We start from the raw sequence: 110,089 nt of genomic DNA on the forward strand, positions 1-110,089 counted from the left end.
ACCCAACACACCCCCCCTCCCCCCCCCCCCTCCGCTGCCGTCGCGGCGCCCCCCCCCCCCCCCCCCCCCCCCCCCCCCCACCCCCCCCCCCCCCCCCCCCCCCCCCCCCCCCCCCCCCCCCCCCCCCCACGCCCGGCTGCACGCCCACTTGCGGGAAACCGTCACGCGGCCCCACTGTCCACAAAGGCCTCTCCTCCCGAGAAGAGTGCCCGATTGGCCCGGTTTCAGTGTTTCGCGAAGGGGTCGTGAGTGGCAATGAGGGTTAGAACCCGAAACGCCACTCACGACCTCACCTACAGGACACCGGCTAGCCGACCGGCGGCTCGATGGGCTGCCGGTCCTCTTCACTGTGCGTGGCCCGCATGACGAGCCAGTTGATCGCCCACAGGACGACGCCGACCCCGAGCAGGATCGCGGCGACCTTGTAGTCGCGCGCGGGCCGCCCGGACAACGGCGTCACCAGGTAGACGCAGAAGATCGCGGCCAGCACCGGGACGATCGTCGGCGCGCGGAAATGCTTGTGCGCCGCCTTCTCCTTGCGCAGCACCAGCACCGCGACGTTGACGATGGCGAACACCGCCAGCAGCAGCAACGCCGTGGTGCCACCGAGCACGCCGATGTCCACAAAGGACACCAGGGCGATCGCGATCAGGCTGGTGAACACGATCGCCACCCACGGGCTGCGGCGGAACGGGTGCACGGTGCCCAGCTGCTTCGGGATGATCCGCTGGTTCGCCATGCCGTAGAGGAGACGGCTGGCCATCAGCATGTTGATCAGGGCCGAGTTGATGACCGCGAAGAGACCGATCGCGGAGAAGACCTCGCGCGGGAACCCGGGCGCGCCGACGTCGAGCACCTTGAGCAGCGCGCTGCTCTTGGCCGCCGCCAGATCGTCCGCGGGCACCAGCAGCGACGAGGTCACCGAGACCATGATGTAGATGGTCGCGGCGATGACCATGCCCCACAGCATCGCCTTCGGGAAGATCCGGATCGGGTCCTTGCACTCCTCGGCCATGTTCACCGAGTCCTCGAAACCGACCATCGCGAAGAACGCCAGCGACGTCGCCGACGTGATCGCCACGAGCATCGTCTGGTTCTCGGTGTCGAACTCCACCAGCCGCGAGGCGTCCCCGTTGCCGTTCAGCACCGCCCACACGCCGACCCCGATGATGATCAGCAGGCCGCCGACCTCGATACAGGTCAGCACCACGTTGGTCTTCACCGATTCGGAGACCCCGCGGAAGTTGATCAGCCCCAGCCCGATCACGAACAGGATCGCCACCAGCGGCATCGGCGCGGTGATGAACTCCTTGAGATACGTGTCCCCGAAGGCCTTCGCGGCCGACGAGGCCGACGTGATCCCGGAGCACATCACCGCGAACGCCACCATGAAGGTGAGGAACCGGATCTTGAACGCCTTGTGCGTGTAGAGCGCGGCCCCCGCCGCCTGCGGGTACTTCCCGACCAGTTCCAGGTAGCTGAACGCGGTCATGAACGCGACCACGAACGCGATCAGGAACGGCAGCCAGAGCGCGCCGCCCACCCGGCCCGCCACCTGCCCGGTGAGCGCGTAGACGCCCGTCCCGATGATGTCCCCCACCACGAAGAACAGCAGGAGCTTGGAACCCATGACCCGTTTAAGGCTCGGCTGACCGGCCGGACCGGTCGGTTCTGTTGTCGTCGTGTCCGCCATGCGGCAAGAGTGTGCCGCATCACGTCTGTGGCCGACAGTCCGATTTGGTCAGTTCTTCGTCACGGGTTGACGAAGCGGCCCGATGGGTAATCCGCTCAGTCGGCGTCGACCGCGGTCTTCACCAGCGGCACCATCATCTCCTGCGTCATCTTCGCCGGCCCGGTGTAGTTGACCAGCACCGGGACGTTGCCCACGAGTTCGGCGGACGCCAGCGTCGCGGTCTTGTTCTCGTCGGTGTAGTAGATGGCGCCGTCGCCGACACCGGCGACGTCCTTCGCGTTCGGCTTCGCCTTCTTCAGCGCCGTGACCATCTCGGCGGGCTTGATCTTGTTGCCTTCGAAGCGGGTCACGGCGAGCGCGCCGATCTGCTTGCCGGCGGCCGAGTAGACACAGCTCTTGGCCTTGCCCCCGTTGGCGGCGTTGTCCTGCACCGGGCCCGGCGCCGACGTCACGCCCTGGATGGAGACGGCCTTGCCGACAGCCTCGGCGGGCAGCAGCGCGCACGGCTCCTTCGCACCGGCGCCACCGGTGGGCGCGGCCGACGAACTCGGCGCGGCGGACGGCGAGGGGGCCTGGCTCGACGGCTTGGCCGCCGCGTTGTCCGTCTTTTCGTCCCCGGACGAACAGGCGGAAAGGGTCGCGATGACAGCGGCGAACAGGATGATCGCCCGTGAAATACGCATGGGCCCGACGATAGACGGGACGGCTCAGCCGACCGGGGCCCGGTACCGCCAGAAGGACGGGATCAGCAGCGCCGCGCCGATGACCAGCACGATGACCAGCACCCCGCCGCCGGAGGCCGCGGCGGCCGTGCCGACTCCCGCGGCCGCCCAGCCGTGGGTGAGGTCGGCGATCCGCGGGCCGCCCGCGACGACGACGGTGAACACGCCCTGCAGCCGTCCGCGCATCTCGTCGGTGGTGGCGACCTGCAGGATCGACATCCGGTAGATCGCGCTGACCATGTCGGCCGCTCCGGCGAGCGCCATGAAGAAGACCGCGAGCCACAGCGAGTTCGCGAGCCCGAAACCGGCGACGGCGGCGCCCCAGACGCAGATCGAGACGATCACGCCGACACCCTGCTTGCGGATCCTGGTCAGCCAGCCGGAGAAGAGGCCGATCAGCATGGCGCCCGCGGGGAGGGCGGCGTACAGCCAGCCCAGCGCCGGACCGCCGCCGGGCGGATCGCCGAAGGTGCGCTCCGCCATCTCCGGGATCAGCGCGCGCGGCATGCCCGCGACCATCGCGATGATGTCGACGAGGAACGAGGCGAGCAGGATCTTCTGCGTCGCCAAGTATTTGAAGCCGTCGATGATGTCGCGGAGCCCGGCCCGGCGCGCGATCTCGCCGAGCGGCGGGATCGGGGGGAGCTTGTAGACGGCGACGAGGGTCAGCGTCAGGGCGATGACGTCGATCAGGTAGAGCGTCGAGAGGCCGAGGATCGGGATCAGCGAACCGGCGAGCAGCGGGCCGAAGACCGCGCCGAACGTGGCCATCGTGCTGCTCAGCGCGGTCGCAGGCGCGATCAGCTTGTCCGGCACCAGCCGGGCGACGACGGCGCTGCGGGTCGGCATGTTGACCGCGAAGAACGCCTGGTTGACCGCGAGCAGTCCCAGCACGAGCCAGACGGAGCCGACGTTCAGGAACGCCTGGAGCCACAGGACCACCGAAGTGAGCGTGACCCCGACGTTGGTGACAAGCAGCAGCTTGCGGCGGTCGACGGCGTCCGCGATGGCGCCACCCCAGAGACCGAAGACGAGCAGCGGGACCAGGGCGACCAGGCCGGTCAGGCCGACGTACGCGGACGAGCCGGTGAGGTCGAAGACCTGTTTGGGGACCGCGACGGCGGTGAGCTGGCTGCCGATCGCGGTGACCGCCGTGGAGAGCCAGAGGCGGCGGAACGCGGGGATCTTGAGCGGCCGGGTGTCGACGACGATCGAGCCGAACAGCTTGCGGACACCTTTGCGCTGCTCAACCCCCACGTCGTCACTCACAACCAGACAGCTTAGCCGCGCTAACTAACCACCCGCGCGCGATTTACCTCACCCGGTCGCCGAAGGGGCCTTTCCCCTCGTCAGACGCGGCGAAGGACGCTTTCACCCCATGCGATGAGGCGAAGGGCCCCTTCAGCCCACCACGCAACCGCACCAAGGCCAGGTGACCCAACACCGGTGACCCTCGAGACCCTCGGTGACCCCACGCGTCTCCCGGGAGCGCGCCAGCGCGACGGGGAGACTTCACCGTCGCGCGCCCTCTCTTGGGCCGAAGGCCCCCGCAAACGCGACGAAGGGGCGCCCTCCGCTCCCAACGCGAGTTGAAAACGACACGGGCGCCCCTGCGGCGCGTTTGCGGAAGCGCGCGACAAAAATTACGGCGCGACGCGCTCGATCTGCCAGCCGTCGTCGGTACGGACGTAGCGGAGCCGGTCGTGCATGCGGTCCTCGCGGCCCTGCCAGAACTCGACGACGTCGGGCCGGATGCGCCACCCGCCCCAGTGCGGCGGGAACGGGATGTTCTCGACGTCGGCGAAGCGGCGCTCGATGCCGTGAAGCGCGGTCTCGAGGGCGCGGCGGCCGTCGACGACGCGGGACTGCGGCGAGGCCCAGGCCCCGAGCTGCGAACCTCGCGGGCGGGACGCCCAGTACTCGGCGGTCTCGGCGACGTTGACCTTCTCCACCTCGCCGCGCACGTGGACCTGACGCTGCAGGGCGTACCACGGGAAGGTGACCGACGCGTAGCGCGTCGCGGTGAGGTCGTGGCTCTTGGTGGAGGTGTAGTTCGTGTAGAACACGACACCGCGCTCGTCGAGGCCCTTGCACAGGACGGTCCGCGACGACGGCCTGCCCTCCGGGTCGGCCGTGGCGAGCACCATCGCGTTCGGTTCGGCGATCCCGGCGGAGACGGCCTGGTTCAGCCAGTCCTGCAGCTGGGCGGTCCAGGTCTCCGCCAGCGCGGCTTCGTCGAAGGCGGCCCCTTCGTAGGCCACCCGCATGCCCGGCAGGCGCACGACGGCGTCAGCGCTGTCGGCAGCGCCATCTTTGATCTCCGGCATCATCCGCCAAACCTCCGTACCCGGTCGGGGCATCTGTGACTTCGGCTTTGCCGCCGACGGTATTGCCTCCGACGCGGCGGCGAAACCCACTGAACGGTGACACCCGCCACCCCTGCCCGATCATCTGTGTGTAGCCGCTGGACCGCAAGCCGTCACCTCCCGGCCACCTGGCCGGACCTGATCGATCAAGGTCGATCGTCGGCCGCCGGAGGCCTTTGTCCCGATTCGTCCCACCCGCCCGCGAAAGCGCGCCCGGCTCCACAAACGACGGAAATGCCCTGGACAGACCGGGTCCGCGCGACCCGGCCGGTAATTCTTTCCACTTTTGTTTCGCGGAAGTTTCGGTATTCCGCGAACAATTCTTCCGGTATTCACGGCGGCGCCCGCGCCCGCCCGAGCTAATTCTGTCAGCTGACAGAAATTACCCCGCGGAACACCTCCGTGAGATGTGTCAGTGAAGGCCGGCTCCGGGGCGTCAATTCGCGCCCCGAAACCGGCCTTCGCTTCTACTGCCGTGTTGTCAGTTCGTGACAGCGAACTCCGCGCGGACGATCCAGCCCCAGCAGTCGTACGTCGCCGTGTACCGCCCCGGCACCGTCCCGACCGGACCGTCGCCGCGCAACGCGACACCGATGCCGCCGGTGCCGCCGTCGCCCACCACCCGCAAGGGAATCGGGGCGGCGAGACCGTCCGCGACGAGGGTCGTCGCGAGCTCGCCCGCCCCCGACGGGCGCAGGCAATAGATATCCGCGGTGACCGTCCCACCTGCGACGACGGCGCTCGGACTCAAGACCAGACTGGACGGTCTGGTCGCGTTCGCCTGCCCCGCGCCGGCCAAGGTGGACAAGATCGCCGCCCCCGCGACGCACAACGCGGCCGAACGAATTTTCATCCTCTGCTCCCTCCCGAAGGGCGGGCGAAGATTTCACCCACCACCCGATGGACGTACGACGTCCGGGACCGGGTTGTCCATCGGGCGAGAGTCCGCCCATTGGGGCGAACGACCGGATTTAGCAGAATGTGACAGCGAATCGTGCAAGAGCCGACGATCACACTAGGTAGACCTTGCGCCACTCGATAGGATCGCCGCCGAGAGCAACGGGGTGATCACCTCTATCCAATATGTTCAGAGGTTTGGACGGGACGGCCGGGTGTGCGGCCGCACCATCCGCCATTGCCGGCCGGGCTTCCGCGAGGGAGTTCGACACCGGTCGATCAGTCCTGCGCTCGAACAGCCGGAACTTTCCACGCCCGAGTTACTCCCCTTCCCCAGGAGTGCGTTGTGATTTCCCGTTCCCGCCGTCTGATGACGGCGTTGTTGTGCGCCCTTTCGCTGGCGGGCGTGACCGCCCTTTCGGCTTGTTCCGACAGTACGGCCGCTTCCGGCACCAAGGTCACCATCGGTTACAGCGCCTGGCCGGGCTGGTTCCCGTGGGCGGTGGCCCAGGAGAAGGGCCTGTTCGAGAAGAACGGCGTGAACGTCGACCTGAAGTGGTTCGACAGCTACACCGAGAGCATCAACGCCCTCTCCTCGGGCGCGATCGACGCGAACAGCCAGACCCTGAACGACACCCTCGCCTCGGTCAGCGGCGGCGCGAAGCTGTCGGTGGTGCTGGTCAACGACAACTCGACCGGTAACGACAAGATCATCGCCCGCCAGGGGATCACCGGCGTCGCCGACCTCAAGGGCAAGAAGATCGCCGTCGAGCAGGGCACCGTCGACCATTACCTCCTGCTGCTCGCGCTGCAGGAGGCGAAACTGACCGAGAAGGACGTCGAAATCGTCCCGCTGCTGACCGACGCCGCCGCGGCCGCGTTCGTCGGCGAGCAGGTCGACGCCGTCGCCGCCTTCGCGCCCTTCACCTCGAAGGCGCTCGAGCGCCCCGGCAGCCGCGCGATCGCGACGTCCGCCGAGTTCCCCGGCGCCATCCCGGACCACCTCGTCGTCTCCGAGCAGATGTCGAAGGAGCGCAAGAAGGAGGTCCAGGCGCTGGTGAACACCTGGTTCGAGACGATCGACTGGATCAAGCAGAACCGCGAAGAGGCCGTGAAGATCATGGCCAAACGCGGCGCAGTGTCGATCGAGGAGTACAAGTCGTACGACGCGGGCACCACGATCTTCACGAAGCAGCAGAACCTCGACGCGTTCACCCCCGGCGTCACCCCGGCCCACCTGAACTTCCAGGCGGGCAAGATCGCCGACTTCATCGTCTCCAACGGGCTCGCCCAGAGCCGGCCGAACTTCGACGGGCTGTTCGACGACCAGTACGTCAAGGCGGTGAAGTGAGCGCCACGGACGCGGCGGGGCGCGCCGGTCAGCGGACGGACGCCGCTGACGAGGCCGAAGCGCGCCGCCTCGATGACGAACAGCGGCTCGCCGAGGCGCAGGAAGATCGGCGCGGCGCGCGTCCGGACTGGTCGCCGCTGCCCCGCCGGGCGGGCCTCAAGCCGAACGCCTCCCCGCTGCTTTCACTGCGGACGCCGATCTCCGCCCGCTGGCGGTGGACGCTGGCTGCGGCCTCGTTCGTGATCCCGCTGCTGATCTGGGTGACGCTGAACGCGCTGGGCACCATCAAGCCGATGTTCCTCCCGACGCCGGTCGCGGTGTTCGACGCGCTGGTGAAGATGATCGAGTCGGGTGAACTGTTCGGCGACCTCTGGGCCACCACCCAGCGGGTGCTGCTCGGCTTCGGGCTCGCGGTGCTCGTCTCGGTCCCGCTCGGCATCGTGATGGGGACGTTCGACGCGGGGCTGGCCCTGTTCGAGCCGGTCATCGCGATGCTGCGCTATCTGCCGGCGAGCGCGTTCATCCCGCTGCTGATGATCTGGCTCGGCCTCGGCGAGCCGTCGAAGGTCGCGGTCCTGTTCCTCGGCACGGTCTTCTTCAACACGCTGATGACCGCCGACGCCGTCCGCGGGGTGCCGCGTTCGCTGATCGACGTGTCGTACACGCTCGGCGCGCGGCGCGGCGAGGTCCTGCGCAAGGTGATCGTCCCGCACGCGCTGCCCGGCATGATCGACGCGACCCGCGTCAACGCCGCGGCCGCGTGGAACTTCGTGGTGGTCGCCGAACTGATCAACGCCACCGCCGGGCTCGGCCTGCGGATCATGCGGGCGCAACGGTTCACCCAGACCGACCGGATCTTCGCGCTGCTGATCGTGATCGGCCTGCTCGGACTGGTCATCGACATCGCGCTGCGGCTCCTGCGGGCCAGGGTCGGGAAGTGGGCGGCATGACGCTTCAGCTGAAGGCCGTCGCCAAGGACTACACGGTCCGCGGCAAGACCATCCGCGCGCTCGACGGGATCGACCTCGACGTCGCGCGCGGCGACTTCGTCTGCGTGGTCGGCGCGAGCGGATCCGGCAAGTCGACCCTGCTGTCGCTGATCGCCGGGCTGACCGAGCCGACCGAAGGCCTGATCACCCTCGACGGCGACACCGTGACCGGGCCGGGCCCGGATCGCGGGCTGGTGTTCCAGCACGGCGCGCTGTTCCCGTGGCGCACGGTCGAGAGCAATGTCGCGTTCGGACTCGAGCTGCTCAGCATCGACAAGGCCGAGCGGGCGCGCCGGATCGACTGGTATCTCGAAGAGACCGGGCTCGGCCGGCTGCGGAAGTCGTTGCCCAAACAGCTTTCCGGCGGGCAGAAACAGCGGGTCGCGATCGCGCGGGCGCTGGTGTGCGAGCCCGACGTGCTGCTGCTGGACGAACCTTTCGGCGCACTGGACGTCCAGACCAAAGAGGACATGCAGGTCCTGATCCGCCGGATCTGGACCGACACGCACACCACCGTGCTGATGGTGACCCACGACGTCGAAGAGGCCGTGTTCCTCGGCGGGCGCGTCGTGGTGCTGGCCTCGGACCCGGGCCGGGTGGCCGCGGACATCGTGGTCGACCTGCCCGGTGAACGCGACCTCGCGGTCAAACGCGCGCCCGGGTTCGTCTCGCTGCGCGCGTCCATCGAAGACCTCGTCCGGGAGCAGCACCGCGGACACCTCGGGCGGAGCCGGGGAGAAAGGTGACCATGAGGCACGGGAAGTCCCGGCCCGAACGCAGCCTGCGTTCCGGGTTGCTCGGCAGACTCGGCATCCGGGGCAAACTCAACCTGCTCCTGATGTTGCCGCTGACCGCCGTGGTCCTGGTGTCGGTGCCCTACGTGGCCGGCGAGATCGACGACGCCCGGTCCGCCCGCACCACCGCCGACGTCGCGTCGCAGGCCCGCGCCCTCGGCACGCTCGCCTGGGAACTCCAGCGCGAGCGGCTGCTGACGGCGCACTACATCGCGTCTTCGTCGGCGAGCAGTTCCGCGATGCTGAAACAGCAGGGCGTGGTCGCCGAAACGGTGAACCAGGTGCGCTCGCAGCTGAGCGCCGACGCGCCGGAAGAACTCGCGGCGGCGCTGGTGCGCATCGGATCGCTGAACGAGATCCGGGAGAACGCGCTGCGGCGCGGCGCCTCGCTGGACAGCGTGGCGCGGACGTATCACGCGGTGATCGACGCGGTCATCAACTCGCTCCGCCTGGTCCCCCAGCAGACCAGTGACGCGGCAGGCACCCAGCAGCTGACGGCGCTCGACGCGCTGCTGCGCGCGAACGAGGAGAACTCGTTGCGCGGTATGGCGTTGATCATCGTGCTGGTCACCCCCGAATCGGGCGCGCCGGTGCTGGCCGACGCGAAGCAGCAGTCGTCGCTGTTCCTCGAACGGTTCGTGCAGCAGGCCGACGTCACCCAGGCGACGCAGGTCGTGGCGGTCGAGCAGGGCGAGACGGGCCGCCGGGTCGACGCGCTGGAAGCCAGGCTCCCGGAGGCGCGTGGCCCGCAAGCCGTGCAGAACCTGCTGCCGGACATCCTCGGCGCCGTCGACGCCCAGTCGAACCAGCGGCGGCTCACCCAGGACGCGGTCACCACCGGCATCACCGACGCCGCGACCGCGCGCGCCGACGCCGCCCAGAACCTGGCGTGGACGATCGGTATCGGCGCCGGCGTGCTGTTCCTCCTGGTCGGTGGTCTCGCGATCGCGGTCAGCCGGTCGATCGCGGATCCGCTGCGGAAACTGACCACGGCGGCGACGTCGGTCGCGGACCTCGCGAGTACCGAACTGGTCCGCGTCACCGACACCGAGCAGGCCGAAGAACTCGCGCCGCGCCTCGCCACCATCGACGTTTCCTCGCAGGACGAGCTCGGCAAGCTGGCCGAGGCGTTCAACCGGGTGCAGGCCACCGCGGCCGAACTGGTGGAGCGGCAGGCCGTCACGCGGCGCAACGTCGGCCTCATGTTCGCCAACGTCGCGAAGCGCACGCAGAACCTGGTGGGCAGGCAGCTGGCGCTGGTCGACGAGCTGGAGCGCAACGAGCAGGACGTCGCCCTGCTGGCGAGCCTCTACCGGCTCGACCACCTCTCCACCCGGTTGCGCCGGAACGCGGACAACCTCCTCGTCGTCTCGGGAAACCGTGACGAGGCAAGGATTTCCGGCCCGATCGAACTCTCGACGGCGCTGCGTTCGGCGCTCGCGGAGATCGAGGACTACCAGCGGGTGCGGCTCGGTTCGATGGGCGACGTGCTGCTGTCGTCGCCGTTCGGCTCCGATCTGGTGCTGATCTTCGCCGAGCTGCTGGAGAACGCGACGTCGTTCTCCCCGCCGGAGTCCTTTGTGGACGTCGGCACGAGGATCCTGCCCGACGGCTCCTGCCTGATCGTGATCGTGGACCAGGGCATCGGCATGACCGCCGAACGGCTCGCCGAGGAGAACCGGCGGCTGGTCGAACGCGAGCGGCTCGAACTGGCGCCGACCAGTGTGCTCGGGCTGTTCGTGGTCGGACGGCTCGCGCGGCGGCACGGGCTCAAGGTCGAACTGACCGAGACCGAGCCGTCGGCCGGCATCACCGCGCGGCTCACCATCCCGCCGAATCTGCTGACGTACCGGCCACCGGTACCGAAGTCCGTCCCGGCGCCGCCGGTGTGGCCGACGGCGGAACCGGGCGACGAGCCCGACCCGCCGTCCTTCCCCGAGCCGCGGCAGAAGGCGGCCGCGCACGAACCGCCGACGCTGGCGATCGCCGGGATGATCCCGCGCGACGGCCAGCGTCCCAAGGATTTCCGGTGGTTCCGCAAGACCGACGGGGCCATCCCCGAACCGGCGCCACCGCCCATGCCCGTGCCCGTGCCGGAGCCCGCGTTCCAGGCTCCCGCGCCGACGCTGACCGCCGCCGACCCCGGCGAGACCCGGGGCGGGTTGCGGCGGCGGGTCAAGGGCGCGCAGCTTCCCGGTGCCCCCGAAGCGCCGGCGCGGCAGAAGTCCAGGCATGATCCAGAAGCGGCCAAAGCGGCCTTCGACGGCTTCGAGGCGGGACTCGCGAAGGCCACCGCACCGCCACCACTGTCACCACCACCATCACCGGCCGCCGTCCCGGCGCCGATGCCGACCCCGACACCGGTGCCCGCCGCTTCCCGCGGCGGTCTCACCAGACGAGTCCCCGGCGCGCAGCTGGCGCCGGGGCTGGCGAAAGGTCCGGCCGCGCGGCACCAGACCGCGCGGGCGGCGCTGAACACCACCAAGCCCAAGGGCATGCGTGACCCCGAGGCCGAGCGTGCCGCGTTCGACGCCTTCAGTGACGGGTTGGAGAAAGCCGTCAACCCGGAGATGGAACAGAGAGAGAAGAGCAAGAGATGACGACCGGAGTCAGCGTCGAAGCCCGGAACTTCAACTGGTTGGTGACGCGCTTCGCACAGAACACGGCGAGCGCGATGGGCGCGATCGCCGTCTCGGCCGACGGCCTGCTGATCGCGATGTCGTCCGAGCTGGAACGGGCCAACGCCGATCGGCTGGCCGCGATCTGCTCGGCGATGCTCGGCCTCGCGCACGGTGTCTCCGAGAGCCACCCGCTCGGTTCGCCCGACAAGATCATCATCGAGCTGGAGCAGGGGTACCTGCTGGTCTGCACGATCAGCATCGGCTGCTCGCTCGGCGTGCTCGCCACCAAGCAGGCCAGCCTCGGCACGATCGCGTACGAGATGGCGATGTTCGCCAACCGGGCGACCGAGGTGCTCACCCCCGCGCTGATCGAGGAACTCAAGAAGAGCGTCGGCAGCTGAACTGACGAGGGGACAAGGGAATGAGCGACGACCAGGTACCTCAGCCGCGAGGCGCCGAACAGGGCATCTCGCCGCTACGCCCGTATCTGCTCACCGCCGGCCGCGCGCAGCCGGTGGACGGCACGCTCGAAATCGAGGCTCAGGTGCTCACGAGCAGGCTCGGCGCGGCGTCGCACGCGAGGCTGACCTTCGAACGGCGGGAGATCGTTTCCCTTTGCCGGGAAACGAAATCCGTCGCCGAAGTGGCGGCGATGCTCGGCCTGCACATCGGCGTGGCCAGGGTGCTCGTGGCGGATCTCGCCGCGCTCGGCTACGTCGTGCTCCGTCGCCCGGCGGGAGCCTTCACCCAGGACCTCGGCATGATCGAAAGGGTCATTCGTGGACTCGAAGCAATTCGCTGAACCGGCGTCGGTCAAACCGCCGACACCGGTCAAGATCGTCATCGCCGGCGGGTTCGGGGTCGGCAAGACGACCACCGTCGGCGCGATCTCCGAGATCAAACCGCTGACCACCGAGGCCGCCATGACCTCGACCGGCGCGGCCGTCGACGGTACCGGCGGGGAGGTGCCGTCGAAGACCACCACCACGGTGGCGCTGGACTTCGGCTGCATCACCATCGACGAAGAGGTGAAGCTGTACCTCTTCGGCACGCCGGGGCAGGACCGGTTCGGGTTCATGTGGCACGACCTCGTGCTGGGCGCGCTCGGCGCGCTCGTCATCGTCGACACCCGGCGGCTCGACGACTGCTATCCGGCCGTCGACTACTTCGAGAAGGCCGGGTTGCCGTTCGTGGTCGGGGTGAACGTCTTCGACGGCTCGCTCAAGCATGACCTCGAAGACGTGCGGTGGGCGCTCGCGGTGGGCGAGGACGTCCCGCTGATCACCTTCGACGCGCGGCAGCGGCTTTCCGTCCGTGACGCGCTGCTGGCCGTGCTGCACAACACCTTCCGGCGGGCCTCCGCCGCTTCCTGACGCATTTCGTCCTCTGGATGCGGTACTTGCGTGTGCAAGGACCGCATCCAGAGGACTGAACGCGGGGTCAGGCGGGCCGGGTGATCGCGGCCAGCATCAGGGCACGGAGTTCGGCGGCGACGTCGGCGACCGGCAGCGGCGGGGTGTGCGCCTGCCACTCGCGCAGCAGACCGGTCGCCGCGCCGACGAGCGCGATCGCCGTCAGGTGGTAGTCGCGATCGGGCGCCACCCCGTGCTCGGCGGCGTGCCGGGCCTCGGCTTCGATGAACGCGGCCCACCGGTCGACCCATTCCTGGTGCTGCGCCTCCAAAGCGGCACTGACCCCGACGGCCTCGACGTAGTTCAGCCGCGGCATCCGGGGATCCGAGGTGACCGTGCCGACGAAGACGTCCAGCAGCGTCCCGATCCGCGTGACCGCGTCGGTGTCCTCCAGACGGTCCAGGGTGCCGGTGACGTGCTCCAGCGCGAGCGCGTTGATGCGCTCGTGCAGGGTGAGCAGCACCTTCTCCTTGTTCTCGAACTCCTCGTAGAAGTTCCGTGTCGAGACGCCGGCGCGGGTGCACAACTCGGTGATCTTCGCCTGCTGGTAGCCCGTCGACGTGAACAGGTCCAGGGCCGCCACGAGCAGGCGTTCACGCCGTTCGGCGCGCCGTTGCTCGGGCGCGACCCCGCCGTAGGTGCGGGCCACTCGACCTCCCCCGATTCGGTAACAGGGATTGCCAGATGCTAGCAACACCGCCTACATTGCGAAAATCTCGATTACCAAACTGGAGACGGCAATGACGCTTCGGACAGTTCTGGTCTCAGCCCTGGCAGCCGCCCTGATCGGCGCGCCCGCCGCGCAAGCCGCGCCGAGCGCCCCCGGGGACCTGGTCGACTACAAACCGGTCGTCGCCACCGCCCCGGCGAAGGCGTGGAAACTCAACTACCGCTCCACCTCGGCGACGGGGCAGCCGAACACGGTGTCGGGCATCCTGCTGGTCCCGCACACGCCATGGACGAACGGGGCGCGCCCACTGGTCACCTACGCCGTCGGCACCCACGGCCTCGGCGACCAGTGCGCACCGTCGACCCGGCTGACGAACGGGTCCGAGAACGAAGTCCTCCTGATGAGCCAAGCGCTTTCGCGCGGCTGGGCGGTCGTCGTCACTGACTACGAAGGCCTGGGCACCCCGGGCACGCACACCTACGCCGTCGGCCAGTCCGAAGGCCGGGCCGTCCTCGACGCCGCCCGCGCCGCTTCCCGGGTTCCCGAGGCAGGCTTGTCCAAGACCGGGCCGGTCGGGGTTTTCGGTTACTCACAAGGAGGTCAGGCTGCCGCGTTCGCCGGCGAACTGCAGCCGTCCTACGCGCCCGACGTCAACCTGGTCGGCGTCGCGGAAGGCGGTGTCCCGGCGGATCTGAACGCGGTCCTGAAGTTCAACGACGGCGGTCCGGCGTTCGGGCTGGTGCTCGGCGCCGCCGTCGGTTACGCGGCCGCGTATCCGGAATTGCCCTTCGACGCCGTGCTCAACGCGAAAGGCGAGAAGGCCGTCGCGAAGGTCAAGGAAGCGTGCACCGTCGAACTCGGCGCGGCGGCGCCTTTCGCGCGGCTGAACGACTTCACGACCGTGCCGAACGTTTCGTCGGACCCGCGCTGGCAGGCCCGGCTCGGCGAGAACCTGGCGGGCAAGACCAAACCGGGCGCACCGGTCTACCTGTACCACGCGTCGCTGGACGAACTGATCCCGCTCGCGGTCGGCAAGGGCCTGCGCGACCGCTATCGCGCCCTCGGCGCCGACGTCACCTGGCAGGAGTTCCCGCTGCTGGAACACATCGGCGGTGTCGCGACGGGCGGTCCGGTCGCGATGACCTGGCTGGGCACCAAGTTCTGACGGGGAGTCAGTCCGTGAAGGCCTCCTTCACTACCTTCAGGGTAGTGAAGGAGGCCTTCACGGATTTTCGAGGACCCGAAGAGCGGTCACGGCGTCCGGAGCGAGCGAAGTCGTCAGGGTTCCACCGGCGGCCAGAGGCGTCCGCGACCACCACTCCCCGGACGCCGCGGGGACCGCAGGCCCACCCACGACCAGATCGGTCGCCAGCACCCGACGCCCGGCGAGATGCGCGAGACTGGAGTCCAAAGTGGAATCCCCGATCTCCAGCGTCTGCCGCAGCACCGGCACTTCACCTCGCGTCACATGCTGCGTCGTCACCAGAGAGCCAGGCCGCTCGCCCGCCCGGCCCAGGACCAACACCTCTCGTGTGCGCAAGAAGGCACCAGGCGCCAAAGCGGCCCGGAACACGGCGGTGTGCCGAGCACGAGCGGTCACCACGGTCGGCTCCGGCAAGTACTCCAAAGACCCGCCGTCATCCACGCCAATGTCCACAAGGGACGAACTCCCCTCACCGTGCAGCCCGGGAAGCGCGATCGTCGCCGCGACTCCGGAAAGACGCAGCGAAGCACCGGGCCCGACGCGGATGGTCAGCTTCAGCTCATCCCCGCCCAGAGGCGAGGTCGCCGAGTTGACCAGATGCACCACCGCCGTCGCACCGGTGCCCCGCTTGGGGATGAGCGTGAGCGGTGCCATCGAACGCAGCTCGCGCAGTACGGTCCGGCCACCCTCGAAGCAGGCGGTCAGCCGCGCGTGCGCCTTCACCCCGCGCGGACCGGGAGCAGCGAGCGGACCCAGTCCGCGACCGCCGGCGCGTCCGGAGTGTCCACAAGGGACTGGGTGATCACCGGCAGTTCGCCTCGCATCCGGTGCGCGTCCGAGGTCATCACGTCCATGTCCGCCCCGACCAGATGCGCGATGTCGATCTTGTTGATCACCAGCAGATCCGCCGTCGTGACACCCGGCCCGCCCTTACGCGGCACCTTGTCTCCGCCGGCGACGTCGACCACGAACACCTGGCTGTCGGCGAGCCCCCGGCTGAACACCGCGGTGAGGTTGTCGCCGCCGCTTTCGATGATCACCAGATCCAGCCCCGGAAACCGCTCCTCGAGCCGCTCGACCGCGTCGAGGTTCGCGGTGATGTCGTCGCGGATCGCGGTATGCGGGCACGCGCCGGTCTGCACGGCCTCGATCCGCTCCGGGTCGAGCACCCCGGCCTTGCGCAGGAAGTCGGCGTCCTCGGTGGTGTAGATGTCGTTGGTGACGACGGCGAGGTTCACCTCGTCGCCGAGCGCCCGGCACAGCGCCGCGGTGAGCGCGGTCTTCCCGCTCCCCACCGGCCCGCCGATCCCGATCCGGTACGCGCGTCCGGCGGTCGGCGCCTGCTCGTAGTGGTCGGGTTCCGCGGCGGTCGGGTCGAAGTTGACCGGGTGCACATGTCCGTGACCGTGACCATGCTCAGCTGGCAAAGAGACGCACCTCTTCCTTGTGGTGCCGGGCGTGTGCCTCGGCGAACAGATCGAGCGCCGGAGAACCCGGCGCCGGGAGATCGGCCGGATCGTCACCCGCGACCTCGGCGGCGCGAAGGGAGACCTCACGGACCTCTTCCGCGAGCCGGGCCACGACGGCGTTGACGGCGAACGGATCGAGACCGAGCAGCCGCACGGCCGCGCTCGCGGGACCGCTGATCGCGAGGTAGGCCACCGCCATCGCGGCGTCGAAGGGCACCCCGACCAGCGCGCCGACGATCACCGGATGATGCGGTCGCGGAGTTTCCTTCAGCAGCTGGGAAAGCACCGGCGAGGGCCAGGCCGCCTTTCCGGCTCTGGCCGTGCCGCGACCCTGCGCGCGGGACGCCTCCCGCTGCGCGAGGGAAGGCGTTCTGGCGTCCAGTTCGAGATCGAGCCGCCGCCAGTGTCCACTTCGGACGTTCCGCACGGCCGCGTGCGCCGACGCGGCGGCGAACACCGCGGCCAGCGCACCCGCCGTACGGAGGCGCCCGGAAAGGAATACCGGCAGGTCGCGTTCGTGCGTGATCAGCTTCCGGGTGACGGCCTCTTCGAGCCCGCCGGAATGAACGTGGCCGCCCCCGGGGAACCGGGAGTCGGCGAGGATGAGCGCGGAGAGATCCATCAGAAGAGGAAATACCTTTGCGCCATGGGGAGTTCCGTCACCGGCCGCGGCTCGATCAGCTCGCCGTCGACGTGCACGGCGAAACTGTCCGGCTCCACCCGGATGTCCGGCGTCGCGTCGTTGAGCACCATGTCGGCCTTGCCCCGCGAGCGGGTGTTCTCGACCGGCACGAGCTTCCGCGCGATGCCGAACCGTTCCGCCACCCCGCTTTCCAGCGCTTCCGGAGCCACGAAATGGAAGCTGCTCGCGGCGGCGACCGCCGGCGCCGCGCCGAACATCGGCCGCGCGAGCACCGGCTGCGGCGTCGGGATGGACGCGTTCGCGTCGCCCATCGCCGCCCACGCCGGGAATCCGCCCTTCAGCACCACGTGCGGCCGCACCCCGAAGAACTTCGGTTCCCACAGCACGAGATCCGCGAGTTTCCCGACCTCAACCGAGCCGATCTCGCGGTCCATGCCGTGCGCGATCGCGGGGTTGATCGTGTACTTGGCGACATAGCGACGAGCCCGCAAGTTGTCTGCCGCGCCGTCGCCGGGCAACGCGCCGCGACGGCGTTTCATCACGTGCGCGGTCTGCCAGGTCCGGATGATCACCTCGCCGATCCGGCCCATCGCCTGCGAATCCGAGCTCATCATGGAGATCGCGCCGAGATCGTGCAGGACGTCCTCGGCCGCGATGGTCGTCGGCCGGATCCGGCTTTCGGCGAACGCCAGGTCCTCGGGCACGGACGGGTTCAGGTGATGGCAGACGACGAGCATGTCGAGATGCTCGTCGAGGGTGTTCGCGGTGTGCGGGCGCGTCGGATTCGTCGACGACGGCAGGATGTTGGGCAGCCCGGCGACCTGGATGATGTCCGGCGCGTGCCCGCCGCCCGCGCCTTCGGTGTGGTACGCGTTGATCGAGCGGCCACCGATGGCGTCCACAGTGGACTCCAGGAAGCCCGCTTCGTTGAGCGTGTCGGTGTGGATCGCCACCTGGACACCGGATTCGCCCGCCACGGTCAGGCAGGCGTCGATCGCGGCCGGGGTGCTGCCCCAGTCCTCGTGCAGTTTGAACCCGCCGGCGCCGGCCGCGAGCTGTTCGCGCAGCGCCTCGTGCCGGACCGTGTTCCCCTTGCCCAGCAACAGGACGTTGACCGGCTGGCCGTCCATCGCCTGCAGCATCCGGCCGAGGTTCCACGCGCCGGGCGTGACGGTGGTGGCCTTGCTGCCCTCGACCGGCCCGGTGCCGCCGCCGACGAGAGTGGTGAGGCCGGACGCCAGCGCGGTGTCGGTCAGCTGCGGGCAGATGAAGTGGACGTGGCAGTCGATCCCGCCCGCGGTGAGGATCTTCCCGTTGCCGGACAGCACCTCGGTGGACGGGCCGACGACCAGCGCCGGGTCGACGCCGTCCATCGTGTCCGGGTTGCCCGCCTTGCCGATGCCGACGATCCGGCCGTCGCGCACACCGACGTCGGCCTTGACGATCCCCCAGTGGTCCAGGATCACCGCGCCGGTGATGATCAGGTCCGGCGCGCCTTCGGCCCGGGTCGCCATCCCCTGGCCCATGGATTCGCGGATCACCTTGCCGCCGCCGAACAGCACCTCGTCACCGCTGCCCGCCTGCCCCATGCTGCGGTCTTCGGTGACTTCGATCAGCAGGTCGGTGTCCGCGAGGCGGATCCGGTCGCCGGTGGTCGGGCCGAACAGTTCGGCGTACCGCTCGCGATCGATCGACGGCATCAGGGCTCCCTCCGCAGTCCGGGCACCGCGCGGTTCCCGGCCAGCGGGACGAGGTCGACTTCGCGTTCGACTCCCGGCTCGAACCGCACCGACGTTCCCGCGGGCACGTCGAGCCGATGCCCTCGGGCGGCTTCGCGATCGAATTCGAGGCCCGGATTGACCGCCGCGAAATGGTAGTGCGAGCCGACCTGGACGGGCCGGTCTCCGAGGTTCCGCACGAGCAGCCGGACCCGCGGCCTTCCCGGGTTCAGCTCGACCGGCGCGTCACCGGTGATGATCTCTCCTGGTCGCACTGGCGGCCCTTTCTAGACGATCGGGTCGTGCACGGTGACGAGCTTCGTGCCGTCCGGGAAAGTGGCTTCGACCTGCACGGAATCGACCATCTCCGGTACTCCGTCCAGCACCTGCGCCCGGCCGAGCACCGAACGCCCGCTCGCGACGAGTTCGCTCACCGTCCGGCCATCGCGGGCGCCTTCGAGGACGTGGTCGGTGATCAGCGCGACCGCCTCTGGGTAGTTCAGCAGGACCCCGCGCTCCAGGCGTTTGCGAGCTACGTCCGCCGCGACGTGGATGAGCAGTTTGTCCCGCTCCTGGGGGCTCAGGTGCATGGGAAAGGTCTATCACCGGAATCCGGTCGGCGCCGGTTCTTGAAACACAGGATTTACCTCGGCCGCCGGTACACGGAAAGTGAACGCCGCCGTAACTCTTCGCGTACGAAGCTTCTTTTCACTGAATCGTTCTCGTAATCGTGACCGAAAGCACCACATCTTTCGATTGCCCCGGGCCGCGACGTGGAGCAAAGTTTGTCCATCCGTGCGATGAGGCGCGCCTTCGCTGCGTGTATCCCGTCCACGCATGAACACAAAGCCGGGGAATGCGCATCGAAAGGTTTCACCACAGTGAGTACCTCCACGATCAGCACCAATCAGCCGTCCGAGCAGGTCGACGACGGTTTCCGACCGGGTCTCGAAGGCGTGGTCGCCTTCCGGACCGAAATCGCCGAGCCCGACCGTGACGGCGGCGCGCTGCGTTATCGCGGTGTCGACATCGAGGATCTCGCCGGCAAGGTGAGCTTCGGTGACGTCTGGGGTCTTCTCGTCGACAGCCGCTTCGGCCACGGGCTACCGCCCGCCGAGCCGTTCCCGCTGCCGGTGCACACCGGCGATGTCCGGGTCGACGTCCAGGCCGCGCTGGCCATGCTCGCCCCCATCTGGGGCTACCGGCCGCTGCTCGACATCACCGACGACGAGGCACGCGATCAGCTGGCCCGTGCCTCGGTGATGGCGCTTTCGTACGTCGCCCAGTCCGCCCGCGGCATCGGGCAGCCCGCCGTCCCGCAGACCCGGGTCGACGAGGCGAAGTCGATCACCGAGCGCTTCATGGTCCGCTGGCGAGGCGAGCCGGACCCCGCCCACGTCAAGGCCATCGACGCCTACTGGGTCTCGGCCGCCGAGCACGGTCTCAACGCCTCGACCTTCACCGCCCGGGTCATCGCCTCGACCGGCGCCGATGTCGCCGCCGCGCTGTCCGGCGCGATCGGCGCGATGTCCGGCCCGCTGCACGGCGGCGCGCCGGCGCGGGTGCTGCCGATGATCGAAGAGGTCGAGAAGACCGGTGACGCGGTCGGCCTGGTCAAGGGCATCCTGGACCGCAAGGAACGGATGATGGGCTTCGGGCACCGCGTGTACCGCGCGGAGGACCCGCGGGCGCGCGTGCTGCGCCGCACCTGCCAGGAGCTCGGCGCGTCGCGCTACGAGGCGGCCGCGGAGCTGGAGCAGGTGGCGCTGAAGGAGCTGCGCGAGCGGCGTCCGGACCACCCGATCGAGACCAACGTCGAGTTCTGGGCCGCCGTGATCCTGGACTTCGCCCAGGTCCCGCCGCATATGATGCCCGCGATGTTCAGCTCGGCGCGCACCGCCGGCTGGGCCGCGCACATCCTGGAGCAGAAGAAGACCGGCCGCCTCGTGCGCCCCTCGGCCAAGTATGTCGGGCCGGAGCCGCGGAAGCCGGAAGACGTCGAAGGCTGGGACCTGGTCGCCAAGCAGTCCTGACGCGCGCTGTGAACGGTCCGTTCCTTGCGAGATTGGCCAGGAACGGACCGTTCACAGCATCTGCGGGACCGAAGAATCGTGGGCCGCGGTCGCCGACAGCATGGCCGTCAGCTGATCGACCAGCCAGCCGTCGAGCACCTCGCGCGGCACGGCGCGTTCCTGCAGCCAGCTCAGCAGCGAGCCCTCCACCACCGCGGTCCAGCAGCGCAACGTCAGCAGGAGCATAGGCGAGGGCTCCGACACTCCGAGCGCGTCGAGGATGAGCTCGACGGCGCGGTTGCGGACCTCGTCGATCGCCGCGTCCGTCTCGGACGTCGCGATCACCGAGCCGCTGCGCAACAGCGCGACATAACCCGCCCGGTAGTGGTCGGCGACGTCGATGAGCCCGCGGACGGCGGCCCGCAGCCGGGTTTCGGGTGGGCCTTCCTCGAGCCCGGCCAAGCCGTCGATGAGCCCTTCGGTGACCGTTTTCAGCGCCTCGACCTGCAGTTCTCGCAGGTTCGAGAAGTACCGGTAGAACAGCGGCCGGGAGACCTCGGCGCGGGCGATGATGTCGTCGACCGTGACGAGTTCGGGCGCGCGCGAGCCGAACAGGTCCAGCGCGGCCCGGATCAGATCCTCGCGGCGCGCTTCCGGCGACATCCTGCGTGGACGTCCGGTCACGGGGTGACGTCCAGTTTCGCCGCGGCCCGCAGCAGCCCGGGAGTGAGCCGGGAGAGGACGAGCGCGGCCTTCGCCTCCGGCGTCGACGGCTGGATGGCCTTGTCCTTCTCGACGGCGCGCAGGATGTCGCGCGCGACCTTCTCCGGGCCGAAGCCGCGCTTCGCGTACAGCTTGCTGCTCGACTTCTGGCGCCGCTTCTGCTCGATGTCGTCGACACCGACGAAGCGGGTCGTGCTGGTGATGTTGGTGTTCACGATGCCGGGGCAGATCGCGGTGACGCCGATGTTCTCGGCGGCCAGCTCGGCCCGCAGGCAGACGCTCAACGTCAGCACGGCGGATTTCGTGGTGGCATAGGCGGAAAGGATCTTCGACGGCAGGTACGCGGCGGCCGAGGCGACGTTGACGATCTGGCCGCCTTCGGCCCGTTCGCGCATCTGCTCAGCGAAGACGCGGCAGCCGTGGATGACGCCCCAAAGGTTCACGTCGATGAGGCGTTCCCAGTCCTTGACCGTCGTGTCGAGGAACGGGCCGGACAGGCCGATCCCCGCGTTGTTGACGACGATGTCCGGGACGCCGAACTCCTCCTTGACCCGCTGGGCGAACTTCTCGACCGCTTCGGCGTCGGAAGAGTCCACTGTGTACTCGCCGACGGTCACGCCCTTGTCCCGCAGCAGTTTCGCGGTGTCGGCGGCGGCGGAGCCGTTGATGTCGGTGATGACGACGTCCGCGCCCTTGTCCGCGAACGCGAGCGCCGTCGCGCGGCCGATCCCGCTGCCGGCGCCGGTGACCACGACGAGCTTGTGCGCGAACCCTTTGGTCCTCGCCTGTTTGAGCGCACGGCTCTCCTCGCCGCCTTCGACGTGGTCGATCAGCTCGGCGGTGGCGTCGGCGATCACCCGCGGCTTCTCGCGGACCACCCAGTGCGTGCCGACGATCCGGCGGATCCGGAGGTCCGGCGCCCAGCGCTCGATCTCGGTCTGCAGCGGTGTGGTGACGAATTTGTCGCCGGTGGGCGCGAGCACCTGCACCGGGATCTCGGCCGGCCGCGGCTTCGGCCGGGAGAGGCGAGTGAACATGTTGGCGCGGTAGAGGTTGAGGCCGTACAGACCATCCGAAGTGGACGGTGCTCCGGCCGCCGGGTCCATCCGCCCGATGAGCGCGCCCATCGCGCCGGTGCGCCAGAGCACCTGCGGGATCAGGGGGATCTGGAAGCCGAGGATGTAGGTCGAATGCGCCCACTGGACGAGCGCGTTCTTGAGCCGTTTCAGGTTCGGGCGCACCTGCGCGCGGAACCACGCGCCCGCGTGGTCGAGGCTCGGCCCGGAGATCGACGTGAACGACGCGAGCCGTCCGCGCAGCCTGTCCCCGGTGACCGAATGCCAGGTCTGGATGGAGCCCCAGTCGTGCGCGAGGAGGTGGACCTTGCCCTCGGGCTGTACTTCCTCGACGATCGCGGCGAGGTCGTCGGACAGTTGATCCAGTTTGTAGGACGCTCGTCCCGAAGGCTTGTCCGAGCGGCCCGCGCCGCGCACGTCGTAGACGACCACCCGGTAGCGGCGTTCCAGCAGGGCGGCGATGCCGTCCCACATGGAGCCGTTGTCCGGGTAACCGTGGACGAGCACCACCGTGGGCGCGTCGTCGACGCCGGTCACCCGGACCGAAAGGCGGACACCGTCGCTGGCCGTCACCCACGTATGAGACATAGTGTCATGTTAGACAACTTGTCAATAAGGACGCGAGGGCTCGGATCCGGCCGGAGGTTCGAGCGCCTGTTCGCCTCCTCCGTCACCGATTCGGCCGCTTGCGGACTCTCCCCGGCCGTGCGGTCGACCGGCTTTTCCTTTCATGACACCGTTTTTCGTGGTTCCACGGGAAACTTCCCCACCCCGGACTCCCGCATTTAGTCCTCTGGATGCGGTCCTTGCACGCGCAACTACCGCATCCAGAGGACTAAACGCGGGAGTCGACAGCCGCGCGCACCCTGCGCACCATCGCGCGCGGGTCGGCATAGAGCTCTTCCTTGGTGATGACGATGAACTCCCAGCCCTCAGCCTCGATCATCGCTCGCCGACGCGCGTCGAGACGCGGTTGTTCGCCTTCGAGATGCCAAGCCCCGTCATACTCGACGGCGACTTTGGCTTCGCGGATCGCGAGGTCGAGCCTGCCGAGGAACCGGGTTCCCCGGTAAACCTCGACCTGAGGCTCCGCGTCGATCTCATGAAGTCTCAACCACACCCTGACCTCCGACTCCGGAATCGACTCGGCTCGGCCATCCGAGAACGCCAAGGCTTGACGAGCTCGGACGATCCCGTTGTCGCGCCGGTGTGCCAGGTATTCCTTGAGCGTCTCGCCGTCGACGAATCCAGCGCGAAGCAGCGTGTCCAGCAACCCGACGACACGAGGGAAGGAACGGCGGAGCCGGGTGTCGGTCAAAATGTCCATCGTCATGCGCAACGGAGTCGCGATGAGGCCGTCCCGCCATGGCTCGAAGTCGTGACCGAGGAGCCTGGTCCGGCGGAGGTGCGTTCCGCGCAGGCTGTGGAAACCTCTCACCTCGGGCACCACGAACTCGACCGGGTCGTTTTCGAGCGAGAACGGGAATCCACGGACCGTCGCGGCCGAGCACCCGGTCAGCACCGCGCCGTCAGGTATGACCAGGATCGCGGCCTTGCACCGCAGCTCGTGATCTTGAGGGATGCCTATCGGGACATAGACATCCTGGAAGAGCCGGTTGTACGGCCCCGAGCGCAGCTGGGCACGGGTCAGGTCTCCTTCGCTGACGGCACGGCTGCCCACGAAGGGGCCGGAGAACTCGCAGATCGTCGCGTAGCGGTTACTGGACACGATCGAACGATGACATCCGCTCCGGGCCCAATCCGGCGTTCAAGATCATCTTCCCCTTACTTGTCCACAACGCCCCACACCCTGTGCATAGCCGCGTTTAGTCCTCTGGATGCGGTCCTTGCACACGCAACTACCGCATCCAGAGGACTAAACGCGGGAGGGGCGGTGACACCGGTGTCCATCGATCGGTTGACAGCCGGGTTCAGTCCAGCGGACGTCCCGCGCACCCCGTCCCGCACAGCACGATCGACGTATGACCACAGCGGTGAAAGTGCGCGGCCTGCGCAAGGAGTACCCGGGCCATACGGCCGTCGGGGGGATCGACCTCGACATCGAGCAGGGCGAGGTGTTCGCGCTGCTCGGCCCCAACGGCGCGGGCAAGACGACGACGGTCGAGATCCTGGAGGGGCACCGCAAGCGGACGTCGGGCGAGGTCGAGGTCCTCGGCGAGGATCCCGGCACCGCGAGCCGGGCTTGGCGGGCGAAGCTGGGGATCGTGCTGCAGACGGCCAACGACGCCGCCGAGCTCACGGTCGCCGAGACCGTCCGGCATTTCGCCCGCTACTACCCGAATCCTCGTGACACCGAAGAGGTGATCGAGAAGGTCGGCCTGACGGAGAAGGCGGGAGCCCGCGTCAAAAGCCTTTCCGGCGGGCAACGGCGTCGCGTGGACGTCGCGCTCGGGATCATCGGGCGGCCCGAGCTGGTGTTCCTCGACGAGCCCACGACCGGGTTCGATCCGGCGGCCCGGCGCCAGTTCTGGGAGCTGATCAGGAGTCTCGCCCGCGAAGGCACCACGATCCTGCTCACCACCCACTATCTGGACGAGGCCGAGGCGCTCGCCGGCCGGGTCGCGGTCATCACGCGCGGCGCGATCGTCGCCGAGGGGACGCCGCAGACGCTCGGCGGCCGCGCCACCGCGGAGGCCACCGTCCGCTGGGCCGACGGGAACGGCGTCCACCAGGAGCGCACCCACTTCCCGGCCAAGCTGATCCGCGAGCTCTCCGCCGACGGCCGCGAGCCGTCGGAGCTGACCGTCCACCGCCCCACCCTCGAAGAGACCTATCTCGACCTGATCGGAGAAGCCCGATGAGCACGCTGACCCTCCCGGGCACCTTCTCGCTCGGCCTCGTCCGGGGCGCCGCGGAGATCAAGCAGTTCTTCCGCATCCGGGAGCAGGTGATCTTCACCTTCGCCTTCCCGTCCCTGCTGATGATCCTGCTCGGCTCGATGCTGAGCTCCTCGATGCCCGGCATGACGATCACCACCGGACAGGTGCTGGCCGCGGGCATGATCGGCTCCGGCATCGTCTCGACGTCGTTCAACAGCGTCGGTATCGGCCTCGCGTCCGACCGGGAAGCCGGTGCGCTGAAACGGCTTCGCGGTACGCCGATGCCCGCCGCGTCCTACTTCATCGGCAAGATCATCCTGGTCGCCGCGACGAGTGTCGCCCAGGTCGTGCTGATGTCGATCGTCGGCAGCCTGCTGTTCGACCTGAGCTTCCCCACCGACCCGGCGAAACTGCTGACCGCGTTGTGGGTCTTCCTGCTCGGCGTCACCAGCTGCACCCTGCTGGGCATCGCGCTCGGCTCGGTGACCAAATCGGTCAGCGGCGCGGTCGCCGCGGCCAATCTGATCTACATCGCGTTGCAGTTCATCTCCGGGGTGTTCGTCACACCGATCACCAATCTGCCGAAGGTTATGGTCGACATCGCTTCGTTCTTCCCGGTGAAGTGGATCTGCCAGGGCTTCCGCTCGGTGTTCCTGCCGGCCGAGGCCGCGACCCAGGAAATGGCGGGGACATGGGAACTTCCGATGGTGGCACTGGTGCTGACGGCTTGGTGCGTCGCGGGGCTGCTGCTGGCGAAGCTGACGTTCCGATGGTCGAACGAAGGCAAGTGAACGCCTGGGAGCGGTTCTACTGGCTGTGGGAGGTCCTCTTCGGGATCACCTTCGCCGCGACGACCGCGCTGGTGCTCTTCGACGACGGGACGGCCACGGACGAAACGGTCGCGATCCTGTGCTTGACCGGTATCGCCGTGGCCTACCTGGTCCGGGGACGCCGGCTCATCAAAGGCCCGGACATCGAAGACACGCCGTGGCTGTTCACCACCGTGACGATGCTCTTCCTGACGGGCGCCAACTTCGCCAGCACCACGTCGAGTTTCATCCTGTTCTTCGTCTGCCCGGTGCTCTACATGACACTGTCGACGAAGACGGCGTCGATCTTCACCACGATCGGGGTGCTGCTGGGGCCGGCGACGTCGATCGTGCGCGGCGGTTTCGACCAGCCCTCCTTGCGCATCGTGCTGCCGATGACGGCGATCCTGGTCGTCTTCAGCATCCTCGCCGGTCGGTACACCAGCCAGATCATCGAGCAGAGCAAGAGCAGGGCCGCGCTGATCGACCAGCTGGAAGCCAGCCAGGCGGAGGTTTCCCGGCTCTCGCGGGAGGCGGGGACGGCCGCGGAGCGCGAACGCATGGCCCGCGAGATCCACGACACGCTCGCGCAGGGTTTCACCAGTATCGTCACGCTGACGCAGGCCATCGAGTCCGAAATGGACACCGACCCGAAGGCCGCCCGCCGCCACTTGGAGCTCGCGGCGCGGACGGCTCGGGAGAACCTTGCCGAGGCGCGGGCGATGGTCGCGGCGCAGGGGCCGTCGGCGCTCGCCACCGCTTCGCTGGAGGAAGCCTTGCGCCGTCAGGTGGAACGGCTGACCGAGGAGACCGGGATTGACGCGTCGATCGAGGTCGACGGGCCGCTGCCCGCGCTCCCGATGCCCACGGAGGTCGTCCTTCTGCGAGCGGCGCAGGAGGCGCTGAGCAACATTCGCAAGCACTCCCGCGCGACCGGCGTCTCGCTTCGGCTGTCCGTTGTGGACGGACGGGTCCGGCTCGGCGTCACGGACGACGGGACCGGATTCGACCCCGCCGCGCCGACCGGCGGCTTCGGTCTGGCCGGGATGCGGACACGGACCGATCAGGTCGGTGGCATCGTGACGCTGAAGAGCGAACCCGGTGCGGGGACGACAGTGGAACTGGAGGTGCCCGCGTGATCACGATCATGCTGGTCGACGATCACCCCGTGGTGCGGGAAGGCCTGCGCGGCATGCTGGAGGCCGAGCCGGACCTGAGCGTCATCGGGGAAGCGGGTTCCGGCGACGAGGCCGTCGCGCTGAGCCGGGTCAAGCAGCCGGACGTGATCCTGATGGATCTGCGGATGCCCGGTCTCGACGGCGTCGGCGCGACGCGGAAGATCCTCGCCGACCGGCCGGGCCAGCGGGTCGTCGTGCTCACCACGTACGAGACGGACGCGGACATCCTGCGCGCGGTGGAAGCGGGCGCCTCCGGCTATCTGTTGAAGGACGCTTCGCGCACGGAGCTGGCGGGGGCGATCCGTGCGGCGTCACGCGGCGAGACGGTGTTGGCACCTTCGGTCGCCGGGAAGCTCGTGAACCGGGTGCGCAACCCGACGGCGTCACCCTTGTCGGCGCGCGAGATCGAGGTACTCCGGCTGGTGGCGCAGGGAAGCACGAACGCCGACATCGGCCGGACGCTCCACATCAGCGAGGCGACGGTCAAGACCCATCTCCTGCGCGTGTTCGGAAAACTGGACGTTTCGGACCGCACGGCCGCGGTGACCACCGCTATGCGACTGGGCCTGCTCGGGTAGGCAGAATGCCTTCCATGCTTGCCACGACCGAACTGGCGCTGCTCCGCCGCCTCGCGCACGAGCAATCCTCGTGCCGCACCCCGTCCATCGTCGCCGCCGTCGTCCGCGACGGCGAAATCGCCTGGTCCGGAGGGCGCGGCCGCGTCGACGGCGAGACACCCGGCACCGACACGCAGTACCGGCTCGGGTCGATCACCAAGACACTCGTCGCGACGGCCGTCATGCGGCTGCGCGACGAAGGCAAGCTCGACCTCAACGACCCGCTCGAGCAGCATCTGCCGGGCACCGCGTTCGGTTCGGCCACCATCGCGCAGCTCCTGTCGCACACCTCGGGCCTGACCGCGGAATCGCCCGGTTCCTGGTGGGAGCGCACGGTGGGCGCCGACTGGGACGCGCTCGTCGAGAGCCTCAAGGACGGCGCCACGCGACTGCGGCCGGGCAGCCGGTTCCACTACAGCAACGTCGGCTACGGCGTGCTCGGCGAGCTGGTCGCCCGGCACCGCGGGCAGTCCTGGCTCGACGTCGTCCGCGCCGAGATCCTCGGCCCCCTCGGCATGACCAGGACCTCGCCGCATCCGGAAGGCGCCCACGCGAACGGGTTCGCCGTGCACCCCTTCGCCGACCTCCTCATGCCGGAGCCGTCGCCCGACGCGGGCGCGATGGCGCCCGCCGGCCAGCTGTGGTCGACGGTCACCGACCTCGCCCGCTGGACGGCGTTCCTCGGCGGCCACACCGGCGGCGTGCTCAGCGAGCAGACCGTCGCGGAGATGCGCGAAATGGTCACCGTGGACGACGGCGACACCTGGACCACCGGGTTCGGCCTCGGCGTCATGCTGGTCCGCACGGAGGGCAGGCGGCTGGCCGGGCACACCGGCTCGATGCCGGGCTTCCTCGCCTGCTCGCTGATCGACGCGAACGCCGGCATCGGCGCGCTGGTACTGACGAACTCGACGGCGGGCGTCGGCATCACGCAGCTGTGCCTCGACCTGATGAACCTGACCGAACAGCACGAGCCGTCCATGCCCGCGGAATGGCAACCGTCCACTGTGGACCCGAAGCTGCTGGAGCTGACCGGGCTGTGGCACTGGGGCCCGACGCCGTACCACCTGCGGCTGCTTCCCGGCGGCCTGTTCTCCCTCGCGCCGACCGACGGCCCCGGCCGCGCGTCGCGGTTCGCGCCGGTGGGCGACGACACCTGGGTCGGGCTCGACGCCTACTACGCGGGCGAAACGCTGCGGGTCGGGCGGGACTCGGCGGGGAAGCCGAACCACCTCGACCTCGCGACGTTCATCTTCTCGCGCACGCCGTTCGACCCGGCCGCGCCCATCCCGGGCGGCGTCGACCCCGAAGGCTGGCGTTAACGAAAGCGGAAGGCGGCGGTCGTGAACTCGCGGCCGCCGTCGGCGCACACCAGGACGTCGCCGTAGTGGGCGTCGCCGACGACCCACATCCGGCGCCGTTCGCGCAGCGACTCGGCGAGTTCGTCCGGGCAGTCCTCGATGACGAACTTCGCCGGGGCGCCGTCGAGGACGGCCCACCCACGCGCGGTGTCGGCGGCCGGATCCAGTGTGGCTGTGGCCGGCGTCCAGGGGCCGAAGACGACGTCGAGGACGCCTTTGCGACGCCGGATCGTGAACCGCAGCGCCGTCCACCACTGGCGGGTCTTCGGCGACGAGATCTCCCCCGGCTCGTCTCCGTGCACCCAGCGCGGCAAGCCGGGGACGAACACGAGCACCAGCGTCGCCACGAAGCCGACGATCGCGCCGATGGTGGCCGTGTCGTCCCAGTCGCGGAAGATCCAATGACCGGTGAGCGCGAGGAAGTACAGGAACAGGAAACCCCACCGGGGTCTCCACGGGTCGGGCATCAGACCGCCGGGGTGTGCCCGACCGCGGCGCCGACGGCCGCGATGAACTTGCGGGCGATGCGCTTGCCCTCGCCCCAGTCGACGAAGCCGAACTTGAGGCTCGTCTGGATCGCCAGCCCGGAGCCCTCCGGCGTGCGCTCGACCTTCACCGTGACGGTCTGCCCGTAGCTGAAGAGGCCCATGCCGGTGGAGAACGTGACGTAGCCCGCGGCCGCGTCGTAGAAGGGGTTCTTCCCCTTGGCCGCCGTGACCCCGTTCGGGAGGGCCTGCCACAACGCCTCGGGAGGCAGGGGGAATCGTTCGTGCACTGTCGCCATGAGGCGAGAAGCTACCCGGCGGTCGGTGCCGGCGGGAGCCGGTCCGCCGATCCCACATGCCGGACACGCGGCACCGACCTTCAGCAGGGTCATCCCGACCTGAGAGACTGGGCGCATGACCGACGCACCTGAGTTGACCCTCCCCGCGGACCTGAAGCCTGCCGATGGCCGCTTCGGCTGCGGACCGTCCAAGGTCCGTGACGAGCAGCTCGCCAACCTGGCGAAATCCGGTGCCACCTACCTCGGCACCTCGCACCGTCAGAAGCCGGTGAAGTCCCTCGTCGGCCGCGTGCGTGCGGGTCTGTCCGAATTGTTCTCCCTGCCCGAAGGCTACGAAGTGGTCCTCGGCAACGGCGGGACGACCGCATTCTGGGACGCCGCCGCGTTCGGCCTCGTGCGGGAACGTGCGCAGCATTTCACCTACGGCGAGTTCTCCTCGAAGTTCGCCACGGTGACCAAGGGCGCCCCGTTCCTCGCCGACCCGATCGTCGTCAAGGCCGACCCGGGCAGCGCGCCCGAGATCGCCTACGAGGCCGGCGCCGACCTGGTCGGCTGGGCGCACAACGAGACTTCGACCGGTGTCGCGGTGCCGGTCCGCCGCCCGGAAGGCAGTGAAGGCGCGTTGGTCGCCATCGACGCCACCTCCGGCGCGGGCGGCTTGCCGGTCAAGGCCGAGGACTTCGACGTCTACTACTTCGCGCCCCAGAAGTCCTTCGCCTCCGACGGTGGCCTCTGGATCGCGCTGGCCTCGCCCGCCGCGGTCGAGCGCATCGGCGAGATCGGCGCGAGCGACCGCTGGATCCCCGAGTTCCTGTCGCTGACCACCGCGCTCGACAACTCCCGCAAGGACCAGACGTACAACACCCCGGCGGTGTCGACGCTGTTCCTGCTGGCCGACCAGATCGAGTGGATGAACTCCAACGGTGGCCTGGAGTGGACCACCTCGCGGACCCGCGACTCGTCGACCCGGCTCTACGAATGGGCCGAGAAGACCAGCTACACGACGCCGTTCGTCAGCGACCCGTCGCTGCGTTCGCAGGTTGTCGGCACCATCGACTTCGCCGACGAGGTGGACGCCTCGGCGGTGGCGAAGGTGTTGCGCGCCAACGGGATCGTCGACACCGAGCCGTACCGGAAGCTAGGCCGCAACCAGCTGCGCGTCGGCCTGTTCCCGGCCATCGACCCGGACGACATCACGAAGCTGACCCAGAGCATCGAATACGTCGTCGAGCGCCTGGGCTAGGACCTAGCTTTCCGTGAAGGCCTCCTTGAGGGACCCAGAGTCCCTCAAGGAGGCCTTCACGGACTTGGGGAAGATCGCGGCCAGCACGAGCAGCAGAAGGCCGCAAAGCACGAACGATTCCGTCGCCAGCCACCAGCCGAAGCTTCCGGCGGGCCGCGGCGCGAGCCACATCGGCGCGATCACGAACAGCGCCGCCGTCACGGCCGCGAGCACGGACGAAACGACCGATCGCAGCCAGATCAGCAGCACGAGGATGGGCACGCACCAGATCCAGTGGTGCGTCCACGACACGGGCGACACCAGCAGCCCGCCGATCGCGCACGCGGTCAGCGCGAACACCGGTTCCGCGACGCGCACGATCACGAACGCGGTCAGCGCGACCAGCGCGATCGAGGCCAGCACCCACACGACGTCTTCCGCCGAGCCGAACCCGAACCGCGCGAGCATCCCGCGCAGCGACTGGTTGCCGACGTAACCGCGATCGCCGATGCGGCTGGTGTCGAAGAGGATGTCCGTCCAGAACCTCGCCGACGCGCCGGGCGCGGTCAGGAACATCAGCGCGCCCGCGCCGAGGAATCCGGCCGCCACCCGGGCCGCGGAGCGGAAGTCCTTGCGGAACAAGAAGAACAGGATGAAGAAGGCCGGGGTCAGCTTGATCGCCGCGGCGACGCCGATCAGCAGGCCCTTCGTGCGGGCGCGGCCCGGCAGCAAGGCGTCGAGCACGACCAGCAGCATCAGCAGGGTGTTGATCTGGCCGAAGCCGAGCGTCGAACGGACCGGCTCCATGATCCCGCCGGCGGCCTGCGCCCCGATCGCCGCCAGGACCGCGATGGCGCGACCCCGCACCGCGGATCGATCGGTCAGCGAGCCGTTGAGCGTCGCGACGAAGACGTAGACGACGATCCCGCCCGCGATGATCGACGCGAGCCCGACGAGTCGTGTGGCCAGCGCGGCCGTCAGCAGCGTGCCGGGCAGGAAGACCGCTGCCGCGAACGGTGTGTAGGTGAAGGGCAGCCAGCCGCCGTGCGTCTGCACCCACGCCCCGTACGGGTCGCCCGAATCCACGAGCAGCCGCGCGCCGCCGATGTAGACCTCGAGGTCCTGGCCGTCGAACACCTTGAGCGTGAACAGCACGCCGACCACGACGGCTTCGAGCGCGATCAACGCCCCCGCGAGTTTCCGCCCCGACAATCCCACCAGCACCCGGCGAGATTACCCACCGCTACTCCGCGTCCAGTCCTCTGGATGCGGTGAACCACCGCATCCAGAGGACGAAACGCGAGCTAGGCGAGGGCCTGGGTCGGCGGAAGCCGCGCAGCGCGCATCGCCGGATAGGCACCGGCGACGGCACCGACCAGTGCCGAGACCCCGACGCCGCCGAGCAGGGCGCCGACGGGCAGCACCGCCGGCCAGCCTTGGCTCAGCGCGTACCCGGACGTCACCAGCACCCCGACCAGGACCCCGGCGATCCCGCCGAGCCCGGACAACAGCACCGACTCGGCCAGGAACTGGCCTCTCACCTGCCGTTTCGTCGCGCCGAGCGCCCGGCGGAGGCCGATCTCCCGGCGCCGCTCCAGCACCGAGATCACCATCGTGTTGGCCACCCCGACGCCGCCGACGAGCAGCGCCACCCCGCCGAGCCCGAGGAACAGCGCGCTGTACGTGTTCTCCGTCAGCTTCTGCGCCTCCAGCGCTTCAGACGGACGACGGACCTCGACCTCGTTCGGCGCCTCCGGGTTCATCGTCTGCGCGAGCACCGATCGCACGTTCTCGACCTGCGCGTCCTTCGCCCGCACGTACACGGTCGTCGGGTGGCCCTTGAAGCCGAGGAGCCGTTTCGCGGCGTCCCAGCCGACCAGGACCGAGCGCTCGATCTCGGGCGCCAGCGGCGTCGGCCCGAGGATCCCGCCCACGGTGAACCACTTCCCGTCGATGTACACCTGCGGCGGTTTGGCCGGGTCGATGTGGTCGATCCCGAGCCTCGCGGCCGCGACCGAACCCAGCACGACGACCGGATAGTCGCGAGTGGCGTCCCGGAGGAACCACCCGTCGCGGACGGCGCCTCCGATGACGTCGAGAAGATCCGGCGTCGCCGCGTAGACACCGAGGCCGGACGTCTCGTCCTTGTCGATCTTGTCCGTACGCCGCACGGTCCCGCCGGTGGTCCCGGTCGCGGACGCCGCCGTCACCGGGGCGATCCGCTTCGCCATCGGCACCGCGCTGTCCGGCAGCGTCGCGTCGCCACCGAACATCGTCTTGCCAGGCCCCGCCGAAAGCAGGTTGGTGCCGAGCGCGGCCAGCTGGTCCTGCAACGCCTTCGCGCCCGACGCCGGGATCGCGAGCACCGCCACCATCGCGGCGATCCCGATCCCGATGCCGAGCGCGGACAGCACCGCCCGCATCGGCCGCGTCCGCATCCCGTGCGCGCCGAGGTTCAGCACGTCACGCGGGCCGAGCCTGGCCGGATCCGGCGTCGGCGTCTTGTCGAGGACGGGCGCGCTCACACCGGCACCCCCGTCCCGGTGTCGAGCCGGATCCGGCCGTCCCGCAGCTCGATCCGCCGCGGGACGCCCGCCGCGATCTCCCGGTCGTGCGTGATGATCACGACCGTCGTCCCCTGCGAACTCAGCGTGGCGAGCAGGTTGAGGATCGCCGCGCCGTTGCCCGTGTCGAGGTTCCCGGTCGGCTCGTCGGCCAGCAGGATCGACGGCGAGTTGACCACCGCCCGCGCGATCGCCACCCGCTGCCGTTCCCCGCCGGAGAGCTCGTTCGGGAAATGACCGGCCCGGTGCGCGAGGCCGACCCGGTCGAGCGCGGCCAGCGCCCGTTCGTGCCGTTTCCGCCGCGGCACCCCCGCGTACAGCAGCCCCGTCGCGACGTTGTCGACCGCGCTCACCCCCTCGCTGAGGAAGAACTGCTGGAACACGAAGCCGATCCACCGTGACCGCAACGCGGAAAGCTTGCGGTCGGGCAGTTTCGCCACGTCGTGCCCGCGCAGTTCGATGACGCCGTCGGTCGGCCGGTCGAGCGTGCCCATCAGCTGCAGCAGCGTCGACTTGCCGGAGCCGGACGGGCCGACGATGGCGACCATCTCTCTGTCCTCAATGGACAGTGTCACTTCGTGCAACGCCCGTACGCCGCCGGGATAGGTGCGCGAGGCGCCGCGCACGTCCAGCACCGGGGTCATGAGGTCGTCACCACCCGCATCCCGGCGGCGAGGCCGGTGCCGGTGATCTCGACGCGGCCGCCGGAGAACAAACCGGTCTTCACCGCGATGAGGCGTCGCTTGCCGCCCTCGTCGACCTCGACGGCGTACCCGCCCTCGGCGAGCGCGAGCAGCGCCCCGACCGGGACCGCCAACACTCCACTGTGGACTTCCTTGGTGAACCGCACGGACACTGGTGTCGAATCGAGCGACCCCGCCGCGGCCGGATCGTCCAGCTTGATCTTCACCTTGATCTTCGGCTTGCCGTCGTCCTGCCCGGCGCCGTCCTTGCCGTTCTCCGCGACCTTGCCGACCTCGGTGATCACCCCGGTCGTGGTCTTGCCGCCGGTGATGTCGACGCCGACCTTGTCCCCCGCCTTGGCGATGGCCTGCTTGGCGGCGTCGAGTTTGATCTCGACGAGACGCTCGGTGCCGGTGTACTTCAGCAGTTCGCCGCCGCCGGGGCCGCCGAGTTGCGCGGCGAGCTGCGAAACCCGGATCTCACCGGGCGCGAGGACGACGTCGCCCTGCCCGAACGCGCCAGTCTGCTCCAGGCCCAGCGACTTCTGCCATTTCTTGAGCGCGGCGGCGGTCGCGGAGGTGAACTTCTTGTCCGGCGTGCCGAAACCACCGAAACCGAGCGCCTTCAGGTTCTCTTCCAGCTGCTTGACGTCCGGGCCGTCCGTGGCCCCGTCCGCGAGGTCACGGAAGAACGGCAGCGTGCCGTAGAACAGCGGGACCGGTTTGGCGTCGACGCCGTACACGGCCTTGCCGCGAGTGAGCACCGCGCCCGCTTCCGGCAGGGACGTGATCGTGCCCTGTTTCCGGCCGGCGAGGGCGTTTTCCGCGCCGTAGCCCAGAGTTCCGTTCGCTTCTTCCTCCTCCCGCAGGTCGGTCTTCTCGACCTTCGCGGTCTCGACCGGTGGTGGCGCCTGCCCGATCTGCTGGGCCTCCGACGTGACCCTGGTCAGCACGACCACGGACATCGTCCCGGCCACGACGACGAGGACCGCCGCGATGACGAACCAGCGCGCCCGGCGCGAACGCCGTGCGCCGTCGGGTCCTTCGTGTTCGCTCATTTCGCCGGAGCCGCCCTCATGGTCATGCCGAGACCGCAGGCCTTCGCCGCTTCTTCGAACTTCTTGGGGTCGCCCGCGTCCATCGTCATGGCCGCACCCTTGCCGCTGGGATCGGGATCCGGGAAGTCGATGCCGTGCTCGCGCATGCACTTGGCTTCCTTGCGCATCTTGTCGAGCTCTTCCGGCGAGAGCGGCTTGATCTCGCCACCGTTCGGCAGCAGCTTCCGGCACGCGTCGCTCGCGGCCTTCATCTTGTTCTCGTCGGGCCTGCCTTCGCCCGCCTCGATGGAGATCGTCCCCTGCTCGCCACCGCTGGTCTTGGGATCCGGCATGTCGATCCCGTGCTCGCGCATGCACTTCGCGAAGTTACGCATCTTGTCCTCGTCGGACACGTTGTCCGCCTGCTTCCCGTCGCCGGCGCCGGCAGCGGGCGGCGAAGAGATCGAGGCGACCTTGTCGCCGCCGTCCCCGCCACCACCGCAACCGGCCACCAGCGCGAAGACCGCTCCGGCGATCAGTACCGCCATGGGTCGTTTCCGCATCGCTGCTCCTTCGGTCGTCTTGGCGCACCGATTTCTACGGAGCGGGCGATTCCGGGGCGGTAAGCGATGTTGCTTATGCCGCGCTTACCGTCCCGATCAGCGGAACAGAGATCCGACCTTTATGCCGTCTTTACGGGTGAACTAGCTCGCCGATGGACCTTTCGGGGGTTCACATCCGACCTCTGGCTTCTTAGAGTCCCGACGTCCACACCTCAGCGAGGAGGAGTGCATGAATCGCCGCACGCCACTCCGGGCCCTGGCGGCCCTAGTCATCGCGACCACCGCACTGGGCGTCCTGCCCGCCGCGGAAGCCGCACCACTCCCGTCCGACCACGCCTACGACGACCCGTTCACCGCCGACCGGACGCGCTGGTGGCGCGACGACCGCTTCGGCCAGTTCATCCACTTCGGCGCGTACTCCCAGCTCCAAGGGAAGTACACGCGCCCCGACGGAAGCGTTTGCCAGGACGCCGAATGGATCCAGCGGAACTGCCAGATCCCGCGCGCCGAGTACGAGCAGATCGCCGCGAAGTTCAACCCGGCCGGCTTCGACGCGAACGCCATCGCGCAGTCGGCGAAGGACGCCGGGCAGAAGTATGTGGTGATCACGTCGAAGCATCACGAGGGCTACGCGATGTGGCCGACGAAGGTCAACAAATTCAACCTCCGCGACCACTCCGCGTTCGACAAGAACCGCGACATCCTCGCCGAGCTGAAACGCGCGACGGCCGCGCGCGACGTCAAACTCGGCTTCTACTACTCGATCTGGGACTGGCACGACCCCGACTTCCCGGACCCCGCGACGTTCCCGAAGTACAAGGAACGGATGTACGCCCAGCTCAAGGAACTCGTCGACAACTACCACCCGGCGGTGCTGTGGTTCGACGGCGAATGGAGCACCGACAGGCCCAACAATCCCTGGACCGAAAGGGACGGCGAGGAACTGGAGGCCTACGTCCGCAGCCTCGATCCGTCCATTGTGGTCAACAACCGGGTCGGCAAACGGCGGGTGGTCGACGGCGACACGGGAACCCCCGAACAGGAGATCCCGGACAAGCCGGTCGACGGGCAGCTGTGGGAATCGTGCATGACCCTCAACGGCAGCTGGGGATACACCGATTGGGACCACAACTGGAAATCCGCGGCGGATCTGACCAGGAAACTGCTCTCGATCGCCGGCCGCAGCGGGAACTTCCTGCTCAACGTCGGCCCCGATCGCAACGGTCGTGTGCCGCGGGAATCCATCGACAGACTGAAGCAGATGGGCCAGTGGCTGCGGGCGAACGGACACTCCGCCGCCGTCTATGGAGCGGGCGCGCCGGGACTCGTCACCGAACCGGGCTGGGGCGTCGTCAGCCGTCGCGGTGACAAGCTCTACGCGTCGGTGTTCGACTGGCCCGCGGCGGGCGGTTCGCTGACGCTCGACGCGTTGGCGCCGTTCCGGGTGCGCGACGCGCGGGTGCTCGGCAGCCGTCAGCGCGTGCGGGTCGAGCAGTCGCCCGGAAGCGTGAAGCTCACCCCGTCGGGCGGCCGGACGAACGACGTCGCGACCGTCATCGAACTGAGTGTCGCCCCTCTGCCGCAGGCGCCCGCCGGCCGCGGGACCGGGCTGACCGCCGAATACTGGCCGAACGCGGACTTCACCGGGACACCGTCGGTGCGCCGCGTCGAACCGGGCGTGAACCACAACTGGAAGTTCACCGGCTCACCGGACGCGAAGATCCCGGCGGAGACCTTCTCGTCACGCTGGACCGGACAAGTCACCGCGCGCGACACCGGGAAGTACACGTTCACCACGGTTTCGGACGACACGGTGCGACTGTGGGTCGACGGGAACCTCCTGATCGACAACACCACACCACACGGCCCAAGTGTCGACAAAGCGACTCTCGACCTGGCCGCCGGCAAGTCGTACGAGATCCGGCTCGAACACACCGAACGAGGCGGTGAGGCGTCGATGAAGCTGCTGTGGTCGAGCCCGAACACTCCTCAGCAGGTGATCCCGGCACGGCAGCTGCACCCCGCCGCCTGAGCATTCGGTACAGGTGGTGGGGGGGGGGGGGGGGGGGGGGGGGGGGGGGGGGGGGAGCGCCGCCCCCCCCCCGCCGCGCCCCTGCCCCCGCCCCCCCCCCCCCCCCGCTCTTTTTTGTGTGTTGGGTTTTGTGTGTTGTTGTTGCCGCCCCCCCCCCCCCCCCCCCCCCCCCCCCCCCCCGACCCACGCGAGCCACGCTTATCCCCCGCTTACCCCCATCCGGGGCAGACTGGCCAGGTGAGAGTGCTGGTGGTGGAAGACGAGCGGCTCCTGGCGGACACGATCGCCGAGGGCCTGCGACGGTTCTCCATGGCCGTCGACGTCTGCTACGACGGCGCGCAGGCCCTGGACCGGGTGGGGGTGCACGGCTACGACGTCGTCGTGCTCGACAGGGACCTCCCCGTCGTGCACGGCGACGAGGTCTGCGCCGCGGTGATCCGGACCGGCGGCGAGGCACGGGTCCTGATGCTGACGGCCGCCGCCGACATCAACGACCGGGTCGCCGGGCTCGGCCTCGGCGCCGATGACTACCTGACGAAACCGTTCGCGTTCGCCGAACTCGTCGCCAGGGTGCAGGCGCTCTCGCGGCGAGCGCGGCCGGCGTTGCCGCCGGTGCTGGAACGCGGCGGCGTCGTCCTCGACCTGCCCCGGCACCAGGCGTCGCGCGACGGCCGGTTCCTTCCCTTGTCCCCCAAGGAATTCGCGGTCTTGGAGGTGCTCATGCGCGCCGAAGGGACCGTGGTCAGCGCGGAAGAACTGCTGGAGAAGGCGTGGGACGAACACGCCGATCCGTTCACGAACGCCGTCCGGGTGGCGATGATGACGTTGCGGCGCAAACTCGGTGAACCGCCGCTGATCGAGACCGTGCCCGGCGCCGGTTACCGGTTCGGGTCGTGAAACCGCTCCGGCTCTCCGTCCGCACCAAGCTGACGGCGCTCTACGGCGGCGCGTTCCTGATCGTCGGGCTCGCCTTGCTGATCGTCAACTACCTGCTGGTGAGCTCGACCCTGCCCGACACGGCCGCGTTCGCGAACGGCGCGACCGCCGGGGCCCGGTTCCAGGTGGCCGAGCCGTATCCGATGGACACGACGGCCATTCTTCCCGCCGAGCGCGCTCAAGCCACGCAACTGGTCGCGACCTCGATCACCGAATACCGCTCGGGCGTCCTTTCGACCCTGCTGTGGCAATCACTGGTGGCACTGGCGATCGCCGGCGCGCTCGCGGTGCTGCTCGGCTGGCTGATGGCGAGCCGCGTGCTCCGGCCGCTGCACGCGATCACTTCCACCGCAAGGAAACTCGAGGTGGAAAACCTCGACCGGCGCATCGGCCTCGACGGCCCCGACGACGAACTCAAGGAACTCGCCGACACCTTCGACGGCATGCTCGACCGGCTCGCCGTGTCGTTCGACAGCCAGAAACGCTTCGTCGCCAACGCTTCCCACGAACTGCGGACCCCGCTCGCGGTGCAGCGCACGCTGGTCGAGGTGGCGATGGCCGATCCCGGCGCGAGCCCCGAGATCCGGAAACTCGGCGAGCATCTGATCTACACCAACGAACGCAGCGAACGGATGATCGAAGGCCTGCTCGTCCTCGCCCGCAGTGACCGCGGCCTGGCCGCGCGGGCCCCCGTCCGGCTGGACGAGGTGGCGGCGACGGTGATCCGGTCGGCGTCGGCCATGGCCGAAGAAGCGGGTGTCACGGTGGAGTCGCGGCTGCGGCCGCGGACGGTGTCCGGCGACCCCGTGCTGCTGGAGCGGCTGGTCACGAACCTCGTGCACAACGCCATCACCTACAACCGCAACGGCGGCTGGACCCACGTCGACATCGGCGGCGATCCGGCGCTGGTGGTGCGCAACACCGGCCCGCAGGTGCCGCTGGACGCCGTTCCCGCCCTGTTCGAGCCGTTCCGCAGGCTGTCGGGTGACCGCACCGGCGACTCCCGCAACGCCGGGCTCGGGCTGTCGATCGTCCGGTCCATCGCGAAGGCGCACGGCGGGGCCGCGGGCGCGGAACCGGGCGGCCGCGGCGGCGGACTGGTCGTCCGGGTGCGGCTGCCGTAGATTCCCCCGATCGTGACTGTGCGTGTCCGGCGCGTCACGCGGCGAGCCGCCCGTCGCTCCCGCAGAATTCCCCTTGCCGTCATGAACAAAATAGTGAGCAGGACACATGACATCGGCGCGCCTCACACGTCAAGGCGACGCGCCGTTTTAACGTGGACACCCACAATGGTGAAGAATCGGGGAGGCGAGAATGCGAGCGCTACGGGTGGTCGGGCTGCACGAGGACGGTAAGTCCATCGTGTGCGAAGACCCGGCAAGCCGCACGCGCTTCCTGCTCCCCGCGGATGAGAGGCTGCGAGCGGCGGCGAGGGGTGACATCACCCGCCTCGGCCAGATCGAAATCGAGTTGGAGAGCCAAATGCGGCCACGCGAGATCCAGGCACGAATCCGGGCCGGTGAGTCCGTGGAGCAGGTCGCGAGCAGCGCCGGCGTCACCGTGCAGCGCGTCGAGCGGTTCGCGTACCCCGTCCTGCTCGAACGATCCCGCACGGCCGAGCTGGCCCAGCGGGCGCATCCGGTCCGCGAAGACGGCCCCGACGTCCAGACGCTCGGCGAGGTCGTGGCGCACTCCTTCGGGCAGCGCGGTCACGACTACAGCCAGGCGACCTGGGACTCCTGGCGAGGCGATGACGGCAAGTGGGTCGTCGTGCTGAGCTGGAAGGCCGGCCGCTCGGACAACCGCGCGCACTGGTCGTTCGCGCCCGGCGCGCACGGCGGCACCGTGCAGGCCCTCGACGAGAACGCCGAAGTCCTGCTCAACCCCAACGCCTACCGCGCCCCGCGCACGGTGCGGGCACTGGATCCCGGCAAGGAAGCGGTCGTCCAGCCGACCCTTGACTCGGTTCCCGAAGAGCCGGTCGCGAAGGTGATCGACGCGCCGATCGCGGAGCCCGAAGAAGATGCCGAGCCACCACTTCCGGCTGACGAGCCGGAGGAAGTGGCCGAACCCGCTCCGCGGGCGAAGGGGAAGAAGAACCACCCCATCGTTCCATCCTGGGAAGACGTCCTCCTGGGCGTCCGATCGCAACGAGGTTGAATCCGCACGTAGTGGCCCCTTCCGGTGGAGGGGCCATTACGTGCGTCCGGGGACCTGCGCGACCAGGGATTTCGGCGCCACGAGGCAATACGCGTCGGTGACGATCCGGTCGATCTCGGCCCAGTCGACGTCGGTGTCCAGCCGCACCCCGAGCCACCCCCGATGTCCGACATACGGCGGCCGGAAGAACCGTTCCGGCTCGGCGCCCACCAGTTCCTCCTGCGCCCCGGGCGGCGCCGGGCACCAGAAGGCGACCTTGTCGTCGTGATGACGGTCCGCGTACATGACGAACGTCTTCTTGCCGCGCACGAACCACGTCGGCTCGCCGTGACTGAGCCGCTCGGACACTTCCGGCAGCGCGATACACAGCCGTCTGAGTGAATCGAGCGGATCACCGGTCATGGATTTCAGTATCCTCCGGTCGGGGGGATTTCATGCAGGATTGGTACACCCGCACGGTCCGATTGCGTTTCCAGGTGTTCACCGGAGCGCCGTACGCGCATGTCTCACCGATGGAATGGTGGATCGATCCCGACGCGCTCCGCGGGATCGCCCGCAGCCGCGGCTACCTGGAGATCGCGCCGATGTTCCAGGGCTATATGAGCTTCCAGTTCGCTCCGCACTACGCCCCGCCGGTCCCCGGCTTCGACTTGCCCGACAAACCGGACAAGGACCGGGAACGCTGGCTGCTCAACCACCTCAGCGGCTCGGACCGGGTCTGGATCAGCCTCAAGCACGCGCAACTTTCCGCCCGGCGTGTCTCGGCGATCGCCGAGACGGAAGGCCTGCGAGTCGCGGCCGATTTCTCCGAACCGAACGACCGGGTGCTCCTGCTCAGCCGGGATCCGTCACCACCACGGCTGCCCTTGCCCGCCCCCGCCGGGCCCCGGTTCCGCTACGCCTGGCTGAACTACATCGCCCCCGTCACCGTCCTCGTCCTCCTCGGCGCGGCGGCGGTGATCGTCGGGATGCCGACGGATTACGAGGATCCGATGGTCAACCTGCTGTTCATGGCGGCCCTCGGCGGCGTGATCCCGGCGGCGTTCATCACCGGCCTGTTCCCGCGCACCACCCGCGTCGGCTGGCTGGCCCGGGAATTCGACGGCAGCCCCCGGGTGGAATTCGCGATGCGCTCCTATCGGATCTCCGCGGACCTGGTCGTGCAGATCGCCGCGTACCACGGTTATGAGCTTTACGGGCATTCGGCGACACAGGCGGGCGGGCCAAGTCTCAAGTTCCACAAACGCTAGAAGACGACGATCAGCACGCCGATCCACGCGATCACTATCCCCGCGGCCGCGCCGAACGACGCCCACCGCACGATCGGCACCCGCCGCGCGAGCCACAGCGACGGCGAGATCCCGGCGGTCACGACGGCGGACGCGAGCAGCGCGAGCCAGCCGTTGGTCTCGCGCGCGAGAGTGTTCGCCAAGGCCAGCATCGCCACGACCACCACGGCCGCGACGAACGCCGAAACGGTCAGGCCGGTCAGCCACGGTGTCGGCTCCCCGGCCGGGTCCGGGGTACCGAAAAGCCGCCGCGCGAGTTCGCTGCGGGGAGCGGGGGCGGGCGGGGCGACGATGACGCCGTCGCCGGAGACGGGGTCGACGAACCGCACCGACGTGCCCATCGTGGCGGCGACCCGCTGCGCGAGCTGGCGGCCTCGCTGGGAGACCACCGAAGCGGCTTCGGTGCTGGAGGAGCCGACGGCGGACGCGACGCGCGCCCATTCGTGCAACGCCTGCGCGAGATCCGAACCGATCGCGAGTGAATGCGGGTCCACCTCGCGCGCGCTTTCGCCGTCCGGCCCGGCCAGCACCGCGCGTCCCTCACGGATCCGCAATTCCATGGGTTCTCCTCGTGATCGCTCGGGTGCTCACGATAGCGGTGGACGCGTCTCGTAGAACGCGATCGCGCCCGCCGTGGCGACATTCAGCGAATCGACGCCTTCCGGCATCGGGATCCGCACCGCGACGTCGGCGGCGGCGATGGCCTCGTCGGTCAGGCCGGGGCCCTCCGCGCCCAGCATCAACGCGACCTTCTCCGGTGTCTGATCCCGTAACTGGCGCAGCGAAACGGAATCCGCACGTGGAGTGAGGGCCGCGATGCGGAAACCGCGGTCCCGCAGCAATTCCAGGTCGCCCGGCCACGACCCGAAGGTGGCGAACGGAACGCGCAAGACGTGCCCCATCGAGACCCGGACACTGCGCCGGTACAGCGGGTCCGAACATCCGGCGCCGAGCAGGATCCCGTCGACGCCGAGCGCGGCCGCGTTGCGGAACAGCGAACCGAGGTTCTCGTGGTCACCGACGCCTTCGAGCACCGCGAGCACCCGTGCGCCGTCGATGACGTCTTCGACCGCCGGCGGTGGGACGGGCCGGTCGGCGACGGCCAGGATCCCGCGATTCAGGTGGAATCCGACCACGTCGGCCATCGTCTCGGCAGAGGTCACATAACCGGGAACGTCGACCGCGTCCAGTTCCTCGCCCAATTCGTGGAATCGCCGTTCCACGCCGAGGAGGGAGCGGACCGGATAGCGGGATTTGAGCAATCGCTCGACCACGACGGTGCCTTCGGCGATCACGAAGCCACGCCCACCCGGCCTATCGGGACGCCGATCGGCTGTGGACAAGTCGCGGAAATCGTCGAGCCGCGGGTCGTCGCGGTCGTCGATGGTGATCAGTTCAGCCACCAGGAGAGTGTGTCATCCGCCCGCTGCGCGGCGTTTGCGTCCGAACGTCGACGGGTAGCTGGTACGAACGGAGGTATTTTGCTGTCAGTTAACCCCTAGTGACAGAGAGCACCAGTTTGGCCGCTAGCCGGGCGACAGCGATGCGTGAAACCGTTGGGCCGCCTGGCAGTCCCGCCTGGATCCCGCGGAGCGTGGCCAATGAGGAGCTCGACGAACATGGGTAAGAATCTTTCGGCGGACCCCTGTGAACCCCAGGATCGCGGACGTTACCGCCGAAAGGTCCAGCGCTGCCTCGACACCTTGGCCCGAATGCTCACCGATGGCAGCTTTTCCTTCCCGCGCAAGAACATCGGGCTCGAGGTCGAACTCAATCTCGTCGACGCGGAGATGCGCCCGTCGATGACGAACACGACGGTGCTCGAGGCACTGAACGACCCGTCGTTCACCACCGAGCTCGGCCAGCACAACCTGGAGCTCAACGTGCCGCCGCGGCCGCTGGCCGGCGAATCCGCGCTGCAACTGGAGGACGACCTCAACGCCTATCTGAGCGCCGCTTCGCGCACGGCCGAGGAATCCGGTGCCTCATTGGCGATGATCGGCATCCTCCCGACGCTGCGGCACGAGCATTTCGATCAGAAGTGGCTGACCAACAACGCCCGGTATTCGCTGCTCAACGACCGGATCTTCGCCGCTCGTGGCGAGCGCACCGTGCTGTCGATGGAGGGCGCGCCGCTGCCGGGCAGACAGCCCGAGCGGCTGCGCAGCTACTCCGAATCCATCCTCCCCGAGGCCGCGTGCACCTCCGTCCAGCTGCATCTGCAGGTCGCCCCCGAGGAGTTCGCGGCGCATTGGAACGCGGCGCAGGCGCTGGCGGGCGTCCAGATCGCAGTCGGGGCGAATTCGCCGTTCCTGCTCGGCAAAACGCTCTGGCATGAGACCCGGATCCCACTGTTCCTGCAGGCCACGGACACCCGGCCGGAGGAACTGAAGAACCAGGGCGTGCGGCCGAGGGTGTGGTTCGGCGAGCGGTGGATCACGTCGATCTTCGACCTGTTCGAGGAGAACGTCCGGTACTTCCCCGGTCTGCTGCCCGAGACCGATCGCGAGGATCCGATCGAGGCGCTCGACTCCGGTCAGGCGCCGAAACTCACCGAGCTGCGGATGCACAACGGCACCGTCTGGCGCTGGAACCGCCCGGTCTACGACGTCGTCGACGGCCTGCCGCATCTGCGGGTGGAGAACCGCGTGCTGCCCGCCGGACCGACCGTCGTCGACATGGTCGCGAACGCCGCCTTCTTCTACGGCGCGCAGCGGGCCCTCGCCGAGGCCGACCGTCCAGTGTGGACACAGATGTCGTTCCAGGCGGCCGAGGAGAACATGTACGCGGGGGCGCGCCGGGGTTTCGACGCGCAGCTGTACTGGCCGGGGATCGGCTGGATCCCGCCGGACGAGCTGGTGCTGCGGGTCCTGCTCCCGCTGGCGCACGAGGGACTACGCCGGTCGGATGTTTCGGACGAAGCGAGAGAGCGCTATCTGGGCATCATCGAGCAGCGGTGCCTCACCAGGCGCACCGGCGCGGCGTGGCAGCGGGAGTACGTCCTGCGCGCGGAGGAACGCGGCGCCGAGCGGGAGACCGCGCTGAACCGGATGCTGGGCCGGTATCTGGAGCTGTCGGCCACGGAGACGCCGGTGCACACCTGGTCGCTGGAGGCATAGAGTTTCCTCCCAGGGAGGTGGCTCTTGCCCAAGATCATCGGCCGGTCGCTTGAGGAGCACCGGCGCGAGGTCCGCAGCAGGGTGTTCGACGTCCTGCGCGGGCAGCTGTACGAGCGCGGGTTCGACGCGATCACGCTCGCGGGTGTCGCCGCCGAGGCCGGCCTCGGCCGCACGGCGATGTACAACCACTTTCCCGACAAGGAAAGCCTGCTGGTGGCCTTCGTCGAGGACGAGGCGACGCGGTACGTCGAACGGCTGACGGCGGCCGTCGCGACCGCGGACACCCCGGTCGAGAAGCTTTCGACGTTCGTCCGGTTGCAGTTGCGCGTGCTGGCCGAGTACCACCTGCCGCCCGGGACGGCGCTCGCGTCGGCGCTGGCGCCGGCCGCGTACCGGCGGATCAGCGCGCACGCCGACCCGATCACCGATCAGCTGCGCGAGATCCTCGCCGAGGGGGCGCCGGAGGAAGACCCCGACGTGCTGATCCCGATGATCACCGCCGCGCTGGGCAGCCGTCAGGTCGTCGACGTACCACCCGAACGGCTGGACGACGCGATCGAGGGAGCCGTCCGATTCGTGCTCAGAGCGGTCGGGATGAGGGAAAACCCGTGAATTAGGGTAGCCTAACCCGCGATTGTGCCTTACGCTCTTTCTGACAGCATGTCAGATCGATGCTTGGAGGCTCTGTCCATGCCGGTGACCACCGACGTCGAATCCGGGCCGTTCTCCGCGACCCTGCGCGCCTCCACCTTGCCCGCCCACGAGCGGGCCAACCACTCGGAGTACATGAACGCGCTGCTCGGCGGCGAACTCTCGCTCGAGGGGTACACCCGGCTGGCGATCCAGTACTACTTCATCTACCAGGCCATCGAGCAGGCCGCCGACAAGCTGGCGAACGATCCGGTGGCGGGCAAGTTCGTCTTCGAGGAGCTGCGGCGGCTGCCGAGCCTCGAACGCGATCTCGAACACCTCGTCGGCCCGGACTGGCGCGAGACCGTCCGCCCGCTGCCCTCGACGGAGCGCTACGCGCGGCGCGTGGCCGAGGCTTCGGACTGGTCCGGTGGGTTCGTCGCCCACCACTACACGCGCTACCTCGGCGACATCGCCGGCGGTCAGGTCATCCGGCGGCTGCTGGAGCGCAAGTACGACGTGCGCGAAGAGGGTTCGCTGTTCTACCACTTCGATCAGCTGGGCAGCGCGCCCAAGTTCCGGGACAACTACCGCGAGCAGCTGAACTCGGCGCCGTGGACCGAGGACGAGCGGGCGCGGCTGATCGAGGAAGCGATCGTGGCCTTCGAGTGCAACATCGCGGTGTTCGACGAGCTGGCGGCCGAGCTGGACGCTTACCGGGCCGCTTGACCCAGGCGAACCGACCGCGGGGTAGGGCAGTCCCCACCTCGCGGTCGGCGGCCCGCCGGATCCCTTCTCCCCGGGGAAATCCCTAACTTTCGAGGTATGTTCCGGATCGCGGCCACCGCCGCCCTGCTGACCGTCGCGACGGTCCTGAGTGCCCCCGCCGCCCAAGCGGCGACACCCGGCCCCGCCGCCGGCGTCTTCGACGAAATCCTCCCGCGAAGCCTTGCCGAGCATCACATCCCCGGCGCCGCCGTGGTGGTCGTCGAAGGCGGCAAGACGGTGTTCTCCGCGGGTTACGGAGTGTCCTCTGTGGACACCCAAGCGGAAGTGGATCCCGAACGCACCGGGTTCCTGATCAACTCCGTCGGCAAGTCGATCGCCGCGACCGCCGCGATGCAGCTCGTCGAACAGGGCAAGCTGGCGCTGGACGCCGACGTCAACACTTACCTGAAATCGTTCAAGATCCCCGAAACCTTCCCCGGCCGTCCGGTCACGCTGTTCTCCCTGCTGACCCACACCGCGGGTTTCGAAGACCACGTGTACCGGATGTTCACGCCCCGGGAAGAAAAGCTGCCGACGCTCGCCGAGCACCTCGCGAACGAGATGCCCACCCGCGTCCGGCCGCCCGGCGAAATCGCCCTGTACTCGAACTACGGCTACGCGCTGGCCGGGCATCTCGTGGAACTCGCGTCGGGACAGTCCTATGCGGACTACGTGCAGCAGCACATCTTCGAACCGTTGGGAATGAAGGACAGCAGCGTCGCGCAGCCGACTCCCGATGTCCCGCTGGCGACCGGCTACCGGTGGGACGGTTCCGCGCAGGTAGTCCCGCCCGCGAACTTCGGCCCTGAGCCGCCCGCCGGTGACGGGAACGTCGCCACTCCGGCCGACATGGGCCGCTACCTGTCCGCGAACCTCGTCCCCGGCGTGTTCAGCCGCCCCTTGCTCGACCAGCTGCACGGTGCGCGCTTCCGCAACGACCCACGACTGCCCGCGATGGGTTTCGGCTTCTCCGAGCGGTACCTGAACGGCTTGCGCCTGGTGGAGAAGACCGGCGATTCACCGGGTTTCTTCAGCGTGCTGGAAGTGATCCCCGAGAAGAACACCGGCGTGTACCTGGCGTTCAACGGCGGCGCGTTCTCCGGCGACGCCGCCGCGGTGACCGCCGAGGTGCTGAAAGCGTTCCTTGACCGGCTACAGCCCGCCACGCCCGTTCCCGCGCCCGCCACACTGCCGGGGGACGTCTCGCGGTTTGAAGGCAGTTACAACAACACCCGGCTGGACTACGACAGCTTCACGAAGGTCCGTGCGCTCGCGGGCGGCGTCACGGTGACCGCGGACGGCGACGGCGCGCTGACGACGTCCGGCCTCGGCGAGGGGACCCGTCGGTGGACGCAGACGGAGCCGGGGCTGTTCACCGACGCGGCGGGCGAGCGGATCGCGTTCCGCGAGTCGGGTGACGAGATGCTGCTCTTCGCGGGCGACGACCCGAACTCCTCCTACGAACGCATGTCGTGGCTCGAATCGGCGTCCACGCACCTGCTGATCCTGGGTATCGCACTACTGCTCCTGCTGGGTGCGCTGGTGTGGTGGCCGATCCGCGCGATCGTCCGGCGCGGCCGGGAGCGGAACCCCTCGGGCGCCCGGTTCGCGACCGCCGCCGCCTGGTCCGCGGCACTGGCCGTCCTGCTGTTCACCGGCGGATTCGCCCTGCTCATGAGCGATCTGAGCGCCGCCGCCGTGGCACTGACGTCCGGGCATTCGGCGTTGCTGAGCGTCACCTTGCTCCTGCCGAACGCGGTCCTGCTCCTGACCGGCGTCGCCGTCGTGTGCGCGGTGCTCGCCTGGGTCCGCGGCTGGTGGAACACCCCCGCCAGGATCACCTACACGGTGGTTTCCGTAGCCCTGGTGGCGTTCCTCGGGGTGCTCGCCTCCTATCACCTGGTCGGGTTGCCCTATCTGGCTTGATGACCGCCGTCACATCGCCTTGACCTCCAGCTAACTGGAGCTAGCAGGGTGGGTTTCAGGCGGTGGCCCTACCGGGTACAGCCGCTACGAACGGGTCGTTCCACCTGGGGAGAAACGCGGCGCCCCCGGTCGCCGCAAACGGGTGAAGACGACTAAGTTCGTCCTTGGAAACTTGTGTCGAAGACAGAAGGAGGGCCGATGGCCCGCTACGTGCTCCCCGATCTCGACTATGACTACAGCGCTCTGGCGCCGCACATCTCTGGCGAGATCAACGAGCTGCACCACAGCAAGCACCACGCGACCTACGTCAAGGGCGCGAACGACACGCTCGACAAGATCGCCGAGGCCCGCGAGGCCGGCAACTTCGGCGACATCGTCGGCCTGCAGACCACGCTGGCGTTCCACCTCGCCGGGCACGCCAACCACGTCGTGTGGTGGAAGATCCTCTCCCCGGAAGGCGGCGACAAGCCCACCGGCGAGCTGGCCTCCGCGATCGACGAGGCGTTCGGCTCCTTCGACAAGTTCAAGGCGCAGTTCACCGCGGTCGCCACCACGATCCAGGGCAACGGCTGGGCCGCGCTCTCCTGGGACCCGATCGGCAAGACGCTGATCACCCAGCAGCTGCGCGACCACCACAACAACCTGGTCCTCCCGACCACGCCGATCCTGCTGGTCGACGTCTGGGAGCACGCGTTCTACCTGGACTACAAGAACGTGAAGCCGGACTACGTCAAGGCGCTCTGGAACATCTTCAACTGGGCCGAGATCTCCAAGCGGTTCGACAATGCCGTCGCCGGTGGCAACGGCCTGCTGCTCGGCTGACTTCTCGCCACGAAACGGGGCTCTCCCTTCCGGGAGGGCCCCGTTCTTCGTTCTTGACCTCCAGCGAAGTCGAGGTGTCAGGCTGGACGGATGGACGTCGTCGCATACCTCGATCGACTCGGGCTCGACCGCCCCGCCGCCGCGGACGTCACCGCGTTGCGGACGCTCCAGGAGCGCCATCTCGCGATGGTGCCGTTCGAGAATCTGAGCATCCACCTCGGCGAACCGATCGTCCTGACCACCGAGGCACTGTTCGACAAGATCGTGCGGCGGCGCCGTGGCGGCTTCTGTTACGAGCTGAACGGTCTCTTCGCCGCCTTGCTGGGGGAACTGGGCTTCGACGTCACCCTGCAGGCGGCGAAGGTCTTCCGGCAGGACGGCACCCTCGGGCCGCCGTTCGACCACGCCGTCGTCCGCGTCGAACTGGAGGAGCCGTGGCTGGCCGACGTCGGCTTCGGCAGGCTAAGCCGGTTCCCGCTGCGGCTGTCCGCCACCGAGGCGCAGGCCGATCCGGACGGCGAGTTCCTGGTGCTCGACGCGCCGTACGGCGACATCGACGTCCTCCAGGACGGCAAGCCCCAGTACCGGATCGAGCGGCGGCCGCGGGCGCTGGACGAGTTCGTCCCGACGGCGTTCTGGCAGGCGACCTCACCGGACTCGCATTTCACGCGGGGGCCGACCTGCTCATTGCCGCGCGCCCACGGCCGGGTCACCCTGGCGGGTGACAAGCTGATCGTCACGACCCACGGTGTCCGCGAGGAGACCAGGCTTTCGAGTGACCAGGAGATCCTGGACGCCTATCGGAAGGAGTTCGGGATCGAACTCGACCGGGTGCCTTGACCGGATCGGCGTGGTCCTCGACCATGAACCCTCCGGAATGAACGAAGCCCCGCCTCCGGGGGTGACCCGGTTGCGGGGCTTCGTCCGTTCCCGAACTGACTGCCGCTCCCACCACGAAGCGGACATGCATGAGGTTAGCCTAACCTCATCTTCCCCGGCAAGGGGTACAGCCGAGAGACCCCGATCTCACCCTTATGAGTGACTTGTCCCATGACACTTCTCAGCGGCAAGGCCGTGGTGATCACCGGCTCCGGACAGGGCCTGGGCAGGGCTTTCGCGCACCACGCGGCCTCGCACGGCGCGGCGGTCGTGGTGAACGACGTCGAAGCGGGACTCGCGGCCGAGGTCGCGAAGGAGATCCGCGCACTGGGCGGGTGTGCCGTATCCCATGACGGCTCGGTCGCCGACGCAGAGCTGGCCGCCGGTCTGATCGACCGGTGCGTCGCCGAGTTCGGAAGGCTCGACGGCCTGGTCAACAACGCCGGCGTCAACTACCGGGCCGACCCGTGGGCGGACGACCCGGCGCGGATGCGCGAAGTGGTCGAGGTCAACGTGCTCGGCCCGCTGTTCTGCGGGACAGCGGCGGCGAAAGTGCTGCGCGACCAGCGCGGCGGCGTGATCGTGAACGTCGGCTCCGGCTCGATGATCGGCCAGCGGCGCGCGGCCGCCTACTCGGCCTCGAAAGGCGCCGTCGCCTCGATGACCGCCTCGTGGGCGGCCGACCTGGCCGAATACGGCATCCGGGTCAACGCCGTCGCGCCGGTGGCCTGGACGCGGATGGCCCGGAACGACCCGAGCGTCGTCCAGACCCCGGAGCACACCCCGGAACGGGTGGCCCCGCTGGTGACGTACCTGCTCAGCGACCTCTCGGCGGGGATCACCGGACAGATCCTCCGGTTCCGCGGCGACATCCTGTGCGTGCTGCGGCAAACCGCGATCAAGGACCCGGTCCTCGAACGGGACGCCTGGTCGGTCGAAAACATCGCGGACGCCGTCGGTGGCGATCTGCGGGAGGCGCTGGAGCCGCCTCCCTCGGCCAGGTGGAGGTGAGCGGCGGTCTCGACTGTCCACAAGGGACGCCAGTCGGTGTCGATCGCCCCGGTGTGGCAATGAGCTCCCTGGTGACAGGGGGCGGCTGTGACCTCGGCGGCCGGTCGCGAAGTCGTGACTCGCGTGCTTGGGGACGTAACTCGCGTGTCTGGGTGTCGCATCACCCAGCCCGCCGTTCCTCGAAGACCCACCTCCGCATCCACCCTCCATCGGGTTGGCGTTTCGCCGGACAGCGGGCCTCCGACGGGCTAGCTTCTCCCCGTGACCACCCCGAACGACTACCGCGCCATCGCGCGCAAGACCGACCGTCCGATGTGGATCTGGGCGGGCTGTGCGCTGGTCAGTGTCCTCCTGCTGTTCGGTGTGGGGATCGTCGTCGCCGTCACCGTGCTGAACGAAAGCAGCGAAGAGCCCGAGGCCGAACTGCCCGCGGTCTGGCCGTCCAAGCCCGGGCTGGCGCTTCGCCCGGTCCTGATGCCGACGGGCGAGATGGTGGCCGCGCTGACGGACGAGACCGCCGCGCAGGTGCTGTGCCAGGCGATCCCGGAGCAGCGCTGGGAGGAGATCCTCGACGGCCCCACGCTCCGGGAAGCGGGAACCGCCTGCCACGCGGTCACCACCAAACTCGACGTCAGCGTGCAGATGGCTTCAGCGCTGCCCGAGGACACGAGCCGGGGCCTGCCCACGAAGACCACGGTCGCCGGCAAGCTCGCGGTCATCGCCACGAACGAGGACGGCACCAGCCTGAGCGTCGAACTCGTCGAGGTCGCGCCGCACAACGGCGCCTCGCCGGTGCTGCACGTCTCCCTCCGCGGCAGGACCGTCAGGCCTCCCGAAACCGAAAAGAAGGCGAGGGCGCTCGCCGAGGCGCTGATCGCGGCCGCGATGCCGCCCGGGCCGAAGTTGCCGAAAATCGGCCAGGACGGCGAGATCCCGCTGGAGAAGACCGAACCGGGCCCGATCAAGGACCGGCCGCTCCCGGTGATCTCGTGGCTGCTGTGCGGAGAACTCGGCCGCGCGCTCGGCGTGCCCGCCGACAACGCGAAGCCGAACTTCTTCGCCGCGTGCGAGCTGAACGGCGTGACCGCGGACTACAGCGCGCTGTCCTCGGCCGTCGTCCCGACCACGACCATCGCCGGGCTGCCGGCCCAGGTCGACGAACGAGGCGTCGTCGTGCAGCTCACCGGCGATCCGGCCGGAGAGACGCTGAAGTTCAAGGGCACCGGCGATCTCCCTGCGCTCGCCGAGAAGATGGTGCCGCCGCTGCTCGGCCGTTAGGCCCGGTAGTTCGACAGGAGATCGCCGAGCAGGGTCTCGTACGCTTTCCGTTCGAAACGGGCGCCGGTGAACGAGAACTCCTGATCGGGGTCGAACGGCTCGTAGTCGTACTGCCAGCCGAAGGCCCGCCACTCGACCACGTCGTCACCGCGGACGACCTCGACGCTGTATCCGCCGCAGCCGAGATCGCCGCACAACGGGCAGAAGAGCAGCGCGACCCGGCCGTCGTCGAAATGGCCGGGCAGGTGGCCGAGCAACCGCGAAAGCGTCTCGACCGCCGACTCGCGCCATCTGTCGTCGTCCAGGAACAGCGGCGTCATCTGCTGCACGGGAACCATCGAACGCAACGCGACGCCGTCGATCGTCCAGTCGAGGAACCGGGCCTCGCCGTCGTTCCACCGGGTCACCGACGGTTCGACGCCGAGTCTGTTCACACCCGCTCCCGCTTCAACACGCGCAGCCCGTTCCCGAACCGCCGCACCGGCAGGCTCACGCCGCCACGCCGGATCAGCACGACAGCGCAGACTACCGCGGCGAGCGCCGAGATCGCGCCGCCGATGTAGAACGGCGAGCGGCCGCCGAAGGCGTCGGCCATCCAGCCGGTCATCGGGCCGCCGATGGGGTTGCCGCCGATCAGCACCAGCACGTACAGGCCCATCACCCGGCCGCGCATCTCCGGGCTGACGGCGGTCTGCACGAGCGCGTTCGCCGTGTTCAGGAAGGTGATCGTGGCGAAGCCGAGCGGGATCAGCGCGAGGCCGAAGGTCAGGTACGTCGGCATGAACGCGGTGATCATCTCGAACGCGCCGAGCAGGAACGCCGAGATCAGCAGCAGCCGCACGCGCGGACCACCGCGGGTGTTGCGGCGGGCCGACATCAGCGCGCCGGTGAAGGTGCCGACGGCGACCAGCGTCGACAGCAGGCCGTAGCCGTCGGCGTTGGTGTGGAAGACGTTCGCGGCCACGATCGGCAGCGACGTGAAGTACGTGATGCCGAACGTGCTCACGAAGAACACCAGCACCATCACGGTCATCAGGTCGCTGCGCCGCCGGACGTACCGCAGCCCCTCGACGAGCTGCCCCTTCTCGCGCGGGATGGCCGGACCGCGGAAGAGCTTGTCCGGGTTCATCAGCACCAGCGCGGTGATGACGGCACCCGTGCTCACCGCGTTCGCCATGAACAGCCAGCCGGTACCGACCCAGGTGATCGCGAAACCCGCGATGGCCGGGCCGACGATCCGGGCCATGTTGAAGATCGAAGAGTTGAGCGCGACGGCGTTGGTGACCTTGTCCCTGCCGACCATCTCGGCGACGAACGACTGCCGCGCGGGCACTTCCAGCGACGCCGTCACACCCAGCGTGAAGCAGAGGAGGTACACGTGCCAGAGCGCCGCGATCCCACTCAGATCCAGGGCCCCGAGGATCACCGCCTGCGCCAGCACGGCGATCTGGATACCGATCAGCAGCCGTCGTTTGTCGACGCGGTCGGCCAGCACACCCGCCCACAGCGAGAGGAACAGCGTCGGCGTGAACTGCAGCGCGACCGCGATGCCGAGCGCGATCGGGTCGTTGCCGCTGAGGGTGAACACCAGCCAGTCCTGCGCGATGCGCTGCATCCAGGTGCCGATGTTCGAGATGACCTGGCCGGTGAAGAAGAGCCGGTAGTTGCGGACCTTCAACGAGGAGAACATGCTCCCGCGCGGCTTCTCCCGCGCGGGCGGTGGCGGCGGAGCGGGTTCCCGGATAGCGGCGGTCTTGGAAGAACACTGTGTTTCGCTACCCGTGGTCGTCACCGCTGTTAGTTCCCCGCCATCCTGTCGATGATCTCGGAGGCGCGAGAGAGCACTTCACGTTCTTCGGCGCTCAACTCCGCCAATTGCTTGTCCAGCCAGATCTCCCGCGCGGTGATCTGCTCGATCACGTAGGCCCGGCCGCGGCCGGACAGTTCGACGATGGCCTGGCGGCCGTCCGTCGGATGCGGCCTGCGCTCGACGTAACCCATCTCCTCGAGCGCGGCGATCACCCTCGTCATCGAGGGCGGCTGGACGCCTTCCTTCGCGGCGAGCTGGCCAGGGGTCAGCGCACCGCATTTGTGCAACGTCGACAACGCGGACACCTGGGTCAGCGAGATGCCGTCACCGGCTCGCTGGGCCCGTAGCCGTCGATTGAGCCGCACCACCGCGAGACGCAAGCGGCTCGCCAGTGAGCGCTCGTGCGTGTCTCCGGACATATAGTTAGCATACCTCACGATCGGATCAACGGCCCGTGAGATCGCCCACGGGTGACATAACCGCTGGTCAGTTGAACGCGGCCTGGATCGGCCCGACCGCGAAGTAGGCCACGAACATCACGGCGATCCCCCACATGAGCGGGTGCACGCCCTTGGCCTTGCCGGTGACCGCGCGGATGACGACGTAGCTGACGAAGCCGGCGCCGATGCCGTTCGCGATCGAGTAGGTGAACGGCATGACCACGATGGTCAGGAACGCGGGCAGCGCGACGGTGAAGTCGGAGAAGTCGATCTCCTTGACCTGGCTCATCATCAGCGCGCCGACGACGACCAGCGCCGGAGCGGCGGCCTCGACCGGGACGACCTGATACAGCGGGGTCAGGAACATGGCCGCGATGAAGAGCACGCCGGTGACGACGTTCGCGAGCCCGGTCCGGGCGCCCTCGGCGATACCGGACGCGGACTCGACGTACACGGTGTTCGAGCTCGAAGACGCGAGCCCGCCCGCCGCGCCGGCGAGACCGTCGACGAACAGCGCCTTGCCGACGTTCGGGAGCTTGCCGTCCGGCGGGAGCAGGCCGCCCTCCTTCGCCAGGCCGGTCATCGAGCCCATGGTGTCGAAGAAGTCCGCCAGCACCAGGGTGAACACCAGCAGCACGACGGTGATGATCGGCAGCCGCGTCCAAGCGCCGAAGGAGATGTCACCGACCAGCGAGAGATCCGGCAGGCCGAGGACCTGATCCGGCAGCGCCGGGTAGCCGAGGTTCCAGCCCAGCGGGTTGACGCCCTTCGACGGGCCGACCTTGGTGATCGCCTCGACGACGATCGCCAGCACGGTCGACGCGAGGACACCGATCAGGATCGCGCCCTTGACCCGCTTCGCCACCAGGATGCCGGTGACCAGCAGGCCGACGACGAACACCAGCGTCGGCCACGACGCGATCGACCCGTTGATGCCCAGCCCGACCGGCACGGTCGTCTTCGCGTCGTCCGGGACGCGGCGGACGAAGCCGGCGTCGACCAGGCCGATCAGGCAGATGAACAGGCCGATGCCGACCGCGATCGCGGATTTCAGCGGCGGTGGCACGGCGTTGAACACCGCCGTCCGGATACCGGCGAAGACGAGCAGGACGATGACCAGGCCCTCGATCACCACCAGGCCCATCGCCTCGGGCCAGGTCATCTGGGAGGCGAACGTGACCGCGATCAGGCTGTTGATGCCGAGGCCGGTGGCGATGGCGAACGGATAGTTCGCGACCAGGCCCATGATGATGGTCAGCACCCCGGCGACCAGCGCGGTCACCGCGGCGACCTGCGGCACGGGGAGGATGTTGCCCAGGACGTCCTTGTGCGCGCCCGCGTCTTCGGCGGAGAAGCTGCCGAGGATCAGCGGGTTCAGGACCACGATGTAGGCCATCGTGAAGAAGGTGACGATCCCGCCGCGGATCTCACGCCCCGGTGTCGAGCCGCGCTCGCTGATCTTGAAGAACCGGTCCAGTGTGGACCGGGTGCGCTGCTCCGCCATCGCGTATCACCCTTCAGCCGTTGCCGGGTACCCTTCCCCACGTGGGCGAATCGATCAATTCCGGGGAAGTAAACGGTTCATTGCGGCCAACGCCGGAGCTGCCGAAGCGGCTGACCGACCTGACGCCGGTCGTGATCGTAGGTACCTCGCTCTGGGCGGTCGCGACCGTGGTCCTGTTCTTTGTGACCGACGGCATCTGGGTGCAGACGGCGTTCTCCGGCCTCGTGCTCGGCTTCATCGGTCTCGCGATCATCGCCTGGCAGCGCGCCGCCGCCCGCCGGGGCTCGAAGAGCGCCCAGCGCCTCTGAGTCTCCGCGTTCAGCGCCTCTGGCCCACCCGCGTTTCGTCCTCTGGATGCGGTACTTGCGCGTGCAAGGACCGCATCCAGAGGACTAAACGCGTCAGTTGAGGAGCGCGGAGGGCGAGGGGTCTTCGAGCAGGGCCGTCAGGACGTGGCGGTCGGCCCATCGGTCCGTGGCCCAGGCGAAGGCCCGGCCGAGGCCTTCGGGGGTGTCCGAGGCGTGCAGCGTGCCGTCGGACCACCAGGCGACCTCGTGTTCCGCGTCCTCGAAGGTCACCGTCAGTGCCTCGTGCAGCAGAACGCCGCCGTCGGGCAATTCGACGCCGAGCTGTTCGGCGGCCAGCCGGAGCGCGGAAAGCTCCGTCCACGGCACGTACTCACCGTCTTCGGTGACCTTGGCGTCGAGGCCGCTCGCCATCGGCAGGTCCAGCAGTTCCGCCAGCGCGGCGGCGCCGCTCGCCGAGACGACCATCCGCTCCGGCGCCAGCACGGCGGCGAACCACGGCACGTCCAGCACGACGGCGTCGCGAGCGTCGACGGCCGAGCCGTCCGCGGCGCGCACCCGATCCGGCACCGGAACGTCCACTGTGTACTCCGCGAGGGCGGCGTGCGCCCGCGAAGCGAGCCCAGGGCTCACCTTGCGCTCGGGATCGCCCAGCCGCTCCAGGAGATCCTCGACGTCTTCGGCGTCCGCTCCCAGCTCCGTCCGGACACCGGCGGCGAGCAGGATCTCCTTGCTCAGTCCCGAATCCGGGACGACGTCGTAGAGCCCCGCCAGCGCCGCCGCTTCCGGCATCCGCCAGTCGAGCGGCGCGTGCCCGTCCAGCAGCGCGTACCGCGCGAGCCACCAGCCGGTGTGCCCGCCGGGTTCGGTGAGGGCACGCCAGGTTTCGGGCCGCCCCGCGAGCAGGCGCAATGCCTCCGGCCAGGCGTCGTCGCCGACGAGGTCGAGGTCGCGCACGGCGAGCACCCGCGACGGCGGGCGCTCCCGGGAGTCCCACCACTCGTGTTCCTCGGGCAACCCGTGTTCGGGCTCAAGCGGTTCGTCGTCGGTGATGATCGCGAAGGAATCCAGCACCCCGACCGCGACGAGCGTGGCCGTCGGCCAGTCCTCGGCGAATTCCTCGTCCAGCACGGACAAAGCACCGTCTTCTTCGAACACCTCGGGATCGAAGATGTCGCCCAGCGGCGACGTGGGCAGGACGAGTTCGTCCGCGCGCCGCCAGCCATCCTCGCTCGGCAAGGCCAGCGCACCCGCCCATTCGGGGGCTTCGTCACCGACCTCGGCGATCAGGCGGAGCACCGCGCCCGCGAGCGCCATACCGTCCAAACCGGACCGGACGTCTTCGACGCTGCGCTCGACGGCGGCGCTCAGCGCGTCGGCTTCGAGCAGGTCGCCCGCCTCGGCGTGCTTGGCACCCAAGCGTTCCAGCAACGGATGCGCCGCCGCCGGGTGCACGAGCCGCAACCCGATGATGTCCACATCGGACAGCAGTTCGAGCAGTTCCGCCGAGCCGCCGACGAGCATCGCGTCGCGGACGCCGGGCAAGGTGCGGCCGTCGGACATCGGCACCGGCAACGCGCCGAGGTCGTCCTTGGTGAGGTCGTGCGCTTCGAGCGCCGGGAGCAGCACGTCGTAGAGCGAGCGCCACCACGAGGGTTCGCGCTGCGCCCCGGTCAGCAGCTCGATGGCTTCGGCGGGCGAAAGCGCCTGCGCGCCGACCGAGCGAAGATCCACACCGGACAGTGAAAGCAAGCCGGGTACGAGATCGGACAGCAGCGGAACCAGCCCCGGCACGTCCACCGACAGGACGCGCGCCTGACGCCCCGGCAAGTCGTCACCCGCTTGCGCGGGAAGCCAGGGCGAGCCGGCCAGATTTTCGAGAATGGCCTCCCGCAGCGTTCCGTCCACAGTGGAACGCGGGAAACCGGCGCCGGGCACGAGCGCCAGGCGTTCCTTGCCGGGCAAGGAACGGACGAGGTCGACGTACTCCCGCCCGGCGTTCTTCAGCGCCGCGGTCAGCTCCGGCCCCGGCAGCGCGCGGCGCCGGGACGGCTCGATCGGGAGCGTCGCGATCAACCTGGCGGGCAGGGAAAGCTCGTCGTCGGTGGGGGTCGGCGCGTGCAGGACGTCGTCGCCGAGCGGCCGCGGCGAACCGGAACCGTCCAGCGGGACGGCCCAGACGACGTCGCCGCGATGGACCTGCCAGTGCTCGGAACCGTCCGGCGACGCGAGCTCGACGACGCCGTCACCGAGCTCGGACCGGCGCCAGGTACCGCCTTCGACCTCGATGCTTTCCAGCCACGGCAACGTGAGCAGGAGATCGCCGATGTCGTTCTTCAGGTCCGCCAGCAGAGCCTGACCCTCGACGCCGTCACGCAGCGGAAGCCGGACCTCGGTGGTGAAACCTTCGGGCGCGGGCGGCTCGTCGTCCGCGACCGGCCACGGCAGCCGCAGCACGGGAACGTCGCCGGTGCGATCGGCCTCGGCCCGCGTGCGTTCCGCGGAGAACGCGACCCCGCCGCTCACCGAAACGATCCTCGGCTCAGCGGAAACCGTGAGCACGGCGGCGAATCCGACCCCGAACCGGCCGACGGTCTCCTCCCCCTTGCCGGAAGCACGAAGGGAGGCAAGGGATTCGACCCCGCGGGCGTCCAGCGGCGCACCGGTGTTGGCGAACCTCAGCTCACCGTCCACAACGGACACCCGGAGCCTGCCGCGGGCACCGGCGGCGAGGGCGGCGTCCGCGGCGTTCTGTGCCAGCTCGACGAACAGCCGGTCACGGTAACCACCGACGCGCAGGTCGTTCTCGGTGTTCGTGTCCTCGGTGAACCGTGTCGGCGAATCGGCCCACGCCCGCAGGACGGCGGCGCGGAGCCGCTCGGTGCCGAACGGGTCAGTGCTCACTGGCGCTTTCGGCTTCGACCTGCGCTTCGTCGGCGGTGTCCACAACGGCGGCCTCGGGCTCGACCTCCGGCTGGACCTCGGCGGTCTCGGGCGCCTCGGCCACCGGGGCCTCGGACTCGTCGACGACCGCAGCCTCCGCAGTCTCGGCCGGCTCGGGTTCCGGAGCCTCGGCAGGGGCCTCCGGAGCCGGTTCGAAGTCGATCAGCGAGTCGTCGTAGACCAGTTCCGCCACCGGCACCGACGAGGTCACCTCGACCTCGATCTCGGAATGCGCGCCGCAGCCGTACTCGACGTCGACCACGTGGCCGTCCGCCGGGGAGATGTCGTTGGTGCAGGCGCCGAAGGCCGCGCTGAGCGACCCGGCGAGCGGCACGAAGAAGCCACAGCTCCCGCAGACGTCCGGCGCGCTGCGCGCCATGTCCGACCGCGGGCCGAACTCGCCGCTGTGCCAGCGGGCGGCGGCGTCGAGCCTGCCGTGCCGGGACAGCACGTGGACCCGGCCGAGCCCGGTCTCCTTGGCGACCGCCTCGACCGCGGGGTCGTCGGACTCCAGGTACGCCGGGACGAGCCGCGGGTCGTCCTTCTCCACCGGGAAGATGTCGCCGACGCCGAGGTCACCCGCCTGGACGCGGCGGTCCCAGGGCACCCACGCCGGGGCGACGCGCGCTTCCGGGCCGGGGATCAGCACGACCTCGCTGACCGTGATCGGCTCTTCCTCGCCGGCCAGCGCGACCGTGACCGACCAGCGCCAGCCTCGATAACCCGACACGGTCGCCTCGAACAGGTGACTCGCGGAAACCGCGTCCTCTGAGTCCACGCCGACGTGCGCGCCGACCTGTTCGGCACCGGCGTCCTCCAGCACCGCCGCACGGGCGAGATCGACCGCCTCGGCGAGTTTGCGCTGGATGGAGCCGTCGTCCAGGGTCAACAGCAGGGTCATGCCCCCATTCTGCCGCACGCGATATCAAGGTCCGTGTCAGGCTGTCCGCGTGCGCACGCTGATGACCATGTCGCTCCTGCTGGCCGCCGTTCTCGGGGCCTGCGCCGCCGCGCCGGTGAGCGAGGCGGCCCCGCCGGAGAAGTTGAAGGTGCAGGTGCTGTCGCGGCTGCCCCACGACCCGGGCGCCTTCACCCAGGGCCTCGAGTTCTCCGGGGAGACGCTGTACGAGGGCACCGGTCTGGTCGGGAAGTCGTCGATGCGGGCCGGGCCCGCGGGCGCGGCGCCGACGGTCCGGCAGGAACTGCCCGGCCTGTTCGGCGAGGGCATCACCGTGCTGGGGCCGACGGCCTGGCAGATCACCTGGCAGGACGGCGTGGCGATCGAACGCGACGCCAAGACGCTGGCCGAGCTGAGGCGCGTGACGTACACCGGCGAGGGCTGGGGCCTGTGCCACCGCGACGGACAGCTGGTGATGAGCGACGGCTCGTCGAAGCTGACCTTCCGCGACCCCGTGTCCTTCGCGCCGACGGGCGGTGTCGATGTCGGGCGTGACCAGCTGAACGAGCTGGAATGCGTCGGCGGCTCCGTGTACGCGAACGTCTGGCAGACCGACCGGATCCTGCGGATCGACGCCGCGACCGGGCGGGTCACCGGCGAAATCGACGCTTCCGGGCTGCTCACTCCCGAGGAACGGAGCTCCGCCGACGTGCTCAACGGCATCGCGGCGGTGCCAGGGACCGACGAGTTCGTGCTCACCGGCAAGCTCTGGCCAAGGATGTTCCGCGTGAAATTCGTCCCGGCCGCCTAGAAAGCAGTGGTGAACGCGCGAAGCGAGACCCGCGTAAGGCAGGATTGAAGCGTGGGAATCTTCGGCTCGAACTCTGGACCCGACGGCACGCCTTCCGGCAGGCCGGGCAAGGAGCGTGGCCGCAAGAGCAAGCGGAAGTGGACGCCGGAGCCGGGAGCCGCCCAGGCGCGTGACTGGTCCGCGCCGCCGCCGACCCGCGTCGATCAGCAGCCGGTGCCGCCCGCGGCCCGTCCGCCGCACCAGCCCCAGTACCAGCCGCATCCGGCCGGGCCGACCGCCGACGAAGCGCGCACCAGCGCGATCCCGATGGGACACCACCAGCCACCGCCGCCGCCTCCGCCGCCGAGGACGCCTCCCCGTGGCGCGCGGCCGTATCCGGATCCTTCGCAGCGTCAGACCGAACCCGTCCGGCGTCGTCCGGGCGGGTTCTACGACGAGCACCCGCCGGGCAGCGGCGAGTACGAGCACTACGACACCGGCGGTTACGCGGGTGAGCCGCGGGTCGCCGAAGAGCAGCCGCAGGAACACCCCACGACCGCGGTTCCGCCTCGGGCGGGCGCCCTGCCGCGGATGCCGAAGAAGATCACGGTCACCCGGGTCGCGGCGATGCGCAGCCGTCAGCTCACCGGGCAGGCCGTCGGCGCCTTCCAGCGCGCGACGAAGGCCGACGGCGCCGACAAGTCGGGCCTCACTTCGCTGACGTACGCGGTGATGCTGAACTACGCCAGCGACGCCGCGATGGCGATCGCGCTGGCCAACACCTTGTTCTTCGCCGCCACCAGCGGGGAGAGCAAGGGCAAGGTCGCGCTCTACCTGCTCATCACGATCGCCCCGTTCGCGCTGGTCGCGCCGGTGATCGGCCCGGCGCTGGACAAGATCCAGCGCGGCAGGCGGCTCGCGATGTGCGTGTCCTCGGCGGGCCAGGCGCTGATGGCGATCGTGATGGCGCTGCACTTCGACGACTGGCTCCTGTACCCGGCGGCGCTGGGCATGATGGTGCTCTCGAAGTCGTTCACCGTGCTCAAGGCCGCGGTGACACCACGGGTGCTGCCGCCCGAGATCACGCTGTCGAAGACCAACGCGCGGCTGACCGTGTTCGGCCTGGTCGCGGCCGGCGCGTTCGGCGCGCTGGCGAGCGGCGTCAACGCGATCTGGGGCTCGCAGGGCGCGCTGTGGTTCACCATGCTGATCTGCGTCGCCGCCGCGGTGCAGTCGATGCGCATCCCGTCCTGGGTCGAGAAGACCGAGGGCGAGGTGCCGGCGTCGCTGTCCGCGCATCCCGAGCGACGGGTCAAGAAGCAGCGGCAGCCGATGGGGCGGCAGATCGTCGTCTCGTTGTGGGGCAACGGCACCGTCCGCGTGCTGACCGGGTTCCTGATGATGTTCTCCGCGTTCGCGGTGAAGGCGCAGGCCGAAGGCAGCGGGCAGAGCCCGTTCGACCAGTTGCTGCTGCTCGGCATCATCGGCGCCGCGGCGGGTGTCGGCGGTTTCCTCGGCAACGCGCTGGGTTCGCGGCTGCACTTCGGCAAACCGGATCAGGTGATCCTGGCGTGTGTCGGGGCTTGTCTCGGCATCGCGGTCATCGCCACCGTGGCGGCCGGGCTGGCGACGGCGGCGATCGTCGCGCTCGTCGGCGCGACCGCGAGCGCGCTGGCGAAGATCAGCCTCGACGCCGTGATCCAGGAAGACCTGCCGGAAGAGTCGCGCGCGTCGGCGTTCGGACGGTCGGAGACCGTGCTGCAGATGTCGTGGTGCTTCGGTGGCGCCGTCGGTCTGCTGCTGCCGCCGACGTACTGGATCGGCTTCCTGGTGCTGTCGATCCTGCTGGCCGTCGGGTTCACGCAGACGTTCATGGTCCGGCGCGGGACTTCGCTGGTCCCGGGTCTCGGCGGCGACCGGCCGCTGCGTCCGGAGCCGACCAGCGAATCGCCGATCCCCTCGCAGCCCGGTGACTCCCGGTGGCGGCCGGGCTCGTAATCTTCACCGTATGCGGCGACTTCGTATTTTGGCCCTGCTCGCGGCGGGTGGTTTCGTGGTGGCCGGTTGTGCGGCCCCCGGCCCCGAAGAGGTGACCTTCTTCGCCGACGGCAAGACGGTGAACGTCTCCCCGCTGGCCTCGTGCGACATCAAGAGCAACCAGTGCACCACCAGGCCCGACGCCGCGGGCAAGCTGCGGATCCGGCCGGGGAAGCCGGTGCAGATCTCGGTGCCGGGCGCGATCGCGGAAACGCCGTGGAAGGTCACGGTGCAGTACGTGAACGGCAAGGGCGAGCCGCAGGAGCTCAAGCAGGACATCATCACGTCGCTGGACCGGTTCGCCTACACCGTGAAGACACCCCGGCCCGACGACCAGATCCTCGTCGTCGAGGTCGCGCAGGCTTCGGTGATCAGCCAGACCGGACGTCCGGAGGACGCCGAGGCGGTCACGACGGCGATCTGGTCGCTGCAGGTCGAGCCGCCCGCCGTCTGAGGGAGCAAGGGACCTTTGCTACCACCCGCGGCCTCTCGGCGCGGTTGACCTGCGTGGCAAGTCCGTGAAGGCCTCCTTGAGGGACTCTGGGTCCCTCAAGGAGGCCTTCACGGACCACTACGGGAGCGCGGCCGATCAGGGATCGAGGTCCCGGGCGACGGCGCGCATGATCTCGGCGATCTGCTTGGTGTTCTTGCGGTCCGGGTAGCGGTTGCGCCGCAGGTCCGGCTGCACCTTGAGCTCGAGCAGCTTGATCATGTCCTCGATGAGCCCGTGCAGCTCCTCGGCGGGACGGCGGCGCGCCTCGGCGACCGAAGGCGGCGGGTCCAGCAGCCGGACGGAGAGCGCTTGCGGCCCGCGGCGGCCGTCGGCGACACCGAACTCGAGGCGCTGGCCTGCCTTGAGCCCTTCGACGCCTTGTGGCAGCGCGGCTTTGCGGATGTAGACGTCGGCGCCCCCATCCTGGGTGACGAAACCGAAACCCTTCTCCGCGTCGTACCACTTGACCTTGCCGGTCGGCACTTCCCTCACCAGTCCTTTGCTGTCCTGCTCACAACGAACGCGCCCGGGGCGTACCCAGGGCGCGCGTCCCATAAGCGTATCTCGCCACATGCCCTGTGGAGAAGCGGATACCGGCGGATACCCTCTCCTTCATGGAGACCGCAGTAAAGGAGGCCGCCGTGGCCGTTCCCGAAAAGCCCGGCAAACCGATCCTCATGCGCGTCGGCATCGGCCTGTTCGCGCTCGGCATGATCGCCGTCACAGCGGTTTTCGTCCTGTTCGCCGCCGGGCTGGAGAATCTGCCGGTGTGGCTGTCCGCCGCGGCGGGCGTCATCACTCCGCTGGGGCTCGCACTCGGCCTGATCGCCCTTATCCGCGAGGCTCGCCGAAAGAGCTGAACCAGCCGGGGAACTCGGTCAGCGAGTCGAACACCACGTCGGCTCCTTCCGCGAGCAGCTCTTCCTTGGTGCACGGGCCCGTCGTGACTCCGACCGGGACCGCGCCCGCAGCCAGCGCGCCGCGAATGTCGCCGACGTGATCCCCGACGTAGACGCGGGCACCGTGCGCGGTGAGCGCGGCGGCCTTCTCCGTCGACCACAGCTCTCCGACCAGGACGTCGACCTCGAACCCGAGCGCGTCCAGGTGGAGTTTCGCGTTGGGCCCGTATTTGCCGGTGACGACGACCGTGCGCCCACCCGCCTCGCGGACCGCGTGCAGTGCTTCGGCCGCGCCGGGCATCGCGACCGTCACCGGCACGACCGTCTCCGGGTACATCGCGCGGAACCGCGCCACCAGCTCCGGGATCCGCTCCTCCGGCGCGCCGAAGCCGCGCAGGCTGGCGTCGAGGGGCGGGCCGAGGTTGTCCGCGAAGTATTCGCCGTCCAGCGGCAGGCCGGACTCCACGCCGAGCGCGTTCATCACCGCGACCATGCCCGGCCGCGGATCGATCAGTGTCATGTCGAGGTCGAACCCCACGGTGATGCCCACCCGGCCACGGTAGCCGCCACCACCGACTGATTTACATCGGCTGGGTACTCGTCAATTTCTTTGACATGGACGTGATCTGTGTCAAGCTGGAAGTGTGGGCGAGATCACGAGCTTCTCCGATCGGACCAAGGCCTCTCTGCGGGAGGCACTGCTCGACGCGGCCACCGAGCTGCTCACCGAGCACGGCTACACGGCCCTGCGGATGGCGGACGTCGCCGCCCGCGCCGGAGTGAGCAGACAGACCGTCTACAACGAGTTCGGCAACAAGGGCACGCTCGCCGAAGCCGTGGTCCTCCGGACGACTTCGGAGTTCCTGGAAGGCATCCGCCTGCGCGTCCAGGACGCCCGGGACCTGCGCGACGGGATCCGCGAGGCCGTCGTCTACACGATCGAGCACGCCCGCGAGAACCGGCTCGTCGCCACCACGCTGGGCACCGAAGCGGGCGAGGACCTCCTTCCCCTGCTCACCACCAAGGGCGAACCGATCCTGACCGCGGCCACCGAGGTCGCGGCCGGGCAGTACCGCGAGTTCGAGCCGTCGCTCTCCCCGGAATCCGCCGCGTTGCTGGCGGAGACCGTCGTGCGGCTTTCCCTGTCCCATCTCGTCATGCCGACGCATTCGGCCGACGAGGCGGCGGCGGCGGTCGTCGCCGTGCTGGCACCCGCGATACGGGCGCTGACCACCGATTCGAAGGGGACGTCATGACCGGCACTCTTTCCGAGCTGCGGACCGGGTTTTCCTCACTGCGCAAGGGCGGGCTGAACTGGGACTCGTTCCCGCTGCGGCTGTTCGTCAAGGGCAACAAGAAGTTCTGGAACCCCGCCGACATCGACTTCTCCCGCGAACGCGAGGGCTGGGAAACCCTCAACCCGGAACAGCAACGGTCGGCGACCTACCTGGTGGCGCAGTTCATCGCCGGGGAAGAGGCCGTCACCGAAGACATCCAGCCGTTCATGCGGGCGATGTCGGCGACCGGCCGTTTCGGCGACGAGATGTACCTGACGCAGTTCTGTTTCGAAGAGGCCAAGCACACCGAGGTGTTCCGCCGCTGGATGGACGCCGTCGGGCTCACCGAGGACCTGCATCCGTACGTCGCGGAGAATCCCCATTACCGCAAGCTTTTCTACGAAGAGCTGCCGCAGTCGCTGCGGGCGCTGGAGGACGATCCCAGCCCGCTCAACCAGATCCGCGCGAGCGTCACCTACAACCACGTCATCGAAGGCAGTCTCGCGCTGACCGGGTACTACTCGTGGCAGCTGATCTGCACGCAGCACGACATCCTGCCGGGAATGCAGGAACTGGTGCGCCGTATCGGCGACGACGAACGCCGTCACATGGCCTGGGGCACCTTCACCTGCCGTCGCCACGTCGCCGCGGACGATTCGCTGTGGGACGCGGTGCAGCAGCGGATGGGCGAGCTGCTTCCGCACGCGCTGGGCATGATCCAGTGGGTGCAGGACCAGTTCGAGGAGATCCCGTTCGACAACGATCCCGAGGAGATCATCCAGTACGCGGCCGACCGGGCACAGCGGCGGCTCGGCGCGATCGAGTCCGCGCGCGGGATGCCGGTGGAGCAGATCGACCTCGACTACTCGCCGGAGAACCTCGAAGAGACCTTCGGCGAAGAAGACGCGAAGGCGATCGCCGCGGCTGCCGCCAACTCCGCCGCCTAGGAAGAGCTGAAGGACGCTTTCCCCGCGTCACATGCGGCGAAGGACGCTTTCACTGCATCACATGCGGTGAAAGCGTCCTTCAGCCCCTACCCGGCGGGCCAGTAGACGGCGTGAGTGCGGCCGTTTTCGTTGTCGGACAAGCCGACGATCGTCCCGTTCGCCGCGATGTGGGTGGCGACGCTGTAGGAACCGCCCGGCAGCGCACCGAGGACCGTCGGGGTGCCGTCTGCCGACCACTTCGTCGCGATGTTGTTCTCCAGGCCCACGACCGTTCCGGTCCGATCGATGTCGTAACCCAGTCCGCGCGCGGTCGAAAGCGTCGTACGGGTTCCCGCGCGGTTCCACTTGGCCGGGCTCTCCGTGCCGAACACCAGATAACCACCGCCGGCCGAGACACCGGCGTTGTTCACCGCGCGCGCCCAGCCCGGATCCCGTTCCGGCCACTCGAGCCAGGTCGTCCGCCCGTCACGTTCCCAGCTGACGGGTTTCGGATTGCCGTTCACGTCGTCGGCGCTTCCGACGATCACCCCGAAGTCGTTCATGTCCTCCGGAGTGCTGCGCGGATTGCCCGGGGAAAGATCGGTGATCGCACCGGCGAGGTTCCAGCGCACGACGTGGTTGTTCCCGGCGGCGTCCGAAGCCGTCCCGGCGACGGTCCTGCCGTCCGGGGTGATCCATTGCGCGTTGGCGTAGGACCCGCCCGGCAGCCCGCCGAGGTCCACCACCTTGCCGTCCGGGTTCCACCGCATGGCGTGGATCTTCCCGTCCGCCGCCCGTCCGGCGCCGACGATCACCCCGCCGTCGGTGATCGCGTTCGCGGTCGCGTAGTCCCCGCCCGTCAGGTAGGGCAGCGCGGTGACCGTCCCGTCCGGCGCCCACTTGACCGCCGCCTGGTTCCAGGCCGCGTCCTTGTGCGCCCAGCCGACCGCGACGCCGACGCGGTTGACGTCCGTCGCCTTGCTCTGCTCGCCGCCGAGAGCGGGCAACGCGGAGATCCGGCCCCGCGCGTCCCATTTCGCCGCGTGGTACTTGATCTGACCTTCGAGCGGCGTCGACGAGCCGACCATGACGCCGTCGTCGTTGCTCGCGTTGACCTCGCTGTACTGGTCCCCAGGCAGTGTTCCGAGATCGATCGGGGCGATCGCGGGAGCGGCCGAGGCCACAGCGGGCACGATCAGCGGCAGGACGGCGAGTGACACGCCCAGGGCAAGAACTCTTCTGCTTCGCTTGAGTGTCATGACTTTCTCCCCTTCGCGGCGGTTCGGATCCACCGCGAAGGGAATACGCGCCGGGACTGTGACAGGTTGCCTTGAAGTGTCAACTCATGGTGAAGGACGCTTTCCCCGCGTCACATGCGGGGAAAGCGTCCTTCACCTGTCTTACGTCAGAGGCCGATCGCGCCGAGAGTGCCGCTCAGGACGCCCTGGTCGTGGCCGCCGTCGGTGCTGGAGTGGGTCTCGTCGGATCCGGCACCGTTCTGGCCTGCCCAGCCACTGTGCTGCCGGTAGTGGCTGTCGCCGTCCCGGTTCGCGGTGGCGGAGGTGTCACTGGTCGCGGCACCGTCCGGGCCCGCGGCCGTCGAGTTCTCGTGGAACGAGCTCGACCCGCGATCGGTGCCGGCCTGCACGCTGTGCGTCGCTGCGCCGTCCGGTCCGGCTTGGACCTCGGTGCTGCCGTAGCTGTCCGCCGAAGCGATGCCGGCGGCTCCGAGCGTCAGCGGCACGGCCAGTGCCGAGGCGGCCAGGGTGCGGCGGATCGTACGCATGAGAATTCCCCTTTTCCTTACGACTGCGGGGTTTCCATCCGGGACGCTGTCACCGTCCCGCTCACAGGCTGCCCACCATCGCGGCGTCCCATGCGTACGAAAACTGTGAACGATCGCACCGCCGGCTCACGCGTGCTCGGTGCCCGCCGCCTTCTCCAGCCCGAGGATGCTGATCGACTCCGCCCGCATCTCGACCTTGCGCACCTTGCCGGTCACCGTCATCGGGAACTCCTCGACGACATGGACGTAGCGCGGGATCTTGTAGCGCGCCAGCTTGCCCTCGCAGAACTCCCGCACCGCTTCGGCCGTCAGCGGCTCCGCGCCCTCGCGCATGCGGATCCACGCCATCAGTTCCTCGCCGTACTTCTCGTCCGGGACACCGATCACCTGCGCGTCGAGGATGTCCGGATGGGTGTACAGGAACTCCTCGATCTCGCGCGGGTACAGGTTCTCGCCGCCGCGGATGACCATGTCCTTGATCCGGCCGGTGATGTTGACGTACCCGTCGGCGTCCATGATCGCGAGGTCGCCGGTGTGCATCCACCGCGCCGCGTCGATCGCCTCGGCCGTCTTGTCGGCCTGTTCCCAGTAACCCAGCATCACCGAGTAGCCGCGGGTGCAGAATTCGCCCGGTTCGCCGCGCGGCACGGTCAGCCCGGTCTCCGGATCGACGACCTTGACCTCCAGATGCGGCCCGACCCGCCCGACCGTCGACACCCGCCGCTCCACCGAGTCGTCCGCGCGGGTCTGCGTGGACACCGGCGACGTCTCGGTCATGCCGTAGCAGATCGACACCTCCGCCATACCCATCCGGTCGATGACCTGCTTCATCACCTCGACCGGGCACGGCGAGCCCGCCATGATCCCGGTGCGCAGGGAAGACAGGTCGTGGGAGGCGAAGTCCGGGTCGGCCAGTTCGGCGATGAACATCGTCGGAACCCCGTACAGGGACGTGCATTTCTCGGCCGCGACGGCTTCGAGGGTGGCCTTCGGTTCGAACGCGGGCGCCGGGATGACCATGCAGGCGCCGTGGCTGGTCGCCGCGAGATTGCCCATCACCATGCCGAAACAGTGGTAGAAGGGCACGGGGATGCAGATCTTGTCGGCTTCGGTGTAGTTGCAGAGTTCACCGACGAAGTAGCCGTTGTTGAGGATGTTGTGGTGGCTCAGCGTGGCGCCCTTGGGGAAACCCGTGGTGCCGGACGTGTACTGGATGTTGATCGGGTCGTCCGCGGAGAGCTCGCTTTGCCGCTTCACCAGTGGCGCGCGGTCGGCTTTGCCGCCGATCTCCAGCAGCGACGGCCACTCGGGGCTGTCGAGCAGCACGACGTGTTCCAGCGCCGGGCATTTCGGGCCCGCTTCGGCGATCATGCCCGCGTAGTCCGAGGTCTTGAACGAGTTCGCGGCCACGATGAGCTTGATCCCGGCCTGCTTCAGCACGTATTCGAGTTCGTGCGAGCGGTACGCCGGGTTGATGTTGACCAGGATCGCGCCGATCTTCGCGGTGGCGTACTGGACGCAGGTCCACTCCCACCGGTTCGGCGACCAGATGCCGACGCGGTCGCCCTTGGCGATCCCGAGGTCGAGCAGGCCCAGCGCGAGCGCGTCCACCTCGGCGGCGAGTTCGGTGTAGGTCCAGCGTTTCCCGGCGGCGCGGTCGACGAGCGCGTCCCGGTCGCCGAAGGCGGCGACGGTGCGATCGAAGTTGTCACCGATGGTGTCCCCCAGCAGCGGGGTTTCCGAGATTCCCGATGCGTAGCTCGGTACTGCGGGGGCGTCGGACATGGAGACTCCTGCGTTCGGCGGCATCGACGCGTCGAGTCTAAGAACGCGGCGTGACGGCGGCCACCTGCAAGTGGAGACCACCTCAGGGGAAACCCGGAGGCCGGTTCCGGCGGTGGCCGATATCGTCGGGGACATGCGCCTCTACATCGTCGACGCCTTCACCTCCGAAGCCTTCGCCGGTAACTCCGCCGGCGTCGTGCTGCTGGACTCGCCGGGCGACGCGGGCTGGATGCAGTCGGTCGCCGCCGAGTTGAAGCACGCCGAGACGGCCTTCGTCGAGGCCGGTGGCGAAGGCCCGAAGTCGCTTCGCTGGTTCACGCCGGAGACCGAAGTCGACCTGTGCGGGCACGCGACGCTGGCGACCACCCACGTCCTCGGCGGCGAGCAGACCTTCACGACGAGAAGCGGCGAGCTGCGCTGCCGCGCCGAAGACGGCTGGGTGTCGATGGACTTCCCGGCGGATCCGCCCCGCGAGTCGGACGACGATCTGTCGTCGATCCTGCCGGGCCTGGAGTTCGAGTACGTCGGGCGCAGCCACCAGAACCTGTTCGCGGTGGTGGACGACGCTGCCGTGGTGCGCTCGCTCGCCCCGGACCTGGCCGCGCTGCGCGCGCACTGGAACGGACGGCTGATGGTCACCGCACCGGGTGACGTGGACGGGATCGACTTCGTCACCCGCTTCTTCGCGCCGGGCGTCGGCATCGACGAAGACCCGGTCACCGGCTCCGCGCACTGTGTCCTCGCGCCGTACTGGGCCGCCCGCCTCGGCCGGGACAAGCTCGTCGGCGAACAGGCTTCGGCCCGCGGCGGCATCGTCCGGATGAGTCTCGAAGGCGACCGCGTCCTGCTTTCGGGGCAGGCGGTCACCGTGGCCAGCGGGGAGTTGCACGTCTGATGCGCCTGATCCTGAACGTCATCTGGCTCGTGCTGTGCGGCCTGTGGATGGCACTCGGCTACATCGTCGCCGGCGTCATCTGCTGCATCCTGATCGTCACCATCCCGTTCGGGCTGGCGTCGTTCCGGATCGCGGCCTACGCGCTCTGGCCGTTCGGCCGCACCGTGGTGGACCGGCGCGACGCCGGGGCCGCGTCGACGATCGGCAACGTCATCTGGTTCCTCTTCGCCGGCTTGTGGCTGGCGATCGGGCACGTGCTGACCGGGGTGGCGCTGTGCGTCACGATCATCGGGATCCCGCTGGGCGTGGCGAACTTCAAGATGATCCCGGTCTCGCTGATGCCGCTGGGCAAGGAGATCGTGGAACTTCCCTGACGTCTCAGTCTTCGGGCTCCCACGGCAGCGGCACGATGAGGCAAGGTCCGCCGACGAACAACCCGCCGTCGATCCCCAGCGCCTTCCCGCCCGCGTAGAGATACGGCCCCTCGATCTGCGCGGGGTGGATCCCCAGCTGGTCCGCGATGACGCTGTGCCCGTGCACGATCCGCTCGCCGCCGAGCCGGTCCATGAGCTGCTGCGCGACATCGGCGCCTTCCGGGCCGCGGAAGGCGTACCGCGTGGTCATCCGCCGCCAGACGTCCCACCAGGACTCGATGTCGCTGCCTTCGAGGATCTCGCGGCCTCGCGCGTTGATCCCGTCGATGTCCTCGCCCCAGCCGAGGTACTCGAGCGTGTCCGAATGCATCAGCAGGTGATCGGCGGCCAGCGTCAGCATCGGGCGCGACGACAGCCATTCGATGTGCTGCGGGGTGAGCCTGTCCTGGTCTTCGAGCAGCCCGCCGTTGATCTCCCAGCTGCGCGCGAAGCTGCGCGGCCCGAAGTCGGACGGCACCTCGGTGTCGCCGAAGTGGTACATGCCGAGCAGCAGGATCTCGTGGTTGCCCAGCAGCGTCCCGCAGTGCCCGCCCGCCGTCGCGGCCTGGCGTTCCAGCCGCATCACCAGGTCGATCACGCCGACACCGTCGGGCCCCCGGTCGACGAAGTCGCCGAGGAACCACAGCGTCGCTTCGCCGCCGGACCAATCGTCGTCGGAGTCGAGCAGCCCCTTCTCCCGGAGCGCCTCGGCCAGCTCGTCCCGGTGTCCGTGCACGTCACCGACCACATAGGTCGGGGACGCGGGCTGATCGTCGTGCATCGTCTGACGATACCTGCCGTGCCGCTCAGCCCTCGCCGAACGGGTCGCCGGTGCGCCCGACCAGATCGGCGATCGAGTCGATGATCATGGTCGGCCGGTACGGGTAGTGCTCCGCGCTCTCCCGCGTGGAGATGCCGGTGAGCACGAGGATGGTCTGCAATCCGGCCTCGATTCCCGAGTGGACGTCGGTGTCCATCCGGTCGCCGATCATCAGCGTCGACTCCGAATGCGCGCCGAGCCGCCGCAATGCGGAACGCATCATCAGCGGGTTCGGCTTGCCGACGTAGTACGGCGAGCGGCCGGTCGCCTTCTCGATCAGCGCGGCGACCGAACCGGTGGCGGGCATCGAGCCCTCCATGCTCGGGCCGGTGGCGTCCGGGTTGGTGGCGATGAACTTCGCGCCGCCCTCGATCAGCCGGATCGCGCGGGTGATCGCGCTGAAGCTGTACGTTCGCGTCTCGCCGAGGACCACGTAGTCGGGGTCGCGTTCGGTCAGCACGTAGCCGACCTCGTGCAGCGCCGTGGTCAGGCCGGCTTCGCCGATCACGAACGCCGAGCCGTTCGGCCGCTGCGACGCGAGGAACTTCGCGGTCGCCAGCGCGGAGGTCCAGATGGCCTCCTCGGGGATGTCGAGACCGGTCCGCTCGAGCCTCGCCCGCAGGTCACGCGGGGTGTAGATCGAGTTGTTGGTCAGCACCAGGAAGCCGATGTCGTTGGCGCGCAGCTCCTTGAGGAACTCGTCCGCGCCGGGCACGAGGTGCTCCTCCTGGACCAGCACGCCATCCATGTCGCTGAGGTATGTCCAACGGCGCTCGTTCATGCGTCCCACCCTAATGATCCGAGACGGCGTGAACAGCCACGGACGCCGCCTTGACCGAAAGATTGACCGGTGTCCCGGGTTCGAGCGCCAGTTCGGCGACCGCGGCCGGGGTGAGATCGGCGGCGAGACCGGCCGCCCAGTCGTCACCGCGAGCACGGACGCGGATCACCGGTCCGTGTGGTTCGAGCGCGTCGACGATTCCCTCGACGGTGTTGCGCGGGCTGCCTCGGCGCTCACCGTCCCGCAGGTACACGGCGACGGCGCTGGGCGCGAAGACGGCGACAGCTGCTTCGCCCTCGACAACGTCCTCGGCCGGGATGCCGGCCAACTGCCCGCCTGACGTGCGCAAACCGCCTTCGACGGCGACGCCGGGCACCAGGTTCAGCCCGGCGATCCGCGCGGTGAACGCCGTACGCGGCGCGGAGAGGACCTTCCTGGTCTCGCCGCGTTCGACGATCCGGCCGCCGTCCAGGACGGCGACGTGATCGGCCAGCGCCAGCGCGTCGAGCGGGTCGTGGGTGACCAGGACGGTCGGCGGCCCGGACCGCAACACCCGTCGAAGCAGGCCGCGGATGGCCGGTGCCGCGTCGACGTCCAGGGCGGCGAAGGGCTCGTCGAGCAGCAGAAGCCCCGGCTCGGCGGCCAGCGCCCGCGCGATCGCGACCCGTTGTGCCTGCCCACCGGAGAGTTGCGCGGGACGCCGTCCGGCCAGTTCCAGCGCGTCCACTTCGGTCAGCCACTCCCGCGCGCGCCGCTTCGCCTCGGCACGCCCTGCTCCGGTCGCGCGCGGCGCGAAGGCGACGTTGTCCACTGCGGACAGATGCGGGAAGAGCAGGGCGTCCTGGGAGAGCAGGCCGATACCGCGCGCGTGCGGCGGCAGGCCCGCCAGGGCGCGGCCGTCGAGCGTGATCCGCGCCCGATCGGGCCGGAGCAGACCGGCGAGGCAGCCGAGCACACTGGACTTCCCCGACCCGTTCGGGCCGAGCAGCGCGAGCACTCCGCCGTCAGGGACTTCGAAGCCGACGTCCAAGGTGAACTCGCCGCGCCGGAGGACGATCTCGGCCGAGAGGGTCACGACCGGACTCCTTCGAGCGCGCGCGGCCGGGCGAGCGCGATCACCGCGACGGCGACCAGGATGAGCAGCAACGCGAGCGCCACGGCGCTGTCGACGTCGACCTCCGCCTGGGTGTAGACCTCCAGCGGCAGGGTCCGCGTCACCCCTTCCAGGCTGCCGGCGAAGGTGATCGTCGCGCCGAACTCGCCCAGCGCCCGCGCGAAGCTGAGCACGATGCCCGAACCGAGCGCGGGCAGCAGCAACGGCAGCGTGACCCGGCGGAACACCGTCCACGGTTTGGCGCCCAGCGTCGACGCGACCCGCTCGTACCGGTCACCGGCGCCGCGGAGGGCTCCTTCGAGGCTGACCACCAGGAACGGCATCGCGACGAACGTCTGCGCGATGACCACCGCCGCCGTGGTGAACGGCACCTGCTCGCCGGTCAGCGTGGTCACCAGGATGCCGAGGAAACCCTTGCGGCCCAGCAGGTACAGCAGCGCCAGCCCGCCGACCACCGGCGGCAGGACCAGCGGAAGCAGCACCACCGCGCGCAGCACGCGGACCCCGCGCGCCCCCGAACGCGCGAGCACCACGGCGAGCGGGACGCCGAGCAGCACACAGACCACAGTGGACAGTCCGGCGGTGATCAGCGAGAGCTTGAGCGCGTTCAGCGACGACGTCGAGGTGATGAGGCTCGGAAAACGCGTCAGGTCCGAGCGCACCAGCAGGCCGACGACCGGCAGCACCACCAGCGCCAGCGCGCAGATCGCGGGCGGCCAGAGGACCCAGGGAACCCCCGCGTTCAGTCCTCTGAATGCGGTCCTTGCGCGTGCATCTACCGCATCCAGAGGACGAAACGCGGAGTCAGGGCGTGCCAAAACCGACCTTCGCCAGTTCTTTCTTGCCTTCCTCGCCGAGGACGAAGTCCCTGAAGAGCCCGGCGAGCTGCGCCTGCGGAGCGTCCTTCACCACCGCGATCGGATAGTCGTTGATCGCGCCCGCCGCCTCGGGGAAGTCCACTTTGTCCACCTTCGCGGCCGCCGACGTCGCGTCGGTGACGTAGACGAGCCCGGCGTCGGCGTCGCCCGACTGCACCTTCGCGAGCACCGACTTGACGTCCTGCTCCTCGCTCGCCGGCTTGAGCGTGACCCCGGACGACCGCTGGACCTTCTTCGCCGCCGACCCGCACGGCACCTGCGGCGCGCAGACGACCACGGTCAGCCCGTCCTTCGCGAGGTCGGCCAGGCCCTTGATGCCCTTGGGATTGCCCTTGCCGACCGCGATGGCGAGCCGGTTGGTGGCGAACACCGACGGCTGCCCGTCGATCACCTCACCCTTGGTGGCCTTGTCCATATTGGCCTTGTCGGCGGAAGCGAACACGTCCGCCTTCGCGCCCTGGGTCAGCTTCTGGACCAGCGCCGAGGAGCCCTCGAAGCTGAACTTCACGGTCACCCCGGAGTTCTGCGCCTCGAACCGCTTGCCCAACGCTCCGAACGACTCGGTCAGCGACGCCGCCGCGAACACGGTCAGCGTCCGCGCCCCTTCCTGAGGCGCCGCCTCCGAACCACAGGCCGTCGCGGCCAGCGCCAGCGCGAGCAGGGCGGGGACGACTCTCCTCATCGGCTTCCTTCCGGGGTTTCGATCACGACGGTGGTCGCCTTGACGACGGCTACCGCGAGCACCCCGGGCCGCAGCCCGAGTTCGCGGACGGCCTCGGCGCTCATCAGGGAGACCACGCGATGCGGGCCGCACTGCAGCTCGACCTGTGCCATCACCTTGTCCGTGACGACCTCGGTGACGAGGCCGACGAACCGGTTGCGCGCGGAGCGGCCGACGGTCGACGGATCCTCGGGCTGCTCGGCCTGCGCCTTGGCGAACGCGGCGAGTTCGGCGCCGTCGACGACCTTGCGGCCCGCCGAGTCGTCGAAGGCGGTCAACTGGCCGGCGCGTACCCAGCGGCGGACGGTGTCATCACTGACGCCGAGCAGACGAGCAGCCTCGGATAACCGGAATTGCGGCATGCCGGGAGGATACTTGCCGCAGATGCGGAAAAGCTATGGGCGCGGGGAATCGCCGGTGAGTTCGTCTCGGAGACCATCGAGGACCGCGCTCTGGAATCGCTCCAGCACTTTCCGCTCCTCGGGAGAGAACTGTTCGAGCACCGTCTTCATGTTCGTGTACGCGGATTCGAAGAGCGGCGCGTGCCGTTCCATGGCGCCGGGTACGAGCTCTATCAGGACCTTCCGGCGGTCGACGGTGTCGCGGACGCGGCGGGCGAGCCCCGCCTTCTCGAGCCGGTCCATGACGCCGGTCACAGCGCCCGTCGACAACCCGGTCAGTTCGGCGATCCTGCCCGCTGTCAACGGTCCCGGCGCCTGCCCGGCGAGTTCGAGCACCTTGTGATCGGTGGCGGACAGGCCCATCCGCTCGGCGATGCGCGCGTGCCGGAGAACGGTCAGGGTGCTGCTCTCCCTGCCGAGATGGGCGAACCGGGCCAATTCCTCCGCCGAGAGCGGATATTTCGCCATCCGGAAACCCTTCAGATTCGATATGAAAGAGATTCTAGACAGTCGGTTTTCGCCCGCTCCGGGGTTAGTCTGGTGTCAATGACAGCAGTCGATCTCGGGTTTCCCCGTGTCCCCGGTACACGAGGGCGTCCCAGCGTGCCCAGGCCGGACAATCCCGCTCTGATCGACACCTTCGGCCGCGTGGCGACCGACCTGCGGGTGTCGCTCACCGACAAGTGCAATCTGCGCTGCACCTATTGCATGCCCGCCGAGGGGCTCGAATGGATGCCGAGCGCGGACGTGCTGACCGACGACGAACTCGTGCTGCTGCTGCGGATCGCCGTCGAGCGGCTCGGGATCACCGACATCCGGCTCACCGGCGGCGAACCGCTGCTGCGCCAGGGGCTGGAGAAGATCGTCGAGCGGGTCGCGGCGCTCGAACCGCGGCCGCGGCTTTCCATGACCACCAACGGGATCGGGCTCGCGAAGCGCGCGAAGTCGCTCGCCGACGCCGGCCTGGACCGCATCAACGTCTCGCTGGACACCGTCGACCGCGCGCTGTTCGAGACGATCACGCGTCGCGACCGGCTTTCGCACGTGCTCGCGGGCATGGCCGCCGCGCGCGAAGCCGGGCTGGACCCGGTGAAGGTCAACGCGGTGCTGATGCGCGGGCTGAACGAAGACCAGGCCGTGCCGCTGCTGAAGTTCTGCCTCGCCGAGGGCTACCACCTGCGGTTCATCGAGCAGATGCCGCTGGACGCGCAGCACGGCTGGAACCGGGCCGACATGATCACCGCCGAGGAGATCCTCGGGATGCTCGGCGAGGAGTTCACGCTGTCGCCGTTCCCCGCCGCGCGAGGCGGGGCGCCCGCCGAACGCTGGCTGGTCGACGGCGGACCGGGCGACGTCGGCGTGATCGCGTCGGTGACCCGTCCGTTCTGCGGCGCCTGCGAGCGGACCAGGCTGACCGCGGACGGCGCGGTGCGTTCGTGCCTGTTCAGCAACGACGAGACGGACCTGCGCGCCCTCGTGCGCGCGGGCGCGCGCGAAGAAGAGGTGGCGGACGCCTGGCGGGCGACCATGTGGGGCAAGCTCGCCGGACACGAGATCAACGAGGCCGGGTTCGCGCAGCCGATCCGGCCGATGAGCGCGATCGGCGGCTGACATGGTGACCATCGTGGTGCGGTACTTCGCGTCGGCCCGCGCGGCCACCGGCCTCGACGAGGAGAAGGTGACCCTCCCGGACGGCGCCCGCGTCGCCGACGCCGTCACCCGCCTTCGCGAACTTCACCCGGAGAAGCTGGCGAAGCTGCTCGACGCGGTCTCGTACCTGCTGGACGGTGTCGCGGTGCGGGATCTCACGCGGCCGCTCACCGAGGGCGCCGAACTGGACGTCCTGCCCCCGTTCGCCGGCGGCTGACCCGCCACTTACCGCCGCTGACCTGCGCGAACCTCGAAAGTGGTAGCAAAGGTCCCTTGCTCGCCTTCTCGAGTTCACCGTCCGGTCGCCGAAGCAGCCGAGGATGCGCCAGTGATCACTCCCCGCCGTATCCTCGCCGCGCTGCTCGCCGCGGTCGCCGCCACGAGCCTCGCGACCGCGCCGGCCTCCGCCCACGAACGCGGCGTCCGGCCGTTGCCGCAGGCGCACAGCCACAACGACTACGAGCACACCCGTCCGCTGCAGGACGCGCTCGATCAGGGCTTCACCAGCGTCGAGGCCGACATCTACCTGGTGGACGGGCAGCTGCTGGTCGCGCACGACTTCGCGGACACCCGCCCGGACCGCACCCTGGAGTCGCTCTACCTGGAGCCGCTGCGCAAGCGTGTGCTGGCGAACCACGGCGTCGGCGTCTACCGGCAGCACAAGGAGTTCCAGTTGCTGATCGACGTCAAGGGGGACGCGAACAGCACCTACGCGGCGCTCGAGAAGCGGCTGCGCGACCCGCGCTATTCCTTCCTCTTCTCTCTGTACGCGTTCGGACACGTGAAGAAGCGGGCCGTCACCGCGGTGATCTCCGGTGGGCGCGCCAAGGACGTGATGCTCGGGCAGAAGTTCCGGCTGGCCTTCTACGACGGCCGGATCAAGGACGAGAACGACCTCGGCATCGGCTCGGACCCCCGGGTCACCCCGCTGGTCTCGGATTCCTGGACCGGCCTGTTCACCTGGACCGGCGACGGCCCCTTCCCCGCCGAGCAGCGGGCGAAACTGCACGACCTGGTCGAGCGGGCCCACGCGGCGGGTCAGCGGGTGCGCTTCTGGGCCACACCGGACGCTGCGGGACCGGGACGTGACGCAGTGTGGAAAGAGCTGGTCGCCGCCGGGGTCGACCACCTGAATACGGATGACCTGCCAGGTCTGGCGAACTTCTTGAGGGCTCGCTAAAGTGCGCGGCCCATTCGCGCGCGAAGGCGCACGAATGGGCCAGTCAGCCCTTAATCCACGTGATGCAAGCCTCACGATCCGTGAATTATCTCGACTAGGAAACGGCCAGATAACGGCCCGCTGACCTGCGCAAACGCCCGAATCGTTATAGGTTGCGTGCTGTTACTGTGATGTAGGTCACAGCTCGAATAATTTCCGTCCCGGCCGTTCGTTACGTACCGTCGCTTTTCGGTTGGCCCCGACCGACCACGCAACACCGGGAACCCGTAGCGCCGAGCCCTGTCCAACGGATTCCCGGACCCAACCCCGAGCGAAAGCATTTCCGGACAGGGACGAGGGGACCGAGCCGACGCGTCGTGCGTCCGGCGAAGTCAGCCGGCCTGAGACGGCCGGCCAGGATCCACGGGTCCTTCCCTCAGCACCGGCTCGTAGGCGCAGGGAGCGAGATTTATTCACATGTCGTACCGAGGCAAGCACCGCAAGATGTCCGCCGCCACCCGTCACATCGCCCGCGTCGCCATTGCGGGTGTCGCGGTCGGCGCTCCCCTCGCAATCGCCGCGACCCCCGCGTCGGCGACCAACTGGGACGCCATCGCGCAGTGCGAGAGCAGCGGCAACTGGAACACCAACACCGGTAACGGCTACTACGGCGGCCTGCAGTTCTCGCAGAGCACCTGGCGTGCCTACGGCGGCACCGGCAGCGCGCACAACGCGTCGCGCGAGCAGCAGATCGCCGTCGCCGAGCGGGTCCTCCAGGGCCAGGGCATCGGCGCGTGGCCGAACTGTGGCAAGAAGGGCGGCTCCGCCAGCCCCGCCAAGGCCAAGTCGAGCGCCCCGAAGGCCACCAAGAAGGTGACCCCGAAGAAGTCGACCGCTCCGGTCACCAAGCAGGCTCCGGCTCCGGTCTCCAACGTCGCGAACTCGAACCCGGCCGGTGACTACACCGTCGTGGCCGGCGACACGCTGTCGAAGATCGCGTCGAAGTTCAACGTGCAGGGCGGCTACCAGAAGCTGCAGCAGCTGAACAAGGACTACGTGTCGAACGCCGACTTCATCGTCGTCGGTCAGAAGCTCGCCACCAAGTGAGCTCTTGAGCACCAGTAAGTCGTGATGCCCGCGGGATCCCCGCGCGGCCACGTCACGACTGACAAGGCCCCACCGCGCCATTCCCCCGGCGGTGGGGCTTTGTCGTGTCCGGAGTCAGGGCGGCGGTGCGGAGTGGGGGGGGGGGGGGGGGGGGGGGGGGGGGGGGGGGGGGGGGGGGGGGGGGGGGGGGGGGGGGGGGGGGGGGGCCGGCCCCCCCCCCCCCCCCCCCCCCCCCCCCCCCCCCCCCCCCACCCGACCAAGCGGCTACGGCGAGTTGACCCATTCGTCGCTGCCATCGCTGAAGTGCTGGTGCTTCCACACCGGCAGCCGCGCCTTGACCTCGTCGACCAGCTCCGAGCAGGCGGCGAAGGCCTGGCCCCGGTGCTCGGCCGCCACGGCGCACGCCAGCGCGACGTCCCCGATGGCCAGCGCGCCCAGCCGGTGGCTGACGGCGACCGCCCGCACGCCTTCCCACTTCCCCGAGAGGTCCGCGACGACCTCCGCGAGCACATCGGCGGCGCTGGGGTGTCCTTCGTAGGCGAGCCTCTCCACCGACCGCCCGCCGTCGTGGTCCCGTACGACCCCGCCGAAGGTGACGACGGCGCCCGCGGCCGCGTCGTCCACCAGCCGGGCGTGTTCTTCGACCGAAAGCGGCTCGTCGACCACCGCGATCCGTGCGACGCGAACGCTCACTGCTGTGCCTCCCGTGGGTGGTCGCCGCCCGCCAGCTGGTCGACGGCGTGGTCGAGGATCCCGTCCAGTACGCCCAAGCCGTCCTTCACCCCGCCGCGTGAACCGGGCAGGTTCACCACGAGGGTCCGGCCCGCGACGCCGGCGACGCCGCGCGAGAGCACGGCCGTGGGCACCTTGGGCAGCCCGGCGGCGCGGATCGCGTCCGCGACGCCGGGGAGCTCGTAGTCGAGGACGGCGCGGGTGACGTCCGGGGTGCGGTCCGTCGGCGAGATGCCGGTGCCGCCGGTCGTCACGATCACCTGGACCCCGGCCGCGACGGCGGCCCGCAGGGCTTCGCCGACCGGTTCCCCGTCTTCGACGACGACCGGTGCCGGCACTTCCCAGCCCCGTGCGGTGAGCCAGTCGGTGATGACGGGACCGGTCGTGTCCTCGTAGACGCCCTTCGCGGCCCGGTTCGACGCCACGATCACCCTCGCGACCCGGTTCACGGCCGCTCCCAGGTCCCGGTCTTGCCGCCGTCCTTGCGGATCAGGCGGACGTCGTCGAGGGTCGCCGCCGGATCGACGGCCTTGATCATGTCGTGCAGGGTCAGCCCGGCGACGGCGACGGCGGTCAGCGCCTCCATCTCGACGCCGGTCCGGTCGTTCGTCTTCGCGGTCGCGGTGATGTGCACGGCGGTCTCGCCGAGGGCGAACTCGACCTTCACCCCGGACAACGCGATCTGGTGGCAGAGCGGGATCAGCTCGGGCACCTTCTTCGCGCCCATGATGCCCGCGATCCGGGCGGTCGCGAGCGCGTCACCCTTGGGTAGCCCGTCCGTCGCCAGCAGGCCGAGCACCTCGGCCGTGGTGTGCACGGTGCCGCCCGCCAGCGCGGTGCGGGCGGTGGGCGTCTTGCCGGAAACGTCGACCATCCGGGCGGCGCCCGTATGGTCGACGTGGCTGAGTTCACTCACGCCCAGCAGGCTAGTCCTCAGAAGATCCGTTGCTTCGAGCGAACCTCGGCGAGGGCCTTCTCCCGTTCCCGCCGCTGCTCCGGGGTCATCGACGCGAAGAGCCCGCCGTTGTCCGCGGCGCAGGCCGTGTCGTGCGCGGGACGCTTGCCTTCCACGAAGAACCGGTTGACGGCGTTGTTGCCGCAAGCGTTCTCGTCGGTCAGCCAGACCCCGTGCCCGCCCTCGTCCACGGTCACGATCCGCGCCCGGTCACCGAGCGCGCGGCGCGTCTCCCTGGCCCCGCTCAGCGGGGTCGCCGGGTCACGCAGGTTCTGCACCATCAGGATGTTCGACGGTCCCCGGTCGCCGATCCGCACCGGCGGCTCGATCGGCTCGGACGGCCAGTACGCGCAGGCCCAGATGTTCGCCCCGGCCGCGCCGAACATCGGATACTTCACCCGGTCCTTCGCGACGTTGCGCTGGTAGGTCGTGACGTCCTCCGGCCAGTTCCCGTCGTTGCAGACCACGTGCAACTGTCCGGCCAGCAGCTGCGCCGGGTCGATCTGCTGGGCCTGAGCGGCCTGTTTCGCGGTGCCTTCGGTGTCGAAGGCCTGCCACTGCTGCGCCAGCACCGGGAAGGAACTGGTCGAGTAGAGCGCGCCGAAAGTGCCCATCCGGAACGCCGCGCCGTCCACACCCGGGACCGCGCCGCCATCGAGCTTCGCGGCGAGTTCGTAGAACTTCGCCGTCACCTGCTGCGGAGTACGGCCCAGCCCATAGCTGGCGTGCCGCGCCGCCGCCCATTTCGCGAAGTCCGGGAAGCGGTCCTCGAACCCCTCCGCCAGTCGACGCGAGGTGACCGGATCGAGCCCGCCCGGCCCGGTCACGCTGTCGATCACGACGCGATCGGTCCGCTGCGGGAACAGCGTCGAATACACGGCTCCCAGGTAGCTGCCGTACGAGACGCCGTAATACGAGAGCTTCTCCTCACCGAGGGCTTCCCGGATGCGGTCCATGTCGCGGGCGGTGTTGGCCGTGGTGATGTACGGCAGGTTCGCGGCGGTCGCCGAGGCCCCGCACTGCTTCGCGACGCCCTCCACGTCCTTCGCGCGCTCCGCCACCGCCGCGGCGTCCCGCGCGTACGGCGGGACGTTGCTGACCTGCTGCTCGGGCTTGAGATCGCAGCTGACCGGCGTACTGCGACCGATCCCGCGCGGATCGAAGCCGATGATGTCGTACGCGTCGAGCACGCTCGACGGCATGCCCGCGGCCCGCAGCCCGGCGGGCATGGTCAGCCCCGGCCCGCCGGGACCACCCGGATTGGTGAGCATGATGCCGCGCCGCTTCGCCGGCTTCGTGCTGGCGAGTTTGGAAACGGCGACGTCGATGGTCTTCCCGCCCGGGTTCCGGTAATCGAGCGGGACCTGCAAGGTGGCGCAGTGCACGCCGGGCGCGGCCACGTCCTCCGGACACGGCCCCCAGCGGACAGACGAAACCGCGGCGGACGCCGTGGCCGGTACGAGTACCGCCATGGTCACCGCCGCGGCCGTGAGTGTCCCGATCCTGCTCAGGACAGAGCGCTTCATCCCCAACCCCCGTCATGATCGACTTCCTGGTCGGAATCGAGCCTATGAGCGGGCCGGGTGCGGAGTCGTCACCCTGAAGTCGGCCACAAAGTCGGCCTCAGTGATGACGGCGCCTCCGAATGGAGCAAGGGACCTTTGCTACCGCGTCCTACGCCTGACCTGAGGCTTTGGCGGCTTTGGCGGCCCTCTTGACGGCCTCCGCCACGGCGGGGGCGACGGCGTTGTCGAACACGCTCGGCACGATGAACGAAGCGTTCAGCTTGCCGTTGTCCACGACGTCCGCGATGGCGTCGGCGGCCGCGAGGAGCATCGAGTCGTCGATCTGGTGCGCCTGCGCGTCGAGCAGCCCGCGGAAGACGCCGGGGAACGCGAGCACGTTGTTGATCTGGTTCGGGAAGTCGCTGCGGCCGGTGGCGACCACGGCGGCGTGCTTCTGCGCTTCGAGCGGGTCGATCTCCGGGTCCGGGTTGGCCAGCGCGAACACGACGGCGTCGGGCTTCATGGTCGCGACCTGCTCGGCCCCGAACAGGTTCGGCGCGGAGACCCCGATGAACACGTCGGCGCCGACGAGCGCCTCGTGCAGCGTGCCCGCCTGCTGCTCGGAGTTCGTGTGCTCGGCGATCCAGGTCAGGTTCTCGTCGAGATTGCCGCGCGCGGAGTGCACGATGCCGTCGATGTCGGCGGCCACGATGTCGCCCGGGTTCTTGCGCAGCAGCAGGCGGATGATCGCCGATCCCGCCGCGCCGACGCCGCTGACGACGATCTTGCAGTCTTCGATGTTCTTCCCGACCACGCGCAGGGCGTTGCGCAGCGCGGCGACCACGACGATCGCGGTGCCGTGCTGGTCGTCGTGGAAGACCGGGATGTCGAGCTGCTCACGCAGGCGCTTCTCGATCTCGAAGCAGCGCGGCGCGGCGATGTCCTCGAGGTTGATGCCCGCGTAGACCGGCGCGAGCGCCTTCGCGATCATGATGATCTCTTCGGTGTCCTGGGTGTCCAGGCAGACCGGCCACGCGTCGACGTCGGCGAACTTCTTGAACAGCGCCGCCTTGCCCTCCATCACCGGCAGCGCGGCGGCCGGGCCGATGTTGCCCAGGCCCAGCACCGCGGAACCGTCGGTGAGCACCGCGACGGTGTTGCGCTTGATGGTCAGGCGGCGCGCGTCCTCGGGGTTCGCCGCGATCGCCTGGCAGACGCGGGCGACACCCGGCGTGTACGCGCGGGAGAGGTCGTCACGGTTGCGGAGCGCGACCTTGGGGCTGACCTCGATCTTGCCGCCGAGGTGGATCAGGAACGTCCGGTCGGAGACCTTGCGCACGCGGACGCCCGGCAGCGAGTCCAGGGTCTGCGTGATGTCCTGCGCGTGGTTCTCCGACAGGGCGTTGGCGCTGATGTCGACCACGATCGAGTCAGGGTGCGACTCGACGACGTCGAACGCGGTCAGCACGCCGCCGACCCGGCCGACGGCGGTCGTCAGGTCACCCGCCGCGGTGGACGACGCGGGGGCCTCCACCCGGACGGTGATCGAATATCCGGGACCGGGAACCGGCATGGCACTACCCCCGCTGAGGAAAGCTCGAATAGGTCGATCGAAAACCTACTCCCGTGACGACCGCCACGGACCCTCGCAGGGGGTGACTGGCCAGTAGCTCGCGCGCTGACGGAAACCCGCCGAAGGGGCAGCTCGAACTTGCCTCGTGCCTCCGAAGAGGGTGCCCCTTCATCGGGTTGCCGTGGGCCTTCGGCCCAAAAGAGGCGCGCGAGAGTGCCTGTTCGGGCGCTGAGCGCCCTCGGCAGGCCAGGCCAGTAGCTTTCTACCGGTTGATCTCGGTCTCCGGGTGCACGTACGGCACCGTGTCGAGGGGGAAGGTCACGTCGCCGAACGGCGACAAGGCGCCCTGCCGGTCGGACGCGAGCTCGGTGACGGGGTGCTCCCCGTCTTCACCGGGCCACGTGGGGTCGATGCCCGCGCGCTTCTTGTTATCGCCCTTCGCCACAACGTCCTCCAGAGCATGGTCAAGCCGTTCTCGAGGGACAGTCTGCCCGAACGCGGCTGCCGGGCCACCACCCGCCCGGTATCCTGGTCGTCTATGCCCGCGCCATCCCTGGCGGACTGGCTGCGCCAGGAGTCCGACGACGCCCTCGCCGCACTGCTGCGCACGCGTCGCGACCTGTCCACGCCACCCCCGTCCGACACCATCGTGCTCGCCACCCGGGCCGGCACGCCGGGCTCCGTCGCGCGTGCTTGCGAAGACCTCGACACCTTCACTCTCTCCGTCCTCGACGCTCTCCTGCTGGCCGGAGCGGACACCGATCCGGTCACCGCGGCCGAGGTCGAGCGGCTCGTCGGCACGGAGATCGGCGAGCCGCTGGCGCTGTTGCGCAAGCGGGCACTGGTCTGGGGCGAGGACGACGCACTGCGCGTCCCGCCGTCGGCCCGCGACGCGCTCGGCCCCTTCCCCGCCGGGCTCGGGGCGTCGTCCCCCTCGCTCGCCGGCACGGACATCGAAGCCGCGCTCGCGGAGGTCGGCGAGGACGAACGTGCCCTGCTGACGACGCTGGCCGCCGGGCCGCCGATCGGCCGCACCCGCGACGCGTCGGCCGACGTCCCGCTGGAGCGGGCGCAGAACCCGGTCCAGCGTCTGCTCGCGCGCGGCCTGCTGCTGCGCCGGGACGACCAGACCGTCGAGCTGCCGCGTGAGATCGGGATAGCGCTGCGCGGCGGGGTGGTGTTCGAGCAGGCGTCGCTGCGCGAACCGGAACTCCCCGTCCATCCGCACCAGCAGTCCACTGTGGACACGACGGCGGCCGGCGAGGCGATGGAGTTCTTGCGCCAGACCGAAAACATGCTTCGCGCCTGGTCGGAGACGCCGCCGCCGGTGCTGAAGTCCGGCGGGCTCGGAGTCCGCGAGCTGAAGAAGCTCGCGAAGGATCTCGACGTCGACGAGGCGCGGGTGACCCTGCTGGCGGAGATCGCGGTCGGCGCCGGGCTGGTGGCCGACAGCGAAGCGACCACGCCGGAATGGGTGCCGACGACGCTCACGGATTCGTGGCTCGCCTCGCCGACGGCGCAGCGCTGGATGACGGTCGCGCAGGCCTGGCTCGAGCTGCCCCGGCTGCCCGGTCTCGCCGGCGGGCGGGACTCGAAGGACAAGCCGATCGCGCCGCTGTCGGAGGATCTTCGCCGTCCACTGGCGCCCACTTCACGGCGCCGGATCCTTCTCGCGCTGGCGGCACTGCCCGAAGGCGCCGGTGTGAAGAGCACCGACGAGCTGGTCGCGGCGCTCGCCTGGCGCGCGCCGCGACGGGGCGGGCGGCTGCGCGACGAAACCGTGCGCTGGACGATGGCCGAGGGTGCCGCGCTCGGCCTGATCGGGCTCGGCGGGCTCACCACGGCGACCCGGGCGCTCCTGGCCGAGGACCGGCCGGGGGCGGTCGAGGCGATGCTCGACGCGCTACCGCGTCCGGTTGACCACGTCCTGGTCCAGGCGGATCTGACCGTGGTCGCGCCGGGTCCGCTGGAGGCCGAACTCGCGGCCGAGATGACCGCCGTCGCCGACATCGAATCCGCCGGGCACGCGACCGTCTACCGGATCACCGAGACGTCCGTGCGGCGCGCGCTCGACACCGGGCGGACCGCGGGCGAACTGCACCAGCTGTTCGCGTCGAAGTCGGCGACGCCGGTGCCGCAGGGGCTCACCTACCTGATCGACGACGTCGCCCGGCGGCACGGACGGCTGCGCGGCGGGGCCGCCGAATCGTTCCTGCGCTGCGACGACGCGTCCCTGCTCGCCGAGGTCATGGGCAGCCCCGTCGCGACGGAGTACGGCTTGCGCATGATCGCGCCGACAGTGCTCATCAGCGCGTACCCGCTCGCCGAGGTCCTCGACGCGCTCCGCGCCGCCGGGTTCGCTCCGGCCGCCGAAGGGCCCGACGGGCGCGTCATGGACATCAGGCCGTCCGGACGTCGTCTGCCCGCGAAGGCGCGTTCCGCGCGTCGCGCGCCTGGCGAGCCCGCCGGGCTGACCGACGACCAGGTCGGCAAGATCGTCGCGCACGTCCGGGCCGGTGACGCCGCTTCGGCGCGCCGCCGGGGCGAGACGGTCCGCGCGCCGCAGGGAGGCGGCGCCGGGGACACGTCCGCGACGCTGGCGCTGCTGTCCCAAGCGACCATGGAGCGCCGCGAGGTGTGGATCGGGTTCGTCGACTCACGCGGGACGGCGAGCCAGCGGGTGGTGCGGCCGCTGCGGGTCGGCGGCGGGGTCCTCGAAGGGACGGACAACGAGCGCTACCCGTTGCACCGGATCACGTCGGCCGCCCTGGTGGAGGACTGACCACGCCGCATTTAGTCCTCTGAATGTGGGCCCCGGCTACGCGAGCTGCTCGGTGCGGAGGTCCTTCAGCACCATCGACATGGCCTCGCCGTGTGTCGGCCAATCCGGCGTCCCGATCCCGACCGAATGCAGAGCGGACCGGACGGCAGCGTGAGCCTTCGCGATCGCGTGTGAGAGGTCGTCGCCGGAAACGTCTGCCTCGATCTCCATGACAGCTCGTCCGCCATCCGCGGAGACCGCGCTGTCCACGAATCCGTCGAGACAGCGTTCTTGCTCGAGCAGCGCTCGCATCACCTTGTCGCAGTAATCGAAGAGATCACCATCGCCGTCGGCGATGAACACCCAATGCGCGTGAACCGTCACACCCATCAGTAACTCCCTTCGATCTGGTAGCAAGGTTGACGAAGCAGCCAGGACACCGCGTTCTTTCCGTAGTTGGCGCCGCTGGGCGTCAGGTGGATCCAACGCTGATGCTGCCCACAAGGACATCGGACGGTGTAGTAGGTCGGCGGGTCCAAGACCCTCCACCCTGCCCGATGAAAGTGCTCCAGAACAGCTTCCAGATCCTTCCTAGGATGCTTTCTCCAGTACCCCACCGGCTACTCCTCGACCAGGTTAACGCAGATCAAGAAGACCGGCGTCACGCTGAGATCCCGTTCACGGACGACGACGGTTCTATCGAGAAGCGACGTAGCTCGCCACTAAAAGTGCTGACCGGTAACCATAAGTAGTCAAAAGTCGGATTGATTGCGCCTTCGCATTTCGTCCTCCGAATGCGGTAGCTGCGCGCTGGTCTACATTGTGTTCGGAGCGTGACGTCGCGGACGTCAGGCGAGTCGCAAGGCCAGGTGCACCCGGGGCAGACCGGGACCCTGGCCTTACGCACGGCGCGGTCGGTCTCGACGCTCCGGCCGAGGGTCAGAGGGCGCGGAGGCCTTGAAGCACCCGCTCCATGAAGGCGCGCGAAGACGAATCGCCCAGGATCAGCTCCGTCTGGTGGATCAGCACCAGACCGGCGTCCGCCATGTCGCCCACGATCACCTTCACCACGCCCAGCGGCAGCCGCAGATGCGCGGCGATCTCCGCGATCGAGCGGGTGTCCAGGCAGAGGTCGCAGATCTGCCGGTGTTCGGGAGTCCGCACGCCGCGATACCGGCGGCCGTCCTCGCTGGTCGACACCAGCGCCTCCAGCGCCAGGTCGTGCGCGGTGCGGGTGCGCCCACCGGTACGGGTGTAGGGCCGGACCCGGGAGCCCGAAGCCGGCGGCACGTAGACCGAAGCGGGTTCGACGTCAGCGGCCGCGGGCCGCGGAGGCGATTGACGGATCGGCGAAGGCATCGACGGAGGCGCGGGAGGCGGCGCGGCCGGGCGCCGCGGCATGACCGTGCTGATCGAGCTCAGCTCGAACCGGCTCGGCGAATCGAAGGCCTCGCGTTCGGTGCCCTGATAGAGGGAGTCCCAGCCGGACGGTTCCGGTTCGGTGAATCCGCTGATCTTCATCGATCACCCACGTACGCCGCCCTGCAGCTGCGCCCGCAGCTCAGGGGTGATCTGCTGGCCGACCCGCTCGACGAGCAGCGTCATCTCGTAGGCCACGGTGCCGATGTCACAGGTCGGCGCGGCCAGCACGGCGAGTGACGAGCCGTCGGCGACCGACATGAGGAAGAGGTAGCCGCGTTCCATCTCGACGACGGTCTGGTTGACCCCGCCCGCGTCGAAGCAGCGGGCCGCGCCGGCGGTGAGGCTGATCAGCCCGGACGCGACCGCGGAGAGCTGTTCGGCCCGTTCCTGCGGCAGCCCGTCCGACGGCGCGAGGAGAAGTCCGTCCGCGGAGACCAGCACGGCGTGCGCCGCACCGGGAACCCGGCGCGCGAAATCCGTGATGAGCCAGCCGAACGAGCTTTGCTGCCCGGATGCCGTCACAAGTCCCTCCTCGCTGCGTCAAGACCACCTGGGCGGCGTGGTCCGGGCCTCCCCCGGCAACCAGCACCGATCCCGGTACCGGCGAGCCGAAAGACGCCTCCACCCAGCGTATTCGTCCCGTCGATCGTGTCGAGCCCGCCACCCGGCCGGCGGCGTTAACCGAACGTAAACGTCCAGCCGCTCACCGCGTCGACCCATCGCGAACCACGCATTCGTGGGTCACCCCGTGGTGGCCTGGCGCGACCAGGTGTGAACCGGCGTCCGCGCAGGTCACCGGCGTTCCGGCCACTCGATCGGGTGGCGCTGACGCCGGATCGCGTGAAAGGGGTCGCCCCGCGTTCGATCCGACCGGTGACACCACTCCCCGAAGCGGGTGAAGCCTGCCGAGTTCACTCCAACGGCCGCATCCGCTCCGGGCTTTCGTCCCTATTACCCCGCGCGCAACGCCGAATCGTGTGCGATGGCGTGCTGCACGACCGAGATCAACACCTGCTTGGCGGACTCACGTTCCCGGGCGTCACAGGCCATGATCGGCACGGACGGTGAGATCGTCAGCGCGTGCCGGACGTCCTCGATCTGGTGGTGCAGCAGCCGGTCGAAGCAGTTGATCGCCACGACGTACGGCAGCTTCCGGTTCTCGAAGAAGTCGATCGACGGGAACGCGTCGGCGAGCCGCCGCGTGTCGACCAGCACGACGGCACCGATGGCGCCGACCGCGAGGTCGTCCCACATGAACCAGAACCGGTGCTGGCCCGGCGTACCGAACACGTACAGCACCAGGTCCGAGTCCAGCGAAATCCGGCCGAAGTCCATGGCCACGGTCGTCGTCGACTTGTTCGGGGTGGCCGAATTGTCGTCGACGCCGGTACTGGCCTCGGTCATCATGGCCTCGGTGGTCAGCGGATCGATCTCCGAAACCGCTCCGACCAGCGTGGTCTTCCCCGAGCCGAATCCGCCAGCGACCACGATCTTGGCCGACGAAGTCGGTCCGGTCACCTGCGGCGCATTCGCGTCGGAGTCAAATTCTCCGAAGCCCACTGAGCACCCTCTCCATGAACTCGATACTCGGCCGGTCACCCACGTTCTGGCTGGCGCTGTGCACCAGGACCAGACCGAGGCCGGCCACGTCTCCGATCAGCACCCGGACCACGCCGAGCGGCAGGCGCAACAGCGCCGCGACTTCGGCGACGGACCGGGTGTCCAGGCAAAGGTCGCAGATCGACCGGTGTTCGGGGACGCGCACCCGGTCGAGCACGCGCCCCTGTTCGCTGGTCGAGATCAGCGCCTCGATGGCAAGGTCGTACGTCGGCTTGGTCCGGCCCCGCGTGCGGAAGTACGGCCGGACCAGGCCGGAGGACTCGACGTCGGTGGTGTACTGCTCGTCGACGAACTCGTTCTGCGCCTGCTGCGGCAAGGCCGCGGCGAGCGGATCGGCGGCGGCCGCCGCCCGGCGCTCCTCCTCCTTGTCGAAGGAGAACTTGGCGAACTCGCCCGAGTCGTAGAGCGGACCGCTGCCACCACCGAACAGCTCCGCCCCCGGGCCGCCGAGGAGGCGTTCCCGGTAGTCCGAAACGCTGAAATCGGCGGGTCCCTGACCCGCGTTCGAATCGGTCAGCCAGCGGGAGGCCTCGTCCGGGGACACGGGGTCGTTGTCCGACCCCTGTGCCCGTCGCGATCGCCATTCGCGGTCGACCCGGTCCCGGAAGGACGTCCAGTCCTCCCGGCCGTCGTCACGTTCCGACCACCCGCCGGAGAAGTCGTCACCGAGCCGGCCATCGCCCCTCAAGCGCCCGTCGTCCACGGCATTCTCCTCGGTTCCCGGTCGCTCAGCGGCGGACCGACGCGCCCTGTAGCTGCGCGCGCATCTCCGGTGTCAGCTGTTGCCCCACCCGTTCCACCAGCAGGGTCATCTCGTAGACGACCAAGCCGATGTCGCTCTCCGGCGACCCGAGGACCGCCAAGCAGGAACCGTCGGACACCGACATCAGGAAGAGGAAGCCGTTGGCCATCTCGACCACCGTCTGCGCGACCGTGCCACCCTCGAACACCTTCGCCGCACCGCGCGCGAGGCTCGTGAGCCCCGACGCGACCGCGGCCAGCTGATCGGCCCTGTCCTTGGGGAGTCCCTTCGAGGAGGCCAGCAGCAAACCGTCCGCCGACACCACCACGGCATGCGCCGCGCCCGGGACCCGGTGCACGAAATCCGTGATCAGCCAGGCAAAGCTGCTCGTGTGTCCTTTACCCTGCGCCTGGCCGCCAGGCTGCGCCGGACCACCCGGCTGCATCGCACCCGCCCGTGTCACTGTCACTCCTTACTGCTGTCATCGGCAGGGGAACCCGCACCCCTGTCAGTCACCGGAACGCCGTTGTCATCCAGCGCATCGATCGGGCGTTCCTTCAACGCGTGCCGTCCCGACTTGTAGCCCTGCTGGAAGCTTGCCATCCGACTCCGTGCCGCCGTCGCTGAGCGGGCGATCGCACCCGTGCCCGGCATTCCGGAGGTCTTGTCGGCGAACGAGTCTTCCTTCTTCGGCTCGTTCCCGCCGATCGAGCCGGGGACGAGGTACTGGTTCGGCACCCGTTTGGGCAGGCCCGCCGGGGTGATCTCGTCGTTCCGATCTTCGTACAGGACCTGCGCCGCCTGCCAGCCGTCGTCCGACGCACTGCGCCAGCCATTGTCCTGGAGCACCGTCTCCGGCGGAACACTCCGCGGGGTCCGAGTGGGCAATGCCTCTTCGGCAGTGTCCTCGACCGCGGGCTCCGCCGCCGCTTCGGTACCACCGTTGGGGGTCCGCACGGGCAGTTCGGACCCGACCGGCTCGGTGTAGGTGGTCGGGGTGTCGCCCCCGGCCTCGTCACCTTCGCTGAACCAGCGCGAGAGCACCGACTGGTAGATCGGCAGCCGCCGCGTGGGCACGTCGTCGTCGAGCGCCGACTTGCCGGCGTCCGATGAGCCCTCAGGATCCTCGGGCTGGTGCCTCGGCTCGACCGGCGTGTACTTCGGCTCCCGTTTCGGCAGCACCAGCGACGCGAACTGGGTCTCGGTGCCGCTGGAGGCGCCGTCACCGTTCGTCGGCGAGATGTCTTCGGCCGTGGGCCACGCCGGGGCCTCCTCGGCGGGCTTCGCGGGGCTGAGGAACGGCCCGGCCGCGTTCTTGCCCGCGACCAGGTCGTCGAGGCTGATCGGCTGGTCGAGCGGGACGAGCCCGCCCTGCTGCGCGACCGGTTGCGGAGCCGGGGGCTTCGACGGCGGCGGCGGGGTCATCTCCAGGCCGCGGTCGGAGGCGGGGATGTTCGGCAGCGAGGTCGACATCTCGGACACCGACGGCATCGAAGGCATCGACGTTTCCGAGCGGTTCGCCGGCGGCGGGGTGTTGCGCGCGCCGGGCCGCATTTGCGTGAGCAGCTCGGCGGGCACGACGACCCGCGCGATCACGCCACCTTCGATGTCCTCGTTCTCCCGGAGCCGGACCTCGATGCCGTGGCGGCGCGCCAGGCGCGCGACCACGTACAGGCCCATCCGCCGGGTCACCGAGACGTCCAGGTCCGGCGGGTCGGCCAGGCGCTGGTTGACCTCGGCGAGCCGCTCCTCGGTCATGCCGACACCGTGGTCGGTGACCTGGATGGCGAGCGCCTTCTTGCGGGTGATCACCGCGCGCACGGTCACCTTCGTCTCCGGCTCGGAGAAGTAGGTGGCGTTGTCCAGCAGTTCCGCGAGCACGTGCACGAGGTCGTGGATCGTCAGGCCCTGGACGGCGACCTCGGGGACGATCCCGATCTCGATCCGGGCGTACTGCTCGATCTCCGAAACCGCGGCGCCGATGACGTCGGCGGCGGGCACCGGCTTGGGCACCGACTTCGCGAGACCGGCGCCCGAGAGCACCAGGAGGCTTTCACCGTTGCGGCGCAGCCGCGTGGCGAGGTGGTCGAGTTCGAACAGGCTGGCCAAGTGGTCCGGGTCCTGCTCGTCGGCCTCGAGCCGGTCGATGACGCCCAGCTGGCGTTCCACCAGCCGCTGCGACCGGCGGGACAGGTTCACGAAGATGCCGTTGACGTTCTCGCGCAGGAGTGCCTGTTCGGCGGCCATCTTGACGGCCTGTTCGTGGACGACGTCGAACGAACGCGCCACTTCACCGATCTCGTCACGCGAAGTGACGGGCACCGGCTCGACCGACCGCTTCGAGGCGTTGACCGGGTCCGGGTCGTCCAGGATCGCTTGCACGGTTTCCGGCAGCCGGGTGTAGGCCACGTCGAGCGCCGTCTTCCGCAGCACCCGCAGCGGGCGCAGCATCAGGCGGGCGATGACGAGCATCAGGAACAGCGCGGCGAGCAGGGCCAGCAGCACGATCGCGCCGCCGATCCAGGCCGAGTTGATCGCGTCGCTGGCCAGGCCGTCGGCCTGTGCCCGCAGCTGGCCGAGCAGGTTGGTCTCGACGGCGCGCAGCTTGTCCAGCGCGACCCGGCTGTCGTTGCCGAGCGCGACGCTGTCGATCGACGGCGGCTGGTTCTGCTGGTGCAGCGCGAACGCCATCGTGGTGATCCGGCGGCGGTCGTCGACCTCCGGGCCGGAGAAGGTGTCCGAGTAGAGCTGCCGCTGTTCGGGGCTGGCGTTGGCTACGAAGGCCGCCGTCGAGGCATCGCCGCTCGCGACCGCCGAGCGGGCCTGGTCGAACAGGTCACCGGGGAAGCCGCGGAACGAGGCGATCTGCAGCGCCGCGTCACCGCGGGCGATGAACTCCTTGCTCTCACTGATGGCCTGCACGGTGACGCCGAGCCGGAGCACGTCGCGGTTGGCCACCGCGGTGGTCACCTCGCGGCCGAGCTGGACCAGTGAGTCGAGGATGCCGGAGTAGGCGATGAGGACCGGGGTGTCGCCCAGCAGCGAGGTGTTCATCGCGCCGCGCAGCGGGCGCAGGGCGTCGAGCCGCTGCAGACCACGCGAGTAGCGGTCCCTCGTGTCCTGATCGTCCGGGTTGATCTGGTTCGCCGAAGCCCGCAGGTCGTCGACGGCGCGGTCGACCTTGGCGATCTGCGCGTCGAGACCGTTCTGGCGCGACGCGTCCTGCGACGCGATCCGGGCCACGGCCAGCGCGCGTTCGCTCTGCAGCTCGTGCACCACGAGGGTGATCTTGTCGGCGAACGCGACCTGGTCGGCCGTGTCCTGGAACCTCGCCGCCTCGCCGCTGTCATCGATCACGCGCAGCGTGCCGAGCGCGAGCGCGGTCAGCGTCGGGATGATCAGGACGGCCGCGAGCTTCGATCGCAGACGCCAGTTACGCAGGCCCAGGAACGACCCGGCCTTTCCGCCAGGACCGTCTCCGGTTTCCCGCGCAGGGGTCCCTCCCACCCCCGCGGTGTCTTCGTTCGGCACCGCCGCACCACCATCATCTTCATTCGGGCCGGGAAAGCCCTTTTTGGACATGCCGTTCTGCTGCTGCCTGGGTCGGTTGTCGGAGACCACTACCCGCACGCTCCTGCCACCCGGCAGGGAGACGTAGGACGCGAGTGCTCACTCTGACGAATGAGGAAGTCGTCTTTGACGCAGTCTCTCAAGTGCACTTGGCCGAAATCCCGCCTGACGTCATTGGTCTATTCGGCCTAACCCACCAGTGCGCGGGCGCGCACCAGTGAAGCAGGGTCGCGTTCGACATCAGGGTCTTGTTCGACACAGAGTGCCTTGCACCTCGGGAAAGGTCCAGAGCGTTCGGCCATCCAAGGCACTCTCTTTCACTACATCAGTGGTCCACACCTCACTACCGGTGCATGAGGGTAGCGAACGGGAGGCCCAGATGTAACCCTTCGGTCAAGACATACAAGTTGGCCCCGGACGGGTCTTGACCCGTCCGGGCTCAGTTGTCAACAAGTCTCCGGCGCGAACACGCCCAGTTGTGTTCACTTCTGACAAACAACCTGTTCGGGTGATCGTTACCACTTGGGATCATGGGATGACCACCCATTGTGAGCACAGTGTGTGTTCTCTACAGTGGGCCCGTGGCTCGACAAAGAGTCACTTCCGAATTCCACATCAGGCCACGTCATCACGTGTCCTCCCCCTCGATCAGGAGCACCACTTTGCTTGGCTCTGCAAGCTCGAAGAAGGCCTTGGGCATCAGCCGGGGTCGGCGTGGAGCCCTCGCATTCGCGATGGCGGCCGTCGTCTCGGTATCGGTCAGCGGCTGCGGCCTGCTCGGCGGTGACGATTCGTCCTCTTCCGGCGGCTCGGGGAACCTCGAGAAGTCGAAGATCAAGGTCGCCGTGATGTCGACCATCGACCTGGCCCCGCTGCGCCTCGCCCAGGACGGCGGCTACTTCAAGAACGAGGGTCTCGACGTCGAGGCCATCGAGGCGGGCACCGGCCAGATCTCGCTGACCAAGCTGATCGGCGGCGAGGTGGACATCGCGTACGCGAGCTACACGCCGTTCTTCATCGCGATGAGCAAGAACACCGCCGACATCAAGCTGGTCGCGGACGCCTCCTCCGCGGGTCCGAAGAGCACGATGCTGGTCACACTGCCGACGTCCACGGTGAAGAGCGTCAGTGACCTCGCGGGCAAGAAGATCGGCATCACCGCGCCGAACACCGTCTCGGACACCCTGTCCAAGTCGGTCATGAAGGACCACGGCGTCGACGCCAGCAAGGTCCAGTGGGTGCCGATCCAGCTGCCGAACGTCGGGGCCGCGCTCAAGAACGGCGACATCGACGCCGGCTTCCTGACCGAGCCGTTCATCACCCAGACCGCGAAGCAGGCGGGCACCGTCCCGGTCGTGGACACCGCCACCGGCGCCACCCAGGACTTCCCCACCGCGGGCTACGGCTCGCTCGGCAAGTTCGTGTCGGAGAACCCGAAGACCGTGGCCGCCTTCCAGCGCGCCATGCAGAAGGCCACCCGGGACGCGGCGGACCGCTCCAAGATCGAGCCGCTGCTGGTCAAGTACGCCAGGATCGACCAGGACACCGCCGCGCTGACCACGCTCCTGACGTTCCAGTCCACCCTGGACCCCCGCCGCATCCAGCGGGTCCCGGACCTGCTCCTGCAGATGGGCGCGATCCAGGCCAAGATCGACGTCGGCCCGATGATCGCGGCGCAGGCCACCAGTTGATGACAGGCCGTTACGCCGAATAGTCACATTTCTCGGAAATTGATCACTGAAAGTAATGATGTCCAAGCGGGTGATCAGGGGATCGGGCGAATGGCCTAAAATGATCACCCGCTCACGACACCCATTGTGAGCGGGTGGGCAAATCTCTAAGGTGACCGCGTGCCTGGCGAAATGAAGCCACGACACGGATGAAAAAACCCCAACGGTGATTCATTGTTTCCGAGGAGCTGGCTTTGTTTCGAAACGCCATGAGCAGGAGCAGCGCACGTAGAGTCGGCGTCGCCCTCAGCGCGCTCATGCTGGCCACGTTGGGCGCCTGTGGCGCACTCGGCGGCGAGGACACGTCCAAGGCGTCGGGTGGCGAGGGCGGGCTGGAGAAGCCGAAGATCAAGGTGGCCCTGCTGCCCGTCGTCGACCTCGCGCCGCTGCGGCTGGCGCAGGAAGGCGGCTACTTCAAGGCCGAAGGTCTCGAGGTCGAAGCGGTCGACGCGCCCAGTGGCCAGCAGGCGATGACCAAGATGATCGGTGGCGAAGTCGACATCGCCTTCTCCACCTACATGCCGTTCTTCGTCGCGAAGAGCAAGGGCGCGGCCGACATCCGGCTCGTCGCCGACTCGGTCTCCGCCAGCCCCAAGAGCAACGCGGTCGTCACGGTGCCGACCTCGCAGGTCAAGACGATCAACGACCTCGCGGGCAAGAAGATCGCGATCACCGACAAGAACACCGCCTCCCACCTGCTCACCGTCTCGGTGATGAAGGACCACGGCGTCGACACCAGCAAGGTCCAGTGGGTGCCGATGGCGCTGCCGAACATCGCCGCGGCGCTCTCCTCGGGCCAGGTCGACGCGGGCTACCTGCCCGAGCCGTTCCTGACCCAGGCCTCCAAGGTCGTCGGCGCCACCCCGGTCGTCGACATCTCGACCGGCGCCACCCAGGACTTCCCCCTGGCGGGCTTCGGCGCGCTCGGGTCCTTCGTGGACAAGAACCCGAAGACGCTGGCCGCGTTCCAGCGCGCGCTGGGCAAGGCCGTGCGCGACTCGGCCGACCGCTCCAAGATCGAACCCCTCATCGTCAAGTACGCCAAGGTCGACGCGGAAACCGCTTCACTGCTCACGCTGCCGACGTTCGGGTCCACACTGGACGCCCGTCGCCTGCAGCGAGTGCCGGACCTGCTGCTGCAGACCGGAGTGATCACGGCCAAGCTCGACGCCGCTCCGATGCTCGCCCCTCAAGCTGGATAAAGGTAAAGGTGCCACGACTTCTCCGTGCCCTTGCCGGTCTGGCCGGTTTCTTCCTCGTCTGGGAAGTGATCGTCCAGGCCGGCCTGGTCCGTAAAGAGTTCCTCCCCCCGCCGTCCGTCGTCCTCGTGACGATCTTCGAACAGTTCGGCGAGACCCAGTTCGTCCGGGATCTGATCGCCACGTTCCTCGCGTGGGCGATCGCCCTGCTGATCGCGGTCGCCATCGCGGTGCCCGCCGGCCTGCTGCTCGGCAGCATCCCCGGCCTGCGCACCGCGACCGCGGTGGTCATCGAGTTCCTGCGGCCGATCCCCGCCGTCGCGCTGATCCCGCTGGTGCTCCTGCTGATCGGCGGCGGACCCGAGGCGAAGATCACGCTGGCCGTGTACGCGTCGTTGTGGCCCATCATGTTCAACACGATCTACGCCCTCGGCGAGATCGACCCCGTGCTGCTGGAGACCGCGAAGGCCTGCGGTACCAGCAAGTTCCGGACGCTGACGTCGGTGGCGCTGCCGCATACCGCGCCGTTCGTGTTCACCGGGGTGCGGCTGTCCGCCAACATCGCGCTGATCGCGGTGGTCAGCACCGAATTCCTCGCCGGGGCCAAACTCGGCATCGGCAACTTCATCATGCAGGCCAGCACCGGCTCCACCAGGTTCGACCTCGTGCTCGCCGGCACCGTGGTGGTCGGCGCGCTCGGCTTCCTCATCAACGGCGGGCTCGAGATGATCGGCAGGCGGGCGTTCCGCTGGAGCACGGTCGACCGGGAGGCGGTCTCGTGACGACCCTCACGCTGACCAGCCGCGTCGGCAGGCGCGTGGGCCGGGGTATCGGAATCCTGGTCCGCAACTGGCTCTTGTTCTTCGCCCTCGTCGGGATCTGGGAGCTCGCGACCCGGCTCGCGGAAAGCCCGTTCTTCCCGCCGCCGACCGAAATCCTGAGCGCCTCGGTGAAACTGTGGTTCACCGGCCCGGCCTCGCAGCTGTTCCTGACCGACACCGTGTTCGACAACGTCCTCCCGAGCCTCGGCCGGACGCTCGGCGGCTGGCTGCTGGCCGGCGCGCTCGGCGTCGCGCTGGGTGTCCTCTTGGGACGGTCCAAGACGGGGATGGACTACGTCGGGCCGCTTTTCGCGTTCTTCCGCTCGGTCCCGCCGCCCGCGCTGATCCCGGTGTTCATCGTCCTTTTCGGACTCGGGCCGGGGATGCAGACCGGGTCGATCATCTTCGGCGCGATCTGGCCGGTGCTGCTCAACACCGTGGACGGCGTCCGGTCGGTGGACCAGGTGAAGATCGACACCGCGAAGTCGTTCCGGACTCCCCGGTCGTACTGGGTGCGCTCGATCGTGCTGCCCGCCGCCGGGCCGAAGATCTTCGCGGGCCTGCGGCTGAGCCTGTCCATTTCCTTGCTGCTGATGGTGATCTCGGAACTGGTCGGCTCCTACAACGGCATCGGCCGGTCCCTGATGGACGCCCAGCAGGCGTTCGACTTCCCGCTCATGTGGTCGTGGCTGGTCCTGCTCGGGCTCCTCGGCTTCGGGTTCAACGCGGCCTTCCTCGCGGTGGAGCAGAGAGTGCTTCGCTGGCAGCCCACCCGCAACGGCCGTATCTAGCTTTCGAAGGGTCAGCAAGATGTCAACCATGCTCGAAGTCTCCGGGCTGAACCACCGATACGGCGCGGGAGAAAAGGCGCACGTCGCGGTCAACGACCTGTCGTTCACCGTCGAAGCGGGACAGCTCGCGAGCATCGTGGGCCCGTCGGGCTGCGGCAAGTCCACGCTCCTGCGCTGCATCGCCGGGCTGATCAAGCCGACGTCCGGCCGCGTCAGCCTGCACGGCGACGACGTCTCCGGCGTGCCGGAGGATCTGGCCGTCGTGTTCCAGGACTACAGCCGCTCGCTGTTCCCCTGGCTCTCGGTCGCGAAGAACGTCGAATTCCCCTTGCGGTGGCGCAACTTGAGCCGCTCGGAGCGCCGGACGCGGGCGCAGGAGGCGCTGGAGTCGGTCGGTCTGTCCGGCGTCGGCTCTAAGTTCCCGTGGCAGCTCTCGGGCGGTATGCAGCAGCGTGTGTCGATCGCGCGGGCCTTGGCCAGCCGGCCGGCTCTGCTGCTGATGGACGAGCCGTTCGCGTCGGTCGACGCGCAGACGCGGTTCGAGCTCGAAGACCTGACGCGTCGCGTGCAGCGTGAGAACGGAAGCACCGTCCTCGTCGTCACGCACGACATCGACGAGAGCGTCTACCTGTCGGACCGCGTGCTGGTGCTGTCGAAGTCGCCCGCGAAGATCGTCGCGGACCTGCCGGTGGGGCTGCCCGCGGAGCGGGACCAGATCACCACTCGCGAATCCGCCGAGTTCGTGACGCTGCGCGGTGAGGTGGCGCGGCTGCTGCACGGCGGTGCTCCGGAAGCCGTCACCGCGGCTTCGGACGCGGTCGAGTACGAGCTGGCGCAGCAGGAGGCGGCCGCCGAGGCCGACGACGCCGAGGCCGAGGTGCGCGCCAAGAGCTCCTGACTTTCAAGTACATGAAGGCCCCCTTCCTTGCGCTAGACGCAAGGAAGGGGGCCTTCATGTACTTGGCGGCTGTGGTCGACGGGCGCCTTCCCCGCATCCCATGCGGGGAAAGGCGCCCTTCACCTTCCTCAGTACAGCGTGCGCGGGTTCGCGTCGATGCGGACGTGCACCAGATGCGGCCGCTCGTCCGGAAGTGCGGCTTCCAGCGTCGGCTTGAGGTCCTCGGCCTTCTCGACGACCGACGTGTTCAGCCCCATGCTCTTCGCCAGCGCGGGGAAATCGATGCCGCCGAGGTCGACGCCCGGCACCTTCTCACCGCCCGCCGCCTCACCGAGGATGCGCACGGCGGCGTACTGCGAGTTGTCGAAGATCACGAAGGTCACCGGCAGGTTGTGCTGCGCCGCCGTCCACAATGCCTGGACGCAGTACATGCTCGACCCGTCGCCGAGGATCGCGACGACCTTGCGGTCCGGACGGGCCAGCGCGGCGCCGACGGCGGCCGGAAGGCCGTAGCCGAGGGTGCCGCTGGCGACGGTGAGGAAGCCGGTGTCGGTGGACTTGATCGGCAGATGGTCGTGCAGCTCGTTGCGGTGGCTCGGCGTCTCTTCGACGACGATCGCGTCGTCCGGCAGGACTTCCGAGATCACGGAGTAGGCGAAGCCGGGCGTGATCGGCGTGACGGCGGCGGGCTTCTCCAGCCGGGTGCGGGCTTTCGGCGCTTCCCGCGGCGCGACGCGGTCCAGCAGCGCGCGGATGGTGAGCTTCGGCGTCGCGCGGATCCCGGTGCCTTCCGCGGCCCTGGCGAGGATCTGTTCGTCGTCACTGACCAGGAACAGCGGTGGCAGCGCGGTTTCCGACTCGCCCCGGTACACGTGGTAGGTGAACGCCGGGGCGCCGATGACGACCACGAGATCGTGCTCCGCCAGCGCGCTCGCGAGCATTTTCCGTTCCGGCTGAAGGAATCCGAAGAACTGCGGGTGGTCTTCGGGGAAGGAGCAGCGTGCCCCCATCGGCGGCGCCCAGACCCCGGCGCCGACCTTCTCGGCCAGCGCGACGACGTCCGGCACGGCGCCTTCACCGTCGATACCGGGGCCGACCACGATCGCCGGGTTCTCGGCGGCGTCCAGTGCCGACACCAGTTCGTCCAAAGCGGACGGGTCCGGCGCGAAGCCTCGGATCTGCGGGCGCGAGATGATCGGTTTCGTGGTTTCGGCGTCCCAGTCGTCCACGGGCACCGAGACGAACACCGGACCCATGGGGGCTTGCGTCGCGATGTGATACGCCCGCGCCAGCGCCGCCGGGACGTCCTCGGCCCTGGCCGGCTCGCAGCTCCACTTCACGTACGGCTTGGGGAAGTTCGCCGCCTCGACGGCGCCGAGGAAGGGATCGTCCGGCAGCAGCGACCTGGTCTGCTGGCCCGCCAGGATGATCAGCGGCGCGTTGTTGCGGTACGCGGTGAAGATATGCCCGAGCGCGTGCCCGACCCCGCCGGCGGAGTGCAGGTTCACCAGCGCCGCCCGCCTGCTCGCGCGGGCGTACCCGTCGGCCATCGCGACGACGGACGCCTCGTGGAGCGCGAGCACGTAGGTGAAGTCGTCCGGCCATTCCGTGAGGAAGGCGATCTCGGTGGTGCCGGGATTGCCGAAAACGGTGGTCAGGCCCAGATCGCGCAGCAGTTCCCTGGTCGCGTCACGTACGGTGCGGGTAGCCATGGCCACACGCTATCTGGTCGGCACCAGGTAGTTGAAGATGCAACCTCGTATCACCGTCCGTGGTCTGGACCTGACCCGGTGCTTACGGCTATTCCGGGTGCGATGCTATGAAGGACGCTTTCATCGCATGACATGCGGGGAAAGCGTCCTTCACCGCGGGCCAGGTCGCGTGCCCGACCCGACCTGCTGCCCGCTTACGGCTACTCCTTGACCAGCGCTGCCCATTCCCGAACGGCGGCGACGTCCACATCGGACTCCCAGCCGCCGGGCCGGACAGCGCTGCCCACGTGAAACGCGCCGACCCCGCCCGCGCGCAGCAGATGCACCTGCTGCGCCCGCAGGCCGCCGCCGACCAGCAGCCGGGGCCCGTCCTCGCGCCGGGCGAGCCGCTGCAGCACCGAAAGCCCGTGCGCCACACCGTGCGGATGTCCGGCCGCGAGTACCGTGTCGCAGCCGAGCGCGGTCAGCTGGTCGTAGGCGCGCAACGGGTCCCGCGCGCGGTCGATGGCGCGGTGGAAGGTCCACGGCAGCCCGTCGAGTTCCTTGACCAGCGTCTCGCAGGCGTCGACGTCGATTTCGCTTTCCAGGTCCAGGAAACCGAAGACGAACTCCCGCGCGCCCGCGTCGATCAGGCGCACGGCGTCCGCGCGCAGCCCGTCGAGGTCGCCGGCGGCGAAGGACATGTTGTCGCGCAGCATCACCCGCACCGGGAGATCGGTCGCGGCGAGTACGTCGCGCAGCGTCTCGACCGACGGCGTGAGACCGTCGCTGGCCATGTCGCTGACCAGTTCGAGGCGATCGGCCCCGCCCTCCTGTGCGCGCTCCGCGTCCACCGCGGTCAGCGCGATCACTTCCAGCAGGCCGGTTTTCGGGCTCATGGACCTTCCAATTCGCTCAGTGTCTGTCGGTGAACCCGCAGCCGCGATCGCGTCGCCAGGGCACGGTCGCGAGGGGTGCGTCGCGGTGGCTTGGCGGGGCGCCCTGCCGCCGCGATAGCGGAGCCTTCGGCGGAGGCGGGTTCAAGCTCAGGGTCGCCTTCCGGATACATCGCAGCTCCGCACATTCGCTTATACCGAGGGGTTGTCTTCACCCCTGGCGTGGCGACCGCGCCGGAAACCGCCTTGCAGGCTGGTCATCCGTTCACGGACCGCTTCGGGGGAAAGTGAGAGTATCGGCCTCTCCCCTCGCGGCTTCTCCGGCCTGTCGTCCTGCGACCGCGCCTCGGGAACGACGGCGGGCAGCACCGGCCAGGTCTCCTCCGCGCCGTCCTCTTGTTCCAGTTCGGCGGGTGTCGGCCAAGCGGGCTCGGGCTCCGGCGCCTTCTTCTTCGGTTCCAGCGGCTTCAGCGTCGGTTCGGTCGGCTCGTCCGGGTCCTGCGCGGGCTCCTCGGGCGCGGCGTTCTTCACCGGTTCGAACGACGGCAAGGAAGGCGGACCGGGCTCGGCGGGCGAAGGACCTTCGCGCGGGCCTCCGTGGTCGAACCACTGCGAAAGCACGCTCTGATATTTGGGCATCCGCTCGGTCGGCGAGTCCAACTCGAGGTGGTTGACGGCGTCGTCGTCCGAAGACGGCCACTCCGGCGGGTTCTCGCGCTCGACGACGGGCGCGCGCCGCAGCGGCCCGGGGTCCAGCACGGGCGCGAACCGCGATTCCTCGGCGCTCTCCTCCGGCTCGGGCAGCGCCGGGACTTCCAGCGGCGGCTCGGGTTCCGGCTCCGGTACGACGGTGACGGGCGGGGGTTCCGGCATCGGCGCGGGCCGGGGCGCTTCGACGATGAGCTCGGCGGGCACCACGACCACCGCGGTGATCCCGCCGCCGTCGGCGGACCGCAGGCGGACGTCGATCTGGTGCCGGACGGCCAGCGTCGCGACCACGAACAGGCCCATCCGCCGGGAAACCTCGACGTCGACGTCCGGTGGGTTCGCCAGCCGTGTGTTGGTCCGGTCGATCTCCGCCTGCGGCATCCCGGCGCCGTGGTCGGTGATCTCGATCTGCCATTCGCCGCGGTCGGTCTCGTGCCCTTCGACCTGCACCATGGTGCTCCGGTCCGAATAGCGGGTCGCGTTCTCCAGCAGCTCGGAGACCACGTGCACGAGGTCGTTGACGGCCTCGCCGCGCACCGCGATCCGCGGCGCCGCACCGAGTTCGATCCGCTGGTAGTGCTCGACCTCCGACAGCGCGGCGCCGATGATCTCGTCGGCGACGACGGCGCCGCCGTCTTCACGGACGACGTCGGTTCCCGAGAGCACCAAGAGGTTCTCGCTGTTGCGGCGCATCCGGGTCGCGAGGTGGTCGAGCTCGAAAAGACCGGCGAGGGTGTCGGGATCCTGTTCGTCGGCCTCCATCCGGTCCAGCACGGACAGCTGCCGTTCGACGAGGTCCTGGCTCCGCTGCGACAGGTTCACGAACATCGCGTTGATGTTCTCCCGCAGCATGGCCTGTTCGCCGGCGAGCCGGACGGCCTCGCCGTGCACCGCGTCGAACGCGCGTGCCACCTGGCCGAGCTCCTCGCGGCTGAACACCGGGACCGGCGCGACGGCCAGCCGCCGCCGCAGGTTCTCCGGCTGCGGCTCGGGATCGCTGAGCAGTCCTTCGACGGCCGCCGGGAGCTGGTGCTCGGCGACCTGGAGCGCGCTGCGGCGCAGGATCCTCAACGGCCGCAACAGCGAACGCGCGATGATCACCGAAAGCACGCCGGCGACGACCAGTACGGCGAGCACGATGCCGCCGTCCCAGATCGCGGACGTCCTCGCTCGCGCCGCCAGGGCGTCGGTGCGTTCCTGAAGCTGGACGAGCAGCGCCTGCTGCACCTGATGGGCCAGATTGACCGTGTACGTGGCCGAGGTGTCCCACTGGTTCGGGTCCAGCCCGCCGAGCCCCTGGTCGTTCTCGGCGCGGATGAGCGCCGATTCCACCATGTCGTTGCCGATGTCGACGATCAGGCCGATGACCGTGTCGTCGTACATCCGCTGCTGTTCGGGGGTCGCGAAGGTGCGGTAGTCGCTGCGGGCGGCGGCGAGTTCGGCCTCCGCGCCGAGCAGCGCGCGGGTCCGGTCGCGGTTGAGCCCGCCCTGCGCGAGCGCGGCCGCCATGATCGCGCGTTTGACCGACATCTGATCCTTGACCCGCGCGAGCGCGTTGCCCGCGAGGCGGAGCTTCCCCAGATCCGGGTCGGAGACGTCGGCGGCGGTGGCATCGCTGATGTCGAGCAGGCCGGAGATCAGTTCGCTGTAGGAACGCAGCACCGCGTCGGCGGGAAAAGCCGAGTGTTCCGCGGAAAAGCGGAGCCCGGTCAGCACGCGCAGGCGGTCGCTGGTCTGCTGAAGGCTCGTCGCGGCCTTGTCACCGAGCCTGCTCTTGCTTTCGCCGAGCGTGCGGTCGAACGTGCCGATGGCCTCGTCGGCGCGCTTGCGCTGCTCGGTCAATTCGGAGAGATCGCCCTTGCGGTCGCCCGCGACGAACCGGACGGTGAGGTCGCGTTCGCGCTGAAGCTGGTGCACGGCTTCGGCGACGGTGCTGTCGACGCGGCCGCGGGTGGCGAATTCGGCCAGCTGCCGCGCGTCCCGCAGATCCGAGTTGACCCGGAGCCCGACGAGGGCGACCACCGCGAGCGCGGGAATCAGGAGTACCACGAAGAGTTTGGTACGGAGGTGCCAGTTCCGCAGCCGCCAGCGGCCGCCGACACGGGGATGCCGTTCCGCCGCGTCGCCCCCACGGGGACGCTTGTCGCGACGGGCCACCTGGTTTCCTTTTCCCACCACGGGACCCTTTCCCATGGCTGACATCGGGGACGAGAGCCCGAACCTACTGTAGAGTAACAAGGTTCGAGAACGATCGAAAGCCGCGCCATCGGGCGTCTCCCGCAGGCGATCGTATGGGGCCCGGACCATACGATCCAGAAGGAGGAGCACATTCTCTCGGTAGGTGAGCGGTGACGAAGATGCGTGTCTTGGCGATTCCGCTGGTAGCGGCTCTGCTGGCGACCGCCGGTTGCGGAGTGTTTTCCGGTGGTGACGCAAGCACCGACGCGCCACCCGAACGGACGGAACTACGCATCGGTGTCGGAAGCCCCATCGACACGGCGCCCTTGCGGGTCGCCGTCGCCGCCGGGAGGTTCACCGCGGCCGGCCTTTCCGTGACCCTCGTCGAAGTTCCCGCCGACCAGGCGATCGGCAAGCTGACATCCGGCGAGGTCGACCTGGCGTTCGCCAGCGACGTGTCGATCTTCCGCGCCGCCGCGGGCGGGACGGCCCTGCAGCTGCAGGGTGAGGCCTACACCGCCGGCCGCAACACCATGGCGCTCGTCACACTCCCCGGCTCCGACTACACCGAGCCGACGCTCAAGAAGGCGCCGAAGATCGCGGTGAACATGCTCGACGACGTCGGCGTGCTCGCGGCGCGATCGGTACTCGGGACCGCGGGCGTCGACGTGAACCGGATCCAGTTCAAGCAGAACCCGTTCGACCGGATGCCCCAGGCGTTGCAGGGAGGCGAGGTCGACGCCGCGTGGATGGTCGAGCCGTACATCACCAGGGCCGAGAAGGAGCTCGGGGCGAGCATCCTCGCCGACGGCGCCCGCGGCGCGACCCTGGACTTCCCGATTTCGTCCTACGTTTCGATGGGCGCGTTCGCTCAGGCCAACGCCCGCACGCTCGCGGTGTTCCGGAAGGTGCTCGGCGAAGCGCAGGTGTGGGCGGCCGATCCGGCCGTCGTCCGTGACGCGCTGCCGTCGTTCTCCGACATCGACCGGACCACGGCGTCACTGATCTCGCTGGGGACCTACCCGGTCTCCCTCAACGGCATCCGGCTCCAACGCGTCGCCGACCTGATGCACAACTCGGGCACGATCGGCGCCCGGCTCGACGTGCAGTCGATGGTCGCGCGCCCCTAGATGTTCTCCCCGGTCGGCCTGAGACACACGGTGCGCACGGGCGGCCCGGTGTAGCGCAGCTCGGTGTCCTCCGACTCGCAGACGCCCCCCGAACCCTTCAGTACGGTCGCTCGCACCTCCGCGCTGATGTCGGTGCAGCGGACCTTCGCGATCCGCGTCTCGTGCACGACGTCGCGCAGGCAGTCGCCGGTCTCGACGTTCAGCGCGAGACAGAGCGTCTTCTTGGCCGTCCGGCCGGACGAACTCCCGTACAGCTCGAACTGGATGTAGTCGGCGTCGCGGCAGTCGGACGAACCCGTCCGCACGTCGTCGATGCGGAAGGTCGCGCGGCTCGACGTGCAACTGGCCGTCGTGTAGCTCTGGTTGCCGCCCGCCTCGTCGGTCAGGTACAGGCATTTGCCCGCCTCGACCGTGGCGAAACTGCTCGACCGCGAGATCCCCCAGGCTGCCAGGCTCCCCAGGCCCAGCGCGAGGACCACACCCAGCACGATCGAGACCCTGGCGAGCACGCTCAGCGGCGCCGGCTTCGGGAAGGGTGTCGGCGGTCCGGCCTCCGGCATCGGGGGCAGCGGCGCGGGCACGTGGAACGGGTCGTACTCGGGTGTCCCGCCGGTCGGTGTAGTCGTCAAGGTCCCCTCCAGTCACCTGTCGCACATCCTTCCACCAGCGGTGCCGGGACGGGAGCCGGTGTGGCCGGAACGTATAAAGGAGGATGTGACCGATGGCCCGCTGATCGTCCAATCCGACAAGACCGTGCTCCTCGAGGTCGACAACAGCCAGGCCGACGACGCGCGGATCGCCATCGCGCCGTTCGCCGAACTGGAACGCGCGCCCGAGCACGTCCACACCTACCGGATCACGCCGCTGGCGTTGTGGAACGCCCGCGCGGCCGGCCACGACGCCGAACAGGTCGTCGACGCGCTGACCACGTACTCGCGGTTCCCCGTGCCCCAGCCGCTGCTCATCGACATCGTCGACACGATGGGCCGCTTCGGGCGGCTGCAGATCGCCAACCATCCGGCGCACGGCCTGGTGATGTCGACCATCGACCGCGCGGTGCTGGAGGAGATCCTCCGGCACAAGAAGATCAGCCCGATGCTGGGCGCGCGCATCGACGAGGACACCGTCATCGTGCACCCGTCCGAACGAGGACGGCTCAAGCAGGCACTGCTGAAGGTCGGCTGGCCCGCGGAGGACCTCGCGGGCTACGTCGACGGCGAAGCGCACCCGATCGACCTCGCCGAGGTCGACTGGGAGCTGCGCGACTACCAGCGCAAGGCCGCCGAGGCGTTCTGGGCGGGCGGATCCGGCGTCGTCGTGCTGCCGTGCGGCGCGGGCAAGACCCTGGTCGGCGCCGCGGCCATGGCGCACGCGAAGGCGACCACGCTGATCCTGGTGACGAACACCGTCGCCGGACGGCAGTGGAAGCGGGAACTGGTCGCGCGGACCTCGCTCACCGAGGAGGAGATCGGCGAATACTCCGGCGAGAAGAAGGAGATCCGGCCGGTCACCATCGCGACGTACCAGGTGGTCACGCGCAAGACCAAGGGCGAGTACCGGCACCTGGACCTGTTCGACTCGCGGGACTGGGGCCTGGTGGTCTACGACGAGGTCCACCTGCTGCCCGCGCCGGTGTTCCGGATGACCGCGGACCTGCAGTCCCGGCGGCGGCTCGGGCTCACCGCGACCCTGGTGCGCGAGGACGGACGCGAAGGCGACGTGTTCTCCTTGATCGGCCCGAAGCGGTACGACGTCCCGTGGCGCGACATCGAGGCGCAGGGCTGGATCGCGCCGGCTGAGTGCACCGAGGTCCGCGTGACGCTGACGGACGCCGAGAGGCTCGCGTACGCGACGGCCGAGGCCGAGGAGCGGTACAAACTGGCGGCGACCGCGGACACCAAGACCAAGGTGATCAAATCGCTGGTCGACCGGCATCCCGGCGAGCCGACGCTGGTCATCGGGGCCTACCTCGACCAGCTGGAGATGATCGGCGACGAACTCGACGCGCCGGTGATCCAGGGCGCGACGCGGAACAAGGAACGCGAGGAACTGTTCGACGCGTTCCGGCGCGGTGAGATCAGGACCCTGGTCGTCTCGAAGGTCGCGAACTTCTCGATCGACCTGCCGGAGGCGTCGGTCGCGATCCAGATCTCCGGGACGTTCGGCTCACGGCAGGAGGAAGCGCAGCGGCTCGGACGGCTGCTGCGGCCCAAGGACGACGGACGGCAGGCGCATTTCTACTCGGTCGTCTCGCGGGACACCGTCGACACTGAGTACGCGGCGCACCGGCAGCGGTTCCTGGCGGAACAGGGGTACGCGTACCGGATCGTGGACGCGGACGACCTGCTGCGCCCTCTTTAGGGACGGTCTTCGCTCCGGGTGGTGGGGGGGGGGGGGGGGGGGGGGGGGGGGGGGGGGGGCGCACCCCCCCCCCCCCCCCCCCCCGCCCCGCCCCCCCCGCGGCGCG

At 69.2% G+C, this 110,089-nt stretch carries 107 protein-coding genes and 1 pseudogene; 49 read left to right on the top strand and 59 right to left on the bottom strand.

Features of this window, described 5'->3' with window-relative positions; all coding sequences use genetic code 11:
* Positions 1-307 precede the first annotated feature (307 nt).
* The 5 genes from ACIRGA_RS21525 to ACIRGA_RS21545 all read right to left on the bottom strand — a co-directional run bounded on the left by ACIRGA_RS21525 (position 308) and on the right by ACIRGA_RS21545 (position 5,634).
* Complete coding sequence (locus ACIRGA_RS21525; protein ID WP_400943539.1) at positions 308-1,693, bottom strand: APC family permease; 1,386 nt, start codon at positions 1,691-1,693, stop codon at positions 308-310.
* A 95-nt stretch (positions 1,694-1,788) separates the two neighbouring features.
* On the bottom strand, positions 1,789-2,376 hold the full coding sequence (locus ACIRGA_RS21530; RefSeq protein ID WP_400943542.1) for a DUF3558 domain-containing protein: 588 nt from the start codon (positions 2,374-2,376) through the stop codon (positions 1,789-1,791).
* Between the two features lie 24 nt (positions 2,377-2,400).
* Complete coding sequence (locus tag ACIRGA_RS21535) at positions 2,401-3,684, bottom strand: MFS transporter (RefSeq protein WP_400943545.1); 1,284 nt, start codon at positions 3,682-3,684, stop codon at positions 2,401-2,403.
* 374 nt (positions 3,685-4,058) lie between these two features.
* Entirely contained in the window at positions 4,059-4,745 is a 687-nt protein-coding gene (pdxH, locus tag ACIRGA_RS21540) for a pyridoxamine 5'-phosphate oxidase (RefSeq protein WP_400943548.1), read from the bottom strand.
* Positions 4,746-5,262: 517 nt separating this feature from the next.
* The gene (locus tag ACIRGA_RS21545) at positions 5,263-5,634 is read right to left on the bottom strand and encodes a hypothetical protein (protein ID WP_400943550.1); all 372 of its coding nucleotides are present in this window, start codon (positions 5,632-5,634) and stop codon (positions 5,263-5,265) included.
* Between the two features lie 390 nt (positions 5,635-6,024).
* Between ACIRGA_RS21545 and ACIRGA_RS21550 the strand changes: the two genes are divergently transcribed.
* Genes ACIRGA_RS21550 through ACIRGA_RS21580 form a run of 7 tightly spaced genes read left to right on the top strand, consistent with a single transcriptional unit; the run spans position 6,025 to position 12,806 of the window.
* Entirely contained in the window at positions 6,025-7,029 is a 1,005-nt protein-coding gene (locus ACIRGA_RS21550) for an ABC transporter substrate-binding protein (RefSeq protein ID WP_400943553.1), read from the top strand.
* A complete protein-coding gene (locus ACIRGA_RS21555) occupies positions 7,026-7,979 on the top strand; it encodes an ABC transporter permease (RefSeq protein ID WP_400943556.1) in 954 nt (317 codons plus the stop codon). Before ACIRGA_RS21550 ends, ACIRGA_RS21555 begins: the two co-directional genes overlap by 4 nt.
* Positions 7,976-8,764: an ABC transporter ATP-binding protein gene (locus ACIRGA_RS21560; protein ID WP_400943558.1), complete on the top strand. Its 789-nt coding sequence runs from the start codon at positions 7,976-7,978 to the stop codon at positions 8,762-8,764. The genes ACIRGA_RS21555 and ACIRGA_RS21560 overlap by 4 nt, the downstream gene beginning before the upstream one ends.
* A gap of 2 nt (positions 8,765-8,766) precedes the next feature.
* Entirely contained in the window at positions 8,767-11,412 is a 2,646-nt protein-coding gene (locus ACIRGA_RS21565) for a nitrate- and nitrite sensing domain-containing protein (RefSeq protein WP_400943561.1), read from the top strand.
* On the top strand, positions 11,409-11,834 hold the full coding sequence (locus ACIRGA_RS21570; RefSeq protein WP_005156032.1) for a roadblock/LC7 domain-containing protein: 426 nt from the start codon (positions 11,409-11,411) through the stop codon (positions 11,832-11,834). The genes ACIRGA_RS21565 and ACIRGA_RS21570 overlap by 4 nt, the downstream gene beginning before the upstream one ends.
* Positions 11,835-11,854: 20 nt before the next feature.
* On the top strand, positions 11,855-12,235 hold the full coding sequence (locus ACIRGA_RS21575; protein ID WP_034308529.1) for a DUF742 domain-containing protein: 381 nt from the start codon (positions 11,855-11,857) through the stop codon (positions 12,233-12,235).
* On the top strand, positions 12,213-12,806 hold the full coding sequence (locus ACIRGA_RS21580; RefSeq protein ID WP_400943564.1) for a GTP-binding protein: 594 nt from the start codon (positions 12,213-12,215) through the stop codon (positions 12,804-12,806). Before ACIRGA_RS21575 ends, ACIRGA_RS21580 begins: the two co-directional genes overlap by 23 nt.
* A 67-nt stretch (positions 12,807-12,873) precedes the next feature.
* Here ACIRGA_RS21580 and ACIRGA_RS21585 read toward each other — a convergent pair whose 3' ends face one another.
* Positions 12,874-13,494, bottom strand: coding sequence for a TetR/AcrR family transcriptional regulator (locus ACIRGA_RS21585; RefSeq protein ID WP_400943566.1), 621 nt, complete (start codon positions 13,492-13,494; stop codon positions 12,874-12,876).
* 91 nt (positions 13,495-13,585) lie between these two features.
* Here ACIRGA_RS21585 and ACIRGA_RS21590 point away from each other — a divergent pair, with 91 nt between their 5' ends.
* Positions 13,586-14,680 carry a lipase family protein gene (locus tag ACIRGA_RS21590; RefSeq protein ID WP_400943569.1) on the top strand — a complete coding sequence of 365 codons (1,095 nt, stop codon included), beginning with the start codon at positions 13,586-13,588 and terminating at the stop codon, positions 14,678-14,680.
* Positions 14,681-14,737: 57 nt separating this feature from the next.
* Here ACIRGA_RS21590 and ACIRGA_RS21595 read toward each other — a convergent pair whose 3' ends face one another.
* From ACIRGA_RS21595 to ACIRGA_RS21620, 6 genes are read right to left on the bottom strand one after another with little or no spacing between them, the layout of a single operon-like run.
* A complete protein-coding gene (locus tag ACIRGA_RS21595; RefSeq protein ID WP_400943572.1) occupies positions 14,738-15,442 on the bottom strand; it encodes an urease accessory protein UreD in 705 nt (234 codons plus the stop codon).
* Positions 15,439-16,146, bottom strand: coding sequence for an urease accessory protein UreG (gene ureG / locus ACIRGA_RS21600; protein WP_400943575.1), 708 nt, complete (start codon positions 16,144-16,146; stop codon positions 15,439-15,441). The genes ACIRGA_RS21595 and ureG overlap by 4 nt, the downstream gene beginning before the upstream one ends.
* Positions 16,136-16,810 carry an urease accessory protein UreF gene (locus ACIRGA_RS21605; RefSeq protein WP_400943577.1) on the bottom strand — a complete coding sequence of 225 codons (675 nt, stop codon included), beginning with the start codon at positions 16,808-16,810 and terminating at the stop codon, positions 16,136-16,138. The genes ureG and ACIRGA_RS21605 overlap by 11 nt, the downstream gene beginning before the upstream one ends.
* Positions 16,810-18,531 carry an urease subunit alpha gene (locus ACIRGA_RS21610; protein ID WP_400943580.1) on the bottom strand — a complete coding sequence of 574 codons (1,722 nt, stop codon included), beginning with the start codon at positions 18,529-18,531 and terminating at the stop codon, positions 16,810-16,812. Before ACIRGA_RS21610 ends, ACIRGA_RS21605 begins: the two co-directional genes overlap by 1 nt.
* On the bottom strand, positions 18,531-18,824 hold the full coding sequence (locus tag ACIRGA_RS21615) for an urease subunit beta (RefSeq protein ID WP_400943583.1): 294 nt from the start codon (positions 18,822-18,824) through the stop codon (positions 18,531-18,533). Before ACIRGA_RS21615 ends, ACIRGA_RS21610 begins: the two co-directional genes overlap by 1 nt.
* Positions 18,825-18,836: 12 nt before the next feature.
* Entirely contained in the window at positions 18,837-19,139 is a 303-nt protein-coding gene (locus tag ACIRGA_RS21620; protein WP_016337506.1) for an urease subunit gamma, read from the bottom strand.
* A gap of 291 nt (positions 19,140-19,430) precedes the next feature.
* On the opposite strand from ACIRGA_RS21620, the gene ACIRGA_RS21625 reads away from it, so the two are divergent.
* Positions 19,431-20,582, top strand: a complete 1,152-nt coding sequence (locus tag ACIRGA_RS21625) for a citrate synthase 2 (protein ID WP_400943587.1) — start codon at positions 19,431-19,433, stop codon at positions 20,580-20,582.
* Positions 20,583-20,633: 51 nt separating this feature from the next.
* Here the strand turns inward: ACIRGA_RS21625 and ACIRGA_RS21630 are convergent, their stop codons facing one another.
* The 3 genes from ACIRGA_RS21630 to ACIRGA_RS21640 all read right to left on the bottom strand — a co-directional run bounded on the left by ACIRGA_RS21630 (position 20,634) and on the right by ACIRGA_RS21640 (position 24,089).
* Positions 20,634-21,224: a TetR/AcrR family transcriptional regulator gene (locus tag ACIRGA_RS21630; protein WP_400943792.1), complete on the bottom strand. Its 591-nt coding sequence runs from the start codon at positions 21,222-21,224 to the stop codon at positions 20,634-20,636.
* Between the two features lie 17 nt (positions 21,225-21,241).
* On the bottom strand, positions 21,242-22,933 hold the full coding sequence (locus ACIRGA_RS21635) for an SDR family oxidoreductase (protein WP_400943794.1): 1,692 nt from the start codon (positions 22,931-22,933) through the stop codon (positions 21,242-21,244).
* A gap of 262 nt (positions 22,934-23,195) precedes the next feature.
* The gene (locus ACIRGA_RS21640; RefSeq protein WP_400943589.1) at positions 23,196-24,089 is read right to left on the bottom strand and encodes an endonuclease domain-containing protein; all 894 of its coding nucleotides are present in this window, start codon (positions 24,087-24,089) and stop codon (positions 23,196-23,198) included.
* Between the two features lie 253 nt (positions 24,090-24,342).
* Here ACIRGA_RS21640 and ACIRGA_RS21645 point away from each other — a divergent pair, with 253 nt between their 5' ends.
* Genes ACIRGA_RS21645 through ACIRGA_RS21665 form a run of 5 tightly spaced genes read left to right on the top strand, consistent with a single transcriptional unit; the run spans position 24,343 to position 29,126 of the window.
* Complete coding sequence (locus ACIRGA_RS21645) at positions 24,343-25,182, top strand: ABC transporter ATP-binding protein (protein ID WP_400943593.1); 840 nt, start codon at positions 24,343-24,345, stop codon at positions 25,180-25,182.
* A complete protein-coding gene (locus ACIRGA_RS21650; protein WP_400943596.1) occupies positions 25,179-25,991 on the top strand; it encodes an ABC transporter permease in 813 nt (270 codons plus the stop codon). Before ACIRGA_RS21645 ends, ACIRGA_RS21650 begins: the two co-directional genes overlap by 4 nt.
* A complete protein-coding gene (locus ACIRGA_RS21655) occupies positions 25,988-27,148 on the top strand; it encodes a sensor histidine kinase (RefSeq protein WP_400943797.1) in 1,161 nt (386 codons plus the stop codon). Before ACIRGA_RS21650 ends, ACIRGA_RS21655 begins: the two co-directional genes overlap by 4 nt.
* Positions 27,145-27,765 carry a response regulator gene (locus tag ACIRGA_RS21660; protein ID WP_400943599.1) on the top strand — a complete coding sequence of 207 codons (621 nt, stop codon included), beginning with the start codon at positions 27,145-27,147 and terminating at the stop codon, positions 27,763-27,765. The genes ACIRGA_RS21655 and ACIRGA_RS21660 overlap by 4 nt, the downstream gene beginning before the upstream one ends.
* Positions 27,766-27,779: 14 nt before the next feature.
* Complete coding sequence (locus ACIRGA_RS21665; RefSeq protein ID WP_400943602.1) at positions 27,780-29,126, top strand: serine hydrolase domain-containing protein; 1,347 nt, start codon at positions 27,780-27,782, stop codon at positions 29,124-29,126.
* Here the strand turns inward: ACIRGA_RS21665 and ACIRGA_RS21670 are convergent.
* Positions 29,123-29,632 carry a hypothetical protein gene (locus ACIRGA_RS21670; protein ID WP_400943604.1) on the bottom strand — a complete coding sequence of 170 codons (510 nt, stop codon included), beginning with the start codon at positions 29,630-29,632 and terminating at the stop codon, positions 29,123-29,125. The two genes, ACIRGA_RS21665 and ACIRGA_RS21670, sit on opposite strands and share 4 nt — an antisense overlap.
* Complete coding sequence (locus ACIRGA_RS21675) at positions 29,632-29,949, bottom strand: hypothetical protein (protein ID WP_400943606.1); 318 nt, start codon at positions 29,947-29,949, stop codon at positions 29,632-29,634. Before ACIRGA_RS21675 ends, ACIRGA_RS21670 begins: the two co-directional genes overlap by 1 nt.
* Before the next feature lie 115 nt (positions 29,950-30,064).
* Between ACIRGA_RS21675 and serC the strand changes: the two genes are divergently transcribed.
* Positions 30,065-31,192 (top strand): phosphoserine transaminase, encoded by a 1,128-nt coding sequence (gene serC, locus ACIRGA_RS21680; protein ID WP_125683971.1) that lies wholly within the window; start codon positions 30,065-30,067, stop codon positions 31,190-31,192.
* Positions 31,193-31,195: 3 nt separating this feature from the next.
* On the opposite strand, the gene ACIRGA_RS21685 is transcribed toward serC, so the two are convergent.
* The 5 genes from ACIRGA_RS21685 to ACIRGA_RS21705 form a co-directional block, all read right to left on the bottom strand.
* On the bottom strand, positions 31,196-32,395 hold the full coding sequence (locus tag ACIRGA_RS21685) for a glycosyltransferase 87 family protein (RefSeq protein WP_400943610.1): 1,200 nt from the start codon (positions 32,393-32,395) through the stop codon (positions 31,196-31,198).
* Between the two features lie 80 nt (positions 32,396-32,475).
* Complete coding sequence (locus ACIRGA_RS21690) at positions 32,476-33,696, bottom strand: ABC transporter permease (RefSeq protein ID WP_400943613.1); 1,221 nt, start codon at positions 33,694-33,696, stop codon at positions 32,476-32,478.
* Positions 33,693-34,379, bottom strand: a complete 687-nt coding sequence (locus ACIRGA_RS21695) for an ABC transporter ATP-binding protein (protein WP_400943615.1) — start codon at positions 34,377-34,379, stop codon at positions 33,693-33,695. The genes ACIRGA_RS21690 and ACIRGA_RS21695 overlap by 4 nt, the downstream gene beginning before the upstream one ends.
* The gene (locus tag ACIRGA_RS21700; RefSeq protein ID WP_400943618.1) at positions 34,376-35,476 is read right to left on the bottom strand and encodes a peptidoglycan-binding protein; all 1,101 of its coding nucleotides are present in this window, start codon (positions 35,474-35,476) and stop codon (positions 34,376-34,378) included. The genes ACIRGA_RS21695 and ACIRGA_RS21700 overlap by 4 nt, the downstream gene beginning before the upstream one ends.
* A complete protein-coding gene (locus tag ACIRGA_RS21705; RefSeq protein WP_400943620.1) occupies positions 35,473-36,018 on the bottom strand; it encodes a hypothetical protein in 546 nt (181 codons plus the stop codon). Before ACIRGA_RS21705 ends, ACIRGA_RS21700 begins: the two co-directional genes overlap by 4 nt.
* A gap of 229 nt (positions 36,019-36,247) precedes the next feature.
* On the opposite strand from ACIRGA_RS21705, the gene ACIRGA_RS21710 reads away from it, so the two are divergent.
* The 4 genes from ACIRGA_RS21710 to sepH all read left to right on the top strand — a co-directional run bounded on the left by ACIRGA_RS21710 (position 36,248) and on the right by sepH (position 41,146).
* A complete protein-coding gene (locus ACIRGA_RS21710) occupies positions 36,248-38,050 on the top strand; it encodes an alpha-L-fucosidase (RefSeq protein ID WP_400943622.1) in 1,803 nt (600 codons plus the stop codon).
* A 237-nt stretch (positions 38,051-38,287) separates the two neighbouring features.
* Positions 38,288-38,947 (top strand): response regulator transcription factor, encoded by a 660-nt coding sequence (locus ACIRGA_RS21715; protein WP_400943625.1) that lies wholly within the window; start codon positions 38,288-38,290, stop codon positions 38,945-38,947.
* Positions 38,944-40,110 (top strand): ATP-binding protein, encoded by a 1,167-nt coding sequence (locus tag ACIRGA_RS21720; RefSeq protein WP_400943628.1) that lies wholly within the window; start codon positions 38,944-38,946, stop codon positions 40,108-40,110. Before ACIRGA_RS21715 ends, ACIRGA_RS21720 begins: the two co-directional genes overlap by 4 nt.
* A gap of 190 nt (positions 40,111-40,300) precedes the next feature.
* A complete protein-coding gene (gene sepH, locus ACIRGA_RS21725) occupies positions 40,301-41,146 on the top strand; it encodes a septation protein SepH (protein ID WP_400943631.1) in 846 nt (281 codons plus the stop codon).
* 36 nt (positions 41,147-41,182) lie between these two features.
* On the opposite strand, the gene ACIRGA_RS21730 is transcribed toward sepH, so the two are convergent.
* On the bottom strand, positions 41,183-41,548 hold the full coding sequence (locus tag ACIRGA_RS21730; protein WP_400943634.1) for an MmcQ/YjbR family DNA-binding protein: 366 nt from the start codon (positions 41,546-41,548) through the stop codon (positions 41,183-41,185).
* 32 nt (positions 41,549-41,580) lie between these two features.
* Between ACIRGA_RS21730 and ACIRGA_RS21735 the strand changes: the two genes are divergently transcribed.
* The gene (locus tag ACIRGA_RS21735; RefSeq protein WP_400943636.1) at positions 41,581-42,396 is read left to right on the top strand and encodes a hypothetical protein; all 816 of its coding nucleotides are present in this window, start codon (positions 41,581-41,583) and stop codon (positions 42,394-42,396) included.
* Here the strand turns inward: ACIRGA_RS21735 and ACIRGA_RS21740 are convergent.
* Positions 42,393-42,995: a DUF2537 domain-containing protein gene (locus ACIRGA_RS21740; protein WP_400943639.1), complete on the bottom strand. Its 603-nt coding sequence runs from the start codon at positions 42,993-42,995 to the stop codon at positions 42,393-42,395. The two genes, ACIRGA_RS21735 and ACIRGA_RS21740, sit on opposite strands and share 4 nt — an antisense overlap.
* A gap of 27 nt (positions 42,996-43,022) precedes the next feature.
* Positions 43,023-43,838 (bottom strand): TrmH family RNA methyltransferase, encoded by an 816-nt coding sequence (locus ACIRGA_RS21745; RefSeq protein ID WP_400943642.1) that lies wholly within the window; start codon positions 43,836-43,838, stop codon positions 43,023-43,025.
* A 216-nt stretch (positions 43,839-44,054) separates the two neighbouring features.
* On the opposite strand from ACIRGA_RS21745, the gene ACIRGA_RS21750 reads away from it, so the two are divergent.
* The 8 genes from ACIRGA_RS21750 (at position 44,055) to ACIRGA_RS21785 (ending at position 52,868) form a co-directional block, all read left to right on the top strand.
* The gene (locus ACIRGA_RS21750; RefSeq protein ID WP_400943645.1) at positions 44,055-45,554 is read left to right on the top strand and encodes a glutamate-cysteine ligase family protein; all 1,500 of its coding nucleotides are present in this window, start codon (positions 44,055-44,057) and stop codon (positions 45,552-45,554) included.
* Between the two features lie 24 nt (positions 45,555-45,578).
* Positions 45,579-46,166, top strand: coding sequence for a TetR/AcrR family transcriptional regulator (locus tag ACIRGA_RS21755; protein ID WP_400943647.1), 588 nt, complete (start codon positions 45,579-45,581; stop codon positions 46,164-46,166).
* 78 nt (positions 46,167-46,244) lie between these two features.
* Positions 46,245-46,913, top strand: coding sequence for a heme oxygenase (biliverdin-producing) (locus ACIRGA_RS21760; RefSeq protein ID WP_400943650.1), 669 nt, complete (start codon positions 46,245-46,247; stop codon positions 46,911-46,913).
* 96 nt (positions 46,914-47,009) lie between these two features.
* Positions 47,010-48,878, top strand: a complete 1,869-nt coding sequence (locus ACIRGA_RS21765) for a serine hydrolase domain-containing protein (RefSeq protein WP_400943653.1) — start codon at positions 47,010-47,012, stop codon at positions 48,876-48,878.
* A gap of 198 nt (positions 48,879-49,076) precedes the next feature.
* A complete protein-coding gene (locus ACIRGA_RS21770; RefSeq protein WP_016337537.1) occupies positions 49,077-49,700 on the top strand; it encodes a superoxide dismutase in 624 nt (207 codons plus the stop codon).
* Between the two features lie 90 nt (positions 49,701-49,790).
* Entirely contained in the window at positions 49,791-50,540 is a 750-nt protein-coding gene (locus tag ACIRGA_RS21775; protein ID WP_400943657.1) for an arylamine N-acetyltransferase, read from the top strand.
* A 210-nt stretch (positions 50,541-50,750) separates the two neighbouring features.
* A complete protein-coding gene (locus ACIRGA_RS21780) occupies positions 50,751-51,590 on the top strand; it encodes an SDR family NAD(P)-dependent oxidoreductase (protein WP_400943660.1) in 840 nt (279 codons plus the stop codon).
* 261 nt (positions 51,591-51,851) lie between these two features.
* Positions 51,852-52,868, top strand: a complete 1,017-nt coding sequence (locus ACIRGA_RS21785) for a hypothetical protein (protein WP_400943663.1) — start codon at positions 51,852-51,854, stop codon at positions 52,866-52,868.
* Here the strand turns inward: ACIRGA_RS21785 and ACIRGA_RS21790 are convergent.
* The 4 genes from ACIRGA_RS21790 to ACIRGA_RS21805 all read right to left on the bottom strand — a co-directional run bounded on the left by ACIRGA_RS21790 (position 52,865) and on the right by ACIRGA_RS21805 (position 56,622).
* Entirely contained in the window at positions 52,865-53,302 is a 438-nt protein-coding gene (locus ACIRGA_RS21790) for a hypothetical protein (RefSeq protein ID WP_400943666.1), read from the bottom strand. The genes ACIRGA_RS21785 and ACIRGA_RS21790 overlap by 4 nt on opposite strands.
* Positions 53,299-54,558, bottom strand: coding sequence for an MFS transporter (locus ACIRGA_RS21795; protein ID WP_400943669.1), 1,260 nt, complete (start codon positions 54,556-54,558; stop codon positions 53,299-53,301). Before ACIRGA_RS21795 ends, ACIRGA_RS21790 begins: the two co-directional genes overlap by 4 nt.
* 107 nt (positions 54,559-54,665) lie before the next feature.
* The gene (locus ACIRGA_RS21800) at positions 54,666-55,097 is read right to left on the bottom strand and encodes a MarR family winged helix-turn-helix transcriptional regulator (protein WP_125683916.1); all 432 of its coding nucleotides are present in this window, start codon (positions 55,095-55,097) and stop codon (positions 54,666-54,668) included.
* A 67-nt stretch (positions 55,098-55,164) separates the two neighbouring features.
* Positions 55,165-56,622 (bottom strand): NCS2 family permease, encoded by a 1,458-nt coding sequence (locus tag ACIRGA_RS21805; RefSeq protein WP_400943673.1) that lies wholly within the window; start codon positions 56,620-56,622, stop codon positions 55,165-55,167.
* Between the two features lie 80 nt (positions 56,623-56,702).
* On the opposite strand from ACIRGA_RS21805, the gene ACIRGA_RS21810 reads away from it, so the two are divergent.
* Positions 56,703-56,930 (top strand): DUF2530 domain-containing protein, encoded by a 228-nt coding sequence (locus ACIRGA_RS21810; RefSeq protein WP_101610871.1) that lies wholly within the window; start codon positions 56,703-56,705, stop codon positions 56,928-56,930.
* 93 nt (positions 56,931-57,023) lie between these two features.
* Here ACIRGA_RS21810 and ACIRGA_RS21815 read toward each other — a convergent pair whose 3' ends face one another.
* Positions 57,024-59,831, bottom strand: a complete 2,808-nt coding sequence (locus tag ACIRGA_RS21815) for a sacsin N-terminal ATP-binding-like domain-containing protein (RefSeq protein WP_400943678.1) — start codon at positions 59,829-59,831, stop codon at positions 57,024-57,026.
* Positions 59,821-60,771, bottom strand: a complete 951-nt coding sequence (locus ACIRGA_RS21820) for a DUF3027 domain-containing protein (RefSeq protein WP_400943681.1) — start codon at positions 60,769-60,771, stop codon at positions 59,821-59,823. Before ACIRGA_RS21820 ends, ACIRGA_RS21815 begins: the two co-directional genes overlap by 11 nt.
* Positions 60,772-60,820: 49 nt before the next feature.
* On the opposite strand from ACIRGA_RS21820, the gene ACIRGA_RS21825 reads away from it, so the two are divergent.
* The 3 genes from ACIRGA_RS21825 to ACIRGA_RS21835 are packed head-to-tail and all read left to right on the top strand — an operon-like array spanning position 60,821 to position 64,049.
* Positions 60,821-61,579: a glutaminyl-peptide cyclotransferase gene (locus ACIRGA_RS21825; protein ID WP_400943684.1), complete on the top strand. Its 759-nt coding sequence runs from the start codon at positions 60,821-60,823 to the stop codon at positions 61,577-61,579.
* A gap of 51 nt (positions 61,580-61,630) precedes the next feature.
* Positions 61,631-63,556, top strand: a complete 1,926-nt coding sequence (locus tag ACIRGA_RS21830; RefSeq protein WP_400943687.1) for an MFS transporter — start codon at positions 61,631-61,633, stop codon at positions 63,554-63,556.
* Between the two features lie 28 nt (positions 63,557-63,584).
* Positions 63,585-64,049, top strand: a complete 465-nt coding sequence (locus ACIRGA_RS21835) for a DUF2771 family protein (RefSeq protein ID WP_400943800.1) — start codon at positions 63,585-63,587, stop codon at positions 64,047-64,049.
* A gap of 135 nt (positions 64,050-64,184) precedes the next feature.
* On the opposite strand, the gene ACIRGA_RS21840 is transcribed toward ACIRGA_RS21835, so the two are convergent.
* On the bottom strand, positions 64,185-64,571 hold the full coding sequence (locus tag ACIRGA_RS21840) for a cold-shock protein (protein WP_016337551.1): 387 nt from the start codon (positions 64,569-64,571) through the stop codon (positions 64,185-64,187).
* Between the two features lie 131 nt (positions 64,572-64,702).
* On the opposite strand from ACIRGA_RS21840, the gene ACIRGA_RS21845 reads away from it, so the two are divergent.
* Positions 64,703-64,948 carry a hypothetical protein gene (locus ACIRGA_RS21845; RefSeq protein ID WP_125683903.1) on the top strand — a complete coding sequence of 82 codons (246 nt, stop codon included), beginning with the start codon at positions 64,703-64,705 and terminating at the stop codon, positions 64,946-64,948.
* Here the strand turns inward: ACIRGA_RS21845 and ACIRGA_RS21850 are convergent.
* Entirely contained in the window at positions 64,920-65,537 is a 618-nt protein-coding gene (locus ACIRGA_RS21850) for an HAD family hydrolase (protein WP_400943690.1), read from the bottom strand. The genes ACIRGA_RS21845 and ACIRGA_RS21850 overlap by 29 nt on opposite strands.
* 94 nt (positions 65,538-65,631) lie before the next feature.
* Here ACIRGA_RS21850 and ACIRGA_RS21855 point away from each other — a divergent pair, with 94 nt between their 5' ends.
* Together ACIRGA_RS21855 and ACIRGA_RS21860 are read left to right on the top strand one after the other, a co-directional pair.
* A complete protein-coding gene (locus ACIRGA_RS21855) occupies positions 65,632-66,243 on the top strand; it encodes a TetR/AcrR family transcriptional regulator (protein WP_400943693.1) in 612 nt (203 codons plus the stop codon).
* On the top strand, positions 66,240-67,211 hold the full coding sequence (locus tag ACIRGA_RS21860) for a R2-like ligand-binding oxidase (protein ID WP_400943696.1): 972 nt from the start codon (positions 66,240-66,242) through the stop codon (positions 67,209-67,211). The genes ACIRGA_RS21855 and ACIRGA_RS21860 overlap by 4 nt, the downstream gene beginning before the upstream one ends.
* 86 nt (positions 67,212-67,297) lie before the next feature.
* Here ACIRGA_RS21860 and ACIRGA_RS21865 read toward each other — a convergent pair whose 3' ends face one another.
* From ACIRGA_RS21865 to ACIRGA_RS21875, 3 genes are all read right to left on the bottom strand, one after another.
* Positions 67,298-68,449: a hypothetical protein gene (locus ACIRGA_RS21865; protein WP_400943699.1), complete on the bottom strand. Its 1,152-nt coding sequence runs from the start codon at positions 68,447-68,449 to the stop codon at positions 67,298-67,300.
* Positions 68,450-68,595: 146 nt separating this feature from the next.
* Positions 68,596-68,976 carry a hypothetical protein gene (locus ACIRGA_RS21870; protein ID WP_400943702.1) on the bottom strand — a complete coding sequence of 127 codons (381 nt, stop codon included), beginning with the start codon at positions 68,974-68,976 and terminating at the stop codon, positions 68,596-68,598.
* A gap of 126 nt (positions 68,977-69,102) precedes the next feature.
* Positions 69,103-70,761: an AMP-binding protein gene (locus tag ACIRGA_RS21875; protein ID WP_400943705.1), complete on the bottom strand. Its 1,659-nt coding sequence runs from the start codon at positions 70,759-70,761 to the stop codon at positions 69,103-69,105.
* 133 nt (positions 70,762-70,894) lie between these two features.
* On the opposite strand from ACIRGA_RS21875, the gene ACIRGA_RS21880 reads away from it, so the two are divergent.
* Together ACIRGA_RS21880 and ACIRGA_RS21885 are read left to right on the top strand one after the other, a co-directional pair.
* Positions 70,895-71,656 (top strand): PhzF family phenazine biosynthesis protein, encoded by a 762-nt coding sequence (locus ACIRGA_RS21880; RefSeq protein ID WP_400943708.1) that lies wholly within the window; start codon positions 70,895-70,897, stop codon positions 71,654-71,656.
* Positions 71,656-72,030 carry a YccF domain-containing protein gene (locus ACIRGA_RS21885; protein WP_364211551.1) on the top strand — a complete coding sequence of 125 codons (375 nt, stop codon included), beginning with the start codon at positions 71,656-71,658 and terminating at the stop codon, positions 72,028-72,030. The genes ACIRGA_RS21880 and ACIRGA_RS21885 overlap by 1 nt, the downstream gene beginning before the upstream one ends.
* Positions 72,031-72,034: 4 nt before the next feature.
* On the opposite strand, the gene ACIRGA_RS21890 is transcribed toward ACIRGA_RS21885, so the two are convergent.
* Genes ACIRGA_RS21890 through ACIRGA_RS21920 form a run of 7 tightly spaced genes read right to left on the bottom strand, consistent with a single transcriptional unit; the run spans position 72,035 to position 77,252 of the window.
* The gene (locus ACIRGA_RS21890) at positions 72,035-72,850 is read right to left on the bottom strand and encodes a metallophosphoesterase family protein (RefSeq protein WP_400943711.1); all 816 of its coding nucleotides are present in this window, start codon (positions 72,848-72,850) and stop codon (positions 72,035-72,037) included.
* Positions 72,851-72,875: 25 nt separating this feature from the next.
* Positions 72,876-73,670 (bottom strand): HAD-IIA family hydrolase, encoded by a 795-nt coding sequence (locus ACIRGA_RS21895; protein WP_093938329.1) that lies wholly within the window; start codon positions 73,668-73,670, stop codon positions 72,876-72,878.
* A 10-nt stretch (positions 73,671-73,680) separates the two neighbouring features.
* Complete coding sequence (locus ACIRGA_RS21900) at positions 73,681-74,745, bottom strand: sulfate/molybdate ABC transporter ATP-binding protein (RefSeq protein ID WP_400943714.1); 1,065 nt, start codon at positions 74,743-74,745, stop codon at positions 73,681-73,683.
* Positions 74,742-75,530, bottom strand: coding sequence for an ABC transporter permease (locus tag ACIRGA_RS21905; protein ID WP_400943804.1), 789 nt, complete (start codon positions 75,528-75,530; stop codon positions 74,742-74,744). Before ACIRGA_RS21905 ends, ACIRGA_RS21900 begins: the two co-directional genes overlap by 4 nt.
* A gap of 58 nt (positions 75,531-75,588) precedes the next feature.
* On the bottom strand, positions 75,589-76,344 hold the full coding sequence (gene modA / locus ACIRGA_RS21910) for a molybdate ABC transporter substrate-binding protein (protein ID WP_400943717.1): 756 nt from the start codon (positions 76,342-76,344) through the stop codon (positions 75,589-75,591).
* Complete coding sequence (locus ACIRGA_RS21915; protein ID WP_400943720.1) at positions 76,341-76,745, bottom strand: molybdopterin-binding protein; 405 nt, start codon at positions 76,743-76,745, stop codon at positions 76,341-76,343. Before ACIRGA_RS21915 ends, modA begins: the two co-directional genes overlap by 4 nt.
* A 33-nt stretch (positions 76,746-76,778) precedes the next feature.
* Entirely contained in the window at positions 76,779-77,252 is a 474-nt protein-coding gene (locus ACIRGA_RS21920) for a MarR family transcriptional regulator (RefSeq protein ID WP_400943723.1), read from the bottom strand.
* A 135-nt stretch (positions 77,253-77,387) separates the two neighbouring features.
* Here ACIRGA_RS21920 and moaA point away from each other — a divergent pair, with 135 nt between their 5' ends.
* The 4 genes from moaA (at position 77,388) to ACIRGA_RS21940 (ending at position 80,700) form a co-directional block, all read left to right on the top strand.
* Positions 77,388-78,395, top strand: coding sequence for a GTP 3',8-cyclase MoaA (gene moaA / locus ACIRGA_RS21925; RefSeq protein WP_400943726.1), 1,008 nt, complete (start codon positions 77,388-77,390; stop codon positions 78,393-78,395).
* A 1-nt stretch (position 78,396) separates the two neighbouring features.
* On the top strand, positions 78,397-78,651 hold the full coding sequence (locus ACIRGA_RS21930) for a MoaD/ThiS family protein (RefSeq protein ID WP_400943729.1): 255 nt from the start codon (positions 78,397-78,399) through the stop codon (positions 78,649-78,651).
* A gap of 111 nt (positions 78,652-78,762) precedes the next feature.
* Positions 78,763-79,614, top strand: coding sequence for a phosphatidylinositol-specific phospholipase C/glycerophosphodiester phosphodiesterase family protein (locus ACIRGA_RS21935; protein ID WP_400943732.1), 852 nt, complete (start codon positions 78,763-78,765; stop codon positions 79,612-79,614).
* Between the two features lie 456 nt (positions 79,615-80,070).
* Complete coding sequence (locus ACIRGA_RS21940) at positions 80,071-80,700, top strand: transglycosylase family protein (RefSeq protein ID WP_400943735.1); 630 nt, start codon at positions 80,071-80,073, stop codon at positions 80,698-80,700.
* Positions 80,701-80,964: 264 nt separating this feature from the next.
* Here the strand turns inward: ACIRGA_RS21940 and ACIRGA_RS21945 are convergent.
* The 5 genes and pseudogenes from ACIRGA_RS21945 to ACIRGA_RS21965 all read right to left on the bottom strand — a co-directional run bounded on the left by ACIRGA_RS21945 (position 80,965) and on the right by ACIRGA_RS21965 (position 85,910).
* Positions 80,965-81,881 (bottom strand): annotated as a pseudogene (locus tag ACIRGA_RS21945) (molybdenum cofactor biosynthesis protein MoaE).
* Entirely contained in the window at positions 81,878-82,348 is a 471-nt protein-coding gene (gene moaC / locus ACIRGA_RS21950; protein ID WP_400943738.1) for a cyclic pyranopterin monophosphate synthase MoaC, read from the bottom strand. Before moaC ends, ACIRGA_RS21945 begins: the two are co-directional and overlap by 4 nt.
* A 17-nt stretch (positions 82,349-82,365) precedes the next feature.
* Positions 82,366-83,913 (bottom strand): alpha/beta hydrolase, encoded by a 1,548-nt coding sequence (locus tag ACIRGA_RS21955; RefSeq protein WP_400943741.1) that lies wholly within the window; start codon positions 83,911-83,913, stop codon positions 82,366-82,368.
* A 148-nt stretch (positions 83,914-84,061) separates the two neighbouring features.
* Entirely contained in the window at positions 84,062-85,465 is a 1,404-nt protein-coding gene (locus ACIRGA_RS21960) for an NAD-dependent malic enzyme (RefSeq protein WP_400943744.1), read from the bottom strand.
* Between the two features lie 262 nt (positions 85,466-85,727).
* A complete protein-coding gene (locus tag ACIRGA_RS21965) occupies positions 85,728-85,910 on the bottom strand; it encodes a hypothetical protein (RefSeq protein WP_016337576.1) in 183 nt (60 codons plus the stop codon).
* 93 nt (positions 85,911-86,003) lie between these two features.
* Between ACIRGA_RS21965 and ACIRGA_RS21970 the strand changes: the two genes are divergently transcribed.
* The gene (locus ACIRGA_RS21970) at positions 86,004-88,247 is read left to right on the top strand and encodes a helicase-associated domain-containing protein (RefSeq protein ID WP_400943748.1); all 2,244 of its coding nucleotides are present in this window, start codon (positions 86,004-86,006) and stop codon (positions 88,245-88,247) included.
* A gap of 36 nt (positions 88,248-88,283) precedes the next feature.
* On the opposite strand, the gene ACIRGA_RS21975 is transcribed toward ACIRGA_RS21970, so the two are convergent.
* The 7 genes from ACIRGA_RS21975 to ACIRGA_RS22005 all read right to left on the bottom strand — a co-directional run bounded on the left by ACIRGA_RS21975 (position 88,284) and on the right by ACIRGA_RS22005 (position 95,592).
* Entirely contained in the window at positions 88,284-88,616 is a 333-nt protein-coding gene (locus tag ACIRGA_RS21975) for a hypothetical protein (RefSeq protein ID WP_400943751.1), read from the bottom strand.
* Positions 88,617-89,165: 549 nt separating this feature from the next.
* The gene (locus ACIRGA_RS21980) at positions 89,166-89,747 is read right to left on the bottom strand and encodes a DUF742 domain-containing protein (RefSeq protein WP_400943754.1); all 582 of its coding nucleotides are present in this window, start codon (positions 89,745-89,747) and stop codon (positions 89,166-89,168) included.
* A gap of 3 nt (positions 89,748-89,750) precedes the next feature.
* On the bottom strand, positions 89,751-90,170 hold the full coding sequence (locus ACIRGA_RS21985; protein ID WP_005156190.1) for a roadblock/LC7 domain-containing protein: 420 nt from the start codon (positions 90,168-90,170) through the stop codon (positions 89,751-89,753).
* A gap of 429 nt (positions 90,171-90,599) precedes the next feature.
* Positions 90,600-91,208: an ATP/GTP-binding protein gene (locus ACIRGA_RS21990; protein ID WP_007033392.1), complete on the bottom strand. Its 609-nt coding sequence runs from the start codon at positions 91,206-91,208 to the stop codon at positions 90,600-90,602.
* Complete coding sequence (locus tag ACIRGA_RS21995; protein WP_400943757.1) at positions 91,189-91,971, bottom strand: DUF742 domain-containing protein; 783 nt, start codon at positions 91,969-91,971, stop codon at positions 91,189-91,191. The genes ACIRGA_RS21990 and ACIRGA_RS21995 overlap by 20 nt, the downstream gene beginning before the upstream one ends.
* A gap of 25 nt (positions 91,972-91,996) precedes the next feature.
* Positions 91,997-92,455, bottom strand: coding sequence for a roadblock/LC7 domain-containing protein (locus ACIRGA_RS22000; protein WP_085939650.1), 459 nt, complete (start codon positions 92,453-92,455; stop codon positions 91,997-91,999).
* A gap of 20 nt (positions 92,456-92,475) precedes the next feature.
* Entirely contained in the window at positions 92,476-95,592 is a 3,117-nt protein-coding gene (locus ACIRGA_RS22005; RefSeq protein WP_400943760.1) for a nitrate- and nitrite sensing domain-containing protein, read from the bottom strand.
* A 722-nt stretch (positions 95,593-96,314) separates the two neighbouring features.
* Between ACIRGA_RS22005 and ACIRGA_RS22010 the strand changes: the two genes are divergently transcribed.
* The 5 genes from ACIRGA_RS22010 (at position 96,315) to ACIRGA_RS22030 (ending at position 101,019) form a co-directional block, all read left to right on the top strand.
* Complete coding sequence (locus tag ACIRGA_RS22010) at positions 96,315-97,271, top strand: ABC transporter substrate-binding protein (protein WP_400943763.1); 957 nt, start codon at positions 96,315-96,317, stop codon at positions 97,269-97,271.
* Positions 97,272-97,567: 296 nt separating this feature from the next.
* Positions 97,568-98,512 carry an ABC transporter substrate-binding protein gene (locus ACIRGA_RS22015; RefSeq protein ID WP_400943807.1) on the top strand — a complete coding sequence of 315 codons (945 nt, stop codon included), beginning with the start codon at positions 97,568-97,570 and terminating at the stop codon, positions 98,510-98,512.
* 8 nt (positions 98,513-98,520) lie between these two features.
* Positions 98,521-99,291, top strand: coding sequence for an ABC transporter permease (locus ACIRGA_RS22020; RefSeq protein WP_350573550.1), 771 nt, complete (start codon positions 98,521-98,523; stop codon positions 99,289-99,291).
* The gene (locus ACIRGA_RS22025) at positions 99,288-100,121 is read left to right on the top strand and encodes an ABC transporter permease (RefSeq protein ID WP_400943768.1); all 834 of its coding nucleotides are present in this window, start codon (positions 99,288-99,290) and stop codon (positions 100,119-100,121) included. The genes ACIRGA_RS22020 and ACIRGA_RS22025 overlap by 4 nt, the downstream gene beginning before the upstream one ends.
* 19 nt (positions 100,122-100,140) lie before the next feature.
* On the top strand, positions 100,141-101,019 hold the full coding sequence (locus ACIRGA_RS22030; RefSeq protein WP_400943771.1) for an ABC transporter ATP-binding protein: 879 nt from the start codon (positions 100,141-100,143) through the stop codon (positions 101,017-101,019).
* 128 nt (positions 101,020-101,147) lie between these two features.
* Here the strand turns inward: ACIRGA_RS22030 and mdlC are convergent, their stop codons facing one another.
* The 3 genes from mdlC to ACIRGA_RS22045 form a co-directional block, all read right to left on the bottom strand.
* Complete coding sequence (gene mdlC, locus ACIRGA_RS22035; RefSeq protein WP_400943774.1) at positions 101,148-102,731, bottom strand: benzoylformate decarboxylase; 1,584 nt, start codon at positions 102,729-102,731, stop codon at positions 101,148-101,150.
* 200 nt (positions 102,732-102,931) lie between these two features.
* Positions 102,932-103,609, bottom strand: coding sequence for a copper homeostasis protein CutC (locus ACIRGA_RS22040; RefSeq protein WP_400943777.1), 678 nt, complete (start codon positions 103,607-103,609; stop codon positions 102,932-102,934).
* Between the two features lie 189 nt (positions 103,610-103,798).
* A complete protein-coding gene (locus ACIRGA_RS22045; protein WP_400943780.1) occupies positions 103,799-106,471 on the bottom strand; it encodes a nitrate- and nitrite sensing domain-containing protein in 2,673 nt (890 codons plus the stop codon).
* A 191-nt stretch (positions 106,472-106,662) separates the two neighbouring features.
* Between ACIRGA_RS22045 and ACIRGA_RS22050 the strand changes: the two genes are divergently transcribed.
* Complete coding sequence (locus tag ACIRGA_RS22050; protein WP_400943783.1) at positions 106,663-107,622, top strand: ABC transporter substrate-binding protein; 960 nt, start codon at positions 106,663-106,665, stop codon at positions 107,620-107,622.
* Here ACIRGA_RS22050 and ACIRGA_RS22055 read toward each other — a convergent pair.
* A complete protein-coding gene (locus ACIRGA_RS22055; protein ID WP_400943785.1) occupies positions 107,619-108,251 on the bottom strand; it encodes a hypothetical protein in 633 nt (210 codons plus the stop codon). The two genes, ACIRGA_RS22050 and ACIRGA_RS22055, sit on opposite strands and share 4 nt — an antisense overlap.
* Positions 108,252-108,336: 85 nt before the next feature.
* Here ACIRGA_RS22055 and ACIRGA_RS22060 point away from each other — a divergent pair, with 85 nt between their 5' ends.
* Positions 108,337-109,983, top strand: coding sequence for a DNA repair helicase XPB (locus ACIRGA_RS22060; RefSeq protein ID WP_400943790.1), 1,647 nt, complete (start codon positions 108,337-108,339; stop codon positions 109,981-109,983).
* The last annotated feature ends 106 nt before the right edge of the window (positions 109,984-110,089 follow it).

Origin of the sequence: Amycolatopsis sp. NPDC102389, assembly GCF_044765885.1 — a bacterium.
GTDB lineage: Bacteria > Actinomycetota > Actinomycetes > Mycobacteriales > Pseudonocardiaceae > Amycolatopsis.

Bases quoted from the DNA above. Each gene is read 5' to 3' on its own strand.
- ACIRGA_RS21525 (WP_400943539.1), bottom strand. From the start codon at position 1,693: ATGGCGGACACGACGACAACAGAACCGACCGGTCCGGCCGGTCAGCCG.
- ACIRGA_RS21530 (WP_400943542.1), bottom strand. From the start codon at position 2,376: ATGCGTATTTCACGGGCGATCATCCTGTTCGCCGCTGTCATCGCGACC.
- pdxH (WP_400943548.1), bottom strand. From the start codon at position 4,745: ATGATGCCGGAGATCAAAGATGGCGCTGCCGACAGCGCTGACGCCGTC.
- ACIRGA_RS21545 (WP_400943550.1), bottom strand. From the start codon at position 5,634: ATGAAAATTCGTTCGGCCGCGTTGTGCGTCGCGGGGGCGGCGATCTTG.
- ACIRGA_RS21560 (WP_400943558.1), top strand. From the start codon at position 7,976: ATGACGCTTCAGCTGAAGGCCGTCGCCAAGGACTACACGGTCCGCGGC.
- ACIRGA_RS21565 (WP_400943561.1), top strand. From the start codon at position 8,767: ATGAGGCACGGGAAGTCCCGGCCCGAACGCAGCCTGCGTTCCGGGTTG.
- ACIRGA_RS21570 (WP_005156032.1), top strand. From the start codon at position 11,409: ATGACGACCGGAGTCAGCGTCGAAGCCCGGAACTTCAACTGGTTGGTG.
- ACIRGA_RS21575 (WP_034308529.1), top strand. From the start codon at position 11,855: ATGAGCGACGACCAGGTACCTCAGCCGCGAGGCGCCGAACAGGGCATC.
- ACIRGA_RS21590 (WP_400943569.1), top strand. From the start codon at position 13,586: ATGACGCTTCGGACAGTTCTGGTCTCAGCCCTGGCAGCCGCCCTGATC.
- ACIRGA_RS21605 (WP_400943577.1), bottom strand. From the start codon at position 16,810: ATGGATCTCTCCGCGCTCATCCTCGCCGACTCCCGGTTCCCCGGGGGC.
- ACIRGA_RS21610 (WP_400943580.1), bottom strand. From the start codon at position 18,531: ATGCCGTCGATCGATCGCGAGCGGTACGCCGAACTGTTCGGCCCGACC.
- ACIRGA_RS21620 (WP_016337506.1), bottom strand. From the start codon at position 19,139: ATGCACCTGAGCCCCCAGGAGCGGGACAAACTGCTCATCCACGTCGCG.
- ACIRGA_RS21630 (WP_400943792.1), bottom strand. From the start codon at position 21,224: ATGTCGCCGGAAGCGCGCCGCGAGGATCTGATCCGGGCCGCGCTGGAC.
- ACIRGA_RS21645 (WP_400943593.1), top strand. From the start codon at position 24,343: ATGACCACAGCGGTGAAAGTGCGCGGCCTGCGCAAGGAGTACCCGGGC.
- ACIRGA_RS21650 (WP_400943596.1), top strand. From the start codon at position 25,179: ATGAGCACGCTGACCCTCCCGGGCACCTTCTCGCTCGGCCTCGTCCGG.
- ACIRGA_RS21665 (WP_400943602.1), top strand. From the start codon at position 27,780: ATGCTTGCCACGACCGAACTGGCGCTGCTCCGCCGCCTCGCGCACGAG.
- ACIRGA_RS21670 (WP_400943604.1), bottom strand. From the start codon at position 29,632: ATGCCCGACCCGTGGAGACCCCGGTGGGGTTTCCTGTTCCTGTACTTC.
- ACIRGA_RS21675 (WP_400943606.1), bottom strand. From the start codon at position 29,949: ATGGCGACAGTGCACGAACGATTCCCCCTGCCTCCCGAGGCGTTGTGG.
- serC (WP_125683971.1), top strand. From the start codon at position 30,065: ATGACCGACGCACCTGAGTTGACCCTCCCCGCGGACCTGAAGCCTGCC.
- ACIRGA_RS21695 (WP_400943615.1), bottom strand. From the start codon at position 34,379: ATGACCCCGGTGCTGGACGTGCGCGGCGCCTCGCGCACCTATCCCGGC.
- ACIRGA_RS21700 (WP_400943618.1), bottom strand. From the start codon at position 35,476: ATGAGCGAACACGAAGGACCCGACGGCGCACGGCGTTCGCGCCGGGCG.
- ACIRGA_RS21705 (WP_400943620.1), bottom strand. From the start codon at position 36,018: ATGCGGAAACGACCCATGGCGGTACTGATCGCCGGAGCGGTCTTCGCG.
- ACIRGA_RS21710 (WP_400943622.1), top strand. From the start codon at position 36,248: ATGAATCGCCGCACGCCACTCCGGGCCCTGGCGGCCCTAGTCATCGCG.
- sepH (WP_400943631.1), top strand. From the start codon at position 40,301: ATGCGAGCGCTACGGGTGGTCGGGCTGCACGAGGACGGTAAGTCCATC.
- ACIRGA_RS21730 (WP_400943634.1), bottom strand. From the start codon at position 41,548: ATGACCGGTGATCCGCTCGATTCACTCAGACGGCTGTGTATCGCGCTG.
- ACIRGA_RS21735 (WP_400943636.1), top strand. From the start codon at position 41,581: ATGCAGGATTGGTACACCCGCACGGTCCGATTGCGTTTCCAGGTGTTC.
- ACIRGA_RS21740 (WP_400943639.1), bottom strand. From the start codon at position 42,995: ATGGAATTGCGGATCCGTGAGGGACGCGCGGTGCTGGCCGGGCCGGAC.
- ACIRGA_RS21750 (WP_400943645.1), top strand. From the start codon at position 44,055: ATGGGTAAGAATCTTTCGGCGGACCCCTGTGAACCCCAGGATCGCGGA.
- ACIRGA_RS21760 (WP_400943650.1), top strand. From the start codon at position 46,245: ATGCCGGTGACCACCGACGTCGAATCCGGGCCGTTCTCCGCGACCCTG.
- ACIRGA_RS21765 (WP_400943653.1), top strand. From the start codon at position 47,010: ATGTTCCGGATCGCGGCCACCGCCGCCCTGCTGACCGTCGCGACGGTC.
- ACIRGA_RS21770 (WP_016337537.1), top strand. From the start codon at position 49,077: ATGGCCCGCTACGTGCTCCCCGATCTCGACTATGACTACAGCGCTCTG.
- ACIRGA_RS21775 (WP_400943657.1), top strand. From the start codon at position 49,791: ATGGACGTCGTCGCATACCTCGATCGACTCGGGCTCGACCGCCCCGCC.
- ACIRGA_RS21780 (WP_400943660.1), top strand. From the start codon at position 50,751: ATGACACTTCTCAGCGGCAAGGCCGTGGTGATCACCGGCTCCGGACAG.
- ACIRGA_RS21795 (WP_400943669.1), bottom strand. From the start codon at position 54,558: ATGTTCTCCTCGTTGAAGGTCCGCAACTACCGGCTCTTCTTCACCGGC.
- ACIRGA_RS21800 (WP_125683916.1), bottom strand. From the start codon at position 55,097: ATGTCCGGAGACACGCACGAGCGCTCACTGGCGAGCCGCTTGCGTCTC.
- ACIRGA_RS21805 (WP_400943673.1), bottom strand. From the start codon at position 56,622: ATGGCGGAGCAGCGCACCCGGTCCACACTGGACCGGTTCTTCAAGATC.
- ACIRGA_RS21820 (WP_400943681.1), bottom strand. From the start codon at position 60,771: ATGACCCTGCTGTTGACCCTGGACGACGGCTCCATCCAGCGCAAACTC.
- ACIRGA_RS21845 (WP_125683903.1), top strand. From the start codon at position 64,703: ATGGAGACCGCAGTAAAGGAGGCCGCCGTGGCCGTTCCCGAAAAGCCC.
- ACIRGA_RS21860 (WP_400943696.1), top strand. From the start codon at position 66,240: ATGACCGGCACTCTTTCCGAGCTGCGGACCGGGTTTTCCTCACTGCGC.
- ACIRGA_RS21865 (WP_400943699.1), bottom strand. From the start codon at position 68,449: ATGACACTCAAGCGAAGCAGAAGAGTTCTTGCCCTGGGCGTGTCACTC.
- ACIRGA_RS21870 (WP_400943702.1), bottom strand. From the start codon at position 68,976: ATGCGTACGATCCGCCGCACCCTGGCCGCCTCGGCACTGGCCGTGCCG.
- ACIRGA_RS21875 (WP_400943705.1), bottom strand. From the start codon at position 70,761: ATGTCCGACGCCCCCGCAGTACCGAGCTACGCATCGGGAATCTCGGAA.
- ACIRGA_RS21880 (WP_400943708.1), top strand. From the start codon at position 70,895: ATGCGCCTCTACATCGTCGACGCCTTCACCTCCGAAGCCTTCGCCGGT.
- ACIRGA_RS21885 (WP_364211551.1), top strand. From the start codon at position 71,656: ATGCGCCTGATCCTGAACGTCATCTGGCTCGTGCTGTGCGGCCTGTGG.
- ACIRGA_RS21890 (WP_400943711.1), bottom strand. From the start codon at position 72,850: ATGCACGACGATCAGCCCGCGTCCCCGACCTATGTGGTCGGTGACGTG.
- ACIRGA_RS21895 (WP_093938329.1), bottom strand. From the start codon at position 73,670: ATGAACGAGCGCCGTTGGACATACCTCAGCGACATGGATGGCGTGCTG.
- modA (WP_400943717.1), bottom strand. From the start codon at position 76,344: ATGAGGAGAGTCGTCCCCGCCCTGCTCGCGCTGGCGCTGGCCGCGACG.
- ACIRGA_RS21915 (WP_400943720.1), bottom strand. From the start codon at position 76,745: ATGCCGCAATTCCGGTTATCCGAGGCTGCTCGTCTGCTCGGCGTCAGT.
- ACIRGA_RS21920 (WP_400943723.1), bottom strand. From the start codon at position 77,252: ATGGCGAAATATCCGCTCTCGGCGGAGGAATTGGCCCGGTTCGCCCAT.
- ACIRGA_RS21930 (WP_400943729.1), top strand. From the start codon at position 78,397: ATGGTGACCATCGTGGTGCGGTACTTCGCGTCGGCCCGCGCGGCCACC.
- ACIRGA_RS21940 (WP_400943735.1), top strand. From the start codon at position 80,071: ATGTCGTACCGAGGCAAGCACCGCAAGATGTCCGCCGCCACCCGTCAC.
- ACIRGA_RS21955 (WP_400943741.1), bottom strand. From the start codon at position 83,913: ATGAAGCGCTCTGTCCTGAGCAGGATCGGGACACTCACGGCCGCGGCG.
- ACIRGA_RS21960 (WP_400943744.1), bottom strand. From the start codon at position 85,465: ATGCCGGTTCCCGGTCCCGGATATTCGATCACCGTCCGGGTGGAGGCC.
- ACIRGA_RS21970 (WP_400943748.1), top strand. From the start codon at position 86,004: ATGCCCGCGCCATCCCTGGCGGACTGGCTGCGCCAGGAGTCCGACGAC.
- ACIRGA_RS21975 (WP_400943751.1), bottom strand. From the start codon at position 88,616: ATGGGTGTGACGGTTCACGCGCATTGGGTGTTCATCGCCGACGGCGAT.
- ACIRGA_RS21980 (WP_400943754.1), bottom strand. From the start codon at position 89,747: ATGAAGATCAGCGGATTCACCGAACCGGAACCGTCCGGCTGGGACTCC.
- ACIRGA_RS22000 (WP_085939650.1), bottom strand. From the start codon at position 92,455: ATGCAGCCGGGTGGTCCGGCGCAGCCTGGCGGCCAGGCGCAGGGTAAA.
- ACIRGA_RS22005 (WP_400943760.1), bottom strand. From the start codon at position 95,592: ATGTCCAAAAAGGGCTTTCCCGGCCCGAATGAAGATGATGGTGGTGCG.
- ACIRGA_RS22010 (WP_400943763.1), top strand. From the start codon at position 96,315: ATGGCGGCCGTCGTCTCGGTATCGGTCAGCGGCTGCGGCCTGCTCGGC.
- ACIRGA_RS22015 (WP_400943807.1), top strand. From the start codon at position 97,568: ATGCTGGCCACGTTGGGCGCCTGTGGCGCACTCGGCGGCGAGGACACG.
- ACIRGA_RS22030 (WP_400943771.1), top strand. From the start codon at position 100,141: ATGTCAACCATGCTCGAAGTCTCCGGGCTGAACCACCGATACGGCGCG.
- mdlC (WP_400943774.1), bottom strand. From the start codon at position 102,731: ATGGCTACCCGCACCGTACGTGACGCGACCAGGGAACTGCTGCGCGAT.
- ACIRGA_RS22040 (WP_400943777.1), bottom strand. From the start codon at position 103,609: ATGAGCCCGAAAACCGGCCTGCTGGAAGTGATCGCGCTGACCGCGGTG.